Origin of the sequence: Paraburkholderia aspalathi (genome assembly GCF_900116445.1) — a bacterium.
Lineage (GTDB): Bacteria > Pseudomonadota > Gammaproteobacteria > Burkholderiales > Burkholderiaceae > Paraburkholderia > Paraburkholderia aspalathi.
In genome coordinates, this window is record NZ_FPBH01000021.1 from 57,672 (window position 1) to 173,014 (window position 115,343).

Here is a 115,343-nt window from a genome sequence, read left to right on the forward strand (position 1 = left end):
GGCCGGGCAGATTGGCGGCAACAGCAGCTTCGATCTCGGTTTGCCGTTCTTTTATGGCCGCTACATGTACTACGGCTTCGCGACCAGCACTCAGGCGCCTTACGTCGGCTTCTAAGGCGCATGTCGTACGCATAAGAACCGGCTGGACACCCGCGCGAAACGCCGCGGGTGTCCGCTAACCGCAGTCGCAACTGCATCCGCAGCCGGCGCTGCTTGCCGGCTGTTCCATCCCTCGAAATACCCCCCTTTCTCCGCCCTTATCCGCCGATCGTCGCTTGCGTCGAGCGGGAATAATCGCTCTCACTGGAAAGAGGCGCCGTGCCTCAGCCGACTGGAGAGCGTTTGTGGCAGAGGATAGCGACCTCGAAAAAACCGAATCAGCCACTCCCCGGCGCCTGCAGAAGGCGCGCGAGGAAGGGCAGATCGTGCGTTCGCGGGAGCTGTCGACGTTTGCGCTGCTGGCAGCGGGATTCTTCGGCGTTTGGGGCATGTCCGACAGCATCGGGGAGCATTTGCAGGGCATGCTGCGAGCTTCCTTTACCTTCGACCACGCCACCGTGTTCGAAACCCGCCGCATGCTGATCGGCGCGGGCGCCGCGGGCCGCGAGGGCCTGTATGCGCTGCTGCCGGTTCTGGCCTTCACCGGTGCTGCCGCCTTGCTCGCGCCGATGGCGCTGGGCGGCTGGCAGTTGTCTTCGAAAGGCCTCGAGCCCAAGTTCAACCGGCTCAACCCGATCGAAGGGCTCGGCAAAATATTCTCGATCAACGGACCGGTTCAGCTCGGCCTGTCGCTCGCGAAGACGCTGGTGGTGGGCTGCATCGGCGGCTCGGCGATCTGGAATCGCCGCGAGGAAATTCTCGCGCTGGCAACCCAGCCGCTGCATCTCGCGCTCGCCAACACCGTGCATCTGATCGCAGTGTGCTGCGGCATGACGGTCGCGGGCATGTTCGTCGTGGCCGCATTGGATGTGCCGTATCAGCTCTGGCAATTCCACAAGAAATTGCGCATGACGAAGGAAGAAGTGAAGCGCGAACACCGCGAAAGCGAAGGCGATCCGCACGTCAAAGGCCGGATTCGCCAGCAACAGCGCGCCATTGCCCGTCGCCGCATGATGACCCAGGTGCCCAAGGCCGACGTGGTGGTGACCAACCCGACGCACTTCGCCGTCGCGCTGCAGTACACCGACGGCGAGATGCGCGCGCCGAAGGTGGTCGCCAAGGGCGTGAACCTGGTGGCCGCGCGGATCCGCGAAATCGCCGCCGAAAACAACGTGCCGCTGCTGGAAGCGCCGCCGCTCGCACGTGCGCTGTATCACAACGTCGAACTGAACCGTGAGATTCCCGGCCCGCTGTATGGCGCGGTCGCCGAGGTGCTTGCGTGGGTGTATCAGTTGCGGCGTTTCAACACCGAAGGCGGCGTCGCGCCGGTCGCACCGACCGAGTTCGACGTGCCGGCGGACCTCGACAAGGGCGGCGTGCCGGACGATGAAGCCGAGCAGGAAGCCGCCGACGTACTTAACCCAGATAACGACGACGCTTCAGGAGCCTCCGCATGAACGCTCGCGCCGGATTCCTGTCCCGACGGCCGGATGCCTTGAGCGGCACCAATTTGCGCGCCCTCGCCGGGCCGGTGCTGATCTGCATGATCCTCGGCATGATGATTCTGCCGTTGCCGCCGTTTCTGCTGGATCTGCTGTTCACCTTCAATATCGCGCTTTCCGTGATGGTGCTGCTCGTCAGCATGTACACGATGAAGCCGCTCGACTTCGCCGCTTTCCCAAGCGTGCTGCTGTTCTCGACCTTGCTGCGCCTGTCGCTGAACGTAGCCTCCACCCGCGTCGTGCTGCTCGAAGGCCATACCGGCCCGGACGCGGCGGGCCAGGTGATCGAGTCGTTCGGCCACTTCCTCGTGGGCGGCAACTTCGCGGTCGGTATCGTCGTCTTCGTCATTTTGATGGTCATCAACTTCATGGTGATCACCAAGGGCGCGGGGCGGATCGCGGAAGTGTCCGCGCGCTTCACGCTCGATGCGATGCCCGGCAAGCAGATGGCCATCGACGCCGACTTGAACGCCGGCCTCATTAACGAAGATCAAGCCCGCAAGCGCCGTCTGGAAGTCTCCCAGGAAGCCGAATTCTACGGTTCGATGGACGGCGCCAGCAAGTTTGTGCGCGGCGATGCGATTGCCGGCCTGCTGATTATGGTGATCAACATCGTCGGCGGCCTGATCGTCGGGATGGTGCAGCACGGCATGGACTTCGCGTCGGCAGGCAAGACCTACACGTTGCTGACGATCGGTGACGGCCTTGTCGCACAGATCCCGTCGCTGGTGATTTCGACCGCGGCCGGTGTGATCGTCTCGCGCGTCGCGACCAACGAAGACATCGGCACGCAACTGACTGGGCAGCTTTTCACGAACCCGCGCGTACTGGTGATCACGGGCTGCATTCTGGTGTTGATGGGCCTGATTCCGGGCATGCCGCACTTCGCGTTTCTGGTTCTCGGCGGTGGCCTGATCCAGCTCGGCCGCACGATGAAAAAGCGCAGCGAAGCGCGCAAGAACACCGCAACGCTGGTCGATGTCGCACCGGCTACACTCGCGCCGGTCGAGAATACCGAAGCCAGTTGGGACGACGTGACGATGATCGACACGCTCGGTCTCGAAGTCGGCTACCGGCTGATTCCGCTCGTCGACAAGAACTCGGACGGCGAACTGCTCAAACGGATCAAGAGCATTCGCAAGAAGTTCGCGCAGGAGATCGGCTTCCTGCCGCCGGTGATCCATATTCGCGACAACCTCGAATTGCGGCCGAACGGCTACCGGATTGCGCTGAAGGGCGTCGAGGTGGGCGTCGGCGAAGCGTATCCGGGGCAGTGGCTGGCGATTAACCCGGGGCAGGTGTCCGCCGCGCTGCCGGGCACGCCGACGCAGGACCCGGCGTTCGGTCTGCCGGCCATCTGGATCGATACGAATCTGCGCGAACAGGCGCAGGTGTACGGCTACACGGTGGTCGATTCGAGCACGGTGGTGGCCACGCACCTGAATCACCTGGTGGTCACGCATGCGTCCGAACTGCTCGGTCGCCGCGAAGTGCAGGCGTTGCTGGAGCGGATGCAGAAGGACACGCCGTCGCTCGTCGACGATCTGGTACCGAAGTCGCTGCCGCTCACCACGCTGCAAAAGGTGCTGCAAAACCTGCTGGAAGAAGGCGTGCCGATCCGCGACCTGCGCACGATTCTCGAAGCCCTGTCCGAACACACGCCGAAGGTCACCGACGCGCACGATCTCACCGCCGCCGTGCGCCTCGCGCTGGGCCGTGCGATTACGCAGCAGTGGTTCCCGGGTGTAGGCGACATGCAGGTGATGGGCCTCGACTCGAACCTGGAGCGGGTGTTGTCGCAGGCGCTCTCCACGGGCGCCAATCCGGGCCTCGAACCGGGTCTCGCGCATACGCTGCTGAACGAAACGCAGAAGGCGATGACGCGTCAGCAGAACCTCGGGCTCTCGCCGGTGCTGCTGGTGCAGCATGCGCTACGGCCGATGCTCGCGCGCTTCCTGCGCCGCAGCCTGCCGCAGTTGAAGGTGCTGTCTTATGCCGAAGTGCCGGATACGCGCAATATCAAGGTGGTGAATCTGATCGGGGCGCATGGCTAAACCCCGTGCGGCTAAGCCTGCCAGGTAGCCGCAGCCGTTCCAGACCGATGGTTTCCGCCGGCGCTCCTCGAGCGCCGGTTTTCATTTCCGCGCCTAACTTTTCGCCCCGCAGGCGACCGGCGGAGGTCATGCTGTGTCGGCGAAAGCGCCGCCGTACACCGCCGGAGAGCCTGTTTCAAACCGCCGCGCGTGTGAATTGAGGTGCGTTTCCATCGCCCGAATTGCCCGCCTTTAACGGTCTTTATCCATCGATCGTCACTCGACGGGTTTCGCAATAATGATCTCAATGGGAAGCGGTATGTTGCCAATCCGTTAGTCAGTAAGTCCGTATACCTCATCGGGGGTCCAGCTTGAACATTCGTAAATTTGTCGGTGCTACCAGTCGCGATGCTCTGCGTCTCGTGCGCGAAGCCTTGGGCCCGGATGCCGTCGTTTTGTCCAACCGCACGATGGAAGACGGCAGCGTCGAGATCGTCGCCCTGGCCGATAGCGACCTCGCCGCCATTACGCCGAAAGCGCCGCGCGGTAGCGCAGGCGCACCGCTGGCCACGCCGATGAATGCCATGGCCGGACAACAGCCCGCGCTCGCCGCACCGCGCGCCAATCCGATGATGCAAGCGAATCCGTATGCGAGCGGCATGCCCGATGTGTTCTCGTCGGTGTTCGGCGCAAGCCCGGAAGCGGGCGCTGAGAATGTGACGCCGAACGTCGTTAGCACCGTCGGCACTGCTTCAGGGGCAACTGCGAAGTCCGCCACCGTCCCCGCCGCGCCGAAGGCCTCGCTGCCGAACGCGCCCAAAGCGGCGCTGGCCGCACCCGCTGCCGCGTCGCTGCCGCAAGCGGTCAACACCGAGCAACCGAGCGCCCGCGCCGCTGCAACGCGTCTCAGCGAAGACATCCGCGCCGATCTGCTCAAAGCCGCCGAAGCGCAAGCGCCGCGCACGATGGCCGAATCGAACCCCTGGCTGATCGACCACGCTCGCCGCATCGCCGCCGAACAGCAACCGCAAGGCGCGTACAGCGCGCGCCCCGCCGCGATGACACCCGCTGCTGCCATGGCCAAGGGCCTCGGCGCCGCAGTGGAAGCCGGCCAACAGGCCTCGAAACCCGCCGCGCAGCAAGTCACCGATACGCCCGAATGGGCGCGTGAAGGCGCCCAACTCGCCGCGCGCCGCGCCGCTCAGAAAGTGGCCGCATCGATGCCTGCCACCGACGACGCCCGCTCGCCCGCTTCGGTCGCCGAAGCGATCAAGACGCGCATGGAGCAGGTCGTCAACGACACCGTGATGAGCGAGCTGTCGTCGATGCGCGGGATGATGGAAGAACACTTCGCCGGCCTCCTGTGGGGCGATCGTCAGCGCCGCAGCCCGGCGCGCGCCGCGCTCACCAAGCACCTGTTCGCCGCCGGTTTCTCCGCGCAGCTCGTGCAGATGATGGTCGACAACCTGCCCGACGACGTCGACAACATGGAAGGTGGCATGGAGTGGGTACGTTCGGTGCTCGAATCGAACCTGCCGGTGATGGAAGACGAAGACGCGCTGATGGAGCGCGGCGGCGTGTTCGCGCTGATGGGCCCGACGGGCGTCGGCAAGACCACGACCACCGCCAAGCTCGCCGCGCGCTGCGTGATGCGCTTCGGCGCCAGCAAGGTGGCGCTCCTCACCACCGACAGCTACCGGATCGGCGGCCACGAACAACTGCGCATCTTCGGCAAGATTCTCGGTGTCTCGGTTCACGCGGTGAAAGACGGCGGTGATCTGCAACTCGCGCTCTCCGAATTGCGCAACAAGCACATCGTGCTGATCGACACGATCGGCATGAGCCAGCGCGACCGCCTGGTCTCCGACCAGATCGCGATGCTGTGCCGCGCCGGTCAGCCGGTGCAGCGTCTCCTGCTGCTCAACGCGACGAGCCACGGCGATACGCTGAACGAAGTCGTGCAGGCCTATCAGCGCGCACCGGATCAACAGCCGCTCGCCGGCTGCATCCTGACCAAGCTCGACGAAGCCACCAATCTGGGCGGCGTGCTCGATACGGTGATCCGCTACAAGCTGCCGGTGCACTACGTGTCGACCGGTCAGAAGGTGCCGGAAAACCTGTACGTCGCAACGAAGAAATTCCTGATCAAGAGTACGTTCTGCATCCCGCGCGACAACTCCCCATTCGTGCCGCACGACGACGACATTCCGGCGTTGCTGTCCGCGCTGTCGGCGCGTTCGACGGCCGAACTGCACGAGGTTCGCTTTGGATAAGTTCATGTCGGATCAGGCAGAAGGACTGCGGCGGTTGTTGGCCCGTAGCGGCTCGCGCGTGATTGCGGTGACGGGCGGCTCGGCCAACGTCGGCTGTACGACGACGGTAGTGAACCTCGCCGCGGCGCTCGCGCAGCAAGGCAAGGACGTGCTGGTGATCGACGAGTGCCTCGGCGAGAAATCGGTGAGCGCGATGCTCGGCGGCGTGCGCGGGGCAGGCAATTTTGCGGCGGTGATGCGCGGCGAGATGACGCTCGACGATGCCGCCGCGCGCCACGCGCTGGGCTTCTCCGTGCTGGCCGCCTCGCGCAACAACCGCGAAGGCCGCACGGCCGCGCAATTCGACGTGTTGCTGCGCGGTTCCGCCGACATCGTGCTGATCGATGCGCAACTCGACGAACACGGCCACCTGTCGCCGCTCGCGATGCAGGCGCACGACCTGATGATCGTAACAAGGGTGGCCGCGCAAGCGATCACCGAGGCGTACGCGTGCATGAAGCGTCTGCATTACGCGCACGCCACCGCGCAGTTTCGCGTGCTGGTGAACCACGTGCAGAGCGTGGAAGACGCGCACACCGCCTTTGTTAACCTGGCCGGCGTGGCGGGACGCTACCTGACGGTGGCGCTGGAAGACGCCGGTTGCATAGCCGCCGATGTGCGGATGGCGCGAGCCCTGGAGTTGTCGCGGTGTGTCGTCGATGCGTTCCCATCGACACCGGCCGCGCGCGACTTCCGGCACCTTGCCGCCGAATTGCAGTACTGGCCGATGCGGCCAGCGATGTCGTCGCAAGCGCCGTGGATGGCGCCTGCGACAGTTACAGCGGCGCAACACGCCGACCAACCGTCTGCGCAGCACGCCTGAGAGGCGGCACAAGGACAAGGGGAGCACGATGTATAACGCTCAGGGAAAGATTTCCCAAGCCGAAGTTCTGACGAAGTACGCGCCTCTCGTGCGTCGCCTCGGCTTGCAGCTCGTTGCCAAGATGCCGGCAAGCGTCGATCTCGACGACCTGATCCAGGCCGGCATGATCGGACTGCTGGACGCGGCGAGCCGCTACAAGGAAGACCAGGGCGCGCAGTTCGAGACTTACGCCAGCCAGCGGATTCGCGGCGCGATGCTCGACGAGTTGCGCAGCAACGACTGGTTGCCGCGCAGCTTGCGGCGCACGTCGCGCGAAGTCGAATCTGCCGTTCACAAGGTCGAACAGAATCTGGGCCGCTCGGCGAGCGAAACGGAGATCGCCGAGCATCTGCAAATGCCGCTCGACGAGTACCAGTCGATGCTCCAGGATCTGCACGGCAGCCAGCTGATCTATTACGAAGACTTCGACCGCTCCGCGGACGACGAACCGTTTCTCGACCGTTACTGTGTCGATCATTCGGACCCGCTGTCGGCGCTGCTGGACGACAGCCTGCGCTCGGCGCTGGTCGAGGCGATCGACCGCCTGCCGGAACGCGAGAAGCTGCTGATGTCGCTGTACTACGAGCGCGGTATGAACCTGCGCGAAATCGGCGCGGTGATGGAAGTCAGCGAATCGCGGGTGTGCCAGTTGCACAGCCAGGCGGTGGCGCGCTTGCGCACGCGCCTGCGCGAAATGGCCTGGGCGAACGCCGAGGCGACTTGAGCTGAGATGGATGGCTGGCCGGCGGTGCGCACAACGTCCGCCTGGTCTTTTCTCCTGTTACGCGTCTGCCATCTCATGCTCCGCGGCCAGCGCGAGAAACGCTGAACGCGACATGCCACGCGCCTGGGCGTAGGTGTCAATATCCTGGACCAGTGCCTCAGGCAGTGAGATGTTGATACGCACCGCCTTCTTCAACGCCGGAATATTCCGCGTTGTCACGAAACCCCACGTGAAACCTGAGTAGTCCGGATTACGCCGATGCTCGTCCAGCGTCAGCCGTTCGGGAATCGGCAACCCTTCGTCGAGCAGCGTATCCAGATGCGCCTCGATCGCCTCCTTCGCGTTCGCGTAGGCTTCTTCCAGCGAATCTCCCGCCGAATGACAACCCGGAATATCGGGAACGACCACGCCGAACGCTTGATGCGTGTCACCGGGTTCGATCGCGATCGGGAAAATCAGGTTCTTCATTTCAGGCCTGCCTGTTTCAAGATGCTGTTCAGTGTGCCGGGCGGAAGATCTTTCTTCGGATGCGGGATGGTCACGAGACCGGCTTTTACCGCGTGCCGGAAATGGTGGTGGCTGCCCGATATGCGGATCAGCCGCCAACCATCGGCTTGAATTACTTTGACGACCTCGGCACTGTTCATACTGCACTCCTCGAACTATACACACGATTACACAACCTCGCTAGTGGGTAACGTTCCGCCTGGTTCGTCGAAGGCAGCCTTGAAAGCTGCGCGTGACGGCGGATGGGCCCAGTGGGGGAAGCCGTGATTTCAACGTGGCGGAGGATTTCGCGCTACCTGGCCGGATGGCTAACGCGCGTTGGAGGCGGGCTTGGGCGCCCTGTGCGGGAAGGGGAAAACAAAAAGGGCTCGTCAAAGACGAGCCCTTTTGCTCAAAGCAATCTACTCAAGTGCGTCGGCGCGGGAAACGCGCCGCTCCAACGAAATTTTCAGGCCGCGGGACGCGCGGGAATCCGGCCGTCCGGTCCGTAGAAACCGACCTTCTGCGGCACGGCCACCTGCAGCGCCGTCAGTGCGCGCTGGTTGTAGTCCATCCGCACGCGGATCAGTTCACCGTTACTCGTATTGAAGCGTCGCGCCCGCTCGGCGGCCTTTTGCAGCAGCGCCCATTGGTCGGCGAGCCGCGCATCCGCGCTGGCCGCGAGCTCCATGCCGGGCCAGCCGGCCGGAAGGCCCATTTCCGCAAGCAGCGTGTCACGGGTGGTCTCGAGCCTGGCGAGCAGGCCGATCAGTTCGGTTTTCTTCTCGACGATCGGCGGCAGTAGTTCCAGCGGCGACAAGGCAGTCAGCGCCTTGGTCTCGAGCGTCAGAATCGAGGCAAACGCCTCGACAGCCGAATATTCTTCGATGAGGGTGGCAAGCAGGGCGTCTTTCATCTCAACAACTCGCTGAACACGACGGCTCGCGCATGATTCACGAGCCGGGTTTGTCGAATGCCGCCCGGCAATTCACCGTACTTCGATGCGTCGATTAGTTGCCGGTCGACGAGGTTTTGCTTTGCAACAGTTCGCGCGCGGTATTCAGCACGCCGTCGGCGATCTTGCTGGAATCGATCTTCAGCGAGCCGTCCTTGATGGCTGCCTTGATCGACTCGACGTGCGCCGTGTCGATATCGGCCGAGCCGGACGCCGCGAGGCTGCGCAGATGCTGCGACAGACCCGACAGGCTGACGCTGGCGTCGCCCGAACCGCTGGTAGTGGGCTGCGAGGTCGTGCCCGCAGTCTGTGCGTTGCCGTTCGCGGTCGTCGCGTCGCTTTGCTGCGAGCGCGACAGGGCGTCTTTCAACGTCGGCAGATTCGAATTGGTTGTGGAATCGACTTTCACGATGGGCTTCCTGAACGATTTGATCTTGATAACGGCAAGCGCTGATCAAAACTTTAGCGCAATCGCTCCAGGTTTTGCCTCGTCTTTCAAGTCGATCCGGCCCCACGACGGGTTCGACATCCACTGCGCCAGCCGTGCCGGCCGCCGCGCGTGAATCCACGCTAGCGGACGGGTTGCCTGGCTTACAGTCGGCCCGCTTCACAACTGAATCTCCACCGTCGAACCATCCTTGACGATGCCGGAGATGATCTGGCCGTTGGCCGTCTTCACCCGCACTTGCTGGCCCGGCGACGCGTTGTTCATCGCGCTGCCTTCGGCCGAAATCGCAAAACCGTCGCCCGCTGCGACCACTCGCACCGTTTGTCCGATCGACACCGACGACGCGCTTTTCAGCATGTCGCGGCGCAGCGGCATGCCGCCGGCGATGCGCACGAGCGACACCGAGCCGACTACTTGTGACGGATCCGTGACGATCGCCTGCGGCAAACCGGTCAGGTCGCCGTCGCGTGCGACGAGGTCGGCGGAGGTGAACACTTCGCCTGGCGCCATTGCACGGGCGGCCAGATAGTAGGTGGCGCGCAGCGAAATGCGCGCTTGCAGATAGATGGTCCACGGCCGTTCGCCGGCGCAGCGTACCCCGACGGTCATGCGGCCCCACAAGCGCGCGCCGCTGGGCATGAAAGGTTCGAGCATCGTGCAGGCCGCGAGTCCGCGCGGAAACGCCGGCGCGACGGTGATTTCGACCTTGCCGGGCAAGCCCGCCGATTGCTGCTGCAGGAAGGCGAGCGCCGCACTGCGAATCGCCTCGGAGTCTTGCTGGCCGGCCAGCGGGACGGGTTGCGCCACCGCTGCGGGCCGCAGATTCTGCTGCGCGACAGCCGGCGCCACCTGACGCATCGACGGCGTGCGGGCGATGGTGGCCGGCGGCGTCGGCATCGGCGCGGATGTCGGCGCGGCTACCGCCGTGGTCACGATGGGTTTGCCGTTCGCGCCCAGTTGCGGCGGCTCGCCGCGCGAAGCAAGACTGTCGAAGCCACCGGATGCGGACGCGGGCGTGCTGGCGGCTACGCCGTTAGGCGCATTGGCGACGACCGACTGCACACCGCCGGTTTGCCGCCCGGCATTGAGCGCCGGCGTCACCACAACCGGCACGACCTGACGCGTGCCCGGCGTCACATTGATACGCGCAATCCCGGCCGGCGGGTTAGTTGGCGCCGCAGCCGCATTGGCGTTTCCCGGCGCGGGAATCGTCACGACTCCGTTCGCGTCCGGCTTGAAACTGGTACGGATCATTTGCGGCGCGGCAGGGGGCTCGCCTGCGCCCGGAATGACGATCGAGCCGCTCGCATTGGCGGCGCGCGTGAATTGATCGGCGTCGCGCGCGACCGGCCCCGGCGTCAGCGACTGCGCGGTAGCGGCGGCGAGCGTCGCGGCGGAGCCCGTGCGTTTCACGGGCGTTGCCTCCATCTGCGCGGCCAGATCGTTGAGCGCGGCCGGATTCTTTTCGCCTGGCCCTGGAATTACGATCGGACCACCGGCGTCCTGAGCCTGCTGGGCCTGGGTCGAGGCCGGCAGCAGCACGATGCCGCCGGCGACCCATACGACGAGATTCACAACCAGACGCGCCAGAAGACGGGATGCACCACGCGAAGCACGCCGCACCGGGCCCGCACTCACGCGATGCGCCGCCACGCAGCTTGCGCGGTGCGTCGGATCGAAGGTGGGCTGGTCCATCGTGTTTCTCCATCGAATGCATCGGTACGCCTTGCATTCTAGTGAGCGGGCCCATTGCGCAAACGTTGAATAGAAGCCCCCTTTCCCGGTTATTCGTCCGATTGCCACTTGCGTTCGGCCCATAAGATGCACTTCATGCAAAAAGGTCTTCCCGGCCGACGCAATCCTTACGCGACGCACAAAACGGGAAGCCTCGGGAACGTTCTCCGGAGATTTCTATGCTGGACAAACTCGATGCCGAATTCGCCTTTGGCCGCCAGGCGCTCGATGTACGCGCTTACCGGCAGGAACTGCTGTCGTCGAATATCGCCAACGCCGACACCCCCGGGTACAAGGCGCGCGACGTCGACTTCGCCTCGTCGCTGGCCGGCGCGCTGAAGAAGACCGGCGGCGGTGCGGGCACGGGCGCCTCGAACAACTCGACGCTCGCCATGACGCAGCCCGCAGGGGTGACGAGCGGCATGTCGATGGTGTCGACCGCGCCGGGTCACATGTCCGGCAAGACGACGCTGACGCCGACCGGCGGTACGCCGGACGACTACGGCAATCTGCAGTACCGCATTCCGACGCAACCCGCGCTCGACGGCAACACGGTGGACATCGATACGGAGCGCGTGCAGTTCGCGGACAACACGTTGCACTTCGAATCGGGCATGACGGTGCTGTCAGGCCAGATCAAGACGATGCTCGCGGCAATCCAGTCGGGTTCGTAAATAGCCGGCACGACGATCGGCGCAGTACCAGATACGCAGTACGCAGGAACAAATCGCTACGGGATTTAACTTGAAATCGGGTCGAACCGTGCAACTGCGTTGCATGGGACCAGAGTAAGCGCTAAAGCGCTAACTCTGGTCGACACAGGAGAGGTCAGGAAACATGCCATCTTTAATGAACATCTTTGGTGTTGCAGGCTCCGCGATGTCAGCGCAGTCGCAGCGGCTCAACGTGACGGCGTCGAATCTCGCCAACGCGGATAGCACGACCGGCCCGGACGGCCAGCCGTACAAGGCCAAGCAGGTCGTGTTCGCGGTCAGCCCGATCGGTGGCGCACGCACGGGCTCCGGTCAGCAGATCGGCGGCGTGCAGGTTACCGGTGTGGTCGACGACCCGACGCCCATGAAGACCGCCTACGACCCCGGCAACCCGGCGGCTAATTCAGACGGTTACGTCACGCTGCCTAACGTCGACCCGGTGCAGGAAATGGTCAACATGATCTCGGCCTCGCGCTCGTACCAGGCCAACGTCGAGACCCTGAATACCGCCAAGACACTGATGTTGAAAACGCTCACGATCGGAACCTGAGGAGAATTCCTTGACCACCAACACCACCATCGGCAGCAGCGGCACGAACGTGTCGCAAACGCTGCTCGATACGATGAACGGCACGAGCAGCGCCTCGAGCTCGACCAGTTCCAGCGGCAGCACGTCGGGCACCTCGGCGACCGATCTGCAGAATACTTTCCTGCAGCTGCTCGTTGCGCAGCTGAAGAATCAGGATCCGACCAATCCGATGGACAGCTCGCAGATGACCTCGCAGCTGGCGCAGATCAATACGGTGTCGGGCATCAGCCAGCTGAACACGACGCTTACCTCGCTCGCTACGCAGATGTCGGCAGGCCAGCAGTCGCAAGCCGCGCTGCTGATCGGCTCGACCGTGCTCGCGCCCGGCAGCTCGGTGTCGGTTGCAAGCGGCAAGGCCGGCGCGTTCGGCGTGCAGCTCGCCAACTCGGTGAGCGACCTGCAGGTGGTCGTGAAGAACTCGGCGGGCACGATCGTCAACACGATCGACCTCGGCAAGCAGTCGGCGGGCACGATTCCGGTGGGCTGGACGCCGACCGATTCGGCCGGCAACACGCTGCCCGACGGCAGCTACACGATCAGCGCGGTTGGCACGATCAACGGTCAGCAGGCAACGGCCACGACGCTCACGGGCGCGACGGTGCAAAGCGTCGTCATGCAGAGCAGCGGTACGCCGGGCCTCGTGCTGTCGAACGGCACGACCGTGGGGCTGACCAGCGTCGCCGCCATCCTCTGATTCAGATTCTGTCAGTTACGACTTTCCAGATACGGAGACCGTTATGGGTTACCAACAAGGTTTGAGTGGTTTGTCCGCATCGTCGAGCGACCTCGACGTGATCGGCAACAACATTGCCAACGCGAACACGGTTGGCTTCAAGAGCGGCGCGGCGCAATTCGCCGACATGTACGCCAATTCGGTGGCGACCGCCGTGGGCAACCAGGTCGGCATCGGCACCAAGCTCTCTGAAGTGCAACAGCAGTTCTCGCAAGGCACGATCACCAGCACGAACCAGGCGCTCGACGTCGCGATCAACGGCAACGGCTTCTTCCAGCTGTCGAACAACGGCTCGCTGGTGTACTCGCGCAACGGCGTGTTCCAGCTCGACAAGAACGGCAACATCACCAACGCGCAAGGCCTGCAACTGATGGGCTACGCCGCGAACAGCGCGGGCGTCATCAACACCGCGCAAACCGTGCCGCTCAGCGTGCCGACCGCGAACATCGCGCCGCAAGCCACCACCAAGATCGTCGCCGGTTTGAACTTGAATGCGCAGGATCCGCTGATGCTCGGCACGCCCGCCGTGACGGCCGGCGGCACCAACGCGGGCACGCTCACGACGACCGGCGCGACCATCACGAACACCGCGTCGGGCACGAACAACGACAACTACACCGTCAACTTCACAAGCCCGACGACCTACACCGTCACCGACAGCACGCTCGGCACCACGACCGCCTCCGCTACGTACACAGCAGGCACCGCGATCCAGCTCGGCAACGGCCAAACCATCACGTTCAGCGGCACGCCGGCGACCGGCGACAGCTACGCGATCGCGCCGACCCCGGTGGCATTCAACCAGAACAGCTCGTCGACGTACAACTACTCGACCAGCACGACGGTCTATGACTCGCTTGGCGGTTCGCAAACGGTCAACATGTATTTCGCCAAGACCTCGGCCGGCACGTGGAACGTGTACGCGGGCACCTCGACCGGCACCGCGAGCCTGGTCGGTCACGCGAACTTCAACTCGTCGGGCACGCTGCTCGGCACGACCAACGCGGCCGGTACGGCCACCACCACCCCGTTCGTCTTCAACTTCAACATTCCGACCACCGACGGTTCGTCGACGCCGCAGAGCCTGACGTTGAACATCGCCGGCACGACGCAGTACGGCGGCAAGGACGGCGTGAACTCGCTGCAGCCCGACGGCTTCGCAGCCGGCACGCTGACGAGCTTCACGATCGGCGCCGACGGCACGCTGACCGGCAACTACTCGAACCAGCAAACCGCGGCGCTCGGCCAGGTCGTGCTCGCGAACTTCTCGAACCAGAATGGCCTCGTGAATCTCGGCAACAACGAGTTCCAGCAGACCTCGCAATCGGGCGTCGCGCAGATCTCCACACCGGGCTCGACCAACCACGGCGTGCTGCAAGGCGGTGCGGTGGAAAACTCGAACGTCGATCTGACGAGCGAACTGGTGAACCTGATCACCGCGCAACGCAATTATCAGGCGAACGCGCAGACGATCAAGACCCAGCAGACCGTCGACCAGACCCTGATCAACCTGTAAGCGACCGGGACTAACCCATCATGGATCGGCTGATCTACACCGCGATGTCGGGCAGCACACAAGCGCTCGAACAGCAGGCTATCGTTGCCAATAACCTGGCGAACGCCTCGACCACCGGCTTCCGCGCGCAGCTTGCGACTTTCCGCGCCGTGCCGATGGGGTTCGGCGACGGCAGTTCGATCAACGACGACACCACGCGTACCTTCGTGTTGTCGTCGACGCCGGGCGCCGACTACACGCCGGGGCCGATCCAGCAGACGGGCAACCCGCTCGACGTGGCGATTCAGGGGCCGGGCTGGCTGGCGGTGCAAACCGCTGACGGCAACGAGGCTTATACGCGCGCCGGCAATCTGCACGTCGACGAGAACGGTCAACTGGTGAACGCCATGAACCAGACGGTGCTCGGCAACGGCGGTCCGGTATCGGTGCCGCCGGGTGCGGAAATCACCATCGGCAAGGACGGCACGGTGTCCGCGCTGACGCCAGGCGATCCGCCGACGGCGGTGGTGACGGTCGATCAGCTGAAGCTGGTGAATCCGGATCCGCAAACCATGACGCGCGGCGACGACGGCCTCTTTCGCACCGCCGACGGCAATGCCGCCGACGCCGATCCGGCCGTCACGCTGGCGCCGGCTTCGCTTGAAGGCAGCAACGTGAATCCGGTCAGCGCGATGGTCGCGATGATCACCAACGCTCGCCAGTTTCAAATGCAGACCAAGCTGCTGGAAAACGCGGACAAGAACGATCAGTCCGCCAACCAGCTGCTCAGCTTTAGCTAACGGGATGGGACCGGACTAAGCGCTAAAGCGCTAACTCCGGTCGACCGCTTTGCATGGGACCGGACTAAGCGCTAAAGCGCTAACTCCGGTCGACATAGGAGAAGAATAGTGAATCGCTCGCTCTACATCGCCGCCACCGGCATGAATGCGCAACAGTCGCAGATGGACGTGATTTCGAACAACCTCGCGAACGTCAGCACCAACGGCTTCAAGGGCTCGCGCGCGGTGTTCGAGGATCTGCTGTATCAGACCATCCGCCAACCGGGTGCGAACTCGACGCAAAACACCGAACTGCCGTCCGGCATCCAGCTCGGCACCGGTGTGCAACAGGTCGCGACCGAACGTCTCTACACGCAGGGCAACCTGCAGCAGACCGGCAACTCGAAAGACGTCGCCATCAACGGTCAGGGCTTTTTCCAGGTGCAGATGCCCGACGGCACGACCGCCTACACGCGTGACGGTTCGTTCCAGACCAATGCGCAAGGCCAGCTCGTCACGTCGAGTGGTTATCAGGTGATTCCGGCGATCACGATTCCGACCAACGCGACCTCGCTGACCATCGGCAGCGACGGCGTGGTGTCGATCACCGTCGCCGGCTCGACCAACAGCCAGCAGCTCGGCTCGATGCAGATCGCCACCTTCATCAACCCGGCCGGTCTGGATGCGAAGGGTGAAAACCTGTTCTCGGAAACGGCTTCGTCGGGTGCGCCGAACGTCGCGCAACCTGGCCTGAACGGCGCCGGCACGCTGAATCAGGGTTACGTGGAAGCATCGAACGTGAATGTGGTGCAGGAACTGGTGAACATGATCCAGACGCAGCGCGCTTACGAAATCAACAGCAAGGCCGTGACGACTTCCGACCAGATGCTGCAGACCCTCAGCCAGATGCAGGTTTAAGGCCAGGGACTGGGAATTAACAGGCGGTAATCAAAGATGTCGCACTTCACTCGTAATCCGGTTCACTCGCGTACCGCTCAGGCGCTCGTGCAGCTCACGCTGCTCACGGCACTGGGTGGCTGCGGCCTCGTGCCGAAGCAGCCGATCACCCAGCAGCCGATGACGGCCGTTCCGCCGATGCCGCCGCAAGCACAGTCGCCGGGCTCGATCTTCAATCCGGGTTACGCGGGCCGGCCGCTGTTCGAAGATCAGCGGCCGCGCAATGTGGGCGACATCCTGACGATCGTGATTCAGGAAAACGTCAACGCGACGAAGTCGTCGGGCGCCAACGCGAATCGCTCGGGCAACACCAACTTTAACGTGCCGACCGCGGGCTTCCTCGGCGGCCTGTTCGGCAAGACTAACCTGAGCGCAACCGGCGGCAACGCGTTCCAGGGCACTGGCGGCGCGAACGCGTCGAACACTTTCAACGGCACGATCACCGTGACGGTGACCGGCGTGCTGCCGAACGGCAACCTGATGGTGAGCGGCGAAAAGCAGATGCTGATCAACCAGGGCGATGAATTCGTGCGCTTCTCCGGCGTGGTGAATCCGAACACGATCTCCAACCTGAACGCCGTCTACTCGACCCAGGTGGCCGACGCAAAGATCGAATACTCCGCGAAGGGCTATCTCAACGAAGCCGAGAACATGGGCTGGTTGCAGCGGTTCTTCCTCAACGTGTCGCCGTGGTGATCATGCGTACCGTCTTCTTCCGCTCCGGGCACCTCAGCCGCTTCACACGACTCGTTCAGCTCGGCCGTGCTGTGGCGTTCTTCGCGCTCGCCTGCGCCGCCTTGCCGGTGGCGACGCCCGTGCATGCCGAACGCCTGAAGGACCTCGTGCAGATCCAGGGCGTGCGCGATAACCCGTTGATCGGCTATGGCCTTGTCGTCGGTCTCGACGGCACGGGCGACCAGACCACGCAGACGCCGTTCACCACGCAGACGCTCGCCAACATGCTGGCGAACCTTGGCATCTCGATCAACAACCAGGCGGCGGGCTCGACCAACCAGCAGTCGTCGCTATCGAACATCCAGTTGAAGAACGTCGCCGCGGTGATGGTGACGGCGGTGCTGCCGCCGTTCGCGCGTCCCGGCGAAGCGATCGACGTGACGGTCTCCTCGCTCGGTAACGCCAAGAGCCTGCGCGGCGGCACGCTGCTGCTCACGCCGCTCAAGGGTGCCGACGGCCAGGTGTATGCGCTCGGCCAGGGCAACCTGGCGGTGGGCGGCGCCGGTGCGAGCGCGAACGGTAGCAAGGTGCAGGTCAATACGCTGGCCGCGGGCCGCATCGCCGGCGGCGCGATCGTCGAACGCGCGGTGCCGACCTCGGTATCGCAAGCGGGCACGATGCAGCTCGACCTGAACGACATGGACTACGACACCACGCAGCGCGTCGTGGCCGCGGTGAACAACGCGTTCGGCAGCGGCACCGCCATGGCGCTCGACGGCCGCACGATCCAACTGCGCGCGCCGTCCGATCCGGAGCAGCAGGTCGCCTTCATGGCGCAATTGCAGAACCTCGACGTCAAGCCGGCGCAAGCCGCCGCGAAGGTGATCCTGAACGCGCGCACCGGCTCGATCGTGATGAACCAGATGGTCACGCTGCAAACCTGCGCGGTGGCGCACGGCAATCTCTCGGTGGTGATCAATACGCAGCCGGTGGTGAGTCAGCCGGGTGCATTCTCGAACGGCCAGACGGTGGTGGCCAAGCAGTCGCAGATTCAGATGAAGCAGGACAACGGCGCACTGAAGATGGTGACCGCCGGCGCCAATCTCGCCGATGTGGTGAAGGCGCTCAACGCACTGGGTGCGACGCCCGCGGATCTGATGTCGATCCTGCAGGCCATGAAAGCGGCGGGCTCTTTGCGCGCCGACCTGGAAATCATCTAAGGAAGACAACAGATGAATTCGGATACGACCAACTCCGCCAATGCGGCGAACGACCTGACCCAGCGCTTCGCGCTCGACGTGCAGGGCTTCGGCAAGCTGAGCGCACAGGCCAAGGCTTCGCCGCAAGCCGGCATGAAGATGGCCGCGCAGCAGTTCGACGCGGTGTTCACCCAGATGATGCTGAAGAGCATGCGCGATGCGACGCCACAGGATGGCCCGTTCGATTCGCATGACAGCGCCACCTTCACGTCGATGATGGATCAGCAGTTGTCGCAACAGCTGTCGCAGAAGGGCATTGGTGTCGCCGACGCGATGCTCAAGCAGATGATGCGCAATCAGGGCATGCAGGTGGGCGGCGCGAGCGGCGCAGGCGGCGGACTCACCGGCATGGCCAATGCGCTTGGTGGCGGCAGCGGCGGCGACGAAGGCCAGACCGCGGCGTTGAACGCGCTCGCGAAGGCTTACGGCAACGCGCAAGCCAACGGCCAACTGGCGATGGGCAAGGGCTACTCGGCCAACAGCGCGCTGACTCCGCCGATCAGAGGCGACGGCAGCTCGCCGAAGGTCGATGCCTTCGTCGACAAGCTTGCCGAGTCGGCGCAAGCGGCCAGCGCGGCAACCGGCATTCCGGCGCGCTTCATCATCGGCCAGGCCGCGCTCGAATCGGGCTGGGGCAAGAGCGAGATCAGGAAGTCGGACGGCACGACCAGCCACAACGTGTTCGGCATCAAGGCGACCAAGGACTGGACCGGCAAGACCGTCTCGACAGTCACGACTGAGTATGTGCACGGCAAGCCGCAGCGCACCGTCGAAAAATTCCGTGCGTACGATTCGTACCAGGAAGCGATGACCGACTACGCGAGCATGCTCAAGGGCAACCCGCGTTATGCGCAGGTGATCAATTCCGCGCATGACGTGAATGGTTTTGCCAACGGCATGCAACGCGCGGGTTACGCGACCGATCCGCATTACGCGAAAAAGCTGATGTCGATCATGCAGAAAATGGGCTGACCTGCCGTTAATGCAGGTGCGCAGTCGCACTTGACTGCGCAGCCGGTGAGTTTAAGCAGTTTGATTTTCTTGAATAAAGTATGCACGCGACGGGGCCAGGTGCATAACAAGACGGAGGAGGCCGGCCGCCTACGGGCGGCCGGTCCACCCGCATAACCGGCGTGAAGGTTGCCGGTATTCAATGCACACGGATTCGACTGCCGGAATATCGGCGTTTAACGTTTGCGGCAAATATTTCATTACACGGCCCTAAATTTTGGCTGAATGCTGCCGCTAATCAGTTAGACCCGATACCGGAAAGCATTTAATGTCCGGTTGAACGCGCGTGCTGCGGCTTCGATGAAGACCGCGCGAAAGCCCCGGCAGGAGCCCTGGCACGCGCCCGCAAGAACATGCATACCGGCAAGCCCATGGATACTACCCAGTCGCACGCCCAGACCGACGCACACGGCCAGTCGCACGCCACGCTCGATGAAAGCGCGCCCGATTTCGGCCGCCGCAATCCGCTGGAGATTGGCGTTCAGTTACGCAACCTCGTCAATCGAGGCGATTTCCTCACCGTCGAATATGTGGGCGGTCAGCTCGTGACGCGCCTGCTCGATGTCGACGTGCGCGCACGCACCTTCACTTTCGATTGGGGCGCGCTCTCCGAACAGAACAGAGGCTTGTTGGGCGCGCCGCGCTGCCAGTTCCACGCTTCGCCTGACGGCGTGCGCGTCGAGTTCGCCACCGGCACCCCGCGCGAAACCCGCTATGAAGGACTGCCCGCATTCGAGTCCGACTTCCCGGAAGTGCTGTTCTACGTGCAGCGCCGCGAGTATTTCCGCGTCGATGCGCCGATTCTCGATCCGTATATGTGCTCCGGCCGTTTGCCCGAAGGCGATACGTTCCGCTTCGAAGTGCACGATCTGTCGCTCGGCGGCGTCGGCATGCGCACCGCGGACGAACGCGTGGCCGAATTGCCGATGGGCACGCGGCTGCAGGATTGCGAACTGTTTCTCGGCTCGCTCGGCCGCCTTTCGCTCGATCTGCAACTGGTGTCGCACCGTTCCACCGCGTTGCCGAACGGCACGCAGCGCTATCAACTCGGCTTCCGTTTTCTGACGCTGCCGGGCAGCGCCGAAAACACGCTGCAACGACTGATTACGCAACTCGAAATGAAGCGCCGCTCACTGGTGCGCTGAACGGCGCAAGAACCTTGCTGCACGCGCCTCGCAAACGTTGAAACAAGCATCGGAATGGCCCTCAATTTTTCTTCGCGGGGGCCGTTAAACAGGATGTTCAAGTAACGCGGCGGCAAGTGGTCGGTGTCGCCCTTCAGGATGACGCATGTCGAGCAACCTCATCAATCTCGGACTCAGTGGACTGAACGCAGCCCAGTGGGGACTTACGACGACCGGCCAGAACATCAGCAACGCGTCGACGCCGGGCTACACGATCGAAACGCCGGTCTATGCGGAAGCCGGTGGCCAATACACGGGTTCCGGCTTTTTGCCGCAGGGCGTCTCGACCGTCACCGTGACGCGCCAGTACAGCCAGTATCTGACCACTGAGCTGAACAATGCGCAGAGCTCGGGCAGCTCGCTGTCCGCGTACAACACGATGATCTCGCAGCTCAACAATCTGATCGGCAGCCCGACCGCCGGCATTGCGAGCGCGATCACCAGCTATTTCACCGGTCTGCAGAACGTCTCGAACAACGCCTCGAGTCTGGCCACCCGCCAGACCGCGATGAGCGGCGCGCAGACGCTCGCGAACCAGATCAATGCCGCGGGTCAGCAATACGACTCGCTGCGCCAGAGCGTCAACACGCAGCTCAGCAACACCGTTTCGCAGATCAATAGCTACACGCAGCAGATCGCCCAGCTGAACGGGCAGATCGCCGCCGCCAGCTCGCAAGGTCAACCGCCGAACCAGCTGATGGATCAACGCGATCAGGCTGTGTCGAACCTGTCGCAACTGATCGGCGTGAACGTCGTGAACAGCAACGGCAGCTATAGCGTGTTCATGGGCAACGGCCAGCCGCTCGTGTCGTCCACCAACAGCTACAACCTGGGCACCGCGCCTTCGACTGGCGACACCAGCGAACTGTCGGTGCAGTATCTCGGCCTCGCCGGTGCGAACCCGGCCGCCGCGCCGCAAGATTTGCCTGACAGCAAAGTCACGGGCGGCACACTCGGTGGCCTGCTCGCATTCCGCAGCCAGACGCTCGATCCGGCCGAAGCGCAGCTCGGCGCGATTGCGGTGAGCTTCGCTTCGCAGGTCAACGCGCAGAACAGCCTCGGCATTACGCTTGCCGGCGCCCAGGGCGGCGCGCTGTTCTCGGTAGGCAGCCCGACCGTCTACGCGAATACGCAGAACACCGGCAACGCGTCGCTGAGCGTCTCGTTCGCGAATTCCGCGCAGCCGACCACCGGCGATTACACGCTGGCCTATAACGGCACCACCTACACGCTGACCGACAATTCGAGCGGCGCGGTGGTGGGCTCGGCGACCAATCTGAGCCAGCCGATCAACGGCCTGAATTTCTCGACCACCGGCACGATGAACCCCGGCGATTCGTTCACGGTCGAACCGACCCGTGGGGCGCTGAACAGCTTCAACACCGCGACCACGGATCCTTCGGCGATCGCCGCTGCCGCACCGGTACTCGGTACCGCAACGGCGAGCAATACCGGCACGGGCACGATCACGCAAGGCACGGTGACGGCCGGCTACACGATGCCGAATGCGACCACTACGCTGTCGTACAACGGCACGGGCCTGACCGGCTTCCCGGCGAACTCGACGGTAACGGTGACGGCCGGCACGCCGCCGACCACCACCACCTACAACACCGCCACGACGCCCGTCATTCCGTATTCGGCGACCACCGGCGCGACGCTGACGATCAACAACGCGACAGCCGGCAGCATGAACGGCGTGACGGTGACGATCAGCGGCGCACCGGCTAGCGGCGACACGTTCACCATCGGCCCGAATACCGGCGCGAACAACGACGGCCGCAATGCGCTGGCGCTGTCGAACCTGTCCTCGGCGAAGGCTTTGGCCGGCGGCACGGTCACGCTGACGGGCGCGTATGCGAACTACGTCAACCAGGTCGGCAACCAGACCAACCAGATTCAGACCTCGAGCACGGCGCAGACCTCGCTGGTGACGCAGATCACCACCGCGCAGCAGTCGGTCTCGGGCGTGAACATCAACGAAGAAGCAGCCAACCTGCTTCAGTATCAGCAGCTCTATCAGGCGAACAGCAAAGTCATCCAGACTGCGCAGACCCTGTTCCAGACGATACTTGGCATCTTCCAGTGAGGCGTTGAACATGCGCATCTCCAGTACGCAGTACTTCAATATGAACGTGGCGACGATGAGCGATCAGCAAGCTCAGTTGTCGCAGTTGTATCAAGAGATCTCGAGCGGTGTGAGCCTCTCCACGCCGTCGGACAATCCGCTCGGCGCGGCGCAGGCAGTGCTGTTGAGCTCGACGGCGACGAGCCTGTCGCAGTACACGACCAACCAGAGCACGGCGCTCGCGTCGCTGCAGCAGGAAGATTCGACGCTCGGCAGCGTCAACACCGTGTTGCAGAGCATTCACACACTGGTGCTGCGTGCTGGCGACGGTTCGCTGAACGACGGCGACCGTGGCTCGATCGCGACGCAATTGCAGAGCTTGCGCAGCCAGTTGATGACGCTCGCCAATGCGACCGACCCGCAGGGCAACGCCCTGTTCGGCGGATATCAAAGCACCGCGCAGCCGTACACCACCAACTCGGCCGGCGTCGTGGCCTATTCGGGCGATACCGGCACGCCGAGCATGCAGATCACGTCCTCGCACACCATTCAGACGGGTGACAACGGGATTGCGATCTTCGGCAGCGTGGCGGCGATCGGCACCAGCTCCGTGCCGGCGGCGACGACCGGCAATACGGGCACCGGCGTGATCAGCACGGTGAGCCTGACGAACCCGACCAATCCGGCCAATGCGGATACGTACAAGATCAACTTCTCGTCGGCGACTACCTACACGGTGACCCAGACCACGCCGACCGGTACGGTGACCACGGGCACGCCGCAAGCGTTCACGGCCGGCTCGGCGATTACGCTCGGCGGCCAGACGGTGAACATCACCGGCGCGCCGAACGCGGGCGACAGCTTCACGGTGACGCCGGCCACGCAAGGCAGCACGGATGTGTTCGCCAACCTGAGCCAGTTGATCACCACATTGCAAACGCCGGTGTCGGGCGGCGCTTCGACGGCGAGCTACCAGAGCGCGCTGACCACCAGCATGACCCAGCTCGAAAACACGATGAACAACGTCGTGACCGCGCAGGCGGCAGTGGGTGGCCGCGAGCAGGAAGTGCAGGCATTGCAGACGGTCACGCAAACCAACACATTGCAGACGTCGAGCAACCTCGCGGATCTGACGCAGACCGACATGGCCAAGACGATCGGCCAGTACACGATGACGCAGAACGCGTTGCAAGCGGCGCAGCAGGCGTTTGTGAAGATTCAGAGCGTCTCGCTGTTCCAGTACCTGAATTAAGCGAGCAGTCTGAAACGAAGAAGGGCGGAAGCCGGCGTGAGCCGGTTCCGCCCTTCTTCGTTTTGGGTAGGCTGCGCTACTTCAACCCCGCCGCCACGCGCCCCATCTGATCGAGGCCGACGTCGAACAGGCGCATGAAGAACGGAATCATGTTCGGGATCATCAGTTGCAGGAGCAGCATGCCGATCAGCATCGTCAGCGGAAAGCCGATCTGGAATACGCCGATTTGCGGCGCGGCCCGGTTCAGGATGCCGAGCGAGATATTGGTGATCAGGAGCGCCACGACCACCGGCAGGGACAACAGCAGGCCCGCCGAAAACACCGTGCTGCCGAAATTCGCCAGCGTGCGCCAGCCGGGCGCGCCCAGAATGTTCGCCGACACCGGCACGGACTGGAACGTGGTCAGGAGCGCGCTGATCATTTGCAGATGGCCGTCGATCACCAGAAATACCAGCATTGCGATGGTGTTCATGTAGCTCGACAGCACCTGGCTCGAACTGCTGGCCTGCGCATCGAAGAATGTCGCGAAGCCGAGACCCATGCCGAGGCCGACGAAATCGCCGGTGGCGCTGATTGCCATGAACACGATCTGCATCGTCATGCCGAGCGCGATGCCGATCAGGAACTGGTTGACGATGATCCACACGCCTTCGGCGGAAAACACGGTGACCTGCGGCAGCGCGCCGAGTGTGGGCGCGACGATGATCGTGATGAAGGCCGCGAGGCCGATCTTCACGCGCGTGGGCAGCGAGCGGTTGCCGAGCACCGGTGCGGTCGCCACCAGCGCGAGAATCCGCGCGAACGGCCACAGGAACGCCGTGAGCCAGACGTTCAGTTGGGCGTAGGTGACGGAAAACATGGCAGTGGGGAAGGGGGCAGGCGCCGAGCTGAGGCCGGGGCCGCGCTCAGTTGACGAGCGACGGGATGTTGGTGAGCGTCTGGCGCAGATAGTCGAGCATGGTCGTCAACATCCACGGACCGGCGATCACCATCGTGACGGCGATCGCGAGCAGCTTCGGAATGAACGACAGCGTGGTTTCGTTGATCTGCGTGGCGGCCTGGAACAGGCTCACCACCAGACCGACCACCAGCGCGACCAGCAGCAACGGCGCGGCAAGCAACAGGCCGACATACATGGCCTGGTGCGCGAGCGTCATGACGGATTCCTGATTCATGGCGTAGTACCGGAAGCGAGAAGAATTGAGTGAGCCCGTTAAACAAAGCTCTGCGCGAGCGAGCCGAGCAGCAGTTGCCAACCGTCGACCAGCACGAACAGCATCAGCTTGAACGGTAGCGAGATGGTGGCGGGCGACACCATCATCATCCCCATCGACATCAGCACGCTCGCCACCACCATGTCGATGATGAGGAACGGGATGAAAATCGTGAAGCCGATCTGAAAGCCCGTTTTCAGTTCGCTCGTCACGAACGACGGCACCAGCAGCGACAGCGGCACGTCTTCCGGGCCTTGCATGGGCGCGGCGTGCGAGATGCGGGCGAACAGGGCAAGATCGCTTTCGCGGGTCTGGCGCAGCATGAAGGTCTTGAACGGCGCCAAGCCGCGGCTGACTGCGGTCTCCATCGGCATCGAGCCTTCGGAGAATGGTTTGTAGCCGTCGTTATAGGCCTTGTCGAGTACCGGCGACATCACGAACAGCGTGAGGAACAGCGCGAGACCGACCAGCACCTGGTTAGGCGGCGTGGTGGTGGTGCCGAGCGCCTGACGCAGCAGCGACAACACGATGATGATGCGCGTGAAGCTCGTCATCATCAGCACCATCGCCGGCAGGAACGACAGCATCGTGAGCAGCAGCATCGTCTGCACGCTCAGCGAATACGTCGTACCGCCATTCGGACCCGGGCTCGTATTGAAGGCCGGCAAGCCGGCGGTTTGCGCGAACGACAGCGTCGGCAGCGCGAGCATCAGCGCCGGCAACACGACTGGCGCGACGCGGCGCAGGACGGGAATGACTTTCGAGGCGGCGCGGGACATGCGAGTGGCGTGCGTTTGATGTGCTGATTGCACGGGGTGCGCTGATAGAAGACTGAACTGCATTACCGATCCCCGTTGCCTTGCCCGTTGAAACGTTTGCCCACTTCGCCTTTTAAAGCATCGCGAAAGCGTTGGCCGAAGGTGCCGGGCAGTGCTGAGCCTTTACTCGATGCGTCCGATGCGCCGGGTTGCGTGCCTGCGACCGGATCGAGCGCGGCCGAACCGGCGGGCATGGTGTGCAGCAGACGCACATTGCCGGGGGCCGTGCCGAGCACGAGCCAAGTATCGCCGATCTCCACCACCGCGACCCGCTCCTTGCCGCCGAGCGAGGCGCCGCCGATCGTTTTCACGAGACCGCCGCGATTGGCCGGCTGCAAGCCGAAGCGGCGCGCGAGCCATGCACAGGCGAACACCAGGCCGATCACGACCAGCAGGCCGACGATGGTTTGCAGCACCGCGCCGACGCCGAGAGCCGGAACAGCGGTACCGGCCCCTACACCCGACGCGATTTTCGCGGCGTTGTTGACCGCGTTCATGTCGGCCGCGTGGGCGGCTGAAGGGGCGAGTGTCGCCACCGAGGTCACTGCGAACATCAGCGCCGGGGTGGCCGCTGCCGTCGTTGCCAGTGCTGCGAGCACAGCGCGATTGAGAACATTGCGCGACGCATGCAGCATGGCGCGACCGGCAACGCGTTTCATCGATTCAGCTTCCGGATACGTTCGGACGGCGTGATGATGTCGGTCAGACGGATACCGAACTTGTCGTTCACGACCACCACTTCGCCCTGGGCGATCAGGCAGCCGTTGACCAGCACGTCCATCGGTTCACCTGCCATGCCGTCCAGTTCCACGACTGAGCCCTGCGCGAGTTGCAGCAGGTTGCGGATCGCGATCTTGGTGCGGCCGAGTTCGACGGTCATCTGGACGGGGATGTCCAGGATCATGTCGATGTCGTTGCGCGTCGAGGTCGGTTCGACCTTCGAGAGCGGCTGGAACACGCCGGCCGTGGTCGCGCTGACTTCCGTGTTGTCGTTCTGCTCGGCCAGCGCGCTGGCCCAGTCGGCCATCGCCGCTTCGTCTTCGGCGCTGGTTGCGTCGGCGGCCAGTTGCGGCTCGCCAGCGGCCAGTTCGGCCTCAGTCTTTGCGTTCAGGTCACTCATATCCACCATCCTTCATCGTGTCGGCTGCGCTGATCATTTTCTGGACCCGCAACGCGTACTGACCATTGAAAATTCCGTAGCCGCACTCCATCACCGGCACACCGTCGACTTTCGCCGTGATGTGTTCGGGGATGTTGATCGGCAGAACATCGCCCTTGCGCATGTTCAGGATCTGTTCGAACGTGACCGGTACCTGGGCCAGGTCGGCGGTCAGTTCCACTTCTGCTGCCTGCACCTGTTGCGACAGCACGCGGACCCAGCGGCGGTCGACTTCGAGCGCCTCGCCCTGGATCGGCGACGAGAGAATGTCGCGGATCGGCTCGATCATCGAATACGGCATGCAGATGTGCAGCGTGCCGCCCGTCGTGCCGAACTCGATCGAGAACTGCGTGACGATGACGATTTCGTTCGGCGTCGCCACGTTGGCGAACTGCGTATGCATTTCCGAGCGCACGAATTCGAACTGCAGCGGACGCACGCTTTTCCACGACGCCGCGTAGTGCTCGAACGTGAGGTTGAGCAGCTTCATGATGATGCGCTGCTCGGTTGCCGTGAAATCGCGGCCTTCGACGCGGGTATGGAAACGCCCGTCGCCGCCGAACAGGTTGTCGACCACGAAGAACACCAGGTTCGGGTCGAACACGAACAGCGACGTGCCGCGCAACGGCTTCACGTGGACCAGGTTCAGGTTGGTCGGGATCGGCAGGTTGCGGGTGAACTCGCTGTACTTCTGCACTTTCACCGGGCCGACGGAAATTTCCGCCGAGCGCCGCATGAAGTTGAAGATGCCGACGCGCAACAGACGCGCGAAGCGGTCGTTGATGATTTCGAGGCCGGGCATCCGGCCGCGGACGATGCGTTCCTGCGTCGCGATGTTGTACGGGCGTACGCCCGCACGGTCGGTCTGCTCGGTTTCCGAGTCGGACTCGCCGGTGACGCCCTTGAGGAGGGCATCGACCTCCTCCTGGGACATGAACTCTTCGTGGCCCATTCCTTATTCCTCGTGCGTCCCGAAGCGGTTAATGATGGCAGCGCTAAATAACGTCACTGAGAACGTCACTGCACGACGAATTCGGTGAACAGCACGTCCTGGACGTGGATAGGCGCGGCGCCCTTATCGGTCGGCTGTTCGATCAGCGTCTGGAGTTCGGTGGCGAGTGCGCGTTTGCCTTCGAGCGGTGCGAGTTCTTCCGGATGTTTGTTCGACAGTGCGAGGAGGATGCGGCTACGCACTTCCGGCATATGGTCGGAGAGTTCCTGCTGGGTTTTCGGGTCGTTGAGCTTGAGCGTCAGGCCGATCCGCAGGAAGTGTTGCTGGCCGTCGTCCGATTGCAGGTTGACTGTCATCGATTCGAGCGGGAAGAAGAGCGGCACGGGGAGCGGCGCCGGTGCGGCGGCGGTTGTCGCTGACGCGGGGGCCGGGGTGCGTTTGGACATGAAGAACCACACACCCGCGCCGGCAGCGCCTGCGGCGATGATCGCGATGAGGACGATCAGGATGATGCGCTTCAAGGGGCCCGGGGAAGCGGGCGCGGCTTGCTGGTTTGCGGTCGTGGTTGCCATGAGGTTTGCTTTGCTTGCCTTTAGTGCTGGTGATGGTGATTGTTGTTGATTTGCCTGCGGCGCGATGGGTCGAAAAGAAGGGTTATTGAGGGCTATCTCTGGTTTTTGCCTTTCAGGCGGGGGATTGCCTGACGGCGCGGGATTTAGGTTTTTTGCCTTTCAGCGGAAGATTGCCTGCGCGGCGCTTTTGTCAGTACTCGTAGGGCGTTGGCCTTGCCCTGATCTGGCTTTGGTGCCTTTCCTTGTTTTGTTAGTGGTCTATTAGCGTTGCCCCTGTGCGGGGCGGCACTTACTTTCTTTGCCGCCGCAAAGAAAGTAAGCAAAGAAAGCGGCTAGAAGCCCCTGCTAAGCGGGTCCCGCAGCTCGCTCAGGGTAGTGGTGCGACTGGAATCTGTGTTCGTGCCCCTGCATAGGCTTGTGACAAGGGCGTCATACTTCCGGCGGCGCTGCGCGCGCCGAAGAGCCGCTCATAAAACCACCCGTCACGTTTTGACGCCCACGCCTCTCCACCGGGCCGTGACTCGTCATTGCATCACCACCGCAGCCACACCCGCGCAGTGCCCCTGATTGCGGGGCACCGTCAAATCATTCGAGGTACGGGTTCCGGGTGAATGCATGAGCGCCTCGCCGAGGCGAAGCCGACGGCTCCCACAAACCAAAACCGAAGCCCATGGTTTCCCCTGCATACCCGTCCGCGACGCACGTAGTGCGGAGTGGGAGCTGATGACTCCTTTGTCACTAGCGCGGAATGTACGAGAACACGGATTCCAGTCGCACCACTACCCGCGGCAGACCACGGTGCCCACTTAGCAGGGGCTTCTAGCCGCTTTCTTTGCTTATCTTTCTTTGCGGCGGCAAAGAAAGTAAGTGCCGCCCCGCACAGGGGCAACGCTAATAGACCACTAACAATTCAAGGAAAGGCCAAAGCCCCAGGAACACTGACAAACAAGCGCCGCAAAGGCAAAAAACCTAAAACCAGCGCCGTCAGGCAATCCCCCGCCCGAACGGGCAAAACAACCACTAAGCAAACGTATCCACCAACCCAACAGTCCGCCGAACGGCAACATTAGCAACACTAGAGTCAGAATCCGAACCAGCAGCGCCGCCTGCATAACCCCCAGCACCGCGCGCTCCAGAGCGCCCCGAATCTGCGCTCTGCTGCTGCCCGCCCTGCCGGGCAAACCCATCGCTAACACTAGCGCTCCCCAACCCGATACCGTTGGACTCCATCGCCTCGCGAAGCTTCGGCAACGCCGCCTCGACGGCCTCACGAACCTGCTGGTGCTGCGAAACAAACAACGCATGTGCATGGTTATCGGCAACCTGCAACACAACCTGTAGCGGCCCCAGATCCTTCGGATTCAAAGTCAGCTCAGCACTCTGCGAATGTGCATTCGACAAAAACACCACCTTCTGACTCAATGCATCTTCCCAATCCGTCGTGCCCACCTGCGGTGACAACGTATTCGCCGCTTCGGCAGCACCGGCACTACCCGTCGTCTGCACGGCCGCCGTCGTACTCGCGGCGCTCGCCGCTGCCTGGCCCGCCGCCAGCGCCGCCGTCGCGGCATCGGACGCACTCTTGAAGGACGCCAGATCGTCAGCTTGCGCACCGCCGGCCGCAGCCGTCGCGCTCAGCGCGTCAGCCGCTGCCTTTGCTGCCGTCGAGGGATCCGCCATCGTTGTGGCCGCCGTCGTCAATGCAGTCTTGCTCGCGTTCGATCCCTTGCCGTCGCCGAACAAACCGGCCGCCAGTGTCTTGCCATCCGCCGTTCCGTTGAGTCCGTTGCTCGCGTCAGCACCCAAACCGTTCGCCGCCGTTGCCGCATTCGCCGCCGCGCCGCTCGCCAGTGCCTGCTGCGGAACCACGCCCTGGCCGCTCGCCAGCGCGGCAAGCGCCGCCTGCAAGGCGTCCTGCGCTGACTTCGAATCGGTCGCGCTCGTCTTTTTGCCCGTGGTGGTGCCCGTCGTCGGGTCCGTGCCCGTGCCGGGCAGCGTGGTCGCGGCGTCAGTCAGCGCCGTGGCGGGATCTGCGGTCGTCGGGTCGGTCGCGCTATTCGCGTTGGCCTGCGCTTGAGCCTGTGCCTGGGCAGCCGCAGCCGCTGCTGCCGTGGCGGCGTCGGTCTGCGTGGTCGTGTTGCCGGATTTCGCCGGCGTCGTGTTGGTCTGGTCGGTCGAGCTCTGCTGCGTATTGGCAGACGAAGTGGACGATGAACCCGACGATGAGCTGGATGAGGAAGCGCTCGTCGAGCTGCTGTTGTCCGTATTGCTGCTCGCGGCATCCTGGCTCTTCGTCGACGGATCGGGCGGCGGTGGTGCGTCATGCACGCTCGACGAATCTGCCGAAGACGACGAATCGGACGCCGACGAAGAGGGCGGCGGAGAGAACGACGGAGCCGGCGGCGTGCTTGCGATCTGCGCGGCCGCGCTGTTTTGCAGGTCGATGCTCTGCTGCAAGGTTTGCGAGAACGGCTTGGCGTTCGCCGCAGCGGCCATCGCCGCGTTGGTGGATGTGCTGCTGGCCGAGCCGAGCAGTGAGCCGATCTGTGAAAGAAGCGACATAGGGAATCCTGTCAATCCGTCAAACGGGGTGTTCAGTCAATCGAGGCGGTGCCCGGGCGCGTTAGGCGCCCTCGACACGCATCCTCAGAATGCGGGCGGCGTGTTCGTCTGCATCGCGCTGGTCGCGCCGCGCCATGGTTTTTGCTTCTGCGGCTTCGCCGCGCGCCTGCAGCACTTCATACGAGCCGAGCTTCTGCTTCTGGCGTTGCCAGTCGGGCTTGGCCGCCTCGACGCGCGCATTGGCCGTCACCAGCAGATTGCGCTGCTGTTCGATGGCGGCGTCGAGTGTGTCAATAAATGCCTGGAAATTGCGCATGTTGCCGGCGGGCATGCCAGTCTGAGCGGTCGCCGTGAAACGCGCGTGATATTCGTCGCGGTACTGCACGAGCGAGTCGAGCTGCGACTGCACGTCGTTGCGTTCGCGCTGCGCGCGGCCTAGACGTTGTGCGGCGGCGTCGACATCGTCCTGGGCGAGGCCGATGAGCGTCTTGATCGGAAAGTGTTTCGCCATCGTCAGCCTCCTTGGGCAAACAGAGCGTCCAGCATCTCGAGACTTGGTTCAAAGTTCGCGCATTCGCGAAAACCCTGCTGCAAAAACGCTTCCATCCGCGGATACAGCGCAATCGCCCGGTCCAGCAGCGCGTCGCGCCCGCTCGAATAGGCGCCGACGTTGATCAGATCGCGGTTGCGCTGATAGCGCGACAGCATCTGCTTGAACATACGCGTCTTCTCGAGATGGTTATCGTCGATCAGCGCGGTCATTGCCCGGCTAATCGAGGCTTCGATGTCGATCGCCGGATAGTGGCCGGCCTCGGCGAGCGAGCGCGACAGCACGATGTGGCCGTCGAGAATCGCGCGCGCGGAGTCGGCAATCGGGTCCTGCTGGTCGTCGCCTTCGGTCAGCACGGTGTAGAACGCGGTGATCGAACCGCCGCCCGCCGGGCCGTTGCCGGTCCGTTCGACGAGCGCCGGCAGTTTGGCGAACACCGAAGGCGGATACCCCTTGGTGGCGGGCGGCTCGCCCACGGCGAGCGCGATCTCGCGCTGCGCCATCGCGTAGCGGGTCAGCGAATCCATCAGCAGCAGCACGTGCTTGCCCTGGTCGCGGAAATATTCGGCGAGCGAGGTCGAGTACGACGCAGCCTGCATCCGCAGGAGCGGCGAGACGTCGGCGGGCGCGGCGATCACCACCGAGCGCGCGAGGCCTTCCTCGCCGAGAATCTGTTCGATGAATTCCTTCACTTCGCGGCCGCGTTCGCCGATCAGGCCGATCACGATCACCTCCGCGCTGGTGTAGCGCGCCATCGTGCCGAGCAGCACCGATTTACCGACGCCCGAACCGGCGAACAGGCCCATGCGCTGGCCGCGGCCCACGGTCAGGAGTGCGTTGATAGCGCGCACGCCGACGTCGAGCACCTTGTGAATCGGCTCGCGGTTCAGCGGGTTGATGACCGGTGAGGAGAGCGGCGCATCGGCATGCGCGCCGAGTGGGCCGAGGCCGTCGAGCGGGCGGCCCGATGCATCCAGCACGCGGCCGAGCAGTTCCCAGCCGACCGGCAGGCGCTTCGCGCCCGCCATCGGATCGGCGATCGGCGCGCTTTCGAGCGGATACACGCGTGCGCCGGGCAAGAGGCCGATCACTTCGGTGGTCGGCATCAGAAACAGTTTGTCGCCTGAGAAGCCGACCACTTCGGCTTCGGCCATCGCCAGCGAACTGCCGAATGGCAGCTCGATCATCACTTCGGCGCCCACCGACAGGCGCAGACCGACCGCTTCGAGCACCAGGCCGGCGGCGCGCGTCAAACGTCCGCAGGCGCGCATCGGCTTGGCGATTGCGTTGCGGGCGCGTAGCGCGTCGAGCCGGCCGCGCCAGGCTTGCATGTGCGGATTGCTGTCGAGGGCGGGATCGTACGGGGCAGGGGCGGGAGGGGGTGAAACGGGACTCGAAGAAACGGCGGATTCGCGGCTCGCCGCCGCGCCCTTCGCAGGGTGCCCGGCGTTAGGGTGCCCGTGAGCGGGATCGCGTAGCGCGGCGTCGATGGCCGCGACGGCAGCCGCAGCGGGCGTCACCGTGGCCGGTACATCCGCCAGCGCCTCGGCGCCGAACGACGCCAGCGCCAACTCACGTTCGAGCGGTGTCAGATCGCTGGCGCGGATCTCTTCGAGTGTCGGCTTCACCATGTGCTCACCTTGCCGAGTGCGGCGGCGACGCGCTCCCAGCGCGTGTCGATGCCGGCGTCGACTTCACCGGTGCCGGCTTGCGCGCGGCAGCCGCCGCGTTCGACCGACGGATCGGTACGCACGGTCCAGCCACGCGTTTGCAGTTCTTCCATCAGATAGGCTTCGACGACCGGCAGGTCGGCGGGGCTGACGATCAGCGCCGGCGCGCCGACCAGTGCCGGTTCGGTGGCCAGCACCTCGCGGGCGGCGGCAATCAGCGCGGTCGGATCGTGCTGCACATGCTGGCGCACCACCTGTTGGGCGATGTCGAGCGCCAATGCGACCAGCGTTTCCGAGATCGCGCCTTGCGTGCCGTCGAGCGCTGCCTTGAAGGTTTCGGCGAGCGCGGCGAGGCGTGCCGCTTCTTCACGTGCTTCGCTTTGACCCTGCTCGAAACCCTGTGCGTGGCCTTGCTCATAACCGGCCTGATAGCCGAGCGCCTGCCCGGCCACGTGACCCGTCGCGATGCCCTGTGCATGCGCGGCGTCGCGCAGACGTTCGAGTTCGGCTTCGAATGCACCGTCGTCGACTTCGGGTGCGGGCGGCGCCGGCGGCACCGGATCGAACGAGGCCATCTCCCAGCGCTGGTAGGCCGAGAGGCGCTCCTTCGCTGCGGAGTTCTGATCAGACATACGCATCTTCCGCCTTGCCGCCTAGAACGATCTGGCCGCTTTCCGCCAGATTGCGCACGATCTGCAGGATGCGGCGTTGCTGCGTCTCGACTTCGGAGACGCGGACCGGGCCGCGCGCATCGAGGTCTTCGGCGAGCAGTTCGGCAGCACGCTGCGACATGTTCGACAAGAACTTCTGGCGCAGCGCGGGCGGCGCGCCCTTCAGCGAGATGATCAACGCCTCGGACTCGACTTCCTTCAGCAACAGCTGGATCGCGCGGTCTTCCAGATCGAGCAGGTTCTCGAACACAAACATCTGATCAATGATCTTCTGCGCGAGTTCCGCGTCGTATTGACGAACATTCTCGATGACGCCTTCTTCATGGTTGCTCGACATGAAGTTGAGAATTTCGGCCGCCGTGCGGATGCCGCCCATCGGGCTGCGCTTGAGGTTGTCGCTGCCGGACAGGAGGCCCGTCAGCACGTCGTCGAGTTCGCGCAGCGCGGCCGGCTGGATGCCGTCGAGCGTGGCGATCCGCAGCAGCACGTCGTTACGCAGCCGCTCGGTGAAACAGGCGACGATTTCCGAAGCCTGATCGCGGTCCAGGTGAACGAGGATGGTCGCGATGATCTGCGGGTGCTCGTTCTTGATCAGTTCGGCCACCGCCGCGGAGTCCATCCACTTGAGGCCTTCGATACCGCTGGTATCGCTGCCCTGCAGAATCCGGTCGATGATCGCGCCGGCCTTGTCGTCTCCGAGCGCCTTGGTCAGCACCGAGCGGATGTAGTCGCTCGAATCGAGCGAGAGAGCGGTGTGCTTCTCGGCCTCGCGCACGAACTCCTGCAGGACCTCGTCGATCTGCTCGCGCGTGATGTTCTTCAGCGCGGCCATTGTCACGCCAATCTTCTGGACCTCACGCGGCCCGAGGAATTTGAACACCTGCGCGGCTTCTTCCTCGCCGATCGACATCAGCAGGAGCGCGCTCTTCATTACGCCTTCAGCGCTCATCGGACACCCAGTTTTTCACGACGGTTGCAACAATCTTCGGATCCTGGCGCGCGATGTTGCGCGCGAATTCCAGATTCCGTTCGTATTTGTGTTTCGAGTTTTCCAGCGCGAGCAATTCGTTGTCGCTTTCCAGTTCGGCGACGGTCGGCGCACCCGCACGCTCGGCGGCGGGGATGCCGTCCAGCAGCACCGGCTCGTCCGGCGACGGCAGCGCCGCGGCGGCAACCGGCTCCGGCGGCGGGAAAGCGCGGCGCAGCGCCGGCTTCACCATCACGAAGTAGAGGAACAGGGCGACTGCGGCGATGCCGAGGTAGGTCGCGATCTGCTTGGCAAGCGCGATCATGTCCGGCGTGCGCCACCACGGCAGATCGGCGTCCGGGTCGACGTCGGCGGTGAACGGGCTGTTGACCAGGTTGACGGAGTCGCCGCGCGCCTGATCGAAGCCCATCGCGTCTTTCACCAGCTGAGTGACCTGCGCGAGCTTGTCGGCAGTGACCGGTTGCATCGTCGCGTGGCCCTTGGCGTCCACCACCCGCAGATAGTTGACTACCACCGCCACCGACAGACGCTTGATGCCGCCCATCGGCTGCTCCAGATGCTGCACGGTCTTGTTCAGTTCGTAGTTGGTGGTCGAATCCTTGCGGTCGCTGACCGGCGTCGTGGTCACGCCGCTCGCGCCGTTGCTCGCCGTGATCGGCGCGGAGGCCGGTTGCGGCGGCTGGTTCGACAGCGCGCCCGGCACGCCGGAGGCCCCGGCTTGCGACATTTCGGTCGCGGTGCTCGTTTGCTGGCTGCGGATCGCCGACTGCTGCGGGTTGCCGTTCGGGCCGTAGTTTTCCGAGGTCTGCTCGGTGTGCGAGAAGTCGATGTCGGCGCTGACCTGCGAGTGCGCGTTGCCGGAACCGAACAGGGGCGACAGGATCGCGTCGATGCGTTGCTGCGTGTTGCGCTCGATCTGCTGGCGGTACTTGAGTTGCGAGGCGTCCAGACCGCTGCCGGTGGACGGCTGCGTGAGCAGGTTGCCGTCCTGGTCGAGGATGGTCACGCCCTTCACCGGCATATCCGGCACCGCCGAGGACACCATATGGGTGATCGCCAGCACCTGGCCTTCGTCGAGTGCGCGGCCCGGGTAGAGGTTGACCAGCACGGAAGCCGACGGCGCTTCCTTGTCGCGCACAAATACGGAAGGCTTCGGAATGGCCAGATGCACGCGCGCCGACTTCACCGACGAAATCGACTCGACCGTGCGTTCCAGTTCACCTTCCAGCGAACGCTGGTAATTGATCTGCTCGGCGAACTGGCTGATGCCGAACTTCTGGTTGTCCATCAGTTCGAAGCCGACCGAGCCGCTCTTGGGCAGGCCCTGCGAAGCCAGACGCAGACGCATTTCATGCACCTGCTCGGCCGGCACGAGGATCGCACCACCGGCGTCGGAGAACTTGTAGGGGATGTTGGCCGCCTGCAGCGCGGTGATGATGGCGCCGCCGTCGCGATCCGACAGGTTGCTGTAGAGCACCTTGTAGTCTGGTGCGCGCGACCACAGGAACAGACCCGCGACGATAGCGACCAGCAGCGCGACCGCGAAAATCAGCGGCGCGCGCGGGTTGCCGCGCATTTGCGCGAGGCCTGACAGACGCTGGCCGAAGTTGCCGCCCAGGTTGCCCCCAAGGCCGCCGAGGTCCGCGGCACCGCCGGCCTGGCCGGTGCCGGCAGCACCGGCGCCGGGCTGCGCGCCGGCGAGGCCCATGCGGGCGTCGGGGTTGATCAAAGAGTTGGCTGACGAATCCATGCGTCGGGTATCTCCGGGATGCCTTTGCGTTCTGCCGCTTCTGCGCGCCGAGGGTCGGCGGGCGTGCGGACAGAGACTTTCACCATTGAAATTATCCGCAGCGCGGCTCAACCCGATTGCTTGAATAGAGCCGGGTTTCCCCCCTAGTTTCGGGGCTTTCCCGGATGACCCACTGCTATGCTTTCGTTCAGATCGGTACGGTTTCTGGCATGCCGGTCGTCAATCCCTGGAGAGAACATGACTTTGCCCGTGAACGCGCTCTCGTCGGCGCTGCAACAGATGCAGTCGATGGCGGCGCAAGCGGCCGGCGGCAACACCCCGGTGGCCGAGCAGTCCGGCGCGGCGACGGCCGGCGGCTTCGCCTCGGCGCTGAAGGCCTCGTTGGACAAGATCAGCGGCGATCAGACCAAGGCGGCCGGCGAATCGCAGGCGTTCGAGCTTGGCGCGTCGAATGTCTCGCTGAACGACGTGATGGTCGACTCGCAGAAGGCCAACATCGGCTTCCAGTTCGGTCTGCAGGTGCGCAACAAACTGGTGTCGGCCTATAACGACATCATGCAGATGTCGGTGTAAGTGCGGCTCGGGCGGCAGGGCTGTTCCGCCCGCCCGAACGCATGCGCCCAGATGCAACGCTGTGTGGTTTCACGGCAGGACAGCCGGCCCGGCGCGCCCACGAGGCGCTTCGTGGCGGGCGGCCTTGCCACGCTCAGCGCGATATCGCCCCTTTCGGCCCCTTAATCCCCCTTACAACGGCCTAAAGCTTTCCCGCTGCCTATCCGATAACCAGATACAGGCAGAAATCCGGGTGCGGCAACGTGCACGGATGGGGTGCCGCGACCAACCGAAGTGCAAGAGAGGAGGAGCGCCGATGTTTTCCCCAGGACACTCTGGAGCCAATGCGTACGCGCGCGTCGGCGTCGAGACAGGGGTGATGGGCGCGAGTCCGCATCGTCTGATCGTGATGTTGTATCAGGGCGCCCGGCAGGCGATTGCGCAAGCGCGCATGCATGTGCAGCAAGGCAATGTGTCGGCGCGTGGTGAGGCGATCGGCAAGGCGATTCAGATCGTCGAAAGCGGGCTGCAACTATCGCTGAACCTTGAGGTGGGCGGCGAGATTGCAGAGCGGTTGGACGCGCTATATAGCTATATGTCGCGCCGGCTGCTCGAAGCCAATATAAAACAGAGCGAGGCGATGCTGGTCGAAGTCGACGGCCTGCTGGCGACACTCGAAGAGGCATGGATCGGGATCGCCCCGGAGATCGCGCGGATGGCAGCCCAGCCGGCCGCGGAAAGCATGAGATGACATCGAACGCAGAATATTTCGCCCGCTACGAGGCGATTGCAGCGATTTCCCGCCGCATGCTGACAGCTGCCCGGCGAGCCCTGTGGAATGATCTGGTCCACTTGCAGGAGGAATATCGGAATCTGGTGGACGCGTTGAAAGACGCGGAAGCCGGGGTCAGACTGGACGATGCGGAGCGCCTGCGCAAATACGCGCTGATCCGTCAGATTCTGGCCGACGACGCTGCGATCCGCGATCTGGCGAATCCGCGTATGGCCAATCTGTCGGCGCTGTTCGCCGGACGGCCGACTCGTGTGCTCAAGGAACTGTACGGGGCACGCTGAGTTTGCCCGCGAGCAAGGCGCTGCTTGAGTCCGCCTGACTGGATTTGAGCGCGTTGCTGCCAATGTGACCAAGGAATCGGTATGAACGGAATCGACGCGGTCGTCACTTCGCTGCTCGCGAACCGGGTCGACAGTCTGCTCAATCTCGCGCCGGGTAGTGCGACCGCCTCGCAGACCGGTGCGGCGGGCGTCGATACCGAGATTCTCAATACCACCCCCATCGCGCCCCCCGCGCCAGCGCCGGCTTCCGCGCAAACCGCGCTGTCTGCCGTTGCGCTCACGCTTAATGCGATTGTGAATTCCGGCGGCGAGGCGACTCCGGCGGTGCTCGGCCAGTTGCCGATCTGGCCGGCCGCGCCGGCGCTCGACGTCGAAGGCGACGGCTTGTCGCTCTTCGATACGACAGCCACGCCTGCTGCTTCATCTGCCAATCCGAATACCGCTGCTACCACCGGTACCGCCGGTACCGCGGCCACCGCCAATGTGGCGGCGGCTCAGGTGCCGGTCGCCGCGCTCGCGGCCGCACTTCAACAGACGGTCGGCGATAGCGGCCTGTTCTACGAATCCCATCTCGCGCAATGGCTGGCCGGGCAGCGGCCGCCCGCGGCCCTCGCCAGCGAGGCGCAAAACAAGCTGGTGGCCGCCGCCGCGCAATTGCCGCTCGACTGGGCGAGCGACGCCGATCCGGCTTCTTCCTCGAACACGACAACCCGGCAGGGCACGGGCGCCGCGCCCAACGGTCCGGGCAACGGCGCGCCGGAAGGCAACGCGGCCGCCCGCGCGATGCCGTCGATCCAGACCGCGCAGGCCGCGCGCTTCGTGGCCGGCGAGGTGCTGGCAAGTTCTCTGTCCGAGCTGAACGGTCAGCCGGCGCACTCGAGCGTGCACAGTGCCGCGGCGCAACTGGCCGACGACGGGTCGTCGCAAAGCTCGCAATCGATGGCGGCCGCGGTTCATCCCGCGACCGTCCCTCTGGTGCGTCAGCAGCTCGATCTGCTTGCTACCGGGCAGTTTCGCTGGACCGGCGAAGCGTGGCCTGGCGCCAAGCTCGACTGGACCATCGAACAGGAAGGCGACGAATGGGACCGCAGCGGCGGCGGCACGGCGAGCGAGGACGGCCAGCCGTGGCGTACGCGGCTGACGCTGTCGCTGCCCACGCTCGGCACTGTGGATGCGGACCTGACGCTGACCGGCATGCGGCTGGTCGCGCGCGTGCAGGCGAGTCCGGCCGGTGCGGCGCGGCTGGCGGCGCAGGGTGAGAACTTTCGGCAGCGGCTTGCCGCAGCGGGCATCGAGCTGAACGGATTGACGATTCGCGAGATCGGCGGCGGCATACCGGCGACCGCGGCGGGTGCTGCAGCTGCGGCGGCCGGGCAGGCGGCGGCGTCTGCTTATGCGCGTTCGGCGTCGGCGGCAGCGGCGGCCGCCGCGACCGATAAAGTGTCGGCGGGGCGCCGCACGGCGCGTGTCGCACGCCCGGGAGCCGCGCCGGTCGACGATTTCGATTGGGATATGTGATGAGCCGCAAACATCGCCGCAGCGCGGCCGCGCTCGTCTACGACGCACAAGGCAACGATCCCGCGCCACGCGTGATCGCCAAAGGCTACGGCATGCTGGCCGAGATGATCGTGCAGCGCGCCAAGGAAGCCGGCCTGTATGTGCACGAGGCGCCGGAAATGGTCTCGTTACTGATGCAGGTCGATCTCGATACGCGGATTCCGCCGCAGCTTTATCAGGCGGTGGCCGAGTTGCTCGCGTGGCTGCATCGGCTGGAAAGCGGGGCCGAGCATGCGCCTGAGGGCGGCGTCGTCGCCGCCGCGCAGGATGTCACGGATGTGGTCGCTACGGATATTGCGGATGCTTCGGGTGGGACGTCCAGGCGCTGAGTGCCCCGTCAAAACCTCATCATCAGCTTCAGCTGCGCATTCACCCGCTTGCCGTACGGCGGCGAGATCCATCCGCGCGCGTTCAGCCGCGCCTGCGTCAGCACCGGCTTCATCTTCGAGAAGGTGACGAAGCCTTCGTAACCGTGATACGCACCCATGCCGCTCGCACCGACGCCGCCGAACGGCAGGCTTTCGCACGCCAGATGCATCAGCGTTTCGTTGATCGCCATGCCGCCCGCGATGGTGTCGCGCGTGACGCGGTCGATGGTCGCACTGTCGTCGGCGTAGAGGTAAAGCGCGAGCGGGCGGGGACGCGTGTTGATCCACGTGATCGCATCGTCGAGCGTGTCATAGGGGATGATCGGCAACAGCGGGCCGAAAATCTCCTCCTGCATCAGCGCGCTTTCATCCGGCGCATTCGTCACGGCGATCAGCGGAAAGCGGCGGCTTGCCTCATCGGGCGTGCTGTCGGTGAGCGTGTGCAGTTGCGCGCCGGCGGCCTGCGCTTCGTCGGCGAGACGTTGCAGCCGAGCGAAATGCCGCTCCGAGATGATCGATGTGTAGTCGAGGTTGCGCGCAAAGTCGGGGTACATCGTCGCCATCCGCGCGCGTGCCCGTTCGATGAACGCCTGCTCCTTGCCGCGCGGCACCAGCACATAGTCCGGCGCGACGCAGGTCTGGCCTGCGTTGAGCGTCTTGCCGGCGACGAGGTTATCCACGGCGTTGTCGAAGCGTGCGTGCTGACCGATGATCGCCGGCGACTTGCCGCCGAGTTCGAGCGTGACCGGTGTGAGATGTTCGGCGGCGGCGCGCATCACTTCATGGCCGACCTTGGTCGAGCCGGTGAATAGCAGATGGTCGAACGGTTGCGCGCTAAACGCGGCGGCCAATGCAGCATCGCCGTTCACTACGGCGACGTGGTCGCGCGAGAAGGTCTGACCGATCAGCTGTTCGAATAGCGCCGAGGTGCGCGGCGTCAACTCGGACATCTTGATGATGGCGCGGTTGCCGGCCGTCAGTGCGCTGATCAGCGGGCCGACTGCGAGCAGCACCGGATAATTCCACGGCACGATGATGCCGACCACGCCGAGCGGTTGCGGCACCACTTTCGCGCGCGCCGGCATCAGCCATTTGTTGGTGCTGCGGCGTTGCGCTTTCATCCACCGTTTGCCGTGTCTGAGCGCGGCGTCGATCTCACCCTTGATCAGCAGGAATTCGGCGAGCAGCACTTCCTGTTTCGCGCGATTGCCGAAGTCGGCGTTCATCGCGGCGGCGAGTGCGTCGCGGTTGTCGAGCATGACTTTGCGCAGCGCTTTCAGATGGCCGGCGCGCGCATCCCATGACGGATACGGCGCGCGCAAATACGCATGGCGTTGATCGCGCAGCAGCGCTTCGAGCGCGACGACTTCTGGCAAATCGTTCTTCATGTGTGTCCACTCCCTGATGGATAACGTGCGCGTTGGGTCGCGCTTATTGGTGTGTTGTGCTGTTCAAGCGGGAAATGCCCGCTCGATGATCGCGGCGTGATCGAACGTCGCCGGCAGCGTGCCGTACACGCGGCCGCTCTCGCCGCAGCCGTCGGCGAGACGCGTTGCGATGAAGGCGTCGGCGACTTCCGGCGGCGCGTGCTTCACCAGCAAGGTGGCCTGCGCGATCAGCACGATCTGCTGCGCGATCCGTCGCGCGGAGGCTTCGCGATGTTCGGCGGGCCCGTTGAGCGTGGCGGCGAGCTTGCCGAGCGCGGCGCTCAGAGCCGGGTGCCCTTGCGCATCCGCTTGCCACGCTGCGAACAGGGCCTGCGCCGCTTCGGGCTCGCGTTCCATGGCGCGCAGCACGTCGAGGCACATCACGTTGCCCGAGCCTTCCCAGATCGAATTCACGGGCGCTTCACGATAGAAGCGCGCCATCGGACCGGTTTCGACATAACCGTTGCCGCCCCACACTTCCATCGCCTCGCCGGTGAATTCCAGCGCGCGCTTGCAGACCCAGTACTTCGCCGCCGGCGTGACGATCCGGCGCCACGCGCGCTCGGCGGGCGCGGTCGACGATGCATCCGTCGACGCTTCGAAAGCGCGTGCTAGTCGCATGAACAGCACCGTCGCGGCTTCCGATTCCAGCGCCAGGTCGGCGAGCACATTGCGCATCAGCGGCTGATCGGCCAGTTGCCGGCCGAAGGCGCTGCGATGCCGTGCATGGTGGATCGCCTGCACCAGCGCCGCACGCATCAGGGCCGCGCTGCCGATCACGCAATCGAGCCGCGTGTAGTTCGCCATTTCGATGATGGTCGGCACGCCGCGGCCTTCGTCGCCGATCATGATGCCGAACGCGTCGAAGAATTCGACTTCGCTGCTGGCGTTCGAGCGGTTGCCGAGCTTGTCTTTCAGGCGCTGGATCTGCACGGCGTTCTTACTGCCGTCCGGCGCGAAACGCGGCACGTAGAAACACGACTGGCCTTCGTGATCGTCGGTGCGGGCGAGTACCAGATGCGCGTCGCATTGCGGCGCGGAGAAAAACCATTTGTGGCCGACAAGGCGATATTCGGCGCCACGGCCGCTGCCGCGCGTGGCATAGGCACGGGTCTGGTTGCTGCGCACGTCCGAGCCGCCTTGTTTCTCGGTCATGCCCATGCCGATCATCGCCGAGGTTTTTTGCGTGAGCGGCACGTCGCGTGGATCGTGTTCGCGGGCGTAGAGCTTGTCGCGCAGTGTCTCGAACAAAGCCGGTTCGCGTTGCAATACCGGAATGCTCGCGAAGGTCATCGTCAGCGGGCAGAGGGAGCCGGATTCGAGTTGTGCGTGCAGGAAGTAGCCGGCGCAACGCGCGACCATGGCGCCGCTCTGCGGGTCCGAAAACGGCAACGCGTGCAGGCCTTCGCCGCGCAACAGCGACAGCAGCGTGTGCCACGAAGGGTGAAACTCCAGTGCGTCGATGCGTTCGCCGCGCGGGCTGTGCGTGACAAGTTCGGGCGTGTGGCGGTTCGCCAGTTCGGCAAGCGCGAGTGTCTCCGGCGTGGTGAGCGCTGCGCCGTGCCGTAGCAGCGCCTCGCGATGCCACGCGGCGCCGTCGCGTTCGAGGGCGGCGGACAACGCCACGTCGCTCGCAAACAGGTTGTAATCCGTGAGCGGAGGCGCCTGATTTGTCACGTCGTGAGTGTGGCCGAAGCTGTGCCGTTCCATCTGCTGTCTCCGTTCGCCGGATGTCCGCCGATCGTTGATCGACGCTGTGCTGTTTTATCGTGGCGTGTCGTACCGCACGCTTTGAGGACGGCGCACCGGGCGCCGTGTTTGAATGCCCTGCGCGGCGGCCTGACGGGCGCACGCGCGCCTTTCATCATAGGGTCGCGGGAGGGCTTTCGTTTAGAGGGATCGCTCTGACACGAACCCGCCGTCGCAACCGAACGCTCCCTACAATGCCGATAAAACACACGTAGACAAGTGTGTACTAGACAGGGTCCGCGAGCAACGCGGCCCCAATTGGAGGAGCGGATGCAATACGACTACATCATCGTCGGTGCGGGCTCAGGCGGCTGCTCGCTCGCGAGCCGTCTGGCGGATAGCTGCCCGGACGCCACGATTGCCCTGATCGAAGCCGGTCCGCATACGGACCGCAATCTGTTCGTGAACATGCCGGTGGGGGTGGCGGCCGTCGTGCCGCACAAACTCAAAACCAACTACGGCTATCTGACGACGCCTCAGCCGGGGCTCGCCGGCCGCCAGGGCTATCAGCCGCGTGGGCGCGGCTTCGGCGGATCGAGCGCGATCAACGCGATGATCTACACGCGCGGCCATCCGCTCGATTACGACGAATGGGCGCAGCTCGGCTGCGAAGGCTGGTCGTGGGCCGACGTGCTGCCGTATTTTCGGCGCGCGGAGGGCAACGAGCGCGGCGCCGACGCATGGCATGGCGCGGACGGCCCGCTGACGGTGTCCGATCTGCGCTATCGCAATCCGTTTTCGAAGCGTTTCGTGCAGGCCGCGATCGAAGCCGGTTACAAATCGAACAGCGACTTCAACGGCGCGGACCAGGAAGGCATCGGCTTCTATCAGGTGACGCAGCGCGACGGACGGCGCTGCAGTGTTGCGCGCGCCTATATCTATGACCGCGCGCGCCCCAATCTGCACACGATCGCCGATGCGACGGTGCTGCGCGTGACCTTCGACGGCAAGCGCGCGAGCGGCGTCGAGATCGTGCGCGGCGGCCGTACCGAAACGCTGGAAGCGCGTGCGGAAGTGGTGCTGGCCGCGGGCGCGTTCAATTCACCGCAACTGCTGATGTGCTCGGGCATCGGGCCGGCGGCGCATCTGCAGTCGCTCGGCATCGCCGTGCTGCACGATGCACCCGAGGTCGGCCAGAACCTGATCGACCACGTCGACTTCACGATCAACAAACGGGTGTCGTCGATCGAGCCGACCGGCTTTTCGATTCGCGGCATTGCGCGGATGCTGCCGCAGTTCATGACCTTCATGCGGCATGGGAAGGGCATGCTGTCGAGCAATGTCGCCGAGGCGGGCGGCTTTCTGAAGAGCCGGCCGACACTCGATCGCCCGGACCTGCAACTGCATTTCTGCGCGGCGATCGTCGACGACCACAACCGCCATATGCACTGGGGCCACGGTTATTCGCTGCACGTCTGCGTGCTGCGGCCGCATAGCCGCGGCACGGTGACGCTCGCGAGCGCCGACGCGCGCACCGCGCCCGTGATCGATCCGCGGTTTTTCAGCGACTCGCGCGATCTCGACCTGCTGGTGGAGGGCGCGCAGATGGCGCGGCGCATTCTCGACGCGCCGTCGCTCGCGCTGCATGGCGGCAAGGAGCTGTACACGCATGTCGGCCAGACCGAGGAGGAATTGCGCCGGACCATCGCCGAGCATGCCGACACGATCTACCACCCGGTGGCAACGTGCCGGATGGGTGGCGATGCGCAATCGGTGGTCGATCCGCAATTGCGCGTGCGCGGCGTGACGGGGCTGCGGATCGTCGATGCCTCCGTGATGCCGACGCTGATCGGCGGCAACACGAATTCGCCCACGGTGATGATCGGTGAGCGCGCGGCCGAACTGATCGCGGCGAGCCGGCGTGAAGGGCAAACGGCGCCGGCGATGAAGTCGACCGGCGTCACCGGCGTGGCGGCTTGATCGGACATCAATTTTCTCAATCTGGGTCGCAAATATAAGAATATTTAGGCGAACGTCGGCTAATTCGTCATAAATTGTGCCGTTTCGTTTATGAGATTTCCCCAAACCTATAATCGCGCCGCGAAAAAGGACGCGTCAGGTGATGCGTTCGGGAAATCAAGGAAGCGAAGCGATGAGTATCAATGTGATTCAGCTGATTCAGTCCGCGTTGACGGACGGTGTCGTGCGACAGATGGCGGCCCGCTTCGGGCTGCCGCCGGACGCGACCCAGAAGGTGCTTGCAACAACCGGCCCGGCGCTGGTGGCCGGTCTGATGCAGAAGGGCGCGACGCTCGACGGCGCGCGTTCGCTGTTCGCAACGATTCTCTCGCCTGAGGTAAACGGCCACATCGCCGAGCAGTTGCCGCAACTGCTCGGTACCACTACCGGCGTGAGCCAGCTGGAAGGCATGGGGCGGCAATTGCTCGAGCGCGCATTCGATCGCCGCGTCGACTCGCTCAGCGACGAGGTCGCCACCCAAACCGGCGTACCGGCGCATGCAACGCACGCCATGACGGGCATCGTCGGCGCTACGTTGCTGGGTTTGCTGAAGCGGCATTTTCTCGAAGGTCAGGGCAATGTCGGCCAGTTGCCGACGCTGCTCGGCCATCAACTGCCGGCCATTGCGCCGTACCTGAACGATCGTCTGATGGCCGGCCTTGGGCTGAGCGGACTCGGCGCGTTCACCGGCAATATTCTGTCGCAGCTGAAAGCGGTCTCGGCGCACATCGATCATCCGACGCCTGCTGCCAAACCCGTGGCCGAAGCCATGTCGAGCATCCGCGTGCCGGCCGACGCGGTGGTGCGCGAAGAGCGCCGTCCGCGCAAGTGGGTGTGGTGGCTGCTCGCGGCGATTGCTGCGGTGCTGGCTTTCCTGTTCCTGCGTGGTTGCCATGGCGAGCAACGAGGCGAACAAAGCGGTGAGCGCAGTAGTGCGGAAGCCGCGGCAACCGTGCAGCCCGCTTCCGCACTGGCTGGGGCTTCGGCCGCCGCGCCCGCGGCCGCTGATGTCGCTGCTTCGACGCCTGCCGCCAGTGCCGTCGCAGCAAGCGTTGCCAGCGACACGCGGCAACCCGCCGCCGCGCCCGCGCCGACCAAAGACAGCCAACTCAGCTTCACAGTCGACCCCGCCGGTAAGCCGACGCTCACCGCCACGGTTGGCAGCGAAGCCGAAAAGACCCAACTAATCGACGCGCTGACAAAGCACTTCGGCGCTGACCGTTTCGTCGCGAACGTCACCGTCGATCAGGACACCAAGCAAGCCGACTGGCTCGTTCATCTGGACGGCCTGCTGCCGCTGATGGCATTGCCGGGCGCCGAGGTGAAAGTGGGTGGCGTGCACATCGAACTGAGCGGCAGCGCGGCAAACGCGAAGCTCGGCTGGCTCGACAAACTCAAATCTCTGTTCGGCGCCTCGTATCAGATCGGTTCGTTCAACGTCGAACAGGCGGTCGCCAACGCAACGGAAAACTTCCGCAGCGCGATCAAGGGCCTCCTCGCGCCGGATAGTTCGTGCGTGACAGCAGACGTGGTCAAGGTGCTGAACCTGCAGGTGATCAACTTCGCAAGCGCCGGTGCTCGCGTGCCGGCCTCGGCGCTGGAAGATCTGAATCAGTCGGCGCAAGTGTTGAATGCCTGCGCGCGCAACGGCAAGACGGCCAAGCTCGAAGTAGCCGGCTATTCGGACAATGTCGGCGGTGCACAAGGCAATCTGCAACTGTCGAAGAAGCGCGCCGAAGCGGTTCGCGCGTATCTCGTGAAGACGGGTGTGCCGGCGGATTCGCTGGTCGCGCAAGGTTATGGCGATGCCAATCCGGTCGCGAGCAACGACACGGCGAGCGGCCGTTTTGCCAATCGCCGCATCGAGTTTGTCGCGCAGCAGTAATGATGGAGCTTGGTAAGCCTTGAAGGTAAGTAAGTCTCTGAGATGCGCCTTGGCGCAGGCTCTCGAGGCGGACTTTTGAGCCAAGCCGTCAAGGTCGGCTTAGCTAGGAAGGCATGCCGTCCGGTCTGCACCGGGCGGCATGTCGTCACTTAGCCGGTCGCGTTTCCGACGGCGGTGTCTGAACGGGCGCAGTGATGCCGGACACGCCGATGCCCGGCCCTAGCATGAAATCGTCACCGGCCTGCCCCGGCAGCGTCTCGCGCGCCACCTCCAGCCACGCGCGCGCTGCGTGCGATAGATACCCATTGCGGCGCCAGCCGATTGCCATTTCCCACGGAATCTCCGGTTCCACCACGGGGCGGCAGGTGAACTGCGCCGCGTCGAGCCGTCGGCAGTACGGTGCCGGCAACAGCGCGATACCGACGCCGGCCAGCACCAGCGCCGCCATGAAATCCCAGTGTCCGCTGCGCCCGACAATCGTCGGCGCAAAGCCGGCGGTGCGGCACGCGTTCAGCACGACGTCGTTGAGCGCGAGGCTCTCGCCGTAAAACACGAATGGCTCGTTGGCGAGTTCGACGAGCGGCACTTCGTGCAGATCGTCCCAGCGCGAGCCGGTGCGCGCGACCAGCCACAGCAATTGCCGGGTCATCGGCAGCACCTCGATGTTTTCCGGATCGACCGGCTGTAACACGCCGCCTAACTCCAGCTCGCCGTGGATCAGCGCGGTCTCAATCGCGCGCGAACCCTGCTCGAACAACTTCAGCTCGATTTTTGGGTAGCGCTGGCGGAAGGCGGCGATGGCCGGCGTGAACAGCGAGCCGCCCATCGGCGGAATGCCGATGGTCAGCTCGCCGCGGCCGAGCGTGTCGAGGTCATTCAACTCGGCCTGCAACTGCGCGTGCGCGGCCAGCACATCCTGACCGCGCTGATAGACGATCCGGCCGGCGTCGGTCAGCACCATCTGGCGCCCGTCGCGTAGCAGCAGCGGCGAGCCGATTTCGTCTTCCAGCGACTTGACCATCTTGCTGATGGTCGGCTGCGTGACGAACATCTGCTCGGCGGCGACGGTGAAGCTCTGTTGACGGACCACTTCGACGAAGTACCGCAGCGCGCGTAGTTCCACGATCTCAGGCTCCAGAATTCCAATTTGGAATGACCCGAGCGATTGTAAGTCATCGTATTTATGTTGAGGGGCAGGCGAATGGCGTTTCGTGTCGACGCCGTTTGCGCGCAGTGCGTTGGTCGGCACGGCCGCGCACGCCGCTTTTCCAGGATGGACCCGACGGGAAGCGGGCTACCATCGACGGTTCTCTACCGTTTGGCCCGCAGCGCCCGTTTCAATTCATGACGTCCATTTCGATCATCATTCCCTGCTACAACGGCGCGGCGACGCTCGGCCGTGCGCTCCAAAGTTGCCTGATTCAGCCGGAACCCGCGCAGATCATTGTGGTGGACGACGGCTCGACCGATGCATCCGCCGACGTGGTCGCTCATTACGGGCGTCTCGACGCACGTGTGTGCTTGCTGCAGATGCCGTACAACGGCGGCCCGGCTCGGGCGCGCAACTGGGGCGCGATGCATGCGGCTCACTCTCTGCTCGCTTTCCTCGACGCCGACGACGAATACCTGCCCGGCGCGCTGGCCGCCGCGAGCGCGTTTCTTACGCAGAACCCGAATGAAGTGTCCGTGCGACTCGACGTCGAGTACACGGATTTTCCGGCTGAGCTCACCGGGCATGGTGACTTCGCCCAGCACGCCGCGACGCTTAGCAATACGGTACCGAGCAGCCTGATCATCCGCCGCGCGGTGTATGCCGCGCTTGGCGGATTTCCGATGGACGACGCGTTCCGCCGCATCGGTGGCGAAGACGGCGCGTTTTCATGGGCTCTGCGCGACATTTTCGGCAACAGGCGCCTGGATGACGCGAAACGCGTGCGTATGCATTACCACGCGGGCATTCACGCCGAACGCTATTTCCGTATCGTTCTTGGTTTGCAGACACCGGATCCCGCCGACGTGGCCGACGCGTTCCGTTTTTCGAGGCAGTTTCTCGAAACCGCCCGCGCGGGCATCGAGCAGTTGCGCACGGCCAGCGTCGCTACCGTGCCAGCCGCCTCTGCCCTCCCGAATCACGGCGCGTAATCACCCACCCGGCACCACCCCGAAGCCATCTCGATTTGCTACAATCGCCGTTCGTCTTCGAGGAGCGTTGCGACGGGTACCGCGAATCAGCATATTCGCTGGCCGCCCGCCAGGCTCGGAGGCTTCAATCGGAGGGCCAGGATGCGCATTGCGCTCCCATCCACCGCATCGAACCGCGCTCACGTCAAATTTCTAGTCAATTTTTTAGAAAGGAGGGCGTGATGAACGCCGCAGTTCTCGATTCAAAGCAAGATTTCCTCGTCGCCGATATGTCGCTTGCAGCCTGGGGCCGCAAGGAACTGAATATCGCTGAAACCGAAATGCCCGGCCTCATGCAGACGCGCGAGGAATACAAGAGCTCGCAGCCGCTGAAGGGTGCGCGTATTGCGGGTTCGTTGCACATGACGATTCAAACCGGCGTGCTGATCGAAACCCTGACGGCACTCGGCGCGGACGTGCGCTGGGCATCGTGCAACATCTTCTCGACGCAGGATCATGCAGCCGCCGCGATTGCGCAAGGCGGCGTGCCGGTGTTCGCGTTCAAGGGCGAATCGCTCGACGAATACTGGGAATTCTCGCACCGCATTTTCGAATGGCCGAATGGCGAATTCGCCAACATGATCCTCGACGACGGCGGCGACGCCACGTTGCTGCTGATCCTCGGCTCGAAGGCTGAGAAAGACCGTTCGGTGATCTCGAAGCCGGAAAATGAAGAAGAAGTCGCGCTGTACAAGTCGATCGCCAAGCATCTCGACGCCGATCCGGTGTGGTACTCCACGCGTCTCGCGCACATCAAGGGCGTGACCGAAGAAACCACGACCGGCGTGCACCGTCTGTATCAGATGGAAAAGGAAGGGCGCCTGCCGTTCCCGGCCATCAACGTGAACGATTCGGTCACGAAGTCGAAATTCGACAACCTGTATGGCTGCCGCGAGTCGCTGGTCGACGGTATCAAGCGCGCAACCGACGTGATGATCGCGGGCAAGATCGCGGTTGTGGCGGGTTACGGCGACGTGGGCAAGGGCTGCGCGCAATCGTTGCGCGGTCTGGGCGCGACGGTGTGGGTTACGGAAATCGATCCGATCTGCGCGTTGCAGGCAGCGATGGAAGGCTATCGCGTCGTGACGATGGAATACGCGGCAGACAAGGCCGACATCTTCGTGACGGCAACGGGCAACTTCCACGTGATCGGCCACGATCATATGGCTGCCATGCGCAACAACGCGATTGTCTGCAACATCGGTCACTTCGATTCGGAAATCGACGTTGCCTCGACGCGCAAGTACCAGTGGGAAAACATCAAGCCGCAAGTCGACCACATCATTTTCCCGGACGGCAAGCGCGTCATCCTGCTGGCTGAAGGGCGTCTGGTGAATCTGGGTTGCGCAACGGGCCATCCGTCGTTCGTGATGTCGGCATCGTTTACGAACCAGACGATCGCGCAGATCGAACTGTTCGTGCACGGCGACAAGTATGAAAACAAGGTCTACGTGTTGCCGAAGCACCTTGATGAAAAGGTGGCGCGTCTGCATCTGGGCCGTATCGGCGCAGAACTGACGGTGCTGTCGGACTATCAGGCGAGCTATATCAGCGTCGACAAGAACGGTCCGTTCAAGCCGAACCACTACCGCTACTAAGTAGCATCAAGCGCGCGGGCGGTTTTAAAGCATGACAGTTTGACGGCGAGGCGGCGCGTAAGGCGCCGCTTTGTTCGCCATGCCCGCCCGTTTCCGTTCAAACGGACACCCTGCCAAAGGACCTCTACATGACCGTGCTGCTGACCTGGCTGATCAACGCGCTTGCGCTCCTGATCATCACCTACCTCGTACCGTCGATTCATATCCGTAGTTTCGGCACCGCCTTGATCGTCGCGGTGGTGCTCGGATTGATCAATACGATCCTGCGTCCGGTGCTGATCCTGTTGACGCTGCCCGTCACGATCGTCACGCTCGGACTCTTCATTCTGGTGGTCAATGCGCTGTGCTTCTGGCTGTGCGCGTCGCTGCTGAAGGGATTCGAGGTGTCGGGTTTCTGGTCGGCCTTCTTCGGCTCGATTCTGTACAGCATCGTTTCCTGGCTGCTGTCCGCGCTTATTTTCGGCAACCGCAGTCTCGGTTGATCTACTGAATCATGAACCCGATCGAACTTTCATTCGAATTCTTCCCGCCGAAAACGCAGGAAGGCGTCGACAAGCTGCGCGCCACCCGCGGGCAGCTTGCGTCGCTCAAGCCCAAGTTCGTGTCTGTCACGTTCGGCGCCGGCGGCTCGACGCAACAGGGCACGCTCGACACCGTCGTCGAAATGGCGAAGGAAGGGCTCGAAGCGGCGCCCCACGTCTCGTGCATCGGCTCCTCGAAAGAGAGCCTGCGCGCGATCCTCAACGAGTACCGCGCGCATGGCATCCGCCATATCGTCGCGCTGCGCGGCGATCTGCCGTCCGGCATGGGCGAAGTCGGCGAATTGCGTTACGCGTCGGAACTGGTGAGCTTTATCCGCGCCGAATTCGGCGACTGGTTCTGGATCGAGGTGGCCGGCTATCCGGAGTACCACCCGCAGTCGCGCTCGCCGCGTCACGATCTGGAAAACTTCGCCCACAAGGTGAAGGCCGGCGCCAATTCGGCGATCACGCAGTACTTCTTCAACGCGGATGCGTACTTCCGCTTCGTCGACGACGCGCGGAAGCTCGGCGTGGACGTGCCGATCGTGCCGGGCATCATGCCGATCACGAACTTCTCGCAGCTGATGCGTTTCTCCGAGATGTGCGGTGCGGAAGTGCCGCGTTGGGTCGCGCGCCGTCTGGAAAGCTTCGGCGATGACCGCGAGTCGATTCGCGCCTTTGGGCTGGACGTGGTGACCGACCTGTGCGGGCGTCTCATCGAGGCGAAGGTGCCGGGCTTGCACTTCTACACGCTCAATGGCGCCGCGGCGACCAAGGCGATCTGCGAACGGCTGGGCGCTTAAACTTTAGGCACCGTTGTCCAGAAACCGCGCGGCTTACCTGCCGCGCGGTTTTTTTATGGGTGAAATCCGACGCTGCCGCGCCTCGCGCCTAAAATGTGCCCGCGCATTCTGTGCCTTACGTTGCACCGGCGTGCAGTGCAGCGCCAGTGGGGCGGGCAATCCGAGCTCCGCGTCAGGCATCACATCCTGCTGCGACGCAACAAACATGCCCATTGGGGCATTTCTTGCGAAGCGTAAGCCCGCATTGAACCCGATTTTTGCACTGTCTATGATCGAAGCGCAGCTGACTTGGCTGCTGTGCGGAGAACGTGATGACAGTATCCCGATTGCTGTTTGCAGTTCGCCATACCTGTTTGCCAGTCTTGAGCGCCTGTGCGGTGCTGGCTGCCGGCCTCGCGGCCGCCGTAGCCGACGCGGCCACGCTGCCCGACAAAACCCTCGTGTTTTGCTCCGAAGGCAGTCCGGCGGGTTTCGACACCGCCCAGTTCACCACCAGCGTGGAATTCACCGCCGGCTCGTACACGGTCTATAACCGGCTGATCGAGTTCGCGCACGGCAGTACCGATATCGAGCCTGGCCTTGCCGAGAAATGGGACGTATCGCAGGACGGCCTGACCTACACGTTCCATCTGCGGCACGGCGTGAAGTTCCAGACCACCTCGTTCTTCAAGCCCACTCGCGAATTCAACGCTGACGACGTCGTCTTTACTTATCAGCGGATGCTCGATCCGGAACAGCCGTTCCGCAAAGCCTACGCAGTGCCGTTTCCGTATTTCACCGACCTTGGCCTCGCGAAGAACATCACCAAGGTCGAGAAGCTCGATCCGTATACGGTGCGTTTCACGCTGAAGGAAGTCGATGCGCCGTTTTTGCAGCAGATCGCAATGCCGTTTGCGTCGATTTTGTCGGCTGAATACGCCGATCAGTTACTGAAAGCAGGTAAAGCGTCCGATATGAATCTATATCCGGTCGGTACCGGTCCATTCATTTTCCGCAGCTATACGAAGGACGATTCAATCCGGTTTGACGGCAATCCCGATTACTGGAAACCGGGTGTAGTCAGAATCGGCAAGCTGATATTCGCGATTACCGTCGACCCGGCCGTGCGGCTGCAAAAATTGAAGCGCGGTGAGTGCCAGGTGATGTCGTATCCGCGCCCCGGCGATATTCCAGCGGTTAAAGCCGATGCATCGCTCGCCATTCCGAGTCAGGTCGGTTTCAATCTCGGCTATATCGCGTACAACAACACCAAGAAGCCGCTCGACAATCTGATGGTGCGCCGCGCACTCGATATGTCGATCAACAAGAAAGCGATTATCGAATCGGTGTATCAGGGCGCCGGCCAGGCGGCGACCAATCCGATGCCGCCGACGCAATGGGGCTACGACAAGAATCTGAAGGACGCCCCGTACGACGTCGACAAAGCGAAAGCGCTCCTCAAGGAGGCGGGCTACCCCGACGGCTTCGATCTGACGCTGTGGGCCATGCCGGTTCAGCGGCCTTACAACCCGAACGCGCGTCTGATGGCGGAAATGCTGCAGGCGGATTGGGCGAAGATCGGCGTCAAGGTGAAGATCGCTACTTACGAATGGGGTGAATATATTCGCCGCGGTCATTCGGGCGAGCATGAGGCAATGCTGATCGGCTGGACCGGCGACTATGGCGATCCGGATAACTGGCTGGGCGTATTGCTCGGCTGCGACGCGGTGAACGGCAGTAATTTTTCCAAATGGTGCTACAAGCCTTACGACGATCTGATCCGGAAGGGTCGCGGCACGACCGATCTTGCCGAGCGCACCAAGGCTTATACGGAAGCCCAGGAAATCTTCAAGGACCAGGTGCCGTTCACGCCAATCGCCCATTCCACGGTGTATCAGCCCATCAGCAAGAACGTCACGGGCTTCAAGATCGACCCGTTCGGCCCGACGCAATTCATGAACGTCGGCCTGAAATAACAGCAGGCGGGCGGTTTTCCGGCCGAGGCCGCCTCGCCTCGTCTTCGTAACAGCCGTACGCTCCGGCCAGCGCCGGCGTACGGCCGCCCACATGCCCTAACTGTTTCCGATCGTCAACAGGGGTATTTTCCTCCGCTTGTTGCTGTGAGCCAAGCTCAAGTAAGATCGCGCTACGCCGGCGGAAGCCGGCCCCGAACCTGGAGGAAACATGAAGCAAAACAACCTGTTGCGCGCCGCGCGTGTTACGACGCTCGTCGCAGCTGCAGCGGCATCGATGCTGGGCGCTACGAGCGCGCATGCCGAGATTCCGAACAAAACACTCGTCTACTGCTCAGAAGGCAGCCCTGCGGGTTTCGATCCGGCCCAGTACACCACGGGCACCGATTTCACGGCTAACACGTTCACCGTCTACAACCGCCTCGTCGAATTCGAGCGCGGCGGCACCAAGGTCGAGCCGGGCCTCGCCGAAAAATGGGAAGTCTCCGCGGACGGCAAGACGTACACGTTCCACCTGCGTCATGGCGTGAAGTTCCAGACCACGTCGTTCTTCAAGCCAACGCGCGAATTCAATGCGGACGACGTCGTGTTCACGTTCCAGCGCATGCTGGATCCGAACTCGGCCTTCCACAAAGCTTACCCGGTGCAGTTCCCGTACTTCACCGACATGGGCCTCGACAAGCTGATCACCAGCGTCGAAAAGGTCGATCCGTACACGGTCAAGTTCACGCTGAAGGAAGTCAACGCGCCGTTCATTCAGAATCTGGCGATGGAATACGCGTCGATTCTGTCGGGTGAATACGGCGACCAGTTGATGAAGGCCGGCAAGGCCGCCGACATCAACCAGTACCCGGTCGGCACGGGTCCGTTCATCTTCCGCAGCTACACGAAAGACGCGACGATCCGCTTCGACGGCAATCCGGATTACTGGAAGCCGAACGCGGTGAAGATCTCGAAGCTGATCTTCTCGATCACGCCGGACGCCGGCGTGCGCGTGCAAAAGATCAAGCGCGACGAATGCCAGGTGATGAGCTATCCGCGTCCGGCCGACATCGCACCGCTGAAGGCTGAAGCGAATATCGACATGCCGTCGCAACCGGGCTTCAACTTGGGCTATCTCGCGTACAACGTGACGCACAAGCCGGTCGACAAGCTCGAAGTGCGTCAGGCGCTCGACATGGCGATCAACAAGAAGGCGATCATCGAGTCGGTGTATCAAGGCGCAGGCCAGTCCGCGACGAACCCGATGCCGCCGACCCAATGGTCGTACGACAAGAACCTGAAGGGCGCATCCTTCGATTCGGACAAGGCCAAGGCGCTGCTGGCCAAGGCCGGTTATCCGAACGGTTTCGACATCACGCTGTGGGCGATGCCGGTGCAACGCGCTTATAACCCGAACGCCCGCCTGATGGCGGAAATGATCCAGGCCGACTGGGCCAAGATCGGCGTGAAGGCGAAGATTGTCACGTACGAATGGGGCGAGTACATCAAGCGCGCGCACGCAGGTGAAGACGACACGATGCTGATCGGCTGGACCGGCGACAACGGCGATCCGGACAACTGGCTCGGCACGCTGCTCGGCTGCGAAGCGGTGAACGGCAACAACTTCTCGAAGTGGTGCTATAAGCCGTTCGACGATCTGATCCAGAAGGGGCGCGTCACGTCCGATCAGGGCGCACGTACGACGGCTTACATGCAGGCGCAGCAGATCTTCGCGCAGCAACTGCCGTTCTCGCCGATCGCTCACTCGACCGTGTACCAGCCTGTCAGCAAGAAGGTGGTCGATATGCGTATCGAACCGCTGGGTTATGCGCGTTTCGACGGCGTCAGCGTCAAGTAACAGTCATACAGTCAAGCTTACGCAGTAGCTTTTCGCACGGTTAGAAAACTGGTCGAAATGGTCCGGCGACCGGGGTCACAAGCCCTCGTCGCCGGTTGCGTTTTTTCTTCATCAAGACCATAGGGACGAACCATGTTCCGCTTCGTTTTGCGCCGCATCGGCATGGTGATACCGACGTTCATCGGCATCACGATCCTCGCGTTTGCGCTGATTCACCTGATACCGGGCGACCCCATCGAAGTGATGATGGGCGAGCGCGGCGTCGATCCCGCCATGCACGCCGCCGCGATGCACCGCCTCGGGCTCGACGAGTCCTTGCCGATGCAATACGTTCATTACATCGGTCGCGCCATGCACGGCGACCTCGGCACCTCGATCATCACCAATACCAGCGTGATGGGCGAATTCCTCGCACGTTTTCCCGCTACCGTCGAACTGTCGATCTGCGCGATGCTGTTCGCGTTGATCGTCGGCTTGCCCTCGGGCGTGTTCGCGGCGCTCAGGCGCGGCACGGTGGTCGATCACGGCGTGATGGGCACGGCGCTCACGGGCTACTCGATGCCGATCTTCTGGTGGGGCTTGATCCTCATCATGTTTTTTTCCGTCGACCTGGGCTGGACGCCGGTGTCGGGCCGCATTGCCGTCGAATACGACATTCCGCACGTGACCGGCTTCATGCTGATCGACGCGTTGATGTCCACCGACGAAGGCGCGTTCAAATCCGCGGTCAGTCATCTGATTTTGCCGGCTATTGTGCTCGGCACGATTCCGCTGGCTGTCGTCGCGCGCATGACGCGTTCGTCGATGCTCGAAGTGCTGCGCGAAGACTACATTCGCACTGCACGTGCGAAGGGTTTGTCGCCGGGCCGCGTGATCGTCGTGCATGCATTGCGTAATGCGCTGATTCCGGTCGTGACCGTGATCGGCTTGCAGGTCGGCACCTTGCTCGCAGGCGCCGTGCTGACGGAGACGCTGTTTTCGTGGCCGGGTATCGGCAAGTGGCTGATCGACGCGATCGGCCGGCGCGACTATCCGGTAGTGCAGGGCGGTATCCTGATGATCGCTACGCTGGTGATCGTTGTGAACCTCGTCGTCGATCTGTTGTACGGCGTGCTGAATCCGCGCATTCGCCATACGAGGTAACCTGATCATGGCAGACATACAAAATACAGTCCCCACAGCAGTAACGCCGCCCAGCGGCCGCGCCATCGCCGCCCGCGAATTCTGGGCGAATTTCTCGCGAAACCGTGGTGCGGTTGCTGCCGGCATCATCGTGCTGGTGTTGATCTTCATCGCGATCTTCGCGCCCTTGATCGCGCCGCATAGCCCGATCGAACAGTATCGCGACTTCGTGAAGATCCCGCCTGCCTGGCTTGACGGCGGTAACTGGAAGTTCGTTCTCGGCACCGATGAAGCCGGCCGCGATATCCTCTCGCGTCTGATGTACGGCGCGCGGCTGTCGTTCTGGATCGGCTTCGTCTCGGTGGTGCTCGCGCTGATTCCGGGCATCGTGCTCGGTTTGATCGCGGCGTTCTTCGAGAAATGGGCCGATACGCCGATCATGCGCATCATGGACGTGCTGCTCGCGTTGCCCTCGCTGCTGCTGGCAGTCGCGGTGGTCGCGATCATCGGCCCGGGTCTCGTCAACACGATGCTGGCGATTGCGATCGTCGCGCTGCCGGGTTATGTGCGTTTGACGCGAGCGTCGGCGCAAGGCGAATTGCAGAAGGAATATGTGACGGCTTCGCGCGTCGCCGGCGCGGGCACGCTGCGTCTGATGTTCTCGCAAGTGCTGCCGAACTGCACCGCACCGTTGATCGTGCAGGCTACGCTGGGTTTTTCGTCGGCGATTCTCGATGCTGCCGCGCTCGGCTTCCTCGGCCTCGGCGTGCAACCGCCGTCGGCGGAGTGGGGCGCGATGCTGGCCTCGGCGCGCGACTATATCGACAGCGCCTGGTGGATCGTCACGATGCCGGGTCTTTCCATCCTGATCTCGGTGCTCGCGATCAATCTGCTCGGCGACGGGCTGCGCGACGCACTCGATCCCAAACTGAAACGGATGGCATGACATGAGCAACTTATTGACCATCCGCAATCTGGCGGTGAATTTCAACGGACTGCCCGCAGTCGATCGGATCAATCTCGATGTCGCGCCCGGCGAAGTGGTCGGCGTAGTCGGCGAATCGGGTTCGGGCAAGAGCGTGACGATGATGGCGCTGATGGGCCTGATCGACGCGCCCGGCAAAGTCACCGCCGACGAAATCACCTTCAACGGCAAGAATCTGCTGAAGGCGTCTGCGAAGGAACGCCGCAAGATCATCGGCAAAGACATCGCGATGGTGTTCCAGGACGCGCTCACCAGTCTGAATCCGAGCTACACGGTCGGCTATCAGATCAAGGAAGTGCTGAAGCTGCACGAAGGCCTGCGCGGCAGTGCGTTGGACAAACGCGCGCTGGAGTTGCTCGACCAGGTCGGTATTCCTGACCCGAAAGGCCGCATCGGTTCATTTCCGCATCAGATGTCGGGCGGCATGAACCAGCGCGTGATGATCGCGATGGCGATTGCCTGCAACCCGAAGCTGCTGATCGCCGACGAACCGACCACCGCGCTCGACGTGACGATCCAGGCGCAGATCATGGAACTGCTGATCAAGCTGCAGAAGGAACGCGGCATGGCGCTCGTGCTGATCTCGCACGATCTGGCGGTGGTGTCCGAGGTCGCGCAGCGAGTCGCGGTCATGTACGCTGGCGAAGTGATCGAAACGAACCGCGTGCCGGACATCTTCGCGGCGCCGCATCATCCGTACACGGAAGCGCTGCTGGCGGCGATTCCGGAACACAATGTCGGCGCGGTGCGGCTCGCCGCACTGCCGGGCATGGTGCCGGGGCGTGATGATCGTCCGAAAGGGTGTCTCTTCGCACCGCGCTGCAAGTACGTGGTCGACGACTGCATGAAGGCGCGACCGGCATTGACACCGATGCAAGGTCACGCAGAAGTGGCGCGCGTGCGCTGCATCAAACCCCTGAACCTGAGCGGCGACGCCAACGTTCACACCCATGGAGGCGCACGATGAACGCAGTACTCGAACCGCGGCGCCAGTCGGACCATGCGGGCGATCACGTCCTGGTTGCCGACAAACTGGCGCGCTACTACTCGGTGAAGCGCAGCATGTTCAGCCAGGGCACGGTCAAGGCTTTGAACGGCGTGTCGTTTGCGCTCGAACGCGGCAAGACTCTGGCGGTGGTGGGTGAATCCGGTTGTGGAAAATCCACCCTGGCACGTCAACTGACCATGATCGAAAAGCCCAGCGCGGGCCGTCTGTTGATCGACGGTGAAGACGTGGCGGGCGCCGATCACGCGAAGATCGCAGCGTTGCGGCGGCGCGTGCAAATGGTGTTCCAGAATCCGTTTGCCTCGCTGAATCCGCGCAAGACAGTCGAGCAGACGCTTAGCGAACCGCTCGCGATCAACACGCAACTGAGCACGACCGAACGCGCCGAACGGATCGCGCAGATGATGCGCACGGTCGGCCTGCGTCCGGAGCATGCCAAGCGTTATCCGCACATGTTCTCGGGCGGTCAGCGGCAGCGTGTGGCGATTGCGCGCGCGATGATCCTCGATCCGCAAATCGTGGTCGCCGATGAACCGGTGTCCGCGCTCGACGTGTCGATTCAGGCGCAGATTCTCAATCTGTTCATGGATCTGCAGGAGCAGTTCAAGACCAGCTACGTGTTCATCTCGCACAATCTTTCGGTGGTGGAACATATCGCCGACGATGTGATGGTGATGTACTTCGGTGGCGTGGCGGAGCTTGGCGACAAGAAGCGGATTTTCTCGAATCCGCGACATCCGTACACGCGTGCGTTAATGTCGGCCACGCCTTCGATCTTCGAAGCGGATCGCACGATCAAGATCAAGCTGCAAGGCGAAATGCCGTCGCCGCTGAATCCGCCGTCGGGCTGCACGTTCCATCAGCGCTGCCCGTACGCGATCGACCGTTGCCGCAGCGAAGAACCGAAGTTGCGTGAAGTGGATGGCCGTCAGGTGTCGTGTCACCGCGCCGAGGAGGTGGGGGACATGGATGCCTGATGCAGTGGCGGCGCGTCGTCTTGCGCGCCGCTCGCGTGATGGTGGCCGCCACGCTGCTTTCGCACGGCGCTGGGGAGCGTTTGCACTGACCGGTGCCACGCTCCTCGGCGTATGTTCTGCTTTTCACCTGAGCGCAGGGCCGATCGGCCTCGCGCATGCTGCTGGCGCGGCCGCCAATGCACCCGCCCAGGCGGGGCGGCCGGCGGTGCCGGTGCCCAGCCTGCCGGCGCCGCCACGCAGCACCTTGCCCGGCTTCAATCCGCCGCCCGCTACGCCTGGTACCACGGCGAGCGGTCCGGTACGCGCGCAGCCGGCGCGCATGCCGTTCTATGTCGCGACACGCGGCACTACGACCATTTACGTGCTTGGCACGTTGCATGTCGGCGACCCGGCCGACTATCCGCCCGGGCAACCGTTCCGCGCACCGATCCTCGGCGCCCTGGCGGCCTCGCCGACGCTGGCGCTCGAACTTTCACCCGACGAACTGCTGGTCTCGCAAGACGATGTGTCGAAGTACGGCGTATGCCGGCGCGACTGTTTGCCAGGTCTGCTGCCCGAGCCTTTGTGGCGCAAGCTGGCCTTGCGCCTGCGCGGCAATCCTGCGGCGCAGGATGAAATCAAGAAGATGCGGCCGTGGCTCGCGTCACTGGTGGTCGAAACCTACGATTCGTTGAGTGCCGGCTTGCAGACCGAGTACGGCACGGAAGCGCAATTGCAGAACGTCTATATCAGGACGCGCGGCAAGATCGTCGGCCTCGAGACGTTGCCACAGCAAATGCGTGCGTTCACCGGACTCACGCTTGCGCAGCAACGCGAAATGCTCGCCCAGGACCTGGTGCAGACGCCCGCGGAAAACGTCGACGATGTGAAGACGTTGCATCGTCTGTGGCGCGTGGGCGATGCCGATGCGATTGCGGCGTGGCAAGCCGCCAAAACCGAAAAGCTGGCGCGCGACAAGCGGATTTCCGATTCGATCGACAACCGGATCGTGTACGAGCGCAACCGGCGCTTCGTATCGCGGATGCTGCTGATCGCCGGGCCGAACAAGCCGGTGTTCGTGGCGATCGGCGCGTTGCATCTGGGTGGCCGCAAGGGCGTGCTGCAGCTTTTGCGGCAGCACGGGTTCGTGGTGGATGCGGGGTGAGACCCACCTCAGCCTTACGCTGCGAAATCTGCGGCGTGGTTGGTCACAGTCCTAACCGGGGTAAGCCGTTCGGCCAGATCAGGAACCGGTAATTTCACAGTCAGTCCGATGCTGACGTGTGTCGCAAACTGCTCGCGGCTCACGCGGACATAGCTACGCGTGCGTGCTATGATGTATGTACAGATGTCAATACAGGTGCTGTGTGCGGTTTGAATGGGACGAACTCAAGAATCAAATCAACATTCGTAAGCATGGCATCGATTTCCGGGATGCTGTCGACGTGTTCGATCATCCGGTGCTGACGGCGATAGACCAGCGGGAAGACTACGGCGAGGAACGCTGGATCGCGCTGGGTTGGATGGCCGCCATCGTAGGCGTGGTGGTGTACGTCGAACGCAATGCCGATGTGATCCGTATCATTTCGGCCCGCAAGGCGACGAAGCACGAGGTCAAACGCTACAAGTACAGCGTCTGGAATTGACTGGCACGGTGGGTAGCGTGGGAATGGCTGAAAAGGAGCAGAGGCGAAATCATGGGTAAAGCATCAGGAACCGACTGGAAGCGACTTGCAAAAGCAGGTGACGCGCAAATCGACACGAGCGACGTGCCCGAATTGGGTGACGACTTTTTTGACCGTGCCGAGCTGCACGTTCCGCCGAAACAGGCTGTGACCATGCGACTGGACGCGGATGTACTGAGCTGGTTCAAAGAGCAGGGGGCGGGCTATCAAACGCGCATCAACAAGTTGTTGCGCGCTTACATGCTGGCGCAGCAGCGTCGCCGTTCTTAAGGCGCGGCGACGCGGCATTCTGTCTGCGTACGAAGGTGTGTTCGAAGGGATTGAGAAAGCGCTGCGCAGAAACGTCTGAAATCTGCGCAGCGCAGGTTTTATAGGCCGCCGTCGCGTAGTTCTTCCGATACGCGTTCGACCACCGGCGCCCAATCGCCCAACCTGGTCTGCCGGAACAACTTCATCGCCGGATACCACGGCGAATCGCTGCGCTCTTCGAGCCAGCGCCAGTCCGAGTTGGCGGGCAGCAACACCCACACCGGCTTGCCTAGTGCGGCCGCCAGGTGCGCCACGCCGGTGTCCACGGCGATCACAAGGTCGAGATTCATGATGAGCGCGGCGGTGTCGTCGAAGCTCTTCAAATCTTCGGTGAAATCGTGGGCGCGGAAAGCTTCAGGTGCATCGGCCAATTGATCGTGCGCTGGGCCCTTTTGCAGCGCGTACCATGCGACGTCTTTCAGCTTGCTTAGCGGACTCAGGGCGGCCAGTGCCATCGAGCGATAACGATCGTTGCCGAAGCTCGGGCTGCCGGACCACACCAGACCCACTTTGCGTGTTGCTTTGCCGGTTGCGTCCACCCGCTTGCGCCATGTTTTGATCTTTGCTTTGTCGGCGAACATATACGGCACGTCCACGGGAATGGTCGACAGTTCGGTGCCGACACACGACGGCACGCTCATCATCGGCACCCAGAAATCGTACGGGCCGTCAGGCTTGCCACTGAACGCGCGATGCACGCCGGGGATGCGTTCGACCAGCGGCAGAAGCGGCTCGCGCACACAGAGATCGAGCGTGGCGCCAAGTTGCTCGAGCACGCGTGCATAGCGCAGGAACTGGAAATGGTCGCCGAAACCCTGTTCGCCGACCATCAAAATACGGCGCCCATCGAGCGGCTCGCCATGCCACTCGGCAACGCCCGGCACGGCGATCGCCTCGTAGTCGCTCTTGCGCCAGCGCTTCGCAAATTCGGCCCAACCCTGCTTGTAGTCGCCGCGCTTGAGCAACAGCCACGCGAGGCCCTGATGCGCGTCCGCGTAGTTGGAATCGTGCGCCAGTGCGTGGCGGTAGAAGCCTTCTTCTTCATCGAGGCGACCCTGCGCGCCAAGCGAGCCGCCGAGGCAAACCAGATTCGTCGGGTTCGGCTTGAGTGCGACCGCACGCCGATACTGCGATTCGGCGCCGACGTAGTCGCCGAGCTTGCCGATCAGGCTGCCCAGGTTGATGTGAGCCTCGGCATAGTCGCCGCGCAGTGCCAGTGCCCGCTCGAAACTGGCGATGGCCGCCGCGTGATCGCCTTGCGCGTTGTACGCATTGCCAGCATTGAAATGCGCTTCCGCCGATTGTGGATCGAGCGACAGCGCGTTTTGATAGCAGGCCAGCGCTTCGTCGTAGCGGCCGAGCTTGTTCAGCGCCGTGCCGAGATTCAGATGTACGTCGGCCAGCGAGGGATTGACCGCCAACGCCAGCCGATACTGTTCGATCGCTACTTCGAATGAGCCTTGCGCTTGCAGCGCGACACCGAAGTTGTTGCGCGCGTCGGCGAAATCCGGTTGCAACTGCAGCGCCTGGTCATAGCAGATCATCGCTTCTTCGCGATGGCCGAGCGCAGCGGCGACGAGGCCACGGTTGCTCCAGCAGGCGGCATCAGTGCGATCGAGTTTGAGCGCTTCGCTCATCAACTCGGCGGCGAAACCATGATCGCCGCGCTGATGTTGCAGCACGCCGAAGTAATGCAGTGTTTTGGCATGCGTTGGGTCAAGTGCGAGGGCTTCGCGGTAAAGAGGTTCGGCGGTATCGAGACGGCCGGCCTGGTGTGCTTCGAGCGCGGCCTTGATCAGAGAGGTGAGGTAAGCGGAGGGCGGTGCGGTGTCGGGGTGGGATTGGTGTTCCATGAGGGACCTGCTGGAAAGCGCTGACGGCGCGCGTTGCGCGCGTCGCCAGCGCATGTGGATGGAAGATCATCCACCAGCTTATGTTCAGGCCCCTTGCCGGACGATCGGACGCCTCCGAATTCGGCGGCGTCCATTTGCCGCGGACTCACGCGCGTGCATGGGCCAGAGCGAAAGTCCTACGCGATGTTGGCATTTGCCACGCGGCTCGGCCAACGGTCCTACAGGAACATCAGGAAATTCAACAGGAAGATGTTCACAACCAGCAAGCTCAGCGCGGTGGGCACCTGCACCTTGATCACCGCATTCTTATCCGGCAGTTCGAGCAGCGCGGCCGGCACCATGTTGAAGTTCGCGGCCATCGGCGTCATCAGCGTGCCGCAGTAGCCAGAGAACATGCCGATCGCGACCATCACTGCCGGGTTGCCGTGAAACACGCCGACCAGGATCGGCACGCCGACGCCGCCGGTCATCACCGGGAACGCGGCGAAGCCGTTACCCATCACCATCGTGAAGAGCGCCATGCCGATGCAGTACACGGCCACCGCGATAAAGCGGTAGTCGAGGCTGATGTAGGCCGTGGTCACGTGAGCGACCGCCTTGCCGACGCCGGCGTCCGAGAACACGAGGCCGAGCATGCCGAGCATTTGCGGCAGCACCGCGGCCCATGACAACGCATCGACGAGGCGGCGCGCCTCTTTCATCGACTGACCGACGGTATCGCGCGTCAGCACGCACGCAATCGCAAGTGCAATCACGCAGCCAATGCCGAAGCCGATCAGCGTGACGTTGGCCTTCTCGATCAGCGGCATGCCGCCGAAGATCAGATGGCTGGCCGACAACGTAATGATCACGGTGACAACCGGAATCGTCAGCGCGGGCACGAACAGCTTGTTGCCCAGACGCGCGGCGCTCGCCTTGCGCGCTTCGAGCGACAGCAGTTTCGGCTTGGCCGCGGTCACACCGCCGAAGCCCGCGGCCAGCGCCATCACGGTTACCAGCACGCCGACCACCGAGGGCGGCAACTTGTCGCCGATCAGGAAGATCAGCGCGTAGAGAATCCAGAAACCGCCGGCAGTGAAACGGCGCGGGTGTTCCTTATCCGTGACGATCATGCCGCCGATCACCAGCAGCACGACGCCGAGCAGCCAGAACAAATAGGTAATCGTGAACGTCATGCTTTGTCTCCTGCGGCGGGTTGCGTCGGCGCAACGGAGGCGGTGTTCGCTGCGGCATTGCCGCGCAGTTCGCGTTCGAGCCTGCGGTCGAGCAGATAGAGGCGGAAACCGTGAATGATGAACGCGCAGATCGCGGTCGGAATGCCCCAGACGGCCACGTGAATCGGCTCGACGATGATGCCGGCTTCTTTCAGGAAGGTCGTCATCAGCACGATTGCGCCGAACGCGACGAAGATGTCTTCACCGAAGAACAGGCCGACGTTGTCGGTCGCCGCGGAGAAGGCGCGCAATTTGAAACGCACGGCGTCGCTGATCTTGCCGAAGCGCGTTTCAGTCGCGCCTTCGGCCATCGGTGCGATCAGCGGACGCACCATTTGCGGATGGCCGCCGAGACCGGTCAGGCCGACAGCGGCGGTCAGTTCGCGCACCAGCAGATAGACAATCAGCAAACGCCCTGCGGTCGCGGCCTTGATGCCGCCGATCCACGCTTGCGCGCGCTCGCGCAGGCCATGCCGTTCCAGCAGGCCGATCACGGCCAGCGGCAGCAGAATGATCAGCGGGATATTGCGGGTCTTGATGAAACCGGTGCCGATTTCAGCGAGGATCTTTTCAGGCGGGAAGTGCGCGGCCAGACCGGTGATGATCGCGGCCACCGCCACGATCAGCATCGGATTGAACCGTAATAAAAAGCCGACGATGATGACGGCCACGCCAATGAGCGGCCATAGACTGACTGTTGTCTGCATCTGGATCTCCAAACAGGGTTTCAACCTCGCCGCTTATGGCGGCTAACGTGGGCCGGCGCCTGATGATCCACGCGCCGTCTTGCTGCTACGGCTCTTGATGGCCGCGTTGCTTCGACTACACCTGCACCTGCATTTGCTGCTTGTTTGCTGTTCCACTGCGGGTACTGCAATGCGTCGTCGTGTACCTGGCAAACGCCCCGCACGGAGCGGGGCGTTCGGGGTTGGGCAACAGTTGAATCGCGCTGTCTGGCTCGCGCCGATTGACGCGCGGATCAGACGCTCGCGGCGCCGGCCGCGTGAACGTCAATGCCCGCGTCCTCCAGCGCGCTGCGGATGCGCCGCGCGAACGCCAGCGCGTGCGGACCGTCGCCGTGCAGGCAGATGGTTTGGGCGTTGAGCGGCACCCAGTGTCCGTCGACGGCCTGCACGCGGCGCTCGCGCACCATGGCGAGCGTGCGCTCCAGCACCACGTCTTCGTCGTCGAGCAGCGCGCCCGGCTCCTTGCGCGGTACGAGCGAGCCGTCGGCGCGATAGCCGCGGTCGGCGAATACTTCTTCGATGGCAGTCAGGCCGGCTGCCCGGGCAGCCGTCACGAGTCCGCTGTTGGCGAGCGCGAACACTGCCACCGACGGGTCGAAATCGTGAACCGCCGAGACGATCGCATCGGCGATCTTCGCGTCGCGCGCGGCCTGGTTGTACAGCGCACCGTGCGGCTTGACGTGCGCGATGCGCCCGCCCTCGGCCTGCGCGATCGCCGACAGGGCGCCGAGCTGATACAGCACGCCGGCGTAGATATCGTTGGCCGGCAGATCCATTTCCTTGCGGCCAAAGTTCTCAGGATCGTTAAAGCTCGGATGCGCGCCGATCGACACACCCTTTTGCACCGCCCAGCGCACGCAGTCGCGCATGGCGTTGGCGCCGCCCGCGTGCCAGCCGCACGCGATGTTGGCCGAGCTGACGAGGTCGAGCAGCGCCTCGTCGGAACCGCAGCCTTCGCCGAGATCGGCGTTCAAATCGATTTCCATGGTGTTCCCCTACTTAGTGTTACAGCGCTGCGACCGCCGGCTGGCGCGCGCAACGCTCTTCGTGCATGGCAATCGCGGCGTCGATCTGCCGCAAGTACGTGCGTTCTTCCAGCAAAGCCTGGCGCGCCTCATAGGGCGTCGTCGGGATGAAACGGATGGCGGCGTTCAGGCGAACCTGCGCGAGCTTCCATAGATCGGCCTGGATCACAGCGCCGATCTTCGGATAGCCGCCCGTGGTCTGCGCATCGCTCATCAGCACGATCGGCTGGCCGTTCGGCGGGACCTGAATCGTGCCGGGCAGCACCGCGTGCGAGAGCAGATCGTTTTTCCGGGTGCGCTTCAGTTCCGTGCCGGCGAGGCGGTAGCCCATGCGGTTGCTGTTCGGTGTGACCAGCCATTCATCGGACCAGAACGATTCGTGCGCTTCTTCAGTGAAGCTATCGTATTCCGGGCCTTGCAGCACGCGGATCGGCACAGCCCACGGCACGCCCGATGGATGCCGGCCGCGCCGCAGCGGTTCGTGAACCAGCACGAACTTGCACCAGGCGGGCGCCTTCACGCCGAACTCCGGCGCTTCGGGGGTAAAGCCGAGATGGCCGCGTTGCGGCGGCGCGCCGACCGGCAGACGGTCGCCGTCGCGCAACGCCCGGCCGCCGAGTCCGCCGAAATGGCCGGCGAGATCGGTGCTGCGCGAACCGAGCATCGGCAACACGTCGATGCCGCCCGCGATGCAGACATAGCCGCGCATGCCGCGTTTGGCCGCTTGCAGAACCAGCTCCTGGCCGGCTTGCACCGGCAGGCTCCACCATGAATAGACCGGCTTGCCGTCGAGCGTCGCGCCGAATTCGGTGCCGGTGATGGCCACACGTGTGGCGCGCAGAAAGCGCAGCACGGTCGGTCCGAAGGTAATTTCCAGGCCGGCCGCATCGGGCCGGTTGCCTACCAGCCGGTTGCCGACTTCGAGCGACAGACGGTCGAGCGCGCCACCCATCGCGACACCGAGGTGCCGGTAGCCGTGACGGCCAAGATCCTGAATCGTGGTCAGCAGACCCGCGCGAATCACATCGATCATGCGTGTATCCCCGCGACGGTAAAGCGCACCCGGTCGCCCGGTTGCAGCAGCGTGGGCGGACGGCGAGATGGATCGAACAGCGGCAGTTCGGTGCGGCCGATCAACTGCCAGCCACCGGGGGAGGTCGCCGGATAAATGCCGGTCTGCTCACCGCCGATACCGACCGAACCGGCCGGCACTTCCAGCCGCGGCGATGAACGGCGCGGCGTGTGCAGCGCTGTGTCGAGCCCGCCCATATAGGCGAAGCCCGGCTGAAAACCGAGGAAGAACACCACGTACTCGCCATCCGCGTGACGTTGCACGACCTCGCGCACGCTCAGGCCGGTGTGATTGGCGACCACTTGCAGGTCGGGTCCGAACTCGCCGCCGTATTGCACCGGGATTTCGACTTCACGGCCGGCCGCGGGCACGTCGCTCACCGCATTCCAGGCTGCCTGCAGAAGGCTCACCAGCGCTTCGCGATCGGCTTCGAGCGAATCGAATACGAGCGTCAGATTGTTCATACCCGGCACAACCTCGAGCACGTGCGGCCAGTCGCGTGCAGCCTCGGCGGCAGCCCACACGCGCCGCTGGCAGTCCAGCGTGGCAGGCGGCGGCGCCTCGCAGACTAGCGCGGCATCGCCGAGCGGGAAGATTCTTGGTTGGCTCATCGCTTAATGGCCCAGGTTGAGTCGGGAATGTCGAACATATCGGACCCTATACCTGGTTATCGGCATCGGGGTCGCGATGTATGAAGCGTACATTATCAATAAAATATCAACAATTTATCTATAAGCGTTTTCGCCAGGCTCCCCGGAATGGGTGGCTCGTCGTACACTCCTGACACTTTCCCATCCTGTTTCTCGAGAATTTTCACCATGTCGCGCCACCCCACCAAGATCGTTTCCTCGGAACATCTCGTGTCCGACACCAGCGCGGAGCTGTCCGAACTGGAGTACGCACTGATCATGGCGGGCAACGCATTCAACCGATGGATGGTGCGCTGCATGTCGGCGGCCGGCGAAAAAGACATGACCGCGATCGAAGTCTCGTTGCTGCACCACGTCAGCCATCGCGAGCGGCGCAAGAAGCTGGCGGACATCTGCTTCGTGTTGAACATTGAAGACACGCACGTCGCTACTTACGCGTTGAAGAAGCTCGTAGCTAGAGGGTATGTAAAAAGCGAAAAGACCGGCAAGGAAGTGTTCTTCTCGGCGACCGATGCGGGCCGCGAGCTCTGCCTGAAATACCGCGAAGTGCGCGAGAGTTGCCTGATTTCGACGCTGAAGGAAAGCGGCCTGACCAACGAACAGATTGGCGAGGCGGCGCAATTGATGCGCAATGCGTCCGGGCTGTACGACACGGCCGCGCGGGCGGCGGCGTCTTTATAACGGGGTTCGGCCTCGGTAGTTATTGAAGGGGGCGCCTCGCAGGGCGCTCTTCAAACGCTTAATCCGCCGGCTGTGGATAGAGACCGGCTTCCGTCACGATCAGATCGAGCGGGATGTCGTGAGCCTCGCGCTGCAATGCGTCCGTGCGGCATGCTTCATAGGCAATGCCGACCGTGACCGGCTTCTTCGGTCCCGGCCATGTGGCCAGCGTGCGATCGTAGTAGCCACCGCCGTAACCGAGCCGGAAGCCGTTGGCGTCGAAACCCACGCACGGCACGAATAGCAGATCGGGTACCACCACGCGCCCCGATGTGGGTTCGGCAATCTTGTGATGGCCGATCTTCATCGCCATATCCGGCGCCCATGCGTGAAATTCGAGCGGCGCGCCGCGTTCCTTGACGATCGGCAAACCCGCCTCGCGTTGCGAGTCGGCCGCGAGCCAGATCGCAATCGCGGCGCGCGCGTCGAATTCGCCCGCCAGCGGCCAATAGAACCCCACACTGCTCACGCCGTAGTGTTTCAACGCATCGAGAACGCGACGGTTGAGCGCGGCGTTGTGCGCCGGCTCGGAAGCCGCTTGTAGCCTTGCTTCCAATAGCATTCGACGCAGCGCCTTTTTCGATTCTGCGACAGGGTTGCATGCTATGCTTGGGTTCAATTCGCGCTCCAGAAACAACGATGTCAATACGCCTCTATCGAGTATATCGCGCGGCCGGTCTGGCGCTTGCCGCTGCGGCACTCGTCGCGTGCAGCACGGCCTCCGCCGTCAAGCCCATTCCCCTTTCGCAACTCACGAACGACGACCAGACCTTCGTCCAGCTTCGCGAAGCCGCCCGCAATAATGACGCGGCGCGCGCAGCGCAACTGGCGAGCATGATCCCGAACTATCCAGCGCCTTCGTATCTGGAGTACTTCCAGCTCAAGCCGCAATTGTTCGATTCCAGCGGTCACGCGCGCATTGACGCGCCGGATGCGCCGGTGCTGTCGTTCCTGCAGAAGTACGACGGCCAGGCCATCGCCGACCGCATGCGCAACGACTACCTCACGGTGCTCGGCGCACGTCACGACTGGCGTAACTTCGATCAGCAATACGCGCGTTTCGTGCTGAACGACGATACGCAGGTTAAGTGCTACGCGCTCGAGTCGCGTGCCGCGCGGGGTGAAAACGTCGCCGACGCGGCGCGTGCGCTGCTCGTCGACCCGAAGTCGTACGGCGACGGCTGCGTCGATCTGATCACCGCGCTCGCGGTCAATCAGCAATTCAGTTCCGACGACGTGTGGCAACAGATCCGCCTCGCGTACGAACAGAACTACACGAGCACGGGCAGCAAGCTCGTCGATGCGCTTAGCAACCAGCCGCCCGATCCGGTGCTGTTCGGCCAGGCCACGAGTACGCCGCCGTTGTTGCTGGCGCGCGGCGTCGGTCCGGATACGCAATCGCATCAACTCGCGTTGCTCGCGATCACGCGCATGGCGCGCAACGATCCGGCCATGGCCGCGGCCACTTTCGCCTCGGTCGCGCCGTCGTTGAGCTCGCCCGAGCGCGCAATCGGCTGGGGCACGATTGCGTATCAAGCCGCTGCCAAGCAGATGCCGAGCGCGGTGGATTGGTACCGCCTGTCGGCGAATGCGCCGCTGTCAAACCCGGCGTACGAATGGCGCACCCGCACCGCGCTGCTCGCGGGCGACTGGACGATGGTGCGCTGGTCGATCGAACAGATGCCGGCGGCGCTGCGCAATCAGCCGTCGTGGGTGTACTGGCATGCCCGTGCGCTCAAGCAGGCTGGCGACACAACCACGGCCAACCAGGAATTCGAGTCGATCTCGCAGGGCTTCAACTTCTACGGCCAACTGGCTGCGGAAGAGCTCGGCCAGAAGATCACCGTGCCGCCGAAAACCACCGTGACCGACGCCGAAATCCAACAGGCCGGCAACACGCCGGGTCTCGATCTGGCGCAGCGCTTCTACGCGCTGAATCTGCGGCTCGAGGGCAATCGCGAATGGAACTGGCCGCTGCGCAATATGAGCGACCGGCAGCTGATCGCTGTGGCCGAATACGCGCGCCGCATCGAGTTGTATGACCGGACCGTGAACACGGCGGACCGCACGAAGAGCGAGCACGATTTCTCGCTGCGTTATTTGTCGCCGTTCAAGGATATCGTTGAGCGCGATGCGCAGTCGAATGGACTCGACGTCGAATGGGCATACGGGCTGATTCGCCAGGAATCGCGTTTCATCATGAACGCTCGCTCGGAAGTTGGCGCGAGCGGTCTGATGCAACTGATGCCGGGCACCGCGCAACTGGTGGCGAAGAAAATCGGCCTCGGCCCGATTTCGCGCGAGCAGATGAACGATATCAACACCAACATCCTGCTCGGCACGAACTACCTGTCCATGATCTACAATCAGTTCGACGGGTCTGCTGTGCTGGCCACCGCCGGTTATAACGCCGGTCCCGGCCGTCCGCGCAACTGGCGGCAATCGTTGCAGCATCCGGTTGAAGGCGCGATCTTCGCCGAGGCGATTCCGTTCCAGGAAACGCGCGACTACGTCAAGAATGTGTTGTCCAACACGGTCTACTACGCGGCATTGTTCGAAGGCCGTCCGCAATCGCTGAAGGCGCGTCTGGGTTATATCGCACCGTAAGCGCCGTGCCGCCGCCGCGTCAGGTTTTCTGATGCGGCGGTGCGCCACGCCAGCCGTTGCCGCGGCTTCCACCAGGGAGTCGAAAATGCGACATCAAGCCGTTGCGGTCATCGGCGGTTCCGGTTTTATCGGCAGCCATCTCGTCAATGCTCTGGTTGAAATGGGCAAAGACGTGCGCATCGCCACCCGGCGGCGCTATAACGCCCGCCATCTCACCCTGCTCCCCATCGACGTGATCGAAGCTGACGTGTTCGATCCGGTTCAGCTTGCGCGTTTCGTCGAGGGCGCCGATTGCGTGATCAACCTCGTTGCCACGCTGCATGGCAAACGTGGCACGCCTTATGGCCCGGAGTTCGCCCGCGCGCATGTCGAATTGCCGACCAAAATCGTTGCGGCTTGCGAAGGCAAGGGCGTGCATCGGCTGATTCATATCAGCTCGCTCGGCGCCGACTCGAACGGGCCGAGCATGTATTCGCGCTCGAAGGGCGACGGGGAAAAGGCCGTGCATGCGGCGAATCTGGCGTGGACGATTTTCCGTCCGTCCGTGGTGTTCGGTCCTGAAGACCAACTGCTCAACAAGTTCGCGTTCCTGCAGCGGATGTTCCCGGTGATTCCGCTTGCGATGCCGGATGCAAAATTCCAGCCGGTGTACGTCGGCGACGTGGCAAAAGCGATCTGCAACGTGCTCGATCTCGACGCGGCGAGCGGCCATACCTACGAGCTGGGCGGGCCGACCGTCTATACGCTCGAAGACCTCGTCAAGTATTGCGGCGACGTGATCGGCCGGCATGCGCGAATCATTCGCCTGCCGGAGGCGCTGGCGCGCTTGCAGGCGTTGACGTTTGAAATGGCGCCGGGCGAACCGGTGATTTCGCGCGACAATCTCGATTCGATGAAAGTCGACAACGTGTTGACCGGACCGCTTGCGCCTGAACTCGGCATCGAACCCGCCAGCATCGAAACGATCGCGCCCGTGTATCTGACCGGCGCGTCGTCGCGTTCGCGCTTCGACACGTTTCGCGCGAGCGCGGGGCGTTGAACCTTTTCTAATCTCTACCTTTTATACCAGGCATGAAGCTGCTTATCGGTGACAAGAACTACTCGTCATGGTCGATGCGTCCGTGGTTGCTGGTCAAACATTTCGGCATTCCATTTGAAGAGGTGCTGATTCATCTGAATGAAGCCGGCACGAAGTCCGCGATTCTGGCGTATGCGCCGACCGGTCCGGGCAAGTTGCCGTGCCTGATCGGCGAAGATGGATTGGCCACCTGGGATTCGCTGGCGATCGCCGAGACACTGGCTGAGCGCTTCCCGCAGCATGCGCTGTGGCCGCGCGACCCGGCGGCGCGCAGTCACGCGCGCAGCATCAGCGCCGAGATGCATTCGGGCTTCGGCGAATTGCGCTCGAACATGTGGATGAACATTCGCGCGTCGTTTCCGGGTAAGAACGCCACACCGGGCGCACTGGCCGACATTGCGCGTATCGACGCGATCTGGAGCAGGTGTTTCGATACCTACGGCGGTCCTTTCCTGTTCGGCGAGTTCAGCATTGCTGACGCGATGTACGCACCCGTCGTGATGCGCTTCAACACGTGGCAACCGGCGCTCTCCGAGGCTGCCGCGGCTTATGTTCGTCGCGTGACGGCGTTGCCGGCGGTGAAGGCGTGGATCGACGACGCGCTGCGCGAAACGCATGCCATTCCGTACCAAGACGTATGCCCATGAATATCTACGCAGTAGGCGGCGCGATCCGCGACGAGTTGCTGGGCGTACCCGTGCAGGACCGGGATTACGTGGTGGTGGGCGCGACGCCCGAGCAGATGGTGGCGCAGGGCTATCGTCCGGTGGGCAAGGATTTCCCGGTATTTCTGCATCCGCAGACGCACGAGGAGTACGCGCTTGCACGCACCGAGCGCAAGACGGCTGCGGGCTATCACGGCTTCCAGTTCTTCTACGCGCCGGACGTCACACTCGAAGAGGACCTCGCGCGCCGCGACCTGACAATCAACGCGATGGCGCGCGAAATGCGCCCGGACGGCGAATTGACCGGCCCGGTGATCGACCCGTTCAACGGCCGGGGCGATTTGCAGGCGCGGCTGTTTCGTCACGTCAGCGATGCGTTTCTGGAAGACCCCGTGCGGATTTTGCGGATTGCGCGGTTTGCGGCGCGTTTCGTCGATTTCACGGTGGCGCCGGAGACGATGGCGCTGATGCGCAAGATGGTGGCTGATGGTGAGGTCGATGCACTGGTCGCCGAGCGCGTATGGCAGGAGGTGTCGCGCGGATTGATGGAGAAGAAGCCGTCGCGCATGTTCGAAGTGCTGCGGGAATGCGGTGCTTTGGCGCGGATTCTGCCGGAGATCGATGCATTGTTCGGCGTACCGCAGCGGGCTGACTATCATCCCGAAGTGGATACGGGCGTGCACGTAATGATGGTGGTCGACCATGCCGCGCAGCAGGGTTACGCGTTGCCGGTGCGGTTTGCGGCGCTCACGCATGACTTGGGCAAAGCGACGACGCCGGATGACGTTTTGCCGCGGCATATCGGGCATGAGGGGCGCAGCGTGGATTTGCTGAAGCCTTTATGCGAGCGGCTGCGGGTGCCGAATGAATGCCGCGATCTGGCGCTGCTGGTCGCGCGGGAGCATGGGAATATTCATCGCGTGATGGAGATGGGGGCCGCCGCGTTGGTGAGGCTGCTCGAGCGCAGCGATGCGATTCGGAAACCTGCGCGGTTTGCTGAAGCCTTGCAGGCTTGTGAGGCGGATGCGCGTGGGCGGCTGGGGTTTGAGATGCGGGAGTATCCGCAGGCTGAGCGGCTGCGGGTTGCGCTTGTTGCTGCGCGAGGGGTGGATGCTGGTGCAGTGGCTAGGCGGCTCGTTGACTCGCCTGCGGGGATTAAGGATGCAGTGCATCAGGAGCGCGTTCGTGCTGTTGAAGGGGCTCTTGTTGTTTGAGTTTTTTGCCTGCTCGGCGCTTATTGTCAGTGTTCCTGGGGCTTTGGCCTTTCCTTGAATTGTTAGTGGTCTATTAGCGTTGCCCCTGTGCGGGGCGGCACCTACTTTTCTTTGCCGCCGCAAAGAAAAGTAGGCAAAAGAAAGCGGCTAGAAACCCCTGCTAAGCGGGGCCCGCAGCTCGCTCAGGGTAGTGGTGCATCTGGAATCTGTGTTCGTGCCCCTGCACGTGCTTGTGACAAGGGCGTCATACTTCCGGCGGCGCTGCGCGCGCCGAAGAGCCGTTCATAAAACCGATCGCTACGTTTTGGCGTTGACGCCTCGCCACCGAACCGTGGCTCGTCATTGCACCACCATCACGATTGCAACTGCAACTGCAACTGCAACTACGGCTGTGATCGTGATCGAGATCGGGACGGTGATTCAGCACACCGACATATCATTGAGGCAGGGTTCCCGGGGAAGTGCAGGAGCGTCTCGCCGAGGCGAAGCCGACGGCCCCACAAACCAAAACCGAAGCCCATGGTTTCCCCTGCATACCCGTCCGCGACGCACGCAGTGCGGAGTGGGAGCTGATGAGTCCTTTGTCACTAACGCCGAATGTGAGAGAACACGGATTCCAGTCGCACCACTACCCGCAGCAGACCACGGTGCCCACTTAGCAGGGGCTTCTAGCCGCTTTCTTTGCTTATCTTTCTTTGCGGCGGCAAAGAAAGTAAGTGCCGCCCCGCACAGGGGCAACGCTAATAGACCACTAACAATTCAAGGAAAGGCACCAAAGCCAGATCAAGGAAAGGCCAACGCCCTAAGAACACAGACAAAAAGCGCCGCGAAGGCTACAACACCCTCGCGATCAGCGACAAAACCATCGAAAGAACAAGCGTCGACATAAACGGAAACGGATACTCCCGCCCGAAGAGGCGCAAAGTGACATCCCCGGGCATCCGCCCAACCCCAATCTTCCTGAGCCACGGCCAGCAGGCCGACAACACCGCCACCGCAACAAACGTAGTCAACAGCCAGCGGATCATCGCCAACCCCTAAGGCAAAAAATCACAACGTATGTGACCGGTCGCCGCTCGAAAACGCCTGCAGCGTGTCATCCAGCCCGCGCGAAAATGCGATCACCTTGAACAGCTCGCCCATCTCCGCCTCGGACAACAACTTCTGGACCGCATTCGCCGCAGGCAAAAACTTCGCCGTGTCCGAAGGATCGAGCGCCGATAACGTCTCGGTAATCCCCGCGTTCAACAAGAACCGCGCTTGCGAAGTGAAGCCCAACAAATCGGCGCCAGCCTCGACACCGGCTTCGGCAATGCCGGTAAATTCCACGTGCGCGGTAATGTCCTGCAAACCCGGATAAACAAACGGGTCACCATGCGCCCGGTGCCGGTAATGGCACATCAACGTGCCCTGCGCACGCTGCTCATGGTAGTACTCGTGGCGCGGAAAACCATAATCGATAAAGAACGCCGCGCCACGCGCAAGCATCGTGCAAATGGTCCGCGTGAATGCCCGGGCGGCGTCGTGCGTTTCGGTCACGTAGTCGTCGCCGATAGTTTCGATCTCAGCCAGAAGCGCAATGTCCGCAGCTTCCGATACCAACCGGTCGTCGAACGCAAAGGCCTCGTCGCGCCACGTCACGCCGCGTTCATGCCAGGCGCCGTCGGTAAATGCGAACAGCCGCACCGGCATCGCGTCCAATACCTCATTGCCGATCACCACGCCTTCGAATTGCTCCGGCAATGCGTCCAGCCAGCGCACTTTCGCGGCCAGCGCCGGTGCCGCGGCTTCGATCGTCTCGCGTTGGCGTTCGCGCAATTCACCGGACAAATCCACGATCGAGTAGCTGTCGAATTCGACGCCCAGCGTGTCGAGCGCATTCAGCAGGCCGGCGGCGAGTTTGCCCGTGCCGGCGCCGAATTCCATCAGTTCGCGCGTGCCGCTCGCCTCCAAGGCCTCGGCGAGCGGGCGCGCCAGCGTCGCGGCGAAGAGAGGCGACATTTCCGGCGCCGTGACGAAGTCGCTGCCGTCGTCGCCGCGCAGGCCGAATTTGCGGGCGCCGCCGCTGTAATAGCCGAGTCCCGGCGCGTAAAGCGCGCGCTCCATGTAGCGGTCGAATGGCAGCCAGCCGCCGGCTGCTTCGAGCTCCGCGCGGACCTGTGCGACCAGCGCTTCGGACTGAGCAAGCGCGCTCGGGCCGGGAGCAGGTAAACTATCGGGTTGGTGAGCTTTCGGATTCATCCCCGCATTGTAAATGACCGCCTCTCTGGACAACGCCGCCGCCCGCGCGCCTGAAACGCCGCGCATCGTGCTGATTACCGGCGCCGCCCGCCGCATCGGGCGCTCGCTCGCGCTCGGCTTCGCCGCGCGTGGCTGGGACGTGGCGGTCCATTACGGCGCGTCGCGCCAGGAGGCTGACGAAGTAGTCGCGGAAATCGTCGCCATGGGCCGCCGGGCGGTGGCTTTGCACGCTGAATTGGGCGACGAGGGCCAGGTCGAGCAGCTTCTGCCCGCCTGTATGGCCGCGCTGGGTCGCCCGTCGTGTATTGTCAACAACGCCTCGCGCTTTGAGGAAGACACGGCGCAGAACGTCGGTTACGACCTGCTGCTGAAGCTGACCGCGATGAATCTCGGCGCGCCGCTCGTGCTGGCGCGTATGCTGTTCGAGGCCACGCCGGAAACCGCGCGCACCGATGAAAGCCAGCGCGGCGTGGTCATCAACGTGCTGGACCAGAAGCTGTACAACATGAACCCGGACTACCTGTCCTACACGCTGTCGAAGGCAGCGTTGCAGACGGCGACGGTCGCGCTGGCGCAGGCCTTGGCGCCGAAAGTGCGCGTGGTCGGGCTTGCCCCTGGTCTAACGATGCAATCCGGCGATCAAACGCCGGCCGGTTTTGAAGAAGCTCACCGTGCCACGCCTTTGGGCCGCGCGTCGCGGCCGGAGGATATTGTCGCCGCCGCGTTGTATCTCGCGGATGCAGCGGGCGTCACCGGAACGACGCTGGTGGTCGACGGCGGGCAGCACCTCGTGCCGCTGCCGCGCGACGTTATGTTTTTGACGGGCGCCTGAAGCGCCCACTTGAGTGCTCCGCACTCTTTTTTCGACTGGAACGAACATGTTTGCCGCTCTTTCGCATCCCCGGCTCGCCGATTGCCGCCGGCTCTTTCTGCGCAATTACGAAGTGCACATCAACATCGGCGTGCACGACTTCGAAAAGCGCGGCGAACAGCGCGTCGTGATCAACGTCGAACTGTTTGTGCCGCTCGCGCTGTCCACGCCGGTTCAGGACAAATTGAACGAAGTGGTCGACTATGACTTCATGCGTTCGACCATCGCGCGTCGCGTCGACCAAGGTCATATCCACCTGCAGGAAACCCTCTGCGATGACCTCGTCAAGGCGCTCCTCGATCATCCGCAGGTGCGCGCCGTGTGCGTGTCGACCGAAAAGCCGGACGTTTATCCCGACTGCGACGCCGTGGGCGTCGAAGTCTTCCGTATCAAAGAGGATTGAGCCATGAATGCTCAGGAAATCCTGAACGACACCGCGGCCCCAGGGGCTGCACAAGCTGCCCAGGCCTCGGCGGTCAAAGCGCCGCTCACGCGCCGCGAGCAGAAAGAAGCCTACGAGAACAACAAGCTGTTCAAGCGGCTCGCGCGCCAGGTCGGTGAGGCGATCGGCGACTTCAACATGATCGAGGAAGGCGACAAGGTGATGGTGTGCCTGTCGGGCGGCAAGGACAGCTACGCAATGCTCGAAATCCTGATGCGGCTGCGCGAACGCGCGCCGATCAACTTCGACATTGTCGCGGTGAATCTCGACCAGAAGCAGCCGGGCTTCCCGGAACACGTGCTGCCCGAATACCTCAAGCAAGTCGACATTCCGTTTCACATCGAGAACCAGGACACCTACAGCATCGTCAAGCGGCTGGTGCCGGAGGGCAAGACCACCTGCTCGCTGTGTTCGCGGCTGCGTCGCGGCATTCTGTATCGTGTGGCGGGCGAGCTCGGCGCCACCAAGATCGCGCTCGGCCATCATCGCGACGACATTCTGCAAACGCTGCTGCTGAACATGTTCTACGGCGGCAAGCTGAAGGGCATGCCGCCCAAGCTGCAATCGGACGACGGCAAGAATATCGTGATCCGTCCGCTCGCCTACGTGAAGGAAACCGATCTGGAAAAGTACGCGGAGCTGCGCGAATTCCCGATCATTCCGTGCAACCTGTGCGGCAGCCAGCCGAACCTGAAACGCGCGGAAATGAAGGCGCTGATCCGCGATTGGGAGAAGCGCTTCCCGGGCCGCATCGAGAACATGTTCAACGCGTTGTCGAACATCGTGCCGTCGCATCTGATGGATCACAAGCTGTTCCCGTTCGCCGGCCTGCGTGCAAGCGGCGAGGCCGATCCGCAAGGCGATATCGCCTTCGACGAAGAGCCGTGTTCGACCGATTCCGGTGACGGCGCAACCTTCAACGGATCGAAGCCGATCTCGATCGTTCAGTTCGACGATATGTAACCAGTCGTGAAGTGCCCTGAAATCAAAGGTTTCCGGGTGTTTCGGGAAGGTAATAGGGCCGCGCGAGCGGCCTTATTCGTTATGGGCTGCATGATAGAATCGTCGGCTCCAAACTTGTCTGATTGCCGACGCCATGAACATCGTGATTTTGGCGGCAGGCACCGGTAAGCGCATGCGGTCCGCGCTTCCCAAGGTGCTCCATCCCCTGGCCGGCCGGCCGCTCCTCGCTCATGTCATCGACACTGCTCGTGCGCTCAAGCCCACGCGTCTGGTCGTGGTGGTCGGTTATGGCGCCGAAGCCGTGCGCCAGGCTGTAGCCGCGCCGGATGTCCAGTTCGCCGTTCAGGAGCAGCAACTCGGCACGGGCCACGCGGTGCAACAGGCGCTGCCGCTGCTCGATCCGTCCGAACCTACGCTGGTGCTGTACGGCGATGTGCCGCTTACGCGCGCCAGCACGCTGCAGGCGCTGACCGATCGCGCGGGCCGAGGCGGCTACGGCGTTCTCACCGTCACGCTCGACGACCCCAGCGGCTACGGCCGTATCGTGCGCGATCAGCACGGCAAGGTGTCGCGCATCGTCGAACAGAAAGACGCCACGCCCGAGCAGCTCAAGATCGCCGAGATCAACACCGGCATCATCGTCGCGCCGACCGAGCGTCTGGGCGGCTGGCTCGCGGCATTGAAGAACGACAACGCGCAAGGCGAGTTTTATCTGACCGACGCGGTCGAGATGGCGATCGAAGCCGGACTCGAAGTCGTCACCACGCAGCCTGACGAAGAGTGGGAAACGCTCGGTGTGAATAGCAAGCAGCAGCTTGCCGAACTCGAACGGATTCATCAGCACAATGTCGCCGAGACCTTGCTGGTGGCCGGCGTGACGCTTGCCGATCCAGCTCGAATCGACGTGCGCGGCACGCTCGAGTGCGGCCGCGACGTCTCGATCGACGTGAACTGCGTGTTCGAAGGCCGCGTCACGTTGGCTGACAACGTGACGGTCGGGCCGAACTGCGTGATCCGCAATGCGACGATCGGCGCCGGAACGCGCGTCGATGCGTTCACGCATATCGAAGGCGCTGAAGTCGGTGCAAACGTCGTGCTCGGCCCTTATGCGCGGCTACGTCCGGGCACGTCGTTGCAGGACGAGTCGCACGTCGGCAACTTCGTCGAGGTGAAGAACTCGGTGCTCGGTCATGGCTCGAAGGCGAACCATCTGACGTATATCGGCGATGCGGATGTCGGGGCGCGCGTGAATATCGGCGCGGGTACCATCACCTGTAACTACGACGGCGCGAACAAATTCCGTACGGTCATTGAAGACGACGTGTTTGTCGGTTCGGACACGCAACTCGTTGCGCCCGTGCGCGTCAAGCGCGGCGTGACGATCGCCGCGGGCACCACGGTCTGGAAGGATGTCGAAGAAGACATGCTGGTCCTGAACGATAAGACTCAAACAAGCAAGTCGGGCTATGTACGCCCGACCAAGAAGAAAGGTTGATGGGCGTGACGCGCACGTGAAGCGCGCTCCCTGAAACCCAGCACTGAAAAGGAATAAGCCATGTGTGGCATTGTCGGCGCGGTTGCGCAACGTAACATCGTTCCCGTCCTGATCGAAGGGCTGCGTCGTCTCGAGTATCGCGGCTACGATTCGTGCGGCGTGGCGGTACTCGGTAATGACGGGCCGCGTCGTGCGCGTAGTGTCGCGCGCGTGGCGGATCTGGACGAGCAGGTGAAGGAGAGCCACCTCGAAGGCATCACGGGTATCGCGCATACGCGCTGGGCGACACACGGCGCGCCGGTGACCGACAACGCCCACCCGATCTTCTCGAAAGACGCCCTCGCGTTGGTACACAACGGCATCATCGAGAACTACGAGTCGCTGCGTGAAATGCTGCGGGGTAAGGGTTATGTGTTTGTCTCGCAGACCGACACAGAGGTTATCGCTCACCTGATTCACAGCCTGTATCGCGGCGATCTGTTTGCCGCGGTGCGCGAAGCGGTCGGACAATTGCACGGCGCGTACGCGATCGCGGTGCTGCATAAGGATCAGCCGCATACGGTGGTCGGCGCGCGGCAGGGTTCGCCGCTAGTGGTGGGGCTCGGCAACGGTGAGAACTTCCTCGCGTCAGATGCGCTGGCGCTTGCCGGCAGCACCGAACGTTTCATCTTCCTCGAGGAAGGCGACGTCTGCGAACTGTCGCTCGAGGGCGTACTTATCACCGATCGTGACGGCTATGACGCGCAGCGCGAAGTGCGCCAGGTCGCGGCGTATGGCGGCGCGGTCGAACTCGGCCCGTATCGCCACTTCATGCAGAAGGAAATTTTCGAGCAGCCGCGTGCGATTACGGACACGATCCCGCAAGGCGATTCGTTCGACGCGGCGCTATTCGGCGAGGGTGCCGGCAAGGTGTTCGCCGACATCGACAACCTGCTGATTCTCGCGTGCGGCACGAGCTACTACTCGGGACTGACCGCGAAGTACTGGCTCGAGTCGGTCGCGAAGATCCCGACCCAAGTGGAAATTGCCAGCGAGTATCGCTATCGCGAGTCGGTGCCGAATCCGAAGTCGTTGGTGGTGGTGATCTCGCAGTCGGGCGAAACGGCCGATACGCTGGCGGCGCTCAAGCATGCGCAGTCGTTGGGCCATAAACATACGCTGGCGGTGTGCAATGTCGGCACAAGCGCGATGGTGCGCCAGACGGAATTGTCGTTCCTCACCCATGCGGGTCGCGAGATCGGTGTGGCGTCGACCAAGGCATTCACGACGCAACTGGTCGCGCTGTTCGTGCTCGCCGCGACGCTTGGGAAGCTGCGTGGGCAGGTGAGTGCGGAACAGGAAGCCGTGTATCTGAAGCAGTTGCGCCACTTGCCTGCGGCGTTGAATAGCGTGCTGGCGCTGGAGCCGCAGATCATCGCGTGGTCGGAAGAGTTTTCGCGCAAGGAGCATGCGTTGTTCCTCGGGCGCGGGCTGCATTACCCGATCGCGCTCGAGGGCGCGTTGAAGCTCAAGGAGATTTCCTATATCCACGCGGAAGCGTATCCGGCCGGCGAGTTGAAGCATGGGCCGCTGGCGCTCGTGACTGAGGCGATGCCGGTGGTCACGGTGGCGCCGAATGACGCGCTGCTGGAGAAGCTGAAGTCGAATATCCAGGAAGTGCGTGCGCGAGGCGGTGAGCTTTATGTGTTTGCGGACGCGGATACGAAAATCGTCAATGACGAAGGCCTGCATGTGATCCGGATGCCGGAGCACTATGGCTTGCTGTCACCGATCCTGCATGTGGTGCCGCTGCAGTTGCTGGCGTATCACACGGCTTGTGCGCGAGGCACGGATGTGGATAAGCCGCGAAACCTAGCGAAGTCGGTGACGGTGGAGTGAGGGTGAAAGTCTAGCCTCACGCCAGAAAAAACGGTCGCCCGAAGGCGGCCGTTTTTTTGCCTCAACAGCTCACCTCACTTCCTCACCACCTCCACCGCAGCCGCCGACACAAACTCCGCGCGCACACTGTCCCCGACTTTCAACTGATCGAGCGGAATACTCTCCGCCGCCCTCAGTACCTGCTGATGCTTCGGTCCGCGCAGCGTGACCATCCGGCTCTTGCGGTCGATCTTCAACACCGTCGCGACAACCTGCACCCTATGCGCCGACGATGCGTACCCCGCTGAGGCAGGTATCGCCACGGTCGTCTCGATGCGTTCACGCACGCCTTTGGTGGTCACCTTGTCGACTTGAAGCAGCAGTGCCTGCTGGTATGCAACGTTCAGTTTGTCGCCGACCCGCAGTTTCCTGATGTCGGCCAACTGGGGGTTGACGTCGACATCCGCAAGATTGCCGTGCGGACCGCGTAGCGTGACGCTGTTGGTGGCCGGATAGATCGCTACGACACGGACCTGGGCGTGAACGACCTCGGCTTTGCCTAGCGCGGTCTGACCGGCATCGGCATCGGCGTCCGGCGTCTGAGCGAAGCCGGATTGACAGAGCGCGGCCATCAGCACTGCCGCACTTCCCACAACAGCGGCCGATGTGCCCATTTTGCGCAGACGAGGCATCCGTTGCTCCCGAAGTGATCACCTCAATTGACGATCCCGAGTAACTAACCCAAGCAATCCGCCAAAGGGACCAAAGCGCACCCGCCACGCGCCCGCGCTTACAACTCCGGACGCGCCAGGTCGCTGGTCACGATGTGCTCGCCATACACCTGCGCCGCCGCGACGGCTTCCAGCTTGGTCGCGTAAGGTCCGAGTTCCGGCGCGCCGTCGAATGGGAACAGCACGCGGCCATCGGTGGTTCGAACTACTTTCAACACGCCGAAAAAACGCCGGTAGCCGGCGAGTTTCGACGTCGCCGACACTTCGAAATCCTCCTCCGACGTCGCGGGGACGCTGGGAATGAATACGGTCTTGCTCATACCTGAAAACATCTCTTGTTCAATGGGCCGACGCCTGCTGAAAAGGTCAAGGCGCGCCCGGTTGTCCCGGGAAGACATTCACCGGCGGCCTTCATTGTCTCAAATCCCGGCGCATCGAGCCGGATGCCGGATCAGCAGGCCGCTCAGCTGGCCAACAGGTCAGGCGCCAGCACCGCTGATCGCCGCGCGCAGCATCCCCGGCAACCCGCTCTCAACATCAAGCCCCTTTGACCGCCGCTTCATGCTCGGCCGCCAGCGCAACATCCCGCTCGCTCACCTTCACGAAGCTCGGCCGCGAGCAGACGCGCTGGGTGTACTTGAGCACGGCCGGCGTCTCAGGCACCAGCTTGAACATCATCCCCCAATGCAGCGCGATGCCCCACAAAATATCCGCGGCCGACATCTTGTCGCCGAGCAAATAGGGCGACGCCTGCAACTGGCTCGTCACGGTCCCGAGCATCGAATCGAAATCGCCGTACGGCGACGTGGCGAGCGGCGCCGGTTCGCGCTTCATCGCCTTGTCGACCAGCCCCGGTTCGTAGCAGGCCGCGTAGTACACCAGCCAACGCAGATACGGCCCGCGCGACGGATCATTGAGCGCCGGCGCGAGACCTGCTTCGGGAAACAGATCGGCCAGATAGATAAAGATGGCGACCTGTTCGGTGATCAGCGCGTCGCCGTGAAGAATCGCCGGCACTTTGCCGAGCGGATTGATCGCGAGATACGGCGCCTTGCGCTGCTCGCCGGCCTTCATGTTCAGCACCTTCAGCTGATACGGAGCGCCGAGTTCCTCGAGCAGCGTCAGTGCGCTGACGGAGCGGCATTGCGGCGAGTGGAACAGCGTGATCGTGCGGTCGGTGGTCATGGGGGAGCCTTTTGAGTGAGCGTCTCGTTGGAAAAGCCAGCGTCCATCTGGCGCCGGGCGTCCCCATCCTAAGCGCGCATACCTGTCAGTTTGTGTCAGGTATGATTACACTTGTCCGCATGAGAGCCAGCCGCCTCCTTTCCATCCTGATGACCCTGCAAGCGCGCGGACGCGTGACCGCGCAGTCGCTCGCTGACGAATGCGCGGTCTCCCTGCGCACGATCTATCGGGACATCGACGCCTTGAGCGCCGCGGGCGTCCCCGTCCAGAGCGAACGTGGTGCGGAAGGCGGCTATCGTCTGCTCGACGGATACCGTACGCGTCTGAACGGTCTGTCGTCGCAGGAAGCAGAGGCATTGTTCCTCGCCGGCTTGCCGGGGCCGGTGCAGGCGCTTGGGCTCGGCGCCGTCATGGCCGGCGCGCAAACCAAGTTGCTTGCCGCGCTGCCGGTCGAATTGCGTTCGACCGCGGAGCGCATGCGCTCGCGTTTTCACCTCGACGCCCCGGGCTGGTTTTCCGACGCGGACCAGCCCGCGAATCTGCCGTTGATCGCGAGCGCTGTGTGGGAACAGCATCCGCTGGAGATTCGCTATCAGAGCTGGAAGGCCGAAAAATTTCGGCGGATCGAACCGCTCGGCATCGTGCTGAAAAGCGGCGCGTGGTACGTGGTCGGGCGGGTTGGCGCGGACATTCGCATCTACCGCATTTCGCGTATTCTCGAATTGAGCATGCTGGACGAGACTTTCGAGCGGCCACCCGCCTTCGATCTGGCGGCTTACTGGCAAGACAGCACGCAGCGTCTGTCCGAAGAGATGCATGCGAGCGAGGCAACGCTGCGCCCGTCACCATGGGGCATGCAGATGCTCGAAGCCTTCACGTCGCCGTTCGCACGCTCAGCCGCGAAAATCGGCGAGCCGGATCCGTCCGACGGCTGGTGCACGGTCACGTTGCCGGTCGGTTCGATAAGACAGGCATGCGCGGAGTTGCTGCGCTTCGGCGCTGAGGCCGACGTACTGGCGCCGCCCGAATTGCGCGCCCGTTTCGCGGAAGTGGCCGCCGCCTTGCATCGCCGCTACGCGCAATGAGCGCGTCGGTTCACAGCCTGCTGTAGTTTCACCGGGTGCACTGCTGCGCAACTGGGTGGCCCGACCTGCGCTCGCAAAGCACTTGCGGACGCACCAGCCAGCCACCTTTCCTCAGACGAATTTTGGCCTTTTGGTGCCTCTTTTGGGGGCAGAGCTATAATGCGCACATCCCCTTTCTTTTCCGTCCTCCGTTATGAGCCGGTTACTTTGCCTGATCGTGCTTTCGCTCGGCCTAATGCAAACCGCAACGGCCGATGAAAACAATGACCGCATGTCCGCGTATCTGACGCAGAAATTCGGTCTGGCAAAGGAAAAGGCTCAAAAGATTTCGGACGCGGTTCAGTCCGCTGCTTCGAAATACTCACTGCCGCCAGCACTGTTGCTGGCGATCATCTCGATCGAATCCCGCTTCAAGGAAAAGGCCAAGGGCGCCAACGGCGCGACCGGGCTGATGCAGGTGGTGCCTGGCGCCCATCGGGGGATGTTGAGGAACGTCAAGGACCTCACCGAGCCGACCACCAACATCGAGGTAGGCTCGGCGATCCTGTACGGCTACATGCGTTCGGCCAACGGCGACATGAACGCCGCGCTCAAGAGTTACGGCGGATCGCAGGCGTACGCGAAGAAGGTAAGCTTGCGCGTCGAAGATTTCGCCGACGTCGCCGGGGCGCAGAACATCGCATCGCACGCAGGCGCGCAAACCAGCATGTGCGAAGCCGACCGTTGCCCGACGCCGGACAACTGGGCCGACGCTTTTACGATACCGGCCGGCAACGCCGCTGTGGCGCTGCCTGGCGCATCGCCTGCCATGCTGCACTGAGCGGCAGCTCCGTCGTATTTCTCCTCGTTGTCATACTCCCGCGCCTGAAGGCGTGGAATTGAGCCGTCACGCTGTGTGAGGCGGCGCAGCGCTGCGCACTTTTTACGCACACCTTGGCAACCGCTCTACAATGCATTCCCATTCGAGCTCACGCAGCGCCTCTTCCGATCGATCATGTTCACCTCGTTTTCCAAAGCCACTGCCGCCACGCTTCTCGGCCTGCTGACTCTTGCCGCTTGCAGCAGCGCCCCGCAACCGAAATTCCAGCAGGAGTTGTTCGAAACGGGCGCGAGCCCTTACGCCCGAAATTTCAATTCGAGCGTCACGGATACCTGCGAGGCCGCACGCCGCGCACTGCTGAGTCAGGGCTATCTGACGACGCTGACGCGTACCGATACCGTCGATGGAACGAAAAATTTCCAGCCGACCGGCGATACGCACGTCGTCGTCGAGTTCCATGTGGTGTGTACGCCGGGAGAAGAGGCGAGCGATACGAGCATCGTCTACGTCAATGCTGTGCAAAACGGCTTTGCGCTGAAGAAAAGCGATACGTCGGCGAGCGTCGGGCTAAGCGTGCTGGGTTCGCTGTCGCTGCCGATCCGCTCGAACAGCGATGCGATGGTCAAGATTTCAAGTGAGACCATTCCGTCGGGCAAGTTTTACGATCGTTTCTTCGGCCTTGTCGATCACTATCTGCAAACGGTGGTGCGCACGCAGCCGGTCGTGAACAACCGCATTGAAACGCGCCTGTTGCCGTTGCCGGTCGAAGCGACAGTTCCAGCGCCGCTTCCCGACTTGCCTGATGCGATTGACAAAGCAGCTGCCGTGCAACCTGCAAGCGGACCGAGCATCGCGCCTTGATGCATGTCTCGATGCAGCGGGGTTTCGGCTGGTCAAGAGCTGATCAGCCTTTGATCTCATCACGCAGCGTTACTTATCCTATGTCTTTTACTTCATACGTATATATATGTAGTAATAGTTAACAAGGGTTAACCCCGTCTGTGGATAACTATCAAATCCCCCGTCACATCAATGTCATGCGAAACCCATAACCCTGCGGAACACGACGGTAGAAAAACTACAAAGCTGGGATAACTTTGACAGGGCTTGCCCGGCGGCGCGTCTTATCAAGATTTCGCACACAGGCTGTCCGATGCGCTTTCCCGAAGTTATTCATAGGCAATTGTGGATAACTTGCCGATCCGGGCCTCAGCTGCCGGGTGGCGCCCCGGTTTTTTTCGTCAATGTCATACGCTCGCCAGCGTACAGACCGCGCTTCCCCGCGCGCGCACATTGAAGCTGGAAGGTACAAAGATTGCGTCTATGTTTTTGCAAGCGCAACTGTTGCTATTTAGTCAAAATCATTTCAGCAACGCCCTATCCAGGCATAGAGTTAAAGTGTTTTCTGAAGTTATTGGTGCAGTGCGGGGGTGTGCAATGAAACGCAGAACAGCACGACAATTAGTCCGTCTTCTCTCGGACATCCGGCATGCCAGCCACTGCACGACGTTGCGGGCAGCGGCCACTAATCGGGCCATATCTCTCGCATCCGCCGAGCATGATGAGGAAGGCGCCGAAAACGACGAAAGCAACGACGCCACGCGTGAGGCGAGCCACGACAAGCCGGCCCGGAGCGGATCATGAGAGCCGCAAGCGAACAGTCGCTACGTTTTCTGGTCGAGAAATGGCTGGCGCCGGGGCCTTTGGTGCCGGTTCACGTGACCGAATTCAGCCGCACCCGTCTGGGCGGCAGGCGTTATGTGCGGGTCGAGACTTCTCAGGAAGGTGGATCGCGCGGTCTCTTTTTCTTTCGACACGACGACGGCTGCTGGTGTGTGTTTCCGCCCACTGCTGATACACCCAAACTCTTCGCGCTGCCGCGCGCCGCTTAGCGGCCGATGCGGTCACTCACGCGACTGGCCAGGTCCTCACGCTTCATGAGGCAAGCGATCACGTTCGCTTCCGCGTCGCGAGGCTGGTCCCACCTGACACACAATCAAACCCGCGAGCATCAGCGCGCATCCGAATAGCGCACGCGTCGTCAGCGTTTCGCCGAGCACGAGCCACCCCGCGAGCGCGGCGAACACACCCTCCATACTGAAGATCACTGCGGCATGCGACGGCGCCGCGTACTTTTGCGCAACCACCTGAATCGTATAGGCGACGCCCACCGACAGCGCACCGCCGTACAGAATCGTCGGCGCGGCGCGCTCGATCACAGCGAGACTGACCGGCTCGATCCCGAGACCGACGACCAGACACACGAGCCCGCAAGTCACGAACTGCACGAGCGCCAGCATCAGCGTGTCGTGCCGCAGCGCGAAGCGGCCGACCAGCATCATCTGCACGGAAATCACCAACGCGCCAGCCAACTGGTACCAGTCGCCATACAGGATCGAGAAGTGCTCGTTGACGCTCAGAAAGTACATGCCGATCGCGGCCAGCGTCGCACCGAGCCACGTGCCGAATCCCGTCCGATGACGAAACAGCACGCCCAGCAGCGGCACGAGCACCACATACAACGAACTGATGAAGCCGGCGTTGGCGACCTTCGTATATTGCAGGCCGATCTGCTGAAACGAAATCGACGCCGAGAGCACGACGCCAAGCAGCACGCCGGCACCGAGCAGTTCACGTGCGCCGCCGGGTTCGCGCTTCGTTAGTTCTGCCAGTGCGGAGCGCCGCACGCAGACGATCATCGTCAGCACGACCAGCGCGCCGAGCAGGAAACGCAGTCCGGTAAACAGGAACGGTCCGATCGCATCGAGGCTTAAGCGTTGTGCGACGAATGCCGAGCCCCAGATCATCGCCGCGATCAGCATCAGCAGATTCGCGCGAAGGTGTTGGCGTGTGTCAGGTTTCAAAGGCGGTTTTTCGAATTCGGTTGTTCTAACAAGGCGTCGTGTCAGGCACCGATTCTATCCGCGTGCACGCGTGTCGGATACGCCGCGAACATTCACGAACACTCCAACACAATTGCGCACACATTCCCCTAACTTCGGGACAGACGCGCCGAAGCAGCATCCCTAGACTGCGGCTTCCGTCCCAAAAAAAGTCCTGACCGTGCGCAAACGCTTCGCTTGTCTGTGTGTTCCGCTGTTTGCCCTGACCTGCTCGTCGATGGCCTACGCCGAGAATTTCTACATGTTTTCGCTCGCTGGCGGCGTGGCGCCGCGCTATCAGGGCAGTCGCGACTACCGTCCGTTCGTCGCGCCGCTGATTGCCGCCGAGTTCAGCAACGGCATCTTTCTGAGCCCGATGGACGGCCTCGGCTACAAGCGCACCTTTGCTAACGGCATGTTCGCCTCGGCAGCGCTGAGCTACGACTTCGGTCGTACCGATCGCAATCGCGCCGATTTGCCCGGCTCCGACTACCTGAAGGGCATGGGCCGGATTCCCGGTTCGGTGATGCTGTCCGTGCAGGTCGGGGCGCATCTGTTCGGTCCGTCGACCATCAGCATCACGTTGGACCAGCCGGTGACGAACACGAGTCACGGGACGAGCGGGCACGTCGATCTGACCGTGCCGGTGCTGCAAAGCGTCGACAACGAAATCAGCATCAAAGGCAGCGTGCATGCCGGCAGTGGCCGCTACACGCAGACCTTCTTTGGAGTCACCGATGCGCAAGCGGCCGCGAGCCGTTTTCAGCCGTATGCGGTGAAAGGCGGATTCGACAGCGCGAAGGTGTCGGCTGCGTGGACGTACATGTTTTCGCCGCGCTGGTCGGTGCATACCGAAGGCGGCGTGACGCGGCTGTTGGGTGCGTCGGCGAACAGCCCGATCGTGCAGTCGAAGAACAACTACTTCGCGATCTCGGCGCTGACGTATCGGTATTGATGCGCTGGCTGATGCGCCTGTTGTTGATTGGTTGTCCGGATCGACGCTTTGACGATCTCACGTTCCCGCAAGGAGCTCGCGATGTTTGCATGGCAAACCCCTTTGTCCAACGCCTGGCAGGACAGCCTGGTATCGTCGGCGCGCGCGCAGGCGATGGGCGTCGACAGTGTGCTGCTGACCGGTGCGACCGGCTTTATCGGCGGCAATCTGCTGGTGACCCTGATCAACGCCGGCCTGATCGAGCGCATGGTGTGTCTGGTGCGCGGCGTCAGCGTGACCGACGCGCTCGCGCGGCTGCGCGCTTCGGCGGTGCGTTGCGGGCTGCCGCATGCTCGCGCTCAGCGAATCACTGATAGGAACGTGATGGTCGGCGAGCTCGGCAGCGCGTTTTCGGAAATCGATCTGGCGCGGCTCGGCAAGGCATCGCACGTGATCAACTGCGCGGGGCTCGCATCGTTCTCGACGCATCCGCAAGTACTCGATACAAATGTGCGCGATACGTTGCGCTTTGCGTCGCGTTTTGTCGGCAGCAAAACGCTGCGGCGCTTTCTGCACGTGAGCACGGCGATGGCGTGCGGCACGCAATGCGGTGCGAACGTGCAGGAATCTCCATTCGGCTATGGCGAGACGCGCCATCTCGTGCCGTACACGCAAAGCAAACGCGAAGTCGAACGTCTGTTGCGCAGCACGTATCCACGTTTGCCGTTGGTGGTGGTGCGGCCGTCGAGCGTGGTCGGCCACACGGTGCTCGGCACGTTGACGTCGGCGAGCCTGTTCTGGGTGTTTCGCGTGGTGCACGGCGCGCGACGCTTCACGGCGCGGGCGATGAATCGCATCGACGTCGTGTCCGCCGACGACTGCGCGCGTGCACTCGCGCTGCTGGCGATGAAGCCGTCGCTGGCTTTCGATACGTATCACGTGTCGGCGGGCTCGGAGGCGCCGACCATCGGTCAGATCATCAGCGCGATGGACGAAGCCACCGGCACCTCGGGCAGCCGCTATTCGATGTGCCGTGTGCGCGACTTCGGCAAGATCGCGCGCGAGGTGGTGGGCCGCGACCGTTGCGGCAGCGGCCGCCTGATCGAGCACGCGCTGCGTTTGTACGCCGGTTTCGCGGAGCTGGACTACGCGTTCGACAACCGTCGTCTGCGCGACGAGATCGGTTTCGAGCCGCTGCCCTTCACAGACTACGTGAGCGAATGTGTGCGGACCTCGCGTGGAGTGGGGATCGCCGAGCAGATGCGCTGGGACTTCAAATGAACTTTCAGCCGGTCGCAGGGCGAGCGACTCGCGCGATAATCGCGCAACGGCCAACCGGCTCAAAACATCACTGATCCGCCGGGCAGGCCGACTTTCAGGCAGACGCAATGGACGAGAAAGACTGGATCGCCGGCGCCGCGAAGGCGCTGGCGATCATCGAAGCATTCGACGAAGAGCATGCGCGCATGACGCCGACCATGGTGGCCGCCCGCGCCGGGCTCTCGCGTACGGCCGCGCGCCGCTATCTGCTGACGCTGCGCGAACTCGGCTACGTCGATACCGACGGCAAGCTGTTCTGGCTCGCGCCGCGCGTATTGCGGCTCGGTCAGTCGTATCTGGATTCAGCGCGTTTGCCGCGCACCGTGCAGCCGTTTCTTCAGCGCATCACCGCGACGGTGCAGGAAACCGCGCTGGTCGCGATTCTCGACGAACACGACGTGGTCTACGTTGCGCGCAACGGCGTCAATCGCGCGATGGCGGTCGGCTTCGTGCTCGGCTCGCGGGCGAGTGCGCCGCTGTCCTCGGCGGGTTTGATCCTGCTGGCCTTCCAGCCGCCGGAAAGTATCGAACAATGGTTGGCGTCCTATCCCATCAAGGTATTCACACCCCATACGTATTCGACCACGGAGCGCTTGCGCGAAGTGCTGGGTGAAATCCGCCGCGATGGTTATGTCGTCACCGATCAACAACTGGAGTTGGGCATGCGCGGCGTTGCGGTGCCGTTGCGTGACCGGCATGGCTCGGTCGTGGCGGCGATCAGCGTGAGCATGCCGATGGGCCAGGAGTCGGCGAATGCGGCGCTGCATCGGGTGCTGCCGACCCTTCAGGAAACCGCCAGTTTGCTGCGAAATCTGGTCTAGAAGGAGACCTAGGTAATCTCCCTAATGCGGCATGCTTAATGAGTGAAAGCTTACCGAAAGCAAGCTGTCTCGCGGAAAATACATATCGAGTTTTGCGCATGACAAACCGCCTACGCTGCGTAATACTCTCCCGCGGGGAGCGGTAAGGCACCTTAAGCCTTGTCAGCTTCACCGTTCTGCTATTTCATTCACATTGACTCAGTCGTCCAGGTTTGGGGAACAACACATGAAAAAATTCATCGTCTCGCTCGCAGCCGCATCGATCGCGCTGGTCTCCGTTCAAGCTTTCGCACAGGCATCGGACGCAGCAGCGCCGGCCGCTGCAGCTAGCGCGCCGAAGAAGCACCACATCAAGAAGCTGAAGACGCACGGCAAGCGCGCTCCGGTTTCGGCAGCAGCTTCGGCAGCCGGCACGAACGACAAGGGCGCGGCAAACTAAGCTCACGCTTGGTTTCACCGGGCGAACCCTGCCGGTTCTCCTGTGCGCGCCGCTTGTCGGCGAGTGCAGCGCAGTTCCGGTTAAATGTCGCCAGCAAAAAGGCCAGAGCTTCTGCTCTGGCCTTTTTGCATTGGACGGCGGTTTCGTGCGGTGTTTAGCCCGCGAGGCCGCGCTTGATGACCTCGTTCAGCAGCCCGCTCATGCCTTCCGGATGCGTGGCGGCCCGTTCTTTCAGTTCTGTGACCAGATCGCCATTCAGCTTGCAGGCGAACGCGACGAGGCCTTGCGCCTGATCGAGCTTGCGCTGTTCGCGACGGTCGAGCTTCGGTTCGGCGGCAGCGGCTTTGCCGAAGCGGTCGGCCGTCGACAGTTTCATTGCGTTGTTCAGCTTGAGTGCCTTGTTCTTTTCAAGGTCGGTCTTTTTCATCGCCATACGGAAGGCCTCTGCCAGATAAGTAATCCCGCATTGTACGCATCGCGCCGCGCGCCGAGCGAGCGGCGCCGATTCTGCATCCGAGCGGCGTTGGCGCGGTGCTCAGTCGTTGTAGCGTCTGATCTCATTGAGCTGCGCTCAGATCGGGCGGTTCCGGCGCGCCGGCCACGCTGTCCATCAGCGCCCGCATGCGTTGCCAGTGCGTGCCTTCCCAGAACACGCGCCGGCACACATCGCAGGTGACGAACTGGTTATGCCGTTCCAGCACGCCATCTGGCGCCCGATCGCCGACTTCATCTTTGGCGATACGCCGCAACGGCGCATTGCACATCAGACACAAACGGAACGGCTGCGCACTGCCGGCCAGATCGAGCCGTTCAAACACTTCACGCAATTGCTCACGCGGCCGCAGCGTGCGTACATAGCAGCCATGCGTGATGCTGCGGCGTTTCAATAGCTCCCGATCGCGCGTCAGGACGATGCGCTGTTGTGCTGCGGCAAGCGCTTCGATATCGGCGTCGGGATAGTGGTTGTCGTACAGCGTGTCGAAGCCCGCGAGCCGCAGCAGCGGGGCGAGACCGCCAAGATGGGCATCAGCAATGAAGCGCACCACGCGCAGCGGATATTCGCGCACGCGCAATAGCGGCTGGATGTCGAGCGCTTCAAACTTTGGATAAACGGCGATGCGATCGCCGTCGGCGAGCGGATGATTGAAACCGACCGACTCACCGTTCACCAGAATCAGTTCGACCTCGGTATGCGGCACGCCGAGCACTTCGATCATATGTTTCGCGGTCGCGCCGCGCGCGCAGGCGCAACTGAACGTGCGCCGGCGCAGGGGCCGGGCGAGAAAATCGTTCAGCTCCTCATAGAAGCGGAATGTCGCGGTGACCATCGCATCAGTATCGCACCGTGTTTAATTGCGCGCTGTCCTGCACGTGTCGCATGGGTGTGCTTTACTTCCAGTTCTTTAGAAGACGGAGCGACAGATGGACATCGGTTTTATCGGTCTCGGCGAGATGGGCGCCGCGATGGTTGCAAACATTTTGAAAGCCGGGCATCAGGTGCGCGTGTGGAACCGCTCGCCAGAACGCGCGCAACCGCTCGCCGACGCAGGTGCGCGGATCGTCGCGACGCCGGCTGAAGCGTTTGCGGGCGACGCCGTGTTCTCGATGCTCGCCGACGATGCCGCGCTGCGCGAAGTCATCACCGCGTCGCTGCTGGAACACGCCCCGCGTGGCCTGATCCACGTGAACATGGCGACGATCTCGGTGGCGCTGGCCGAGGAGCTGGCGACGGCGCATGCGTCGCGCGGCGTCCACTACGTCGCCGCACCGGTGATGGGGCGGCCTGACGTCGCGGCGGCGGGCAAGCTGACGATCGTGGCGGGCGGCCCGGCCGAGTCGATCGACCGCGTGCAGCCGATTTTCGACGCCATCGGTCAGAAAACCTGGCGCATCGGTTCGCTGCCGCAACAGGCGAACGTGATGAAACTCGCGGCTAACTTCATGCTGGGCGCGGCTGTCGAGACGCTCGGCGAGGCAGCCACGCTCGTGACCGGCCACGGCCTGGCGATGCAGGATTTCCTCGATGTCATCACGAGCGGCCTGTTCCCGGGACCGGTCTATTCGGGCTACGGCAAGTTGATTGCCGAGCAGCGCTACGAGCCGGCGCTGTTCAAGGCACGCCTCGGACTGAAGGATCTGCGCCTCGCGCTGGCGGCCGCGGACGCGGTCAACACGCCGCTGCCGATTGCGAGTGTCGTACGTGACAGCCTGATCGAAGCAGTAGCGCATGGCGACGGCGAGAAGGACTTCGCGGTGCTGGGCCAGGTGGCGGCACGGCGGGCAGGGCGCTGAGCGGGGGCTTGGGGCGTGCGCCTAACGGCGCGCGCCGGCTTTCTTAGCGGAACCGGAGACCGGGTTCGGCCGCCCGGCAGTTGGGCCGAGCGCGCTTCGCCGCGGATTCGCACGGGCGGGCATAATAGCCGTCCGATTCCTATTCGCCTCGATCCCAATGAGTCTGCATACCTGGTGGCTGTTCGCCGCTACTGTTTTCGTCGTTTCCGCGATCCCCGGTCCGAACATGCTGCTCGTGATGACGCACGGCGCCCAGCACGGGCTGCGCCGTGCCAGCGCGACCATGGCCGGCTGCCTGTCGGCGCTGGTGCTGATGCTGGCGGTGTCGGCGGCGGGCCTCGGCGTCTTTCTCTCGGCGTGGCCGACGATGTTCAACGCACTGCGGATGATCGGCGCGGCCTACCTCGTCTATCTGGGCATCAAGGCGTGGCGGGCGCCGGCTGACGAAGGCGCTGCCGGCGCGGTCGACGAACTTTCCGCCAAACCGGCGCGCTCGTCCCTCGTGCTGTTTCGCAACGGCTTCCTGGTGGCGAGCAGCAACCCGAAAGCCATCCTGTTCGCCGCCGCGTTGCTGCCGCAATTCATCGACGCCGCGCAGCCCAAGCTGCCGCAGTTCGGTGTGCTCGTCGCGACTTTCGCGGTCATCGAGGTGAGCTGGTACCTGGTGTACGCCGGTTTCGGCACGCGAATCGGCGCCAGACTGAAGAGCCGTAGCGTCGCGAGGATGTTCAATCGTCTGACGGGTGGCGTGTTTGTCGGCTTCGGCGCGATGATGGCGCTGGTGCGCCACTAGGCGAGCGGCCGCGGCAGGTGCGCGGCACCCAACGCCGCTCGCTCCCAAAGCGTTGTAAGAATTGTTGCGCTCGTACAACGCCGAGGGTCAACCCTAATTTGTATGTTGCGACGCACCAAACCATTTGCTATAGTTTGTCTTGTCTCCTCCATGTCTCCTCTGATATGGATTCAGCCCGCCGGATTAGGCGGGCTTTTTTTTGCCCTGAATTTCCCGCGTCCCCCAGAAAAGACAAAGCCGGCTGACCCCTCCGCGGGGCCGCCGGCTTTGTCGCATCCGCGTCGAACTCAGAACTTGTAGGAGACGGCCAGGAACGAAATGATCGGATCGGCTTTCAGCTCTGCCTTCGAGACACCCAATTCCGTGCCGTCCGCCGCCTTGATGATGACCGACGAGGTGGTCTTCAGCGGAATGTACGTGACCGATGCCACCAGACCCCAGTGATCGGTGATGTTGTACGAGAGGCCCGCGTTGAACACCGGCTGCCAGGACGAGGACGCCTTCGCTGACACCTGCGTTTGTCCGGGCTTGCCCGCGCCGGCTGCCAGCACCGAGCCGAGATTGTTCTGCGTCGCGGTCACGAAATTCGGGCTCAGCTGAACGTCGGAGAACCAGTTATACGACACGCCGATACCCACGAACGGCCTGAAATGGGCCGTCGGCGCATTGAAGTAATACTGGAACAGCAGCGCCGGGCTCCACTGGCGCACGCTCTTCACGATCGGATTGGCCTGCGGATCGCCCAGATCCTGCTGACCGAGTGCGCCTGCAGGCCCCGGCGGCTTGACGGTGCCGTGCCCGTAGAGCTTGAAAACCGGCGGTACGCCCGCCACTGTCGAGACGGCGATGTGATCGGTGAGGTAGTGGCTGAACACGAGGCCGACGGTGTTGGCACTACTGGTCGACAATCCTGTGCCGGCAGAGGTGAACGAGCTCGGCAGACGCAGCGGCGTATTGATCGGCGTCGGCGCGACGTTGGTGGTTAACGGCGTACTCGAATCCTGCGGCATGACGTGGAACCAGCCGAGCACGGCGACGTTGTCGCCCGCGTGTTGCGCGTGCGCACTGGCCGACAGGCAGATGGCCAGTAGCGCGAAATAGATTTTTTTCATGTTGTTCCTCCTGAGGCGCGCGTTGCGTTCGTCGCGCGCGGCGAGCGACGGCGGCCTGGCGGCCCAACCGGTGCGCTGGATACTGGGTGGACGCCGGCTGCCGCGCTATTGCTGTGCGCAGCAGCCGGGACGCGAACGCCTCGCTGCGTGCCGGCGGCGCGTGCTGCGTCCATTACTGGACGAAGGCGCCGATCGTGAAGTACGGCGAGGCCGCGTTGGTCAGATCGAGGTAGCCGAACACGCCACCCGTGAAAATCATCTTTCCGGTCGGCGTGGTGCCTGTCGAGGCGCCCACTTGCGTCGTCGTGACAACACCCGGCACGGTCTGCGTGAAGGCCAGATTCAGCGCCGTCGCAAGCGATGCTTGCGATGCGTTGAACGGATCGAGCAGCGTGGCCTCGGTGCCTTCGAGCGCCGTGGTGCGATAGTCGAACTGACTATCCACACCGATGTACTCACCGTTTTGCGAGTTCACCGCGATCGAGGTTTGCGGCGCCAGAATCGAGATGCCCGATTCATCGTCCGCGTACGGACCGAGTTCGCCATTCACCGGCGTCGTCACCGAGGAGTTCGCTGCGCCGGTTCGCACCAGGATCGGCACCACCTGATTGCGCAGCTTGCCGACGATCATGTAGCCGCGCGCCTTCGGCGTGGTGGCGAGCGTCGGTTTGGCCTGGCCCACGAACTTGTCGGTTTCGAATGCGCCGCTGCCGTCGGATGACTGCACGAAGTTCGTACCCGGCTGCTGGCACGAGCCCGCGTTGACACCGGAGTTGTCGCACTCGGTCCACGTGCCGTCCGCATTGATCGTGATCTTCGTATCGACCGCGACCGGCGCGAAGTTCTGTGACGGAACCTGGTGATAGCCGAGCTGGTTGTAGGTGCCGACCACGTTCGCAAGGTTCGTTTCAATCGACGAGAAACCGATGAACGGGTAGTACGGGAACTTGGTGTCGGGTACTGCGCCTACGCCGAGAATCCCGCCGAACGAAATTTCCGCACCCGGAATCGTGCCGCCCGCCACGCCTTCGCCAACGAAAATACGCGCCGGACGATTCGGATCGAGACTGGCGCCGTTCAGGCGGAAGGCGCACTGGTTGAGCTTCTGCGTCGGCAGCAGAGTTTCCTGGGTCAGCGTGCCGCTGGCGGTCTGGCCGGCGCGCGTCGGTGCGACGGTGCCGGTGGTCGCCGGAATCGGCGATTCGATGTAGCTGATCTGCCAGGTCATCTTGGTCGTGTCCATCTGCAGCTTGACCAGTTCCCCGTCACCGCCGCCGCCCGTGAACACCGTGCCGTAATCGAGCGAAGCAGGACACAGGCGAACTTCCGTCACCGGTCCGTCTCCATTACCGCCGCCACCACCGCTGCACGCCCCCAGCAACGGTGCTGCAAGAGCGAGCACCGAAAGGATTCTCCATTTCATACCGCCTCCAGAATTTTCTCGTTGTGTGTGGCCGGCTCCCAGTCCAGCCACCTATTGCTCTATTTATGCCTCGAGTTGCGAACTACCGGTCCTTCGTTCGTTACTTGCTGATCTGCGCTCCGATGCCGAAGTAGGGGGCGCTGGAAGCAGTGCTGCTGAGTTGCGAGGTCGGCGCTACGCCGCCGTTCACCGTGCCCTGAATCTCGATCGCGTACAGTCCGCCGGAGGCGATCGCGAAGCCGGTTTGTCCGTTTGCCTGCTGGACGCCAACCAGTCCCGGGCTCGGCAAACCGTAGCCCAGGCCGAAGCCGTCTTCTGCTGCGGAAGTCGACGGATTGATGAAGGTGCCCACGCCACCCTGAATCAACGTCGCGGTGGACTTGAAGTTCGAGTCCGCGCCGACGTAGCCGCCATTGAAGCCGCCGGATGCGAGCGGCGTGGCCGCGGCGAGCATGGCGATGCCGGATTCGTCGTCGACCTTGGCATCGAGGTGCAGTGGCGCGGTGCCGAGATTCACGAGACCCGTGCGGACAACCAACGGTACCGTTGCGCCGTTGATCTGACCGAGGATCATGTGCGCCGGAGCCACGGAACCGCTAGTCCCGGTAGGCAGCGTCAGTTGAGTCCCGATCTGCGGCGTGTTCTGACTGTCGAAGTAGCCGCTGCTGTTGAGCGTCCAGGCGGTGCCGGTCGTCAGGCAGCCACTTGCACTCGGATGAAACGCCGCGTTGGCCGCATTGGAGCCGGTGCAATTGCCGCTTGCGTCGAAAGTCTCAACCGTATTGGTGGCCGTTGCCGCGTAAGAGCCCGACGGCACGAGATGGTAGAGCAGGCCGTTGTAGGTGCCGGGCAACTTCGTGATGTCCGTTGTCGTGGCGGCAAACCCGAGGAACGGATAGAAATCGAAATGCCGAGCGGGAACGGCGCCGATGTTCTCGAGGCCGGGCAACGGGGCAATAGTCAGGCCGTCGTACTCGACGTCCGCGCCCGGGATTCCGCCGCCGGCCACGCCCAGGCCGACGAGGATCATCGGCGGATTCGGGTTGTTGGTGAAATCGGGTGTTGTGTAGGGCTGACCGTCGCCAACGCCAGTGCCTGTGCCTGCGCCGAGGATGAACGCGCAGCGCGTCTGTTCGGCGGTCGGCAGTGCACCGGTCGGCGGGTGGATCACGGCGCCCTTGATCTGCGTACCCGCGCGCGTCGGTGTGACCTGACCCGTGCGCAACGGAATCGGCGACTCGAGCCACTTCAGCGTGTACGTCATCGCCGTCGCATCGATATTCACCTGCACCACTTCGCCGCTACCCGCGCCACCCAGGAACGTGGTCTTCACGATGTCAGCAGTGGCCGGACATAACGCCGTCGTACCAGCGTTCGAAGTCGGCGGACCTTGCACGCCGCAGCTCGAGCCCGAGCATTGCGGTGCGTTGATCGGACCGGGGTTGTCCGCCTTGCCACCGCCGCAGGCGATAAGAAGTGGGGCCGTGGCAATGGCCATCGCCAGGCCTCGAGTAATGGCGTGCGACATACTGCTGTCTCCCTTCCTGTAATTGTGCGAACTAATTTCGCTGCGCGATTAATGCCTGTCAATTGAATGAGCCGTCTAAAAAGACCGATTCAAACAGCGAAATGTTTGCCGGGTACATGCCATGTGGGACTTGGCAGCCCTTTTAAACAAAAAAGGTTTTTTGGGTTCAGCGGCGACATCGTTGCTTCGCGGCACACCCTTGCCAGGCAAGCGTTGCAGCAAAATGGCTCTATGATCTTCGAACGACCGTTCGCCAAAAAATCCGGAGTTTCCCTATGCGGCAAACTATGCTGTGCGGGTCAATTTCGGGAATGAATTACCGGCGGTTGGTAAACATTCCGATTTTTCTTTTTAAAGTAATGCGGGCTACTACTGATTAACTTTAAAGAGGGATTCTGAAGGCAGGTTTTTAAAACAAAAAAGCCGGTCTGTTAAGACCGGCTTTTTTGTGGGTTGACGGCGAATTGCCGTCGGTGTCTCAAACCTGTTTAGCGTTTCAAGCCTGCTTCTTCGTCGGCGCCGATCGCGAGGTTCATGCACTGGATTGCCGCACCCGATGCGCCCTTGCCCAAGTTATCGAGGCGTGCGACCGTCACAAAGCGCTCTTCATTGCCGAACACGAACAGGTCGACACGGTTGGTGTCGTTGTTCGCCTGTACGTCGAAGAAGCCGCTGTCGAGGTTTGCTTCCGCGTCGAACGGCGCGACGTTCACGAATGCCTCGCCCGCGTAGTACTCGGCGAACAGCGCCTGTACGTCTTGCGGCGTGGCCTTCTTGGCCAATTGGCTCGGCGAGAAGAAAGTGGTGACCGCGAGACCCTTGTAGAAGTCGCCGACGATCGGCGTGAACACCGGCGCCGACTTCAGGCCCGTATGTGCCGCCATTTCCGGCAGATGCTTGTGCGTAAGGCCGAGCGCGTAGGGGCGCGGGCTCTTCAGCTTGTCGTTACCGCCGGCTTCGTAGTCGGCGATCATCTTCTTGCCGCCGCCGCTGTAACCGGTGATCGAGTAAGCGTGCGCAGCGAATTCCGGCGCCACGACGCCTGCTTCGACGAGCGGACGCATGGCCAGCACGAAGGCCGATGCGTGGCAGCCCGGCACGGCGATGCGTTTCGCGGTGCGCAGACGCTCGCGTTGCGCGTGGGCCAGTTCGGGCAGGCCGTAGGCCCAGTCCGCCGATGTGCGGAAGGCCGTGCTCGCATCGATCAGCACGGTGTGGTCGTTGTCGACGAGGGACGCCGACTCGCGTGAGGCGACATCCGGCAGGCACAGGAACGTGACGTCCGATGCGTTGATGAGACGACGGCGCTCTTCGAGATCCTTGCGCTTCGCTTCTTCGATACGCAGGATCTCTACGTCGGCGCGTTGCGACAGGTATTCGAAAATCTTCAGGCCGGTCGTGCCTTCCTGTCCGTCGACAAAAACTTTCGTGCTCATCTCAATCTCACTGGCTTGCTGGAAACGGGGCGCGACACCGCGCCGGAACGCTATTTTAAGACCTGATAGCGGTGGGTGCGCGAAACGGGGGCGAAAAAACGACGATGCGCGCCGAAAATGACATCGGCGTGACCGGTTACGCGACAGATGCAAGCCGATGCTGGTGGATTCGGGGCAGATTGACGGCGCTTGTCAGGCTGCGCGCAGCACGCGTTCTGACGAGCGCCGCGGCCAACTCGAGGGCGTGCGACCTAACCGCGGCTTCCCGGCGCAAGCCTTCGAACGCTGCCTTATCGAACTCCAGCGTTCCACCGCGCCGTCACGTCGGCAACGCGCTTACCGAACATCCGCGCAGTTTCCAGATCGCCGGGAGGCGGCGCTTCTTCCGGCGACGCATCCGCAGGGGATTGCGCCAGCAGGCCGGTAAAGCCGCCCACATAGTTCAGGTCGTTGCGGGTCGCCGCCTTGGTGTTCGATGGCATCATGCCGGTGCCCACCCAGATCATGCTGTGCTGCATTGCCAGCGTGACGAAGTACTGGATCGTCGAAAACTTGTCGCCGTTCATGGTCGCCGAGTTGGTGAAGCCGGCAGCGATCTTGTCCTTCCACGTCTGGCCGAACCAGGGTTTCGAGCTCGCGTCGGCGAATTTCTTGAAGTCAGCGGACGGGCCGCCCATGTAGGTCGGTGCGCCGAAGATGATGGCGTCGGCGGCCGCCAGTTCTGTCCAGCCCGCGTCGTCGATCTCGCCGACCGGCATGAGTTTCGCGTCCGCGCCGGCTTCGAGCGTGCCGGCCAGCACGGCTTCGGCGACTTTCTTCGTGTGGCCGTAGCCGCTGTGATAAACGATGACGATTTTCGACATAACACTCTCCGGCAAGGTGAAAAAGCAGAGGTAGGTACCGCAACTGTGCGCGCATGCAGCGACGCGACATCGACAAGCATCGCCCGCGTCGCCCTGTTGCACATTAGCGTGCCCGGATGACAGAAATTCCGCAGCGGCGGCAATGCGATACAAGCCGAGCGCCAATCGGCGTGTCGACCCAAGGCGCGACTTGTCCGAGCTTGGCACTCGGCGCCGTGTGAGCTGCGTTTCGGCGCGCAGGCGATGCAGTTCGAGTCAGATGTAGACGCCTGCAGCTACCGTCCGTAGCTCACCACCATTCGCGCGCTGCCGAGCGTGGCGGTGCCGATTTCGTGATCGAACATGAGCGCCGGGCGCCCTTGAGCGAGGCGCAGGTCCGCGCTGCTCAGCGCATAAACGGTGACGACGTAGCGATGAGGTTTTCCGGGTGGCGGGCAGGGGCCACCGTAGCCGTCGATATCGAAATCGTTGCGTGCTTCGACCGCGCCGAGTTTCTTCAGGAAGCCCGACGAGCTGGCGTTTTCCGGCAAGCTGTCGACGGTAGCGGGAATCGCCGCCACGGCCCAGTGCCACCAGCCGCGGCCAGGCGCGTCCGGGTCGAATACCGTGACCGCAAAGCTGCGCGTTCCAGCCGGCGCATCGTGCCACGTCAATTGCGGCGAGCGATTGCCGCCTTTGCAGTCGTCCTGATCGAAAACCTGAGCCGCATCCACGGTACCGCCCGCGCGGAAGTTGGAGCTGGTCAGCGTGAACACACCCTCGGCAGATGCGTCAGGACAATGCGCCGCGAATAGCGCGAGACCCAGCATCGCGCAGGTGAGGAACGGCATACGACGGAATGGCGAAGCAAGCGAAACAACCAGGCAACGCGAGCGCATGTGCCGGTTCTCCTGTCAGGGCGCGAGGGTTGTCCTCGCGAGGATTATTGTCCCTATTTTGTGCCCCAGGGTCGAATCAAGTCTAACATTCGCTTTGCGACGGATCATTGTTGCTGGCGACGGGCTTGGCGGACGCGAAATCGGCTATAGTCCGAGGAAATATTCGCGCGAATATAGGCGCGTGCCCGATCGGTTCAAGTACCAAGAATAGAAAGGCATGTCAGAAGTTTTGGAGAGTGGTTTATCTGTCGAGGGGAGGGCAATGCAAGATCCAGTCAGGGTCGTGGTCGCCGACGACCATCCGGTGATTCTGTTCGGCGCCGAACAAGCTTTGCTCAAGTTTCCAGGCCTGCAGGTCGTCGCGCGCGCGCGACAGTCAACCGAACTGGTGAAGGTGCTGCAAACCGTTGCGTGCGATGTGCTTGTCACGGATCTGGCCATGCCAGGCGGCCAGTACGGTGACGGTTTGCCGTTGATCGGTTATCTGCGCCGCAATTTTCCCGACCTTCCCATCGTTGTGCTGACGATGCTGGAAAACGCCGCGTTGCTCAAACGCTTGAGCGAGCTCGGCGTGACGTCGGTCGTCAACAAATCGGACGATCTGAGCCACATTGGGCTCGCGGTGCAGCACGTCAGCCGCAACCTGGAATACATGAGCCCGTCGGTCAAGGCGTCGCTCGATACGCTGCGCATGAATGCCGGCGGTAAGAACGAAGATGTGATGCTGTCGCGGCGCGAACTCGAGGTGGTGCGCCTGTTCGTGGCCGGCATGACGATCAAGGAGATTGCGGAGCAACTCAATCGCAGCATCAAGACGATCAGCACGCAGAAGAACACGGCGATGCGCAAGCTCGGCATCGATCGCGATTCGGAGTTGTTCCAGTACGCGCAGAGCAACGGCTTGCTGAATCTCTCGTCGCATTCGGTCGGCGATACCGGGAGCACATCCTAGTCGCGCTCAACTCTTCGCCCGGTTGGGGGAGATCGATGCGAGATCAATGAAAAAGGCCGCCTGTCTTATCGACAGGCGGCCTTTTCATTCCATCCGGGTCAAGCAGTTGCGCTTACTGCGGCGTTGCGTTGGCGCCGCCGTGTGCCGCGGACCACTCAGCCGGTGCGTGCAGGAATTTTTCTACTTCGTCGAGCGTCTTGCTGTCGAAGTAGTTGTTGGCCTTGGCGACCCGCAACACATCCCACCACGTGGCAAGCGCGTGCAGATCGACGTCGATGTCTTTCAGCACCGACACGCTTTCCTTGAAGATGTTGTAGTGGAACAGCACGAAGCAATGGTTCACCGTTGCGCCGGCAGTGCGCAGCGCGTTGATGAAGTTGATCTTGCTGCGGCTGTCCGTGGTCAGGTCTTCGACCAGAAGGACGCGTTGACCTTCGGTCAGCAAACCTTCGATCTGCGCGTTGCGGCCGAAACCCTTCGGCTTCTTGCGCACGTATTGCATCGGCACCATCAGGCGGTCGGACAGCCATGCCGCGAAAGGGATGCCGGCGGTTTCGCCACCGGCCACCGCGTCGATCTGCTCATAGCCGACGTCGCGCAGAATGGTGGCCTCGGCCATTTCCATCAGGCCACGACGCACGCGCGGATACGAGATCAGCTTGCGGCAGTCGATATAAACCGGGCTCGCCCAGCCGGACGTGAAAATGTACGGTTTCTCCGCGTTGAAGTGCACTGCTTGCACTTCCAGCAGCATCTTGGCGGTCGTGTCGGAGATCGTCTGGCGATCGAAGCCTGTCATGGGCGGATCCTTGGGTGTGAGCGAGGAGAAGCGGGCGCGAGGCCCGGTGGCGCAGCAAGCTGGGTATACCGCGCCATGATGGGCGGCGCCTTGATAGGCAAATACGCAACTGGTCAGTGGAGTGCAGGCCAGTTTTTGCTGCGCGCGTAGCCCGACATTTTACCCGAAATGGGCCCTCCCGAGGAGGCCGTCGTGCGTGCCGGCAGCGAATGACGGTCATAACGGCCGCGCTGAACAGGGCGTGCGCGGTTCGTCGAGAGCCGTATTGCTGCTGCTTTCCGGGCTGTTTTTCGGCCCGCTTTTTGGCTTGCTTGTGAGCGGTCTGGCGCGCCTTTACACTCACGCGAATTTGCTGGGCGGTCTTGCCGGCTTGCCGCCTCCACGTCCTACGGAATGCTTTCAATGACTGTCGCTTCTTCTGCCACCGAGACCCGTGAACCTGCCCGGAGCGGCTATGCCGGCCGCGCGCTGATCGCGTCGGTGCTCGGTTACGCGATGGACGGCTTCGATCTGCTGATCCTCGGTTTCATGCTGCCGGTAATTGCCGCGGATCTGCATCTGAGTTCCGCGCAAGCCGGTTCGCTCGTCACCTGGACGCTGATCGGCGCGGTAGCCGGCGGCCTGATCTTCGGCGTCTTGAGCGACTATTTCGGCCGCGTGCGAATGTTGACGTGGACGATTCTGATCTTCGCCGTCTTCACCGGACTGTGCGCGCTGGCGCAGGGTTATACCGACCTTCTGGCGTATCGGACCATTGCAGGCATTGGCCTCGGCGGCGAGTTCGGTATCGGTATGACGCTGGTGGCCGAAGCGTGGCCGGCGTCGCAGCGGGCGCGCGTCTCCTCCTATGTCGGGCTGGGATGGCAACTCGGGGTGCTGGCGGCGGCGTTGCTGACGCCTTTGCTGCTTCCTGTAATCGGCTGGCGCGGCATGTTTGCGCTTGGATTGCTGCCTGCCGTGGTGTCGTTCGTCGTGCGGCGTCGCGTTGAGGAGCCGGCGCTGTTCACCGAGCGTGTCGCACGTGGAATGCGCAAGCTGCCGCTGAAATTGCTGGTGGCCGACGGACGCACTACGCGCGCCAGCGTCGGCGTCGCGATTCTCTGTTCAGTACAGAACTTCGGCTATTACGGTCTGATGATCTGGCTTCCGAGCTATCTGTCGAAGACGTTCGGTTATTCGCTGACCAAGTCCGGCGTGTGGACCGCCGTGACGGTGCTCGGCATGGCGTGCGGCATCTGGCTGTTCGGCATGGCGGCCGACCGTTTCGGCCGCAAGCCGACGTTCCTGTTCTACCAGGTGGGCGCGGTGGTGATGGTATTCGTCTACGCCCATCTGACCTCGCCGATGGCGCTGCTGATCGGCGGCGCGGCGATGGGCGTGTTCGTCAACGGGATGATCGGCGGCTATGGCGCACTGATCTCCGAGCTTTATCCGACCGATGCGCGCGCCACTGCGCAGAACGTGCTGTTCAACGTCGGCCGTGCGGTCGGCGGTTTTGGGCCGGTGGTCGTAGGCGCACTGGCCGCACGCTATTCGTTCGGCGCCGCGCTCGCGTTGCTCGCGTCGATCTATCTGCTCGATATCTTCGCGACACTCATTCTGATCCCGGAACGACGCGGCGCCGAGCTCGAATGACACGTGCGTGACTCACGCCTGACCCATGCTTGACCTCGGCATGCGGTACGTGCGGCCATCCGCTCAATGGCCGTCGGATGCGGCGCTGCAGCATTGCTGGCCGGTGTTTCGCCGATGGCGAGCCATGTTAACCACTCAGTGCATCGACGCATTCGGGGTGTACACTAACCGACCCGCGTAGCACTCCGCACCGTCTTGCCCTCCGCCGAGGTTCGACGCCGCGCCCAACCGGCGCATGCGAAAACCGCCGCAGTCGATTATCCATTCGATAGACGTACGCGACGCCAACGGTGCAGTGTGCCGGGCCCAATTACTTACGTCTCGCAGGCTAAAAAATGGACGAACAACTTAAGCAAAGCGCTCTCGCCTACCACCAGTTTCCGAAGCCCGGCAAGATTTCGGTTACGCCCACCAAGCCACTGTCGAACCAGCTCGACCTGTCGCTCGCGTACTCGCCGGGTGTCGCCGCGGCTTGCATGGCGATCTACGAAGACCCGCTCGACGCGCAGAAGTACACCTCGCGCGGCAACCTGGTCGGCGTGATCACGAACGGTACGGCCGTGCTCGGTCTCGGCAATATCGGCCCGCTCGCCGCGAAGCCGGTAATGGAAGGCAAGGGTTGTCTGTTCAAGAAGTTCGCCGGCATCGACGTGTTCGACATCGAACTCAACGAGTCCGACCCGGACAAGCTGGTCGAAGCGATCGCGATGCTCGAGCCCACGCTGGGCGGTATCAATCTCGAAGACATCAAGGCGCCTGAGTGCTTCTACATCGAAAAGAAGCTGCGTGAGCGCATGAAGATTCCGGTCTTCCACGACGATCAGCACGGCACCGCGATCATCGCTTCGGCGGCAATCCTGAATGGCCTGAAAGTGGTCGGCAAGAAGCTCGACGAAGTGAAGCTGGTGTGTTCGGGCGCGGGCGCAGCGGCAATCGCGTGTCTGGATCTGCTGGTCAATCTGGGCCTGTCGAAAAAGAACGTGCTGGTCACGGACTCGAAGGGCGTGATCTACGAAGGCCGCGGCAATCTGGATCCGTCGAAGGAACGTTACGCGGCGAACACTGAAGCGCGCACGCTGGCTGACGCGATTCGCGGCGCCGACGTGTTCCTCGGTTGCTCGAGCGCCGGTGTGCTGAAGCCGGAAATGGTCGTCGAAATGGGCACCCGGCCGCTGATTCTGGCGCTCGCGAATCCGGAACCGGAAATCCGCCCGGAAGAAGCGAAGAAGGTGCGTCCGGACTGCATCATCGCGACGGGCCGTTCGGACTACCCGAACCAGGTCAACAACGTGCTCTGCTTCCCGTTCATTTTCCGCGGCGCGCTGGATGTCGGCGCAACCACGATCACGGAAGAAATGAAGCTCGCGTGCGTGCGCGCGATTGCGGAGCTGGCGGAAGAAACCGACCAGGGCGATGAAGTTGCCAAGGCGTACGAAGGCCACTCGCTCGAATTCGGCCCGGAATACCTGATTCCGAAACCGTTCGATCCGCGCCTGATCATCAAGATCGCGCCGGCTGTCGCGCAAGCCGCGATGGATTCGGGCGTCGCAACCCGTCCGATCAAGGACATGGACGCGTATCGCGAAGAACTCGGCACCACCGTGTACCGCACCGGCATGGTGATGCGTCCGGTGTTCGCTGCTGCGAAGTCGGAGCCGGCGCGTATCGTGTTCGCCGAAGGTGAAGACGAACGCGTGCTGCGCGCCGCGCAATTTGTGCTGCTGGAAAAGATCGCCAAGCCGATCCTGGTCGGCCGTCCGTCGGTGATCGAGATGCGTTTGAAGAAGATGGGCTCGAAGCTGAAGTGCGGTGAAGACTTCGAAGTCGTCGATCCGGAAGACGATCCGCGTTATCAGCAATGCTGGCAGGCGTATCACGAACTCGGCGCGCGCGAAGGCGTCACGCCGGACGTCGCGAAGGCCGCGATGCGCAAGTTCAACACGCTGATCGGCGCGATCCTCGTGCGCCTGGGCCAGGCCGATGGCATGATTTGCGGGATGATCGGCCAGTACCACGCGCATCTGAAGTTCATCGAACAGGTGCTGGGTAAGGCAGACAACGTGCAGAACTTCGCTGCCATGAACCTGCTGATGTTGCCGGGCCGCAATCTGTTTATCTGCGATACGTACGTGAACGAAACGCCGACCGCCGAACAGCTCGCCGACATGACGATGCTGGCTTCGCGCGAAATCGAAAAGTTTGGCATCACGCCGAAGGTTGCGTTGCTGTCGAATTCGAATTTCGGCAGCGCGCCGTCTTCGTCGTCGCAACGTATGGCGGCAGCTCGCAAGCTGATCGCTGAACGTGCGCCTTCGCTCGAGATCGACGGTGAGATGCACGGCGACGCGGCGTTGTCGGAAGCAGTCCGCAAGGCTGCGTTCCCGGGCACGACGCTGACTGGCGAAGCGAACCTGCTGATCATGCCGAACGTGGAAGCGGCGAACATCACGTACAACCTGCTGAAGATGATCGGCGGCGAAGGCGTGACGGTTGGTCCGTTCCTGCTGGGCGCTGAGAAGCCGGTGCACATCCTGACGCCGGCTGCGACCGTGCGCCGGATCATCAACATGACGGCGGTGGCTTCGGCAAACGCACGCAAGGGGTGAACACGCAGTAATGCGGATAGGTTGATGGTTGAAGCTGCGCCGCGTGGATTGCGGCATTTGCGGTAAGCCTGTGAGAACGCCACGGAAGTTGATTCCGTGGCGTTTTTTTATGTGTGCGTTTTTATGCTGATGGCCGTTGGTCTGAGAAGTTCTTAGGCATCTAAGTGGATTTTAAGAATGCTCCGATTCGATTCGCTGTGACACTTTTGTAAAGTTACTTCTGAGGCGCGGCACTACGCGGTGGCAACGGAACAGTCGGCAGGTCAATCCTTTGCATCGAGTCTGACGTTGCGCTTCCTCTTGTGTTGAGAAGTTTGTAGTGGCGGTAACAGTAGTTCTGATGGTGAAGACAGTAGTACCAATGGGTTGCAGTACTGGTAGTAAGTGTGTGTTGTAGTTGGTAGCAGTAGCAGTAGCAGTTGGTAGTTGGTAGTTGGTAGTTGGTAGTTGGTAGTTGGTAGTTGGTAGTTGGTAGTTGAAGTAGCAGTGGGTAGTTGCAGCAAGATTTCGTAGTTGTAGTAGCTGTCTGGTAGTTGTTTGTTTTTGGTTGGTTGTTGTTGTGTTGTTGGAAGGAGCAGTACCGCTTGTTCTTGTACACACGCATCATGTGTCGAAACAGGCAAAAAAAGGCGACTGTCCGCGAGGACAGCCGCCTTTTCCATTGCGGGCCAATGTCAGCCAGTCAAGCCGGCAAGATCACGCTGCGTGCTGCGATTTCCCCGTTTCCGGCGAACGCCAGCGCGTCAGCAAGTCGTTCCATTTGACCCGCACACCCTTCAGATTGTTTTCCTTCACGTGCCCGTAACCGCGGATGCCGTCCGGTAGATTCGCCAGTTCGACGGCTAGTTCACGCTTCTGCACGGTCAGGCCGCTGATCAGCTCGCGTACCAGTGCTTCATACTCAACGATCAGCGCACGCTCAGTGCGACGCTCTTCCGTCTTGCCGAATACGTCGAGCGCCGTCCCACGCAGGAACTTGAGTTTTGCGAGTACGTGCATGGCGCTGAACACCCACGGTCCGTACTTCTTCTTCACCAGATGGCCTTGTGCGTCTTTCTTCGAGAACGTCGGCGGCGCGAGGTGAATGTGCAGCTTCCAGTCGCCTTCGAAATTCGCCTTCAGTTTTTCGATGAACGCGGGGTCGCTGTAGAGCCGTGCGACTTCGTACTCGTCCTTGTAGGCCATCAGCTTGTGCAGATTCTTCGCGACTGCTTCGGTCAACGGTAACTGGCCATCGATCGAATCGAGTGCCGATTCCGCCACGCGCACTTGCGACACCAATGCACGATAACGGTCCGCATAAGCGGCGTCCTGATACGCGGCAAGATAGTCAGCGCGCTTGTCGATCAGCGTGTCGAGCGCCTTCGGTGTGTGCAGCGAGATGATCTTGCTGCTCGTCGTTTCCGCCGCGGCACCGCGCCCTTGCGAGTGCGCGAGCGTGCGCACCGAAGCCAGATCGTGCGCGGCACGACGGCCCCATTCGAATGCCGCACGATTCTTCTCGATCTGCACGTTGTTCAGCTCGATTGCGCGCATCAGCGATTGATACGTCAGCGGCACCCAGCCGCGTTGCCATGCGTAGCCGAGCACGAACGGATTCGTGTAGATCGCATCGCCGAGCAGGGCGACGGCGAAGTGATTCGCGTCGACCATATCGACACCGTCGTCGCCCGCACCGGCACGCACGTCCGCTTCGGTGCTGCTGCCGGGGAAGCGCCAGTTCGGGTTCTTGATCAGCTCAGCCGTCGGCGTGTGCGCGCTATTGAGCACGACGCGGGTGCGGCCCACCTGCATCCGCGAAACGCATTCGTCGCTGGCGGTCACGATCGCGTCGCAGCCGATCACGAGACTGGCTTCGCCCATTGCGATGCGGGTCGCGTGAATATCGCCCGGGTTCTGGGCAATCTGCACGTGGCTCATCACGGCGCCGCCCTTTTGCGCGAGGCCGGTGACGTCGAGTACCGTGACGCCCTTGTTTTCCAGATGCGCCGCCATGCCGAGCAAGGCACCGATCGTTACGACACCCGTGCCGCCGACGCCCGTTACCAGCACCCCATAAGGGCGCGCGATCGACGGTAGTTCGGGTTCCGGCACCGGCGGCATCGCGTCGCCGACAATGCCAGAAGCCGCCTTCGGCTTGCGCAACTGACCCCCTTCGACGGATACGAAGCTCGGACAGAACCCGTTCACGCACGAGAAGTCCTTGTTGCAGGTCGACTGATTGATCTGGCGCTTGGTGCCGTACTCGGTATCGAGCGACTCGACCGACAAGCAATTCGACTTCACCGAGCAATCGCCGCAGCCTTCGCACACCGCTTCGTTGATCACGACACGGCGCGCCGGATCCGGATATGTGCCGCGTTTCCTGCGGCGGCGTTTCTCAGTCGCGCAGGTCTGGTCGTAGATCAGGATCGTGGTGCCGGAAATCTCGCGAAGCTGACGCTGAACTTCATCGAGTTTGTCGCGATGGTGAATGTCGATGCCGGGGGCGAGACCGACGTTCGCGTTGTACTTCTCCGGTTCATCGGTGACGATCACGATCTTCGTCGCGCCTTCGGCGGCGAGTTGATGCGTAATCTGCGGCACGGTCAGCACGCCGTCGACCGGTTGGCCGCCCGTCATCGCGACCGCGTCGTTATAGAGAATCTTGTAGGTGATGTTCGCCTTCGAGGCGATCGCCGCGCGAATCGCGAGCAGACCCGAGTGGAAGTAGGTGCCGTCCCCGAGGTTGGCGAACACGTGCTTATCGTTGGTGAACGGCGCCTGGCCGATCCACGCGACGCCTTCGCCGCCCATCTGGCTGAAGGTGCTGGTGCTGCGGTCCATCCACACGGTCATGTAGTGGCAGCCGATACCGGCCATCGCACGCGAACCTTCCGGCACGTTCGTCGATGTGTTGTGCGGGCAGCCGGAACAGAACCACGGCTTGCGCTCGGCTTCGACGCGCGGACGCGCCAGCGCTTTTTCCTTTGCTTCGATGACCGCGATGCGTGCCGCAATGCGCGCACGCACGTCGGACGGCAGATCGAACTTGTCGAGCCGCGTGGCGATCGCCTTGGCGATGATCGCCGGCGAGAGTTCGTAGTGCGCCGGCAGCAGCCAGTTGCCCATCGGCACGGACCATTCGCCACCCGCGCCGTCCTTTTCGTCGAACTTGCCGAACACGCGCGGACGCTGTGCATCGGGCCAGTTGTACAGTTCTTCCTTGATCGCGTATTCGAGAATCTGGCGCTTTTCTTCCACCACCAGGATTTCATCGAGACCACGTGCGAAGGCTTGCGCACCTTGCGCCTCGAGCGGCCATACACAGCCGACCTTGTACAGACGGATACCGATGCGCGAGCAGGTTTCGTCGTCGAGACCGAGATCGGTCAGCGCCTGACGCACGTCGAGGTATGCCTTGCCGCCGGTCATGATGCCGAATCGCGCGTGCGGCGAGTCGATTTCGACGCGGTCCAGTTTGTTCGCGCGCACGTAGGCGAGCGCCGCGTACCACTTGTAGTCGAGTAGACGCGCTTCCTGCACCAGCGGCGGATCTGGCCAGCGGATGTTCAGGCCGCCTTCGGGCATGGCGAAGTCGTCCGGCAGAATGATTTTCGTGCGGTGCGGATCGATATCGACCGAAGCCGACGATTCGACCACGTCGGTCACGCATTTCATCGCGACCCACAGGCCGGAGTAGCGGCTCATCGCCCAGCCGTGCAAGCCGAAATCCAGATATTCCTGCACGTTCGATGGAAACAGCACCGGCAGGCCGCATGCCTTGAAGATGTGTTCCGACTGGTGTGCGAGTGTCGAGGACTTGGCGGCGTGGTCGTCGCCGGCGAGCACGAGAACGCCGCCGTGTTGCGCCGAGCCGGCCGAATTGCCGTGCTTGAAGACGTCACCGGAACGGTCGACGCCCGGGCCTTTGCCGTACCACATCGAGAACACGCCATCGTACTTGGCGCTCGGGTACAGATTGACCTGCTGTGAACCCCACACGGAGGTCGCCGCGAGGTCTTCGTTGACGCCGGGCTGGAACACGACTTGGTGCGCGGCGAGATGCTGCTTCGCTTTCCACAAGGATTGGTCGAGTCCGCCGAGTGGCGATCCGCGGTAACCGGAGATGAAGCCGGCGGTATTGAGCCCGGCCGCCCGGTCGCGTTCCTGCTGCAGCATCGGCAGACGAACCAGCGCCTGGATGCCGCTCATGTACGCGCGGCCGCGTTCGAGGGTGTATTTGTCGTCGAGCGTGACGGAAGATAGCGCGGCTTCGAGCGAGGCTCGCTGACCTGCGTCTAGCGGGGCATTCATTATGTGTACTCCTCCAACCAGTTTGGGATCACCAAAACTTTTTTTGGCCGCGGCATCTTGTGAACGCTTGGGGCCGGGGTCGCCATATTGACGTGTTTTAAGTGATGGTAGCACTGGTGAAAACCCGCCGCAGCGCGCCAGAAATACGACATCACGACATCGCAGCGCGGGACTTGCGCTGAACGCGTCGGGTGACTTACCGCAGTGCAATCCCCCTGTAACAAGCTGTAAAAACTACAAATGTGGGGAACCGCAGTTGAAATGTCTGTCTAACACCCCACCTGCGAGCAATGTCTGCGCAACGCTCCGCATTCGGTGGAGCTTCAGGACAGCAGGGCAGTTAGAAAAGGAGTACGCATGAACACTAGAAACATCCAGACCTTCCTGATGGTTTCGGCCGCATTCTTCGCCATGAGCGCGCCGGTGCGCTCGAGTACAGGCTCGAACAGCGCAGGGACGCTGTCGAACGCGATCACCAGCACGGCGCAGGTCGCGCCGGCACGCATTGCGGTGGAGCGCATTGCACGATCCACAAAGGCCGACGAGGAAGACCAGAATTCGTGATGCATCGCTGAAGCGGCGTATCGGTTGAAAATTGGCCGTCGTCTGGGCTTCGGACCGCGGCATAAACGACGAAGGGCGAGGATCGCAAGATCTTCGCCCTTTTTTATGTCTCCCAGATTCCGCGTGGACCGCTAGCCGTTGGCCGCTAGTCGTTAGGCCTTGTCCTGGACCACGCCACGGCGAATCTGATCCAGCTCGATCGATTCGAACAGAGCCTTGAAGTTGCCCTCGCCGAATCCCTGATTGCCCTTGCGCTGGATGATCTCGAAGAAGATCGGCCCGATCTGGTTTTCGGTGAAGATCTGCAGCAGCAAATCGTCGGGTGCGCCGTCGATCAGGATCTTGCGCTTGCGCAATTCGTCGAGCGGCTCGCCGTGGTTCGGCACGCGGCGATCAACGAGTTCATAGTACGTGTCGATCGTATCGAGCAACGAGATGTTCGCCGCGCGCAAACCGTCCACCGTGCGGTAGATGTCGTTGCTGCCCAGCGCGATGTGCTGGATGCCTTCGCCGTGGTACTGGTCCAGATACTCCTGGATCTGACCGGCTACGTCTGAGCCTTCCTCATTGATCGGAATGCGGATTTTGCCGCACGGCGAGGTCATTGCCTTCGATTTCACGCCGGTCACTTTGCCTTCGATGTCGAAGTAACGCACTTCCCGGAAATTAAACAGACGCTCATAGAACTCCGCCCATTCCTGCATGCGGCCGCGATGGACGTTGTGCGTCAGGTGGTCGATGTAGGTCAGACCGTGGCCGACAGGGTTTGGATTCGCGCCCGGAATCGGTTCGAAGTCGACGTCGTAAATATCGATGTTGCCGATCGTGCTCGGCTCAGCACCGTTCTTGCCGCGCCAGCGGTCGACAAAATAGATCAGCGAGTCGCCGATGCCCTTGATTGCCGGGATGTTCAGTTCCATCGGGCCGGTCT

107 protein-coding genes and 1 riboswitch (2 of these 108 cut by a window edge) are annotated in these 115,343 nt (G+C 62.8%); of the genes, 62 read left to right on the forward strand and 45 right to left on the reverse strand.

The genetic code is table 11. The features are described from left to right. From BM438_RS27755 to BM438_RS27780, 6 genes are all read left to right on the forward strand, one after another. Positions 1-115 carry the final stretch of a DUF3443 domain-containing protein gene (locus BM438_RS27755; protein WP_093640818.1) on the forward strand. 1,178 nt of this gene lie to the left of the window's left edge, so only the last 115 of its 1,293 coding nucleotides appear in the window; the start codon falls outside the window, past its left edge; its stop codon occupies positions 113-115. A 229-nt stretch (positions 116-344) separates the two neighbouring features. Next, positions 345-1,556, forward strand: a complete 1,212-nt coding sequence (flhB, locus tag BM438_RS27760; protein WP_093640820.1) for a flagellar biosynthesis protein FlhB — start codon at positions 345-347, stop codon at positions 1,554-1,556. Then, positions 1,553-3,655, forward strand: coding sequence for a flagellar biosynthesis protein FlhA (gene flhA / locus BM438_RS27765; RefSeq protein WP_093640823.1), 2,103 nt, complete (start codon positions 1,553-1,555; stop codon positions 3,653-3,655). The genes flhB and flhA overlap by 4 nt, the downstream gene beginning before the upstream one ends. Before the next feature lie 350 nt (positions 3,656-4,005). Further along, positions 4,006-5,907 (forward strand): flagellar biosynthesis GTPase FlhF, encoded by a 1,902-nt coding sequence (flhF, locus tag BM438_RS27770; RefSeq protein WP_093640826.1) that lies wholly within the window; start codon positions 4,006-4,008, stop codon positions 5,905-5,907. Then, on the forward strand, positions 5,900-6,769 hold the full coding sequence (locus BM438_RS27775; protein ID WP_093640829.1) for a nucleotide-binding protein: 870 nt from the start codon (positions 5,900-5,902) through the stop codon (positions 6,767-6,769). The genes flhF and BM438_RS27775 overlap by 8 nt, the downstream gene beginning before the upstream one ends. A 28-nt stretch (positions 6,770-6,797) precedes the next feature. Beyond that, a complete protein-coding gene (locus BM438_RS27780; RefSeq protein WP_054038479.1) occupies positions 6,798-7,532 on the forward strand; it encodes an RNA polymerase sigma factor FliA in 735 nt (244 codons plus the stop codon). A gap of 57 nt (positions 7,533-7,589) precedes the next feature. On the opposite strand, the gene BM438_RS27785 is transcribed toward BM438_RS27780, so the two are convergent. The 5 genes from BM438_RS27785 to flgA form a co-directional block, all read right to left on the reverse strand. Continuing rightward, positions 7,590-8,000 carry a type II toxin-antitoxin system HicB family antitoxin gene (locus BM438_RS27785; RefSeq protein ID WP_093640832.1) on the reverse strand — a complete coding sequence of 137 codons (411 nt, stop codon included), beginning with the start codon at positions 7,998-8,000 and terminating at the stop codon, positions 7,590-7,592. Further along, on the reverse strand, positions 7,997-8,179 hold the full coding sequence (locus tag BM438_RS27790; protein WP_028198502.1) for a type II toxin-antitoxin system HicA family toxin: 183 nt from the start codon (positions 8,177-8,179) through the stop codon (positions 7,997-7,999). Before BM438_RS27790 ends, BM438_RS27785 begins: the two co-directional genes overlap by 4 nt. A 308-nt stretch (positions 8,180-8,487) precedes the next feature. Beyond that, entirely contained in the window at positions 8,488-8,934 is a 447-nt protein-coding gene (locus BM438_RS27795) for a flagella synthesis protein FlgN (protein ID WP_093640835.1), read from the reverse strand. Positions 8,935-9,028: 94 nt separating this feature from the next. After that, the gene (flgM, locus tag BM438_RS27800) at positions 9,029-9,382 is read right to left on the reverse strand and encodes a flagellar biosynthesis anti-sigma factor FlgM (protein ID WP_093640838.1); all 354 of its coding nucleotides are present in this window, start codon (positions 9,380-9,382) and stop codon (positions 9,029-9,031) included. Between the two features lie 198 nt (positions 9,383-9,580). Continuing rightward, positions 9,581-11,116: a flagellar basal body P-ring formation chaperone FlgA gene (gene flgA, locus BM438_RS27805; protein ID WP_093640841.1), complete on the reverse strand. Its 1,536-nt coding sequence runs from the start codon at positions 11,114-11,116 to the stop codon at positions 9,581-9,583. A 218-nt stretch (positions 11,117-11,334) separates the two neighbouring features. Here flgA and flgB point away from each other — a divergent pair, with 218 nt between their 5' ends. The 12 genes from flgB (at position 11,335) to flgL (ending at position 23,870) form a co-directional block, all read left to right on the forward strand. After that, positions 11,335-11,829 carry a flagellar basal body rod protein FlgB gene (flgB, locus tag BM438_RS27810; RefSeq protein WP_054038465.1) on the forward strand — a complete coding sequence of 165 codons (495 nt, stop codon included), beginning with the start codon at positions 11,335-11,337 and terminating at the stop codon, positions 11,827-11,829. Between the two features lie 163 nt (positions 11,830-11,992). Next, complete coding sequence (gene flgC / locus BM438_RS27815) at positions 11,993-12,418, forward strand: flagellar basal body rod protein FlgC (protein ID WP_093640844.1); 426 nt, start codon at positions 11,993-11,995, stop codon at positions 12,416-12,418. 10 nt (positions 12,419-12,428) lie between these two features. Beyond that, positions 12,429-13,151 carry a flagellar hook assembly protein FlgD gene (gene flgD, locus BM438_RS27820; protein ID WP_093640847.1) on the forward strand — a complete coding sequence of 241 codons (723 nt, stop codon included), beginning with the start codon at positions 12,429-12,431 and terminating at the stop codon, positions 13,149-13,151. Between the two features lie 43 nt (positions 13,152-13,194). Next, a complete protein-coding gene (locus BM438_RS27825; RefSeq protein WP_093640850.1) occupies positions 13,195-14,706 on the forward strand; it encodes a flagellar hook protein FlgE in 1,512 nt (503 codons plus the stop codon). Positions 14,707-14,726: 20 nt separating this feature from the next. Next, positions 14,727-15,485 (forward strand): flagellar basal-body rod protein FlgF, encoded by a 759-nt coding sequence (gene flgF / locus BM438_RS27830; RefSeq protein ID WP_093640854.1) that lies wholly within the window; start codon positions 14,727-14,729, stop codon positions 15,483-15,485. 108 nt (positions 15,486-15,593) lie between these two features. Continuing rightward, positions 15,594-16,382, forward strand: coding sequence for a flagellar basal-body rod protein FlgG (gene flgG / locus BM438_RS27835; RefSeq protein ID WP_054038459.1), 789 nt, complete (start codon positions 15,594-15,596; stop codon positions 16,380-16,382). A gap of 36 nt (positions 16,383-16,418) precedes the next feature. Continuing rightward, entirely contained in the window at positions 16,419-17,117 is a 699-nt protein-coding gene (flgH, locus tag BM438_RS27840) for a flagellar basal body L-ring protein FlgH (protein ID WP_093640857.1), read from the forward strand. Positions 17,118-17,119: 2 nt separating this feature from the next. After that, positions 17,120-18,316, forward strand: a complete 1,197-nt coding sequence (locus tag BM438_RS27845; protein ID WP_093641146.1) for a flagellar basal body P-ring protein FlgI — start codon at positions 17,120-17,122, stop codon at positions 18,314-18,316. A 12-nt stretch (positions 18,317-18,328) separates the two neighbouring features. Then, on the forward strand, positions 18,329-19,327 hold the full coding sequence (gene flgJ, locus BM438_RS27850) for a flagellar assembly peptidoglycan hydrolase FlgJ (protein WP_093640860.1): 999 nt from the start codon (positions 18,329-18,331) through the stop codon (positions 19,325-19,327). A gap of 410 nt (positions 19,328-19,737) precedes the next feature. Beyond that, on the forward strand, positions 19,738-20,511 hold the full coding sequence (locus BM438_RS27855) for a flagellar brake protein (protein ID WP_200653296.1): 774 nt from the start codon (positions 19,738-19,740) through the stop codon (positions 20,509-20,511). Positions 20,512-20,656: 145 nt separating this feature from the next. Beyond that, on the forward strand, positions 20,657-22,639 hold the full coding sequence (gene flgK, locus BM438_RS27860) for a flagellar hook-associated protein FlgK (protein ID WP_093640865.1): 1,983 nt from the start codon (positions 20,657-20,659) through the stop codon (positions 22,637-22,639). A gap of 10 nt (positions 22,640-22,649) precedes the next feature. Continuing rightward, positions 22,650-23,870 carry a flagellar hook-associated protein FlgL gene (gene flgL / locus BM438_RS27865; protein ID WP_093640868.1) on the forward strand — a complete coding sequence of 407 codons (1,221 nt, stop codon included), beginning with the start codon at positions 22,650-22,652 and terminating at the stop codon, positions 23,868-23,870. A gap of 76 nt (positions 23,871-23,946) precedes the next feature. Here flgL and fliR read toward each other — a convergent pair whose 3' ends face one another. From fliR to fliF, 13 genes are all read right to left on the reverse strand, one after another. Next, positions 23,947-24,729, reverse strand: a complete 783-nt coding sequence (gene fliR, locus BM438_RS27870; protein WP_093640871.1) for a flagellar biosynthetic protein FliR — start codon at positions 24,727-24,729, stop codon at positions 23,947-23,949. 46 nt (positions 24,730-24,775) lie between these two features. After that, positions 24,776-25,045, reverse strand: a complete 270-nt coding sequence (fliQ, locus tag BM438_RS27875; protein WP_093640874.1) for a flagellar biosynthesis protein FliQ — start codon at positions 25,043-25,045, stop codon at positions 24,776-24,778. A gap of 38 nt (positions 25,046-25,083) precedes the next feature. Beyond that, a complete protein-coding gene (gene fliP / locus BM438_RS27880) occupies positions 25,084-25,926 on the reverse strand; it encodes a flagellar type III secretion system pore protein FliP (protein ID WP_093640876.1) in 843 nt (280 codons plus the stop codon). Next, positions 25,926-26,561 carry a flagellar biosynthetic protein FliO gene (gene fliO / locus BM438_RS27885; protein ID WP_093640879.1) on the reverse strand — a complete coding sequence of 212 codons (636 nt, stop codon included), beginning with the start codon at positions 26,559-26,561 and terminating at the stop codon, positions 25,926-25,928. Before fliO ends, fliP begins: the two co-directional genes overlap by 1 nt. Then, positions 26,558-27,022 (reverse strand): flagellar motor switch protein FliN, encoded by a 465-nt coding sequence (gene fliN, locus BM438_RS27890; protein WP_093640882.1) that lies wholly within the window; start codon positions 27,020-27,022, stop codon positions 26,558-26,560. Before fliN ends, fliO begins: the two co-directional genes overlap by 4 nt. Then, the gene (gene fliM / locus BM438_RS27895) at positions 27,015-28,013 is read right to left on the reverse strand and encodes a flagellar motor switch protein FliM (RefSeq protein ID WP_093640885.1); all 999 of its coding nucleotides are present in this window, start codon (positions 28,011-28,013) and stop codon (positions 27,015-27,017) included. Before fliM ends, fliN begins: the two co-directional genes overlap by 8 nt. A 65-nt stretch (positions 28,014-28,078) precedes the next feature. Further along, a complete protein-coding gene (fliL, locus tag BM438_RS27900; protein WP_093640887.1) occupies positions 28,079-28,585 on the reverse strand; it encodes a flagellar basal body-associated protein FliL in 507 nt (168 codons plus the stop codon). Between the two features lie 1,020 nt (positions 28,586-29,605). After that, positions 29,606-31,147, reverse strand: coding sequence for a flagellar hook-length control protein FliK (locus BM438_RS27910; RefSeq protein WP_093640893.1), 1,542 nt, complete (start codon positions 31,145-31,147; stop codon positions 29,606-29,608). 61 nt (positions 31,148-31,208) lie between these two features. After that, positions 31,209-31,658: a flagellar export protein FliJ gene (gene fliJ, locus BM438_RS27915; protein ID WP_093640896.1), complete on the reverse strand. Its 450-nt coding sequence runs from the start codon at positions 31,656-31,658 to the stop codon at positions 31,209-31,211. A gap of 2 nt (positions 31,659-31,660) precedes the next feature. Beyond that, positions 31,661-33,328, reverse strand: coding sequence for a flagellar protein export ATPase FliI (gene fliI, locus BM438_RS27920; RefSeq protein ID WP_093640899.1), 1,668 nt, complete (start codon positions 33,326-33,328; stop codon positions 31,661-31,663). Beyond that, the gene (gene fliH, locus BM438_RS27925) at positions 33,322-34,005 is read right to left on the reverse strand and encodes a flagellar assembly protein FliH (protein WP_208620711.1); all 684 of its coding nucleotides are present in this window, start codon (positions 34,003-34,005) and stop codon (positions 33,322-33,324) included. Before fliH ends, fliI begins: the two co-directional genes overlap by 7 nt. After that, entirely contained in the window at positions 33,992-34,987 is a 996-nt protein-coding gene (gene fliG / locus BM438_RS27930) for a flagellar motor switch protein FliG (RefSeq protein WP_093640905.1), read from the reverse strand. Before fliG ends, fliH begins: the two co-directional genes overlap by 14 nt. Further along, a complete protein-coding gene (gene fliF / locus BM438_RS27935) occupies positions 34,977-36,776 on the reverse strand; it encodes a flagellar basal-body MS-ring/collar protein FliF (protein WP_093640908.1) in 1,800 nt (599 codons plus the stop codon). Before fliF ends, fliG begins: the two co-directional genes overlap by 11 nt. A 237-nt stretch (positions 36,777-37,013) precedes the next feature. Between fliF and fliE the strand changes: the two genes are divergently transcribed. From fliE to BM438_RS27960, 5 genes are all read left to right on the forward strand, one after another. Continuing rightward, the gene (gene fliE / locus BM438_RS27940) at positions 37,014-37,349 is read left to right on the forward strand and encodes a flagellar hook-basal body complex protein FliE (RefSeq protein ID WP_093640911.1); all 336 of its coding nucleotides are present in this window, start codon (positions 37,014-37,016) and stop codon (positions 37,347-37,349) included. A gap of 295 nt (positions 37,350-37,644) precedes the next feature. Continuing rightward, a complete protein-coding gene (fliS, locus tag BM438_RS27945) occupies positions 37,645-38,079 on the forward strand; it encodes a flagellar export chaperone FliS (protein ID WP_093640913.1) in 435 nt (144 codons plus the stop codon). After that, on the forward strand, positions 38,076-38,402 hold the full coding sequence (locus tag BM438_RS27950; protein ID WP_093640916.1) for a flagellar protein FliT: 327 nt from the start codon (positions 38,076-38,078) through the stop codon (positions 38,400-38,402). The genes fliS and BM438_RS27950 overlap by 4 nt, the downstream gene beginning before the upstream one ends. 81 nt (positions 38,403-38,483) lie before the next feature. Then, a complete protein-coding gene (gene fliK / locus BM438_RS27955; RefSeq protein WP_093640919.1) occupies positions 38,484-39,920 on the forward strand; it encodes a flagellar hook-length control protein FliK in 1,437 nt (478 codons plus the stop codon). Beyond that, positions 39,920-40,288 carry an EscU/YscU/HrcU family type III secretion system export apparatus switch protein gene (locus BM438_RS27960; RefSeq protein ID WP_093640922.1) on the forward strand — a complete coding sequence of 123 codons (369 nt, stop codon included), beginning with the start codon at positions 39,920-39,922 and terminating at the stop codon, positions 40,286-40,288. The genes fliK and BM438_RS27960 overlap by 1 nt, the downstream gene beginning before the upstream one ends. An 8-nt stretch (positions 40,289-40,296) precedes the next feature. On the opposite strand, the gene BM438_RS27965 is transcribed toward BM438_RS27960, so the two are convergent. Next, the gene (locus BM438_RS27965; RefSeq protein ID WP_093640925.1) at positions 40,297-41,715 is read right to left on the reverse strand and encodes a coniferyl aldehyde dehydrogenase; all 1,419 of its coding nucleotides are present in this window, start codon (positions 41,713-41,715) and stop codon (positions 40,297-40,299) included. A gap of 63 nt (positions 41,716-41,778) precedes the next feature. Continuing rightward, positions 41,779-43,464 (reverse strand): isovaleryl-CoA dehydrogenase, encoded by a 1,686-nt coding sequence (locus tag BM438_RS27970; protein WP_093640928.1) that lies wholly within the window; start codon positions 43,462-43,464, stop codon positions 41,779-41,781. Between the two features lie 309 nt (positions 43,465-43,773). On the opposite strand from BM438_RS27970, the gene BM438_RS27975 reads away from it, so the two are divergent. Continuing rightward, positions 43,774-45,423 (forward strand): GMC family oxidoreductase, encoded by a 1,650-nt coding sequence (locus BM438_RS27975; RefSeq protein ID WP_093640931.1) that lies wholly within the window; start codon positions 43,774-43,776, stop codon positions 45,421-45,423. Positions 45,424-45,595: 172 nt separating this feature from the next. Next, positions 45,596-47,347: an OmpA family protein gene (locus BM438_RS27980; RefSeq protein ID WP_093640934.1), complete on the forward strand. Its 1,752-nt coding sequence runs from the start codon at positions 45,596-45,598 to the stop codon at positions 47,345-47,347. A gap of 145 nt (positions 47,348-47,492) precedes the next feature. Here the strand turns inward: BM438_RS27980 and BM438_RS27985 are convergent, their stop codons facing one another. Beyond that, positions 47,493-48,470: a LysR family transcriptional regulator gene (locus tag BM438_RS27985; protein ID WP_093640937.1), complete on the reverse strand. Its 978-nt coding sequence runs from the start codon at positions 48,468-48,470 to the stop codon at positions 47,493-47,495. A 221-nt stretch (positions 48,471-48,691) separates the two neighbouring features. Between BM438_RS27985 and BM438_RS27990 the strand changes: the two genes are divergently transcribed. The 13 genes from BM438_RS27990 (at position 48,692) to BM438_RS28050 (ending at position 62,266) form a co-directional block, all read left to right on the forward strand. Then, complete coding sequence (locus BM438_RS27990; RefSeq protein ID WP_093641149.1) at positions 48,692-49,489, forward strand: glycosyltransferase family 2 protein; 798 nt, start codon at positions 48,692-48,694, stop codon at positions 49,487-49,489. Between the two features lie 53 nt (positions 49,490-49,542). Continuing rightward, a riboswitch (S-adenosyl-L-homocysteine riboswitch) is annotated at positions 49,543-49,677 on the forward strand. A 33-nt stretch (positions 49,678-49,710) separates the two neighbouring features. After that, a complete protein-coding gene (ahcY, locus tag BM438_RS27995) occupies positions 49,711-51,126 on the forward strand; it encodes an adenosylhomocysteinase (RefSeq protein WP_093640940.1) in 1,416 nt (471 codons plus the stop codon). A gap of 128 nt (positions 51,127-51,254) precedes the next feature. Further along, positions 51,255-51,608: a phage holin family protein gene (locus BM438_RS28000; protein ID WP_054040830.1), complete on the forward strand. Its 354-nt coding sequence runs from the start codon at positions 51,255-51,257 to the stop codon at positions 51,606-51,608. Positions 51,609-51,619: 11 nt separating this feature from the next. After that, on the forward strand, positions 51,620-52,450 hold the full coding sequence (gene metF, locus BM438_RS28005) for a methylenetetrahydrofolate reductase [NAD(P)H] (protein WP_093640943.1): 831 nt from the start codon (positions 51,620-51,622) through the stop codon (positions 52,448-52,450). Between the two features lie 311 nt (positions 52,451-52,761). Further along, positions 52,762-54,405, forward strand: a complete 1,644-nt coding sequence (locus BM438_RS28010) for an ABC transporter substrate-binding protein (protein ID WP_093640946.1) — start codon at positions 52,762-52,764, stop codon at positions 54,403-54,405. A gap of 208 nt (positions 54,406-54,613) precedes the next feature. Then, positions 54,614-56,242 (forward strand): ABC transporter substrate-binding protein, encoded by a 1,629-nt coding sequence (locus tag BM438_RS28015; protein WP_093640949.1) that lies wholly within the window; start codon positions 54,614-54,616, stop codon positions 56,240-56,242. 132 nt (positions 56,243-56,374) lie between these two features. Then, positions 56,375-57,385, forward strand: a complete 1,011-nt coding sequence (locus BM438_RS28020) for an ABC transporter permease subunit (protein WP_093640952.1) — start codon at positions 56,375-56,377, stop codon at positions 57,383-57,385. A 7-nt stretch (positions 57,386-57,392) separates the two neighbouring features. Next, positions 57,393-58,310 (forward strand): ABC transporter permease subunit, encoded by a 918-nt coding sequence (locus BM438_RS28025; protein WP_093640955.1) that lies wholly within the window; start codon positions 57,393-57,395, stop codon positions 58,308-58,310. Position 58,311: 1 nt separating this feature from the next. Further along, entirely contained in the window at positions 58,312-59,316 is a 1,005-nt protein-coding gene (locus tag BM438_RS28030; RefSeq protein ID WP_093640958.1) for an ABC transporter ATP-binding protein, read from the forward strand. Next, a complete protein-coding gene (locus tag BM438_RS28035; protein WP_093640961.1) occupies positions 59,313-60,332 on the forward strand; it encodes a peptide ABC transporter ATP-binding protein in 1,020 nt (339 codons plus the stop codon). Before BM438_RS28030 ends, BM438_RS28035 begins: the two co-directional genes overlap by 4 nt. Beyond that, the gene (locus BM438_RS28040; protein ID WP_093640964.1) at positions 60,325-61,476 is read left to right on the forward strand and encodes a TraB/GumN family protein; all 1,152 of its coding nucleotides are present in this window, start codon (positions 60,325-60,327) and stop codon (positions 61,474-61,476) included. The genes BM438_RS28035 and BM438_RS28040 overlap by 8 nt, the downstream gene beginning before the upstream one ends. Before the next feature lie 202 nt (positions 61,477-61,678). Continuing rightward, a complete protein-coding gene (locus tag BM438_RS28045; protein ID WP_093640967.1) occupies positions 61,679-61,957 on the forward strand; it encodes a BrnT family toxin in 279 nt (92 codons plus the stop codon). Between the two features lie 51 nt (positions 61,958-62,008). Then, complete coding sequence (locus BM438_RS28050) at positions 62,009-62,266, forward strand: BrnA antitoxin family protein (protein WP_093640970.1); 258 nt, start codon at positions 62,009-62,011, stop codon at positions 62,264-62,266. Positions 62,267-62,364: 98 nt separating this feature from the next. Here the strand turns inward: BM438_RS28050 and BM438_RS28055 are convergent, their stop codons facing one another. The 6 genes from BM438_RS28055 to pxpB all read right to left on the reverse strand — a co-directional run bounded on the left by BM438_RS28055 (position 62,365) and on the right by pxpB (position 68,826). Continuing rightward, entirely contained in the window at positions 62,365-64,158 is a 1,794-nt protein-coding gene (locus tag BM438_RS28055) for a tetratricopeptide repeat protein (protein WP_093640973.1), read from the reverse strand. A gap of 218 nt (positions 64,159-64,376) precedes the next feature. Continuing rightward, the gene (locus BM438_RS28060; RefSeq protein ID WP_093640976.1) at positions 64,377-65,333 is read right to left on the reverse strand and encodes a DUF979 domain-containing protein; all 957 of its coding nucleotides are present in this window, start codon (positions 65,331-65,333) and stop codon (positions 64,377-64,379) included. Beyond that, complete coding sequence (locus BM438_RS28065) at positions 65,330-66,079, reverse strand: DUF969 domain-containing protein (protein WP_093640979.1); 750 nt, start codon at positions 66,077-66,079, stop codon at positions 65,330-65,332. The genes BM438_RS28060 and BM438_RS28065 overlap by 4 nt, the downstream gene beginning before the upstream one ends. A gap of 272 nt (positions 66,080-66,351) precedes the next feature. Further along, positions 66,352-67,104: a 5-oxoprolinase subunit PxpA gene (gene pxpA / locus BM438_RS28070; RefSeq protein WP_093640982.1), complete on the reverse strand. Its 753-nt coding sequence runs from the start codon at positions 67,102-67,104 to the stop codon at positions 66,352-66,354. 19 nt (positions 67,105-67,123) lie between these two features. Next, on the reverse strand, positions 67,124-68,176 hold the full coding sequence (locus BM438_RS28075; protein ID WP_093640985.1) for a 5-oxoprolinase subunit C family protein: 1,053 nt from the start codon (positions 68,174-68,176) through the stop codon (positions 67,124-67,126). Next, positions 68,173-68,826, reverse strand: a complete 654-nt coding sequence (gene pxpB / locus BM438_RS28080; RefSeq protein WP_093640988.1) for a 5-oxoprolinase subunit PxpB — start codon at positions 68,824-68,826, stop codon at positions 68,173-68,175. The genes BM438_RS28075 and pxpB overlap by 4 nt, the downstream gene beginning before the upstream one ends. Positions 68,827-69,033: 207 nt before the next feature. Here pxpB and BM438_RS28085 point away from each other — a divergent pair, with 207 nt between their 5' ends. Further along, a complete protein-coding gene (locus BM438_RS28085; protein ID WP_054040851.1) occupies positions 69,034-69,546 on the forward strand; it encodes a winged helix DNA-binding protein in 513 nt (170 codons plus the stop codon). A 58-nt stretch (positions 69,547-69,604) separates the two neighbouring features. Here BM438_RS28085 and BM438_RS28090 read toward each other — a convergent pair whose 3' ends face one another. Beyond that, entirely contained in the window at positions 69,605-70,147 is a 543-nt protein-coding gene (locus BM438_RS28090; protein WP_244179465.1) for a 5-formyltetrahydrofolate cyclo-ligase, read from the reverse strand. 77 nt (positions 70,148-70,224) lie between these two features. On the opposite strand from BM438_RS28090, the gene BM438_RS28095 reads away from it, so the two are divergent. The 4 genes from BM438_RS28095 (at position 70,225) to BM438_RS28110 (ending at position 75,149) form a co-directional block, all read left to right on the forward strand. Further along, positions 70,225-72,192: a lytic transglycosylase domain-containing protein gene (locus tag BM438_RS28095; RefSeq protein WP_093640991.1), complete on the forward strand. Its 1,968-nt coding sequence runs from the start codon at positions 70,225-70,227 to the stop codon at positions 72,190-72,192. An 85-nt stretch (positions 72,193-72,277) separates the two neighbouring features. Then, positions 72,278-73,231: a complex I NDUFA9 subunit family protein gene (locus tag BM438_RS28100; protein WP_093640994.1), complete on the forward strand. Its 954-nt coding sequence runs from the start codon at positions 72,278-72,280 to the stop codon at positions 73,229-73,231. Positions 73,232-73,263: 32 nt separating this feature from the next. Continuing rightward, a complete protein-coding gene (locus BM438_RS28105; RefSeq protein WP_093640997.1) occupies positions 73,264-73,917 on the forward strand; it encodes a glutathione S-transferase family protein in 654 nt (217 codons plus the stop codon). Next, positions 73,914-75,149: a multifunctional CCA addition/repair protein gene (locus tag BM438_RS28110; protein WP_093641000.1), complete on the forward strand. Its 1,236-nt coding sequence runs from the start codon at positions 73,914-73,916 to the stop codon at positions 75,147-75,149. Before BM438_RS28105 ends, BM438_RS28110 begins: the two co-directional genes overlap by 4 nt. Positions 75,150-75,982: 833 nt before the next feature. On the opposite strand, the gene BM438_RS28115 is transcribed toward BM438_RS28110, so the two are convergent. Further along, complete coding sequence (locus BM438_RS28115; RefSeq protein WP_093641003.1) at positions 75,983-76,177, reverse strand: DUF2905 domain-containing protein; 195 nt, start codon at positions 76,175-76,177, stop codon at positions 75,983-75,985. Positions 76,178-76,199: 22 nt separating this feature from the next. Continuing rightward, entirely contained in the window at positions 76,200-77,390 is a 1,191-nt protein-coding gene (locus BM438_RS28120) for a class I SAM-dependent methyltransferase (protein WP_093641005.1), read from the reverse strand. Between the two features lie 13 nt (positions 77,391-77,403). On the opposite strand from BM438_RS28120, the gene BM438_RS28125 reads away from it, so the two are divergent. The 5 genes from BM438_RS28125 (at position 77,404) to glmS (ending at position 83,039) form a co-directional block, all read left to right on the forward strand. Further along, positions 77,404-78,222 carry an SDR family oxidoreductase gene (locus BM438_RS28125; protein WP_093641008.1) on the forward strand — a complete coding sequence of 273 codons (819 nt, stop codon included), beginning with the start codon at positions 77,404-77,406 and terminating at the stop codon, positions 78,220-78,222. Between the two features lie 46 nt (positions 78,223-78,268). Continuing rightward, a complete protein-coding gene (locus tag BM438_RS28130; RefSeq protein ID WP_093641011.1) occupies positions 78,269-78,664 on the forward strand; it encodes a dihydroneopterin aldolase in 396 nt (131 codons plus the stop codon). 3 nt (positions 78,665-78,667) lie between these two features. Then, complete coding sequence (ttcA, locus tag BM438_RS28135) at positions 78,668-79,666, forward strand: tRNA 2-thiocytidine(32) synthetase TtcA (RefSeq protein WP_093641014.1); 999 nt, start codon at positions 78,668-78,670, stop codon at positions 79,664-79,666. Between the two features lie 133 nt (positions 79,667-79,799). Further along, on the forward strand, positions 79,800-81,161 hold the full coding sequence (gene glmU / locus BM438_RS28140) for a bifunctional UDP-N-acetylglucosamine diphosphorylase/glucosamine-1-phosphate N-acetyltransferase GlmU (protein WP_093641017.1): 1,362 nt from the start codon (positions 79,800-79,802) through the stop codon (positions 81,159-81,161). Positions 81,162-81,221: 60 nt separating this feature from the next. Further along, entirely contained in the window at positions 81,222-83,039 is a 1,818-nt protein-coding gene (gene glmS / locus BM438_RS28145; protein ID WP_093641020.1) for a glutamine--fructose-6-phosphate transaminase (isomerizing), read from the forward strand. 74 nt (positions 83,040-83,113) lie between these two features. Here glmS and BM438_RS28150 read toward each other — a convergent pair whose 3' ends face one another. The 3 genes from BM438_RS28150 to BM438_RS28160 form a co-directional block, all read right to left on the reverse strand. Beyond that, the gene (locus BM438_RS28150) at positions 83,114-83,710 is read right to left on the reverse strand and encodes a hypothetical protein (protein WP_093641023.1); all 597 of its coding nucleotides are present in this window, start codon (positions 83,708-83,710) and stop codon (positions 83,114-83,116) included. A gap of 98 nt (positions 83,711-83,808) precedes the next feature. Then, on the reverse strand, positions 83,809-84,069 hold the full coding sequence (locus tag BM438_RS28155) for a DUF6723 family protein (RefSeq protein ID WP_093641155.1): 261 nt from the start codon (positions 84,067-84,069) through the stop codon (positions 83,809-83,811). A gap of 217 nt (positions 84,070-84,286) precedes the next feature. After that, on the reverse strand, positions 84,287-84,934 hold the full coding sequence (locus BM438_RS28160; RefSeq protein ID WP_093641026.1) for a glutathione S-transferase family protein: 648 nt from the start codon (positions 84,932-84,934) through the stop codon (positions 84,287-84,289). Positions 84,935-85,035: 101 nt separating this feature from the next. Between BM438_RS28160 and BM438_RS28165 the strand changes: the two genes are divergently transcribed. The 4 genes from BM438_RS28165 (at position 85,036) to BM438_RS28180 (ending at position 88,731) form a co-directional block, all read left to right on the forward strand. Then, positions 85,036-86,019, forward strand: coding sequence for a helix-turn-helix transcriptional regulator (locus tag BM438_RS28165; RefSeq protein ID WP_244179466.1), 984 nt, complete (start codon positions 85,036-85,038; stop codon positions 86,017-86,019). Positions 86,020-86,212: 193 nt separating this feature from the next. After that, complete coding sequence (locus BM438_RS28170) at positions 86,213-86,839, forward strand: lytic transglycosylase domain-containing protein (RefSeq protein WP_093641032.1); 627 nt, start codon at positions 86,213-86,215, stop codon at positions 86,837-86,839. Positions 86,840-87,013: 174 nt separating this feature from the next. Continuing rightward, positions 87,014-87,700, forward strand: coding sequence for a DUF2242 domain-containing protein (locus BM438_RS28175; RefSeq protein ID WP_093641035.1), 687 nt, complete (start codon positions 87,014-87,016; stop codon positions 87,698-87,700). A 779-nt stretch (positions 87,701-88,479) separates the two neighbouring features. Beyond that, complete coding sequence (locus tag BM438_RS28180; RefSeq protein WP_093641038.1) at positions 88,480-88,731, forward strand: hypothetical protein; 252 nt, start codon at positions 88,480-88,482, stop codon at positions 88,729-88,731. Between the two features lie 36 nt (positions 88,732-88,767). On the opposite strand, the gene BM438_RS28185 is transcribed toward BM438_RS28180, so the two are convergent. Beyond that, positions 88,768-89,703 (reverse strand): DMT family transporter, encoded by a 936-nt coding sequence (locus BM438_RS28185; RefSeq protein ID WP_093641041.1) that lies wholly within the window; start codon positions 89,701-89,703, stop codon positions 88,768-88,770. 280 nt (positions 89,704-89,983) lie between these two features. Between BM438_RS28185 and BM438_RS28190 the strand changes: the two genes are divergently transcribed. From BM438_RS28190 to BM438_RS28205, 4 genes are all read left to right on the forward strand, one after another. Then, positions 89,984-90,676 (forward strand): MipA/OmpV family protein, encoded by a 693-nt coding sequence (locus BM438_RS28190; RefSeq protein ID WP_211706187.1) that lies wholly within the window; start codon positions 89,984-89,986, stop codon positions 90,674-90,676. 81 nt (positions 90,677-90,757) lie between these two features. Next, positions 90,758-91,936, forward strand: a complete 1,179-nt coding sequence (locus BM438_RS28195; protein WP_093641047.1) for an SDR family oxidoreductase — start codon at positions 90,758-90,760, stop codon at positions 91,934-91,936. A 107-nt stretch (positions 91,937-92,043) separates the two neighbouring features. Further along, positions 92,044-92,796: an IclR family transcriptional regulator domain-containing protein gene (locus BM438_RS28200; protein ID WP_093641050.1), complete on the forward strand. Its 753-nt coding sequence runs from the start codon at positions 92,044-92,046 to the stop codon at positions 92,794-92,796. Positions 92,797-93,022: 226 nt separating this feature from the next. Next, positions 93,023-93,235, forward strand: a complete 213-nt coding sequence (locus BM438_RS28205; protein ID WP_054040885.1) for a hypothetical protein — start codon at positions 93,023-93,025, stop codon at positions 93,233-93,235. 154 nt (positions 93,236-93,389) lie between these two features. On the opposite strand, the gene BM438_RS28210 is transcribed toward BM438_RS28205, so the two are convergent. After that, positions 93,390-93,668 carry a hypothetical protein gene (locus BM438_RS28210; RefSeq protein WP_091798267.1) on the reverse strand — a complete coding sequence of 93 codons (279 nt, stop codon included), beginning with the start codon at positions 93,666-93,668 and terminating at the stop codon, positions 93,390-93,392. Between the two features lie 124 nt (positions 93,669-93,792). Beyond that, the gene (locus BM438_RS28215; protein WP_093641053.1) at positions 93,793-94,563 is read right to left on the reverse strand and encodes a Mut7-C RNAse domain-containing protein; all 771 of its coding nucleotides are present in this window, start codon (positions 94,561-94,563) and stop codon (positions 93,793-93,795) included. Between the two features lie 94 nt (positions 94,564-94,657). Here BM438_RS28215 and BM438_RS28220 point away from each other — a divergent pair, with 94 nt between their 5' ends. Beyond that, positions 94,658-95,527, forward strand: coding sequence for an NAD(P)-dependent oxidoreductase (locus BM438_RS28220; RefSeq protein WP_093641056.1), 870 nt, complete (start codon positions 94,658-94,660; stop codon positions 95,525-95,527). Positions 95,528-95,684: 157 nt separating this feature from the next. Next, positions 95,685-96,320, forward strand: a complete 636-nt coding sequence (locus tag BM438_RS28225) for a LysE family translocator (RefSeq protein WP_093641059.1) — start codon at positions 95,685-95,687, stop codon at positions 96,318-96,320. Positions 96,321-96,607: 287 nt separating this feature from the next. Here the strand turns inward: BM438_RS28225 and BM438_RS28230 are convergent, their stop codons facing one another. From BM438_RS28230 to BM438_RS28255, 6 genes are all read right to left on the reverse strand, one after another. Next, the gene (locus BM438_RS28230) at positions 96,608-97,432 is read right to left on the reverse strand and encodes an OmpW/AlkL family protein (RefSeq protein ID WP_093641061.1); all 825 of its coding nucleotides are present in this window, start codon (positions 97,430-97,432) and stop codon (positions 96,608-96,610) included. A 172-nt stretch (positions 97,433-97,604) separates the two neighbouring features. Further along, on the reverse strand, positions 97,605-98,855 hold the full coding sequence (locus tag BM438_RS28235; RefSeq protein WP_093641064.1) for a DUF2957 domain-containing protein: 1,251 nt from the start codon (positions 98,853-98,855) through the stop codon (positions 97,605-97,607). Positions 98,856-98,955: 100 nt separating this feature from the next. Next, positions 98,956-100,383, reverse strand: a complete 1,428-nt coding sequence (locus BM438_RS28240; RefSeq protein ID WP_093641068.1) for a DUF2957 domain-containing protein — start codon at positions 100,381-100,383, stop codon at positions 98,956-98,958. Positions 100,384-100,871: 488 nt separating this feature from the next. Then, complete coding sequence (argC, locus tag BM438_RS28245; protein WP_093641072.1) at positions 100,872-101,819, reverse strand: N-acetyl-gamma-glutamyl-phosphate reductase; 948 nt, start codon at positions 101,817-101,819, stop codon at positions 100,872-100,874. A gap of 290 nt (positions 101,820-102,109) precedes the next feature. Further along, positions 102,110-102,682: a flavodoxin family protein gene (locus tag BM438_RS28250; protein ID WP_093641076.1), complete on the reverse strand. Its 573-nt coding sequence runs from the start codon at positions 102,680-102,682 to the stop codon at positions 102,110-102,112. A gap of 275 nt (positions 102,683-102,957) precedes the next feature. After that, positions 102,958-103,560 carry a YbhB/YbcL family Raf kinase inhibitor-like protein gene (locus BM438_RS28255; RefSeq protein WP_093641080.1) on the reverse strand — a complete coding sequence of 201 codons (603 nt, stop codon included), beginning with the start codon at positions 103,558-103,560 and terminating at the stop codon, positions 102,958-102,960. 262 nt (positions 103,561-103,822) lie between these two features. On the opposite strand from BM438_RS28255, the gene BM438_RS28260 reads away from it, so the two are divergent. Then, positions 103,823-104,512: a response regulator gene (locus tag BM438_RS28260; RefSeq protein ID WP_093641083.1), complete on the forward strand. Its 690-nt coding sequence runs from the start codon at positions 103,823-103,825 to the stop codon at positions 104,510-104,512. 112 nt (positions 104,513-104,624) lie between these two features. Here the strand turns inward: BM438_RS28260 and BM438_RS28265 are convergent, their stop codons facing one another. After that, positions 104,625-105,311 carry an orotate phosphoribosyltransferase gene (locus BM438_RS28265; protein WP_054043249.1) on the reverse strand — a complete coding sequence of 229 codons (687 nt, stop codon included), beginning with the start codon at positions 105,309-105,311 and terminating at the stop codon, positions 104,625-104,627. 402 nt (positions 105,312-105,713) lie between these two features. On the opposite strand from BM438_RS28265, the gene BM438_RS28275 reads away from it, so the two are divergent. Both BM438_RS28275 and BM438_RS28280 read left to right on the forward strand, forming a co-directional pair. Continuing rightward, a complete protein-coding gene (locus tag BM438_RS28275; RefSeq protein ID WP_093641089.1) occupies positions 105,714-106,946 on the forward strand; it encodes an MFS transporter in 1,233 nt (410 codons plus the stop codon). A gap of 335 nt (positions 106,947-107,281) precedes the next feature. Then, a complete protein-coding gene (locus BM438_RS28280; protein ID WP_093641092.1) occupies positions 107,282-109,552 on the forward strand; it encodes an NADP-dependent malic enzyme in 2,271 nt (756 codons plus the stop codon). 696 nt (positions 109,553-110,248) lie between these two features. Here the strand turns inward: BM438_RS28280 and BM438_RS28290 are convergent. Then, positions 110,249-113,848: an indolepyruvate ferredoxin oxidoreductase family protein gene (locus tag BM438_RS28290; protein ID WP_093641098.1), complete on the reverse strand. Its 3,600-nt coding sequence runs from the start codon at positions 113,846-113,848 to the stop codon at positions 110,249-110,251. A gap of 357 nt (positions 113,849-114,205) precedes the next feature. Here BM438_RS28290 and BM438_RS28295 point away from each other — a divergent pair, with 357 nt between their 5' ends. Then, positions 114,206-114,412 carry a hypothetical protein gene (locus tag BM438_RS28295; RefSeq protein ID WP_093641101.1) on the forward strand — a complete coding sequence of 69 codons (207 nt, stop codon included), beginning with the start codon at positions 114,206-114,208 and terminating at the stop codon, positions 114,410-114,412. A 152-nt stretch (positions 114,413-114,564) separates the two neighbouring features. Here BM438_RS28295 and hppD read toward each other — a convergent pair whose 3' ends face one another. After that, positions 114,565-115,343: the 3' portion of a 4-hydroxyphenylpyruvate dioxygenase gene (hppD, locus tag BM438_RS28300; protein WP_093641104.1), read on the reverse strand. 319 nt of this gene lie beyond the right edge of the window; only the last 779 of its 1,098 coding nucleotides appear in the window; its start codon lies off the right edge, out of view — the gene reads right to left on this strand; it ends in the stop codon at positions 114,565-114,567.

Coding starts and splice junctions, on each gene's coding strand:
- flhA (WP_093640823.1), top strand. CDS start 1,553: ATGAACGCTCGCGCCGGATTCCTGTCCCGACGGCCGGATGCCTTGAGC.
- BM438_RS27780 (WP_054038479.1), top strand. CDS start 6,798: ATGTATAACGCTCAGGGAAAGATTTCCCAAGCCGAAGTTCTGACGAAG.
- BM438_RS27785 (WP_093640832.1), bottom strand. CDS start 8,000: ATGAAGAACCTGATTTTCCCGATCGCGATCGAACCCGGTGACACGCAT.
- BM438_RS27790 (WP_028198502.1), bottom strand. CDS start 8,179: ATGAACAGTGCCGAGGTCGTCAAAGTAATTCAAGCCGATGGTTGGCGG.
- BM438_RS27795 (WP_093640835.1), bottom strand. CDS start 8,934: ATGAAAGACGCCCTGCTTGCCACCCTCATCGAAGAATATTCGGCTGTC.
- flgA (WP_093640841.1), bottom strand. CDS start 11,116: ATGGACCAGCCCACCTTCGATCCGACGCACCGCGCAAGCTGCGTGGCG.
- flgB (WP_054038465.1), top strand. CDS start 11,335: ATGCTGGACAAACTCGATGCCGAATTCGCCTTTGGCCGCCAGGCGCTC.
- flgC (WP_093640844.1), top strand. CDS start 11,993: ATGCCATCTTTAATGAACATCTTTGGTGTTGCAGGCTCCGCGATGTCA.
- BM438_RS27825 (WP_093640850.1), top strand. CDS start 13,195: ATGGGTTACCAACAAGGTTTGAGTGGTTTGTCCGCATCGTCGAGCGAC.
- flgF (WP_093640854.1), top strand. CDS start 14,727: ATGGATCGGCTGATCTACACCGCGATGTCGGGCAGCACACAAGCGCTC.
- flgH (WP_093640857.1), top strand. CDS start 16,419: ATGTCGCACTTCACTCGTAATCCGGTTCACTCGCGTACCGCTCAGGCG.
- BM438_RS27845 (WP_093641146.1), top strand. CDS start 17,120: ATGCGTACCGTCTTCTTCCGCTCCGGGCACCTCAGCCGCTTCACACGA.
- flgJ (WP_093640860.1), top strand. CDS start 18,329: ATGAATTCGGATACGACCAACTCCGCCAATGCGGCGAACGACCTGACC.
- BM438_RS27855 (WP_200653296.1), top strand. CDS start 19,738: ATGGATACTACCCAGTCGCACGCCCAGACCGACGCACACGGCCAGTCG.
- flgK (WP_093640865.1), top strand. CDS start 20,657: ATGTCGAGCAACCTCATCAATCTCGGACTCAGTGGACTGAACGCAGCC.
- flgL (WP_093640868.1), top strand. CDS start 22,650: ATGCGCATCTCCAGTACGCAGTACTTCAATATGAACGTGGCGACGATG.
- fliR (WP_093640871.1), bottom strand. CDS start 24,729: ATGTTTTCCGTCACCTACGCCCAACTGAACGTCTGGCTCACGGCGTTC.
- fliQ (WP_093640874.1), bottom strand. CDS start 25,045: ATGAATCAGGAATCCGTCATGACGCTCGCGCACCAGGCCATGTATGTC.
- fliP (WP_093640876.1), bottom strand. CDS start 25,926: ATGCAGTTCAGTCTTCTATCAGCGCACCCCGTGCAATCAGCACATCAA.
- fliO (WP_093640879.1), bottom strand. CDS start 26,561: ATGAAACGCGTTGCCGGTCGCGCCATGCTGCATGCGTCGCGCAATGTT.
- fliN (WP_093640882.1), bottom strand. CDS start 27,022: ATGAGTGACCTGAACGCAAAGACTGAGGCCGAACTGGCCGCTGGCGAG.
- fliM (WP_093640885.1), bottom strand. CDS start 28,013: ATGGGCCACGAAGAGTTCATGTCCCAGGAGGAGGTCGATGCCCTCCTC.
- fliL (WP_093640887.1), bottom strand. CDS start 28,585: ATGGCAACCACGACCGCAAACCAGCAAGCCGCGCCCGCTTCCCCGGGC.
- BM438_RS27910 (WP_093640893.1), bottom strand. CDS start 31,147: ATGTCGCTTCTTTCACAGATCGGCTCACTGCTCGGCTCGGCCAGCAGC.
- fliJ (WP_093640896.1), bottom strand. CDS start 31,658: ATGGCGAAACACTTTCCGATCAAGACGCTCATCGGCCTCGCCCAGGAC.
- fliI (WP_093640899.1), bottom strand. CDS start 33,328: ATGGTGAAGCCGACACTCGAAGAGATCCGCGCCAGCGATCTGACACCG.
- fliH (WP_208620711.1), bottom strand. CDS start 34,005: ATGCGTATGTCTGATCAGAACTCCGCAGCGAAGGAGCGCCTCTCGGCC.
- fliG (WP_093640905.1), bottom strand. CDS start 34,987: ATGAGCGCTGAAGGCGTAATGAAGAGCGCGCTCCTGCTGATGTCGATC.
- fliF (WP_093640908.1), bottom strand. CDS start 36,776: ATGGATTCGTCAGCCAACTCTTTGATCAACCCCGACGCCCGCATGGGC.
- fliE (WP_093640911.1), top strand. CDS start 37,014: ATGACTTTGCCCGTGAACGCGCTCTCGTCGGCGCTGCAACAGATGCAG.
- fliS (WP_093640913.1), top strand. CDS start 37,645: ATGTTTTCCCCAGGACACTCTGGAGCCAATGCGTACGCGCGCGTCGGC.
- BM438_RS27950 (WP_093640916.1), top strand. CDS start 38,076: ATGACATCGAACGCAGAATATTTCGCCCGCTACGAGGCGATTGCAGCG.
- fliK (WP_093640919.1), top strand. CDS start 38,484: ATGAACGGAATCGACGCGGTCGTCACTTCGCTGCTCGCGAACCGGGTC.
- BM438_RS27960 (WP_093640922.1), top strand. CDS start 39,920: ATGAGCCGCAAACATCGCCGCAGCGCGGCCGCGCTCGTCTACGACGCA.
- BM438_RS27965 (WP_093640925.1), bottom strand. CDS start 41,715: ATGAAGAACGATTTGCCAGAAGTCGTCGCGCTCGAAGCGCTGCTGCGC.
- BM438_RS27970 (WP_093640928.1), bottom strand. CDS start 43,464: ATGGAACGGCACAGCTTCGGCCACACTCACGACGTGACAAATCAGGCG.
- BM438_RS27975 (WP_093640931.1), top strand. CDS start 43,774: ATGCAATACGACTACATCATCGTCGGTGCGGGCTCAGGCGGCTGCTCG.
- BM438_RS27980 (WP_093640934.1), top strand. CDS start 45,596: ATGAGTATCAATGTGATTCAGCTGATTCAGTCCGCGTTGACGGACGGT.
- BM438_RS27990 (WP_093641149.1), top strand. CDS start 48,692: ATGACGTCCATTTCGATCATCATTCCCTGCTACAACGGCGCGGCGACG.
- ahcY (WP_093640940.1), top strand. CDS start 49,711: ATGAACGCCGCAGTTCTCGATTCAAAGCAAGATTTCCTCGTCGCCGAT.
- BM438_RS28000 (WP_054040830.1), top strand. CDS start 51,255: ATGACCGTGCTGCTGACCTGGCTGATCAACGCGCTTGCGCTCCTGATC.
- metF (WP_093640943.1), top strand. CDS start 51,620: ATGAACCCGATCGAACTTTCATTCGAATTCTTCCCGCCGAAAACGCAG.
- BM438_RS28010 (WP_093640946.1), top strand. CDS start 52,762: ATGACAGTATCCCGATTGCTGTTTGCAGTTCGCCATACCTGTTTGCCA.
- BM438_RS28015 (WP_093640949.1), top strand. CDS start 54,614: ATGAAGCAAAACAACCTGTTGCGCGCCGCGCGTGTTACGACGCTCGTC.
- BM438_RS28020 (WP_093640952.1), top strand. CDS start 56,375: ATGTTCCGCTTCGTTTTGCGCCGCATCGGCATGGTGATACCGACGTTC.
- BM438_RS28025 (WP_093640955.1), top strand. CDS start 57,393: ATGGCAGACATACAAAATACAGTCCCCACAGCAGTAACGCCGCCCAGC.
- BM438_RS28030 (WP_093640958.1), top strand. CDS start 58,312: ATGAGCAACTTATTGACCATCCGCAATCTGGCGGTGAATTTCAACGGA.
- BM438_RS28035 (WP_093640961.1), top strand. CDS start 59,313: ATGAACGCAGTACTCGAACCGCGGCGCCAGTCGGACCATGCGGGCGAT.
- BM438_RS28040 (WP_093640964.1), top strand. CDS start 60,325: ATGCCTGATGCAGTGGCGGCGCGTCGTCTTGCGCGCCGCTCGCGTGAT.
- BM438_RS28050 (WP_093640970.1), top strand. CDS start 62,009: ATGGGTAAAGCATCAGGAACCGACTGGAAGCGACTTGCAAAAGCAGGT.
- BM438_RS28055 (WP_093640973.1), bottom strand. CDS start 64,158: ATGGAACACCAATCCCACCCCGACACCGCACCGCCCTCCGCTTACCTC.
- BM438_RS28060 (WP_093640976.1), bottom strand. CDS start 65,333: ATGACGTTCACGATTACCTATTTGTTCTGGCTGCTCGGCGTCGTGCTG.
- BM438_RS28065 (WP_093640979.1), bottom strand. CDS start 66,079: ATGCAGACAACAGTCAGTCTATGGCCGCTCATTGGCGTGGCCGTCATC.
- pxpA (WP_093640982.1), bottom strand. CDS start 67,104: ATGGAAATCGATTTGAACGCCGATCTCGGCGAAGGCTGCGGTTCCGAC.
- BM438_RS28075 (WP_093640985.1), bottom strand. CDS start 68,176: ATGATCGATGTGATTCGCGCGGGTCTGCTGACCACGATTCAGGATCTT.
- pxpB (WP_093640988.1), bottom strand. CDS start 68,826: ATGAGCCAACCAAGAATCTTCCCGCTCGGCGATGCCGCGCTAGTCTGC.
- BM438_RS28085 (WP_054040851.1), top strand. CDS start 69,034: ATGTCGCGCCACCCCACCAAGATCGTTTCCTCGGAACATCTCGTGTCC.
- BM438_RS28090 (WP_244179465.1), bottom strand. CDS start 70,147: ATGCTATTGGAAGCAAGGCTACAAGCGGCTTCCGAGCCGGCGCACAAC.
- BM438_RS28095 (WP_093640991.1), top strand. CDS start 70,225: ATGTCAATACGCCTCTATCGAGTATATCGCGCGGCCGGTCTGGCGCTT.
- BM438_RS28100 (WP_093640994.1), top strand. CDS start 72,278: ATGCGACATCAAGCCGTTGCGGTCATCGGCGGTTCCGGTTTTATCGGC.
- BM438_RS28105 (WP_093640997.1), top strand. CDS start 73,264: ATGAAGCTGCTTATCGGTGACAAGAACTACTCGTCATGGTCGATGCGT.
- BM438_RS28110 (WP_093641000.1), top strand. CDS start 73,914: ATGAATATCTACGCAGTAGGCGGCGCGATCCGCGACGAGTTGCTGGGC.
- BM438_RS28115 (WP_093641003.1), bottom strand. CDS start 76,177: ATGATCCGCTGGCTGTTGACTACGTTTGTTGCGGTGGCGGTGTTGTCG.
- BM438_RS28120 (WP_093641005.1), bottom strand. CDS start 77,390: ATGAATCCGAAAGCTCACCAACCCGATAGTTTACCTGCTCCCGGCCCG.
- BM438_RS28125 (WP_093641008.1), top strand. CDS start 77,404: ATGACCGCCTCTCTGGACAACGCCGCCGCCCGCGCGCCTGAAACGCCG.
- BM438_RS28130 (WP_093641011.1), top strand. CDS start 78,269: ATGTTTGCCGCTCTTTCGCATCCCCGGCTCGCCGATTGCCGCCGGCTC.
- ttcA (WP_093641014.1), top strand. CDS start 78,668: ATGAATGCTCAGGAAATCCTGAACGACACCGCGGCCCCAGGGGCTGCA.
- glmU (WP_093641017.1), top strand. CDS start 79,800: ATGAACATCGTGATTTTGGCGGCAGGCACCGGTAAGCGCATGCGGTCC.
- glmS (WP_093641020.1), top strand. CDS start 81,222: ATGTGTGGCATTGTCGGCGCGGTTGCGCAACGTAACATCGTTCCCGTC.
- BM438_RS28150 (WP_093641023.1), bottom strand. CDS start 83,710: ATGCCTCGTCTGCGCAAAATGGGCACATCGGCCGCTGTTGTGGGAAGT.
- BM438_RS28155 (WP_093641155.1), bottom strand. CDS start 84,069: ATGAGCAAGACCGTATTCATTCCCAGCGTCCCCGCGACGTCGGAGGAG.
- BM438_RS28160 (WP_093641026.1), bottom strand. CDS start 84,934: ATGACCACCGACCGCACGATCACGCTGTTCCACTCGCCGCAATGCCGC.
- BM438_RS28165 (WP_244179466.1), top strand. CDS start 85,036: ATGATTACACTTGTCCGCATGAGAGCCAGCCGCCTCCTTTCCATCCTG.
- BM438_RS28170 (WP_093641032.1), top strand. CDS start 86,213: ATGAGCCGGTTACTTTGCCTGATCGTGCTTTCGCTCGGCCTAATGCAA.
- BM438_RS28175 (WP_093641035.1), top strand. CDS start 87,014: ATGTTCACCTCGTTTTCCAAAGCCACTGCCGCCACGCTTCTCGGCCTG.
- BM438_RS28180 (WP_093641038.1), top strand. CDS start 88,480: ATGAGAGCCGCAAGCGAACAGTCGCTACGTTTTCTGGTCGAGAAATGG.
- BM438_RS28190 (WP_211706187.1), top strand. CDS start 89,984: ATGTTTTCGCTCGCTGGCGGCGTGGCGCCGCGCTATCAGGGCAGTCGC.
- BM438_RS28195 (WP_093641047.1), top strand. CDS start 90,758: ATGTTTGCATGGCAAACCCCTTTGTCCAACGCCTGGCAGGACAGCCTG.
- BM438_RS28200 (WP_093641050.1), top strand. CDS start 92,044: ATGGACGAGAAAGACTGGATCGCCGGCGCCGCGAAGGCGCTGGCGATC.
- BM438_RS28205 (WP_054040885.1), top strand. CDS start 93,023: ATGAAAAAATTCATCGTCTCGCTCGCAGCCGCATCGATCGCGCTGGTC.
- BM438_RS28210 (WP_091798267.1), bottom strand. CDS start 93,668: ATGGCGATGAAAAAGACCGACCTTGAAAAGAACAAGGCACTCAAGCTG.
- BM438_RS28215 (WP_093641053.1), bottom strand. CDS start 94,563: ATGGTCACCGCGACATTCCGCTTCTATGAGGAGCTGAACGATTTTCTC.
- BM438_RS28220 (WP_093641056.1), top strand. CDS start 94,658: ATGGACATCGGTTTTATCGGTCTCGGCGAGATGGGCGCCGCGATGGTT.
- BM438_RS28225 (WP_093641059.1), top strand. CDS start 95,685: ATGAGTCTGCATACCTGGTGGCTGTTCGCCGCTACTGTTTTCGTCGTT.
- BM438_RS28230 (WP_093641061.1), bottom strand. CDS start 97,432: ATGAAAAAAATCTATTTCGCGCTACTGGCCATCTGCCTGTCGGCCAGT.
- BM438_RS28235 (WP_093641064.1), bottom strand. CDS start 98,855: ATGAAATGGAGAATCCTTTCGGTGCTCGCTCTTGCAGCACCGTTGCTG.
- BM438_RS28240 (WP_093641068.1), bottom strand. CDS start 100,383: ATGTCGCACGCCATTACTCGAGGCCTGGCGATGGCCATTGCCACGGCC.
- argC (WP_093641072.1), bottom strand. CDS start 101,819: ATGAGCACGAAAGTTTTTGTCGACGGACAGGAAGGCACGACCGGCCTG.
- BM438_RS28250 (WP_093641076.1), bottom strand. CDS start 102,682: ATGTCGAAAATCGTCATCGTTTATCACAGCGGCTACGGCCACACGAAG.
- BM438_RS28255 (WP_093641080.1), bottom strand. CDS start 103,560: ATGCGCTCGCGTTGCCTGGTTGTTTCGCTTGCTTCGCCATTCCGTCGT.
- BM438_RS28260 (WP_093641083.1), top strand. CDS start 103,823: ATGCAAGATCCAGTCAGGGTCGTGGTCGCCGACGACCATCCGGTGATT.
- BM438_RS28265 (WP_054043249.1), bottom strand. CDS start 105,311: ATGACAGGCTTCGATCGCCAGACGATCTCCGACACGACCGCCAAGATG.
- BM438_RS28275 (WP_093641089.1), top strand. CDS start 105,714: ATGACTGTCGCTTCTTCTGCCACCGAGACCCGTGAACCTGCCCGGAGC.
- BM438_RS28280 (WP_093641092.1), top strand. CDS start 107,282: ATGGACGAACAACTTAAGCAAAGCGCTCTCGCCTACCACCAGTTTCCG.
- BM438_RS28290 (WP_093641098.1), bottom strand. CDS start 113,848: ATGAATGCCCCGCTAGACGCAGGTCAGCGAGCCTCGCTCGAAGCCGCG.
- BM438_RS28295 (WP_093641101.1), top strand. CDS start 114,206: ATGAACACTAGAAACATCCAGACCTTCCTGATGGTTTCGGCCGCATTC.